Source organism: Cellulomonas sp. JZ18 (assembly GCF_009720485.1).
Taxonomy (GTDB): domain Bacteria; phylum Actinomycetota; class Actinomycetes; order Actinomycetales; family Cellulomonadaceae; genus Cellulomonas.
Genome location: NZ_CP045245.1, coordinates 1,777,253 through 1,892,595, shown reverse-complemented (window position 1 = coordinate 1,892,595; position 115,343 = coordinate 1,777,253). Strand labels below are relative to the sequence as shown.

Below are 115,343 nucleotides of genomic sequence, written 5' to 3'. Positions count from 1 at the left end.
CCCCGACCCACATCGCGGCGCCGATCCCCCACGCCCCGTACCCGATCTCGGACACGGTCAGGCCCGTCCGTCCCAGCCGGCGGTGCTCCATGCTCGCTCCCTCGTCGCGTGCCGCACCCGCCCCGGCGCGCTCCGGGACGGCGTCGACGCCCAGCGTCCCCCGCACCGCACGGCCTCGCGAGCGCAGCGATCGCCGGGGGGTGCCGGGCGGCGGGTCCCCTGTGCGATGCTCGCTGTCGGTACGCCCTGTTCGTCGCACTTCCCTCAGCCAGGGCGGCACGCGCCGCGGCCGCCCAGTCTGCGAGGTCGGGCCGTGAGCACGACGCACGAGACCGCTGCCGCCCGCACGGCGACGGTGAGCCGCCTGACGCTGACCATGATGGTCGTCGGGTCGATGGTCGGCGCCGGCGTGTTCTCGCTGCCACGGCGCTTCGCGCAGGAGACGGGTGTCGCAGGAGCGCTCGTCGCCTGGGTGGTCGCCGGCAGCGGGATGCTGATGCTGGCGTTCGTCTTCCAGACGCTCGCGGTGCGCAGGCCCGCGCTGGACGCCGGCGTCTACGCGTACGCGAAGGCGGGGTTCGGCGAGCTCCCGGGCTTCTACTCGGCCATCGGGTACTGGGCCAGCGCGTGCGTGGGCAACGTGACCTACTGGGTGCTCATCACGTCGACGCTCGGTGCCGTCGCACCGGCGCTCGGCGCCGGTGACACCGTCCTCGCCGTCGTGCTGTCGTCGGTCGGGCTGTGGCTGTTCTTCCTCCTGATCCGCCGCGGCATCCGCGAGGCGACGGCGATCAACCGCATCGTGACCATCGCCAAGGTCGTGCCGATCGTCGTCTTCGTGCTGCTCGCGCTGTTCGTGCTCGACCCGTCGGTGCTGGCGGACAACCTGCACGGCGCGGACTACACCGGGCCGGTGTTCGAGCAGGTGCGCGACACGATGCTCGTGACGGTCTTCGTGTTCCTCGGCGTGGAGGGTGCGAGCGTCTACTCGCGGCACGCACGGCGCCGCGAGGACGTCGGACGGGCGACCGTGCTCGGGTTCCTCGCCGTCTTCGCCGTGTTCGCGTCCGTGACGGTCGTCTCGTACGGCGTCCTGCCGATGGCCAAGATCGCGCAGCTGCGGCAGCCCTCGATGGCCGGGGTGCTCGAGGCGGCGGTCGGGGGCTGGGGTGGCACGTTCGTCAGCGTCGGGCTGATCGTCTCGGTGCTGGGCGCGTACCTGGCCTGGAGCCTCATGGCCGCCGAGGTGCTGCTCGTCGCGGCGCGCGACCGCGACCTGCCCCGCTTCCTGGCGCGGACGACCAGCAGGGACGTGCCCGTCAACGCGCTGCTGCTGACCACGGGTCTGTCCCAGCTGGTGCTCGTCGTCACGCTCTTCTCGCGCGACGCCTTCGACTTCGCGCTCGACCTGACCGCGTCGCTGAGCCTCGTCCCGTTCCTGCTGGCGGCGGCGTACGCCCTCAAGCTCGTGCTGACGCGCGAGTCGTACCCCGCCGCGGCAGGCCCGCCGGTGCGCGACGGCGTCGTGGCCGCGCTGGCGACCGTCTACACGGCGTTCCTCGTCTACGCGGCCGGTCCCACCCTGCTGCTCGTCTCGTTCCTGTTCTACGCGCCGTCGACCGTGCTGTTCGTCCTCACCCGCCGCGAGCAGGGCCGCCGGGTGTTCCACCCCGGCGAGCTGGTCCTGTGCGGGGTGGTCGGCGTCATGGCCGTCGTCGCGGTCGTGGCGCTCGCCCAGGGGTGGATCCACCTCTGACGTCCCGTCCCTGTCACGAAGGAGACCGCATGAGCACCACGCAGGACCCGCCGGCGGCCACGTCAGCGCTGGGCGTCCACTCCGAGGTCGGGCGCCTGCGCACGGTGCTCGTCTGCGCACCGGGGCTCGCCCACGAGCGGCTCACGCCCAGGAACTCCGACGACCTGCTGTTCGACGACGTCCTGTGGGTCGAGGCCGCGCAGCGCGACCACCTCGACTTCGTCGAGAAGCTGCGCGACCGGGGGGTCGAGGTGGTCGAGCTGCACGACCTCCTGGCGGAGACGGTCGCGATCCCGCAGGCGCGTGCGTGGCTGCTCGACCGCAAGATCGTCGCGAACACGGTGGGCCTCGGCCTCGTCGACGGCACCCGCGCCTTCCTCGACGAGCTCGCGCCGCGCGACCTGGCCCGCTTCCTGATCGGCGGCCTGTCCACGCGCGACCTGCCCGCCGACGTGCGCAACGACTACCTGGCGCTGGCCCGCGAGTCCCCCGACGCCGCGGAGTACCTCATGCCCCCGCTGCCGAACACCCTGTACACGCGCGACACCACCTGCTGGATCTACGGCGGGCTCACCCTCAACCCGCTCTACTGGCCGGCGCGGCACGACGAGACGCTGCTCATGCAGACCGTCTACCGGTTCCACCCGGGCTACCGGGACGCCACGGTCTGGTGGGGCGACGCGGAGCAGGACTGGGGGCGCGCCACGCTCGAGGGCGGCGACGTCATGCCGATCGGCAACCGCTCGGTGCTCGTCGGCATGAGCGAGCGCACGTCCCGCCAGGCGATCACCCAGGTCGCGCGCGCGCTCTTCGAGCAGGGGGTCGTCGACCGCGTCGTCGTCGCCGGCATGCCGAGCCTGCGGGCCGCCATGCACCTCGACACCGTGTTCACGTTCGCCGACCACGACCTCGTGACGGTGCACCCGGCGATCGTCGACGGCATCCACGCCTTCACGCTCCTGCCGTCCGACCGCTCCCCCGGACTCGAGCTCGTCGACGAGGGCGACACGCCCCTCGTCGACGTCGTGGCCCGCGCGCTGGGGCTGCCGCGCCTGCGGGTCGTCGAGACCGCGGGCGACGTCTACGCGTCCGAGCGCCAGCAGTGGGACAGCGCGAACAACGCCGTCGCCGTCAGCCCCGGGGTGGTCTTCACCTACGACCGCAACACCCAGACGAACGCCGCGCTGCGCCGCGCCGGCGTCGAGGTCGTCACCATCGTCGGCAGCGAGCTGGGCCGCGGCCGTGGTGGCGGGCACTGCATGACGTGCCCGCTGGTGCGCGACCCCGTCGCCTGACCGCGGGCGCTGCGCGCCTCGTCCCGGTGCCGCGGCGCGGGCGCCAGGGCGTCCCGCGGGGGCTCGTGCGACCGGCGCGCGGCTACCCTGCGGGCGTGACCGCGACGGGGACCGCGCTGCTGCTCGACCGGCTGCACCGTGCCGGCCTGACCGACGTCGAGGTCGTCGACCACGCCGGCGGCGGGCTCGCCGCCGTCGCGGGACTGGCCCGCCGCACGCAGGGGCCACCGGTGTTCGCGAAGACGTTCGCCCAGCCGCCGGGCGACGTGTTCGAGGCGGAGGCCGAGGGGCTGGGCGCGCTGTCCCGGCTCGGCGGCGTCCGGACCCGCGGGTGCACCTCGTGCGCCCCGACCTGCTCGTGCTCGAGGCGCTGGAGCCGCGCACCGACACCCCGGCGTTCTGGGAGCGGCTCGCGCACGACCTCGCCGCGCTGCACACCGGCACCCGGGCCCACCGGTTCGGCTGGCACCGGGACACGTGGCTGGGACGGATGCGCCAGGACAACACGTGGGAGGAGGACGGGCACCGGTTCTTCGCCGAGCGTCGCCTGCTGCGCTGGCTGCACGAGCCGCGCGTGCGCGCCGCCCTCGACGAGCGGGACCGGGCCGCGCTCGAGCGGCTGTGCGCGGCGCTGCCCGAGCTGCTGCCCGCGGCGCCGGCGTGCCTCACCCACGGCGACCTGTGGTCGCAGAACGTGCTGTCCGCGCACGGCGCACCGGCGCTCATCGACCCGGCCGTCTCGTACGCGTGGGCCGAGGTCGACCTGTCCCACCTGTGGTCGAGCCCCCACCCGCCCGAGGCGGCCCGCTTCTTCGACGTCTACGCGGAGCTGACCGGCCTGGACGGCGGCTGGCGCGCGCGCATGCCGCTGCTGCACCTGCGGCAGAACCTGGCGGTCGTCGCGCAGTTCGAGCCGGACTGGGGCCACGCCGACCAGGCGCGCGCGGTGCTCGCGCCGTTCCGCCGGTCCCGGGGGCGCTGACGACCCCGGCCGGCGCACGGCTCAGGTGCCGGGGTCTCCCGTCGCGGCACGCCGGACGTGGTGCGGGCTGTCCGGGTTCAGCAACGAGTGCCGGCGCCCGTACCCGAAGTAGACGACGAGGCCGATCAGGAGCCACACGCCGAAGCGCAGCCACGTCTCCCAGTGCAGCTGGAGGATGAGGAACACCGACGCCACGACGCCGAACGCCGGGACGAACGGCATGAGCGGGAGCCGGAACGCGCGCGGCGCGTCGGGGCGCGTGTACCGGAACAGGATGACCGCGACGCACACGACGACGAACGCGGACAGGATGCCGATGTTCGTCAGGTCGGCGACGGCCCGGATCGGGAACACGCCGGCGAGCAGCGCGGCCCCGCCGCCGGCGATCCACGTGACCCGCTGCGGCGTGCCGTGCCGGTCGACGCCCGCGAACCACGGCGGCAGCAGCCCGTCGCGGCTCATCGAGAACCACACGCGCGTGACGCCGAGCAGGAACGTGAGCATGACCGTGAGGATCGACAGCACCGCGAACACCGAGATGACGCTGGCGACCACCGGCAGGCCGACGTTCGTGAACGCCGACGCGAAGCCCGCGGTCGGGTCGATGTCCTCGTAGCTCTGCAGGCCCGTGAGCACCAGGGTCGCGGCCACGTACAGCACCATCGCGACGACGAGGGACAGGACGATGGCCCGGGGCATGTGCCGGCGCCCGTCGGTCGCCTCCTCCGCGGCGGTCGACATGGCGTCGTAGCCGAACACCGCGAAGAACACGGTCGCGGCACCCGTGAGCACGGGGCCGAAGCCGTTGGGCATGAAGGGGTCGTAGTTGCCGGTGTCGACGTAGAAGGCCCCGAGCCCGACGATGAACAGGACCAGCAGGATCTTCACGGCGACGGCGACGAGCTCGAACCGGCCGAAGGTCCGTGTCCCGCGGCTGAGGATGAACGTGACGAGCAGGCAGATCAGCACGGCGGGGACGTTGACGACCCCGCCCTCCTCCGCGCTCGCGGTGACGGCCGCGGGCAGCTCGACGCCGAGCCCGCCGAGGAACGCCTCGAGGTAGCCCGAGATGCCGATGGCCACGACCGCGACGATCGCGATGTACTCGAGCAGCAGGTCCCAGCCGATGAACCAGCCGACGACCTCCCCGAGGGCGACGTACCCGTAGGTGTACGCCGAGCCGGCGCGCGGGACCATGCCGGCGAACTCCGCGTACGACAGCGCTGCCGCGGCGGACGCCAGCCCCGCGATGAGGAACGCGACGAGCACCGCCGGCCCCGCCGCGGGGTTGTCGGCGTCCCCGTGGGCGACGAGCCCGGCGAGCGAGAAGATCCCGACGCCGATGATCCCGCCGACGCCGATCGCGGTCAGCTGCCAGAGCCCGAGGCTCCTGGTGAGCCGGCCTGCGCCGCTCGCGGCCTCGACCTCGTCCATCCGCTCGACCGGCATGCGCCGCCAGACGGACCCCTGCTGCCTCGACACGGCCATGTCGTGCTCCCCCCGGACGCGCCGACGACGCGGGAGCGCCGTCGGACGCCTGCCGTCCGAGCATCACCGCCGCCGGGCGTCGCGTCCACCGCTCGTGCCGACCCGGACGACCTCAGCCGAGGTCCCGGTCCGCCCCGGTGACGAGCGCGACGGCCCGCACGACCTCGTCCCGGCCGTGCGGCTCGGTGTCGAGCGCGCGGTGGATGGTCAGACCCTCGACGAGCGCGTCGAGCAGGCGCGCCGTGGCGGGCGGGAAGTGCCGCTCGAGGGCGTGCCGGCTGCGCGCCATCCACGCGTGCGTGAGGCGCCGGTAGCGGGGGTCCCGCGCCGCGAGCGTGTACAGCTCGTGGGTCAGCACGAGCTCCTGCGGGTCGGTCAGCACGTCGACCGTGATGAGGTCGACGACGGCGCTGCGGGCCTGCTCGACGTCGGCGGCGCCCGACAGGGACGCCTCGAACCGGTCGCTCACCCGGCGCGCGAAGCGCTCGAAGGCCTCGTGCAGCAGGGCGTCCGTGCCGTCGAAGTGGTAGGTGATCGAGCCGAGGGGGACGTCCGCGGCGGCGGCGATGCGGCGGGTCGTCGCGCCCGCGACCCCGACCTCGCCGACGACGTCGAGGCACGCGTCGAGGATCCGCTCACGCCGTCCCGGGTCGTGGCGGCGCACGCGCCGCTCGCTCACCGTCCCCCGCCCTGCGCGCCGGTGTACCGGGCGGTGCCCGCGGGATCGGCCACGGCGACGTCGTCCTGGGCCATGCGGCGAGCCTAGCCCGGCTGTGTACAGTTGAACACATCGCCCGGCGCGGCCCCTCCACCACGGCACGCGCCCGGTCGCGCCCGACGATCCCGCCCCCGGACCCGCCCCCGCCTCGGAGCGCCATGCCCGCCTCGCCCGTCCCCGCCGTCGCCCGGCGTGCCCGCGTCGCCGTCTCCGCGGTCTTCCTCGTCAACGCGGTGCTCTACGCGAACCTCGTGCCGCGGCTGCCGGAGGTGAAGGACCGCCTCGACCTGAGCAACGCCGAGCTGGGCACCGCGATCGCGGCGATGCCCCTCGGCGCGCTGCTCGCGGGCCTGCTCGCACCGCTGCTGATCCAGCGGCTCGGCTCGGCCGCGGTGGCCTCCGTCGGCCTGGTCGCGCTCGCCGCGGCCGTCGCCGCCGTCCCGCTCGCGAGCGGCTGGGTCGTCCTGGCGGGCCTGTTCCTGCTCGCCGGCGCGGTGGACGCCGTCGTCGACGTGGCGCAGAACGCCCACGGCTTCCGCGTGCAGCGCCTCTACGGGCGCTCGATCGTCAACGCGTTCCACGGGCTGTGGAGCGTCGGCGCGGTGCTCGGCGGGCTGCTCGGGTCGGCGGCGGCGGGCCTGGAGGTGCCGCTGCCCGCGCACGTCGCCACCACGTCCGCCGTGTTCGCCGTCGTGGCGGTGCTCGCGCACCGGTTCCTGCTGCGCGGCCCCGAGGACGCGGAGCGGAGCGACGACGCGGACCCCTCGCCCCGTGCCCGGGCGCTGCGGCACGTCGCCGGTCGCACCGTGCTGCTGCTGGCCGCGCTGGGCGTGCTGGCCGCGTGCGGTGCGTTCGTCGAGGACGCCGGCTCGTCCTGGGGCGCCCTGTACCTGCGCGGCGAGGTGGGCACCGGCGCGGCCGCCGCCGGCCTGGCGTTCGTCTCGCTGCAGGTCGCCATGACGGTCGGCCGGCTCACGGGCGACCGCGTCGTCGACCGGTTCGGCCAGCGGCGCGTCGCACGTCTCGGCGGGGTCGCGATCGCGCTGGGCACGGGAATCGCGCTCGGCGTGCCGTCCCTCGCGAGCACGCTCGTCGGGTTCGCGCTCGCCGGTCTGGGCGTCGCCACGCTCGTGCCCGCGGTCATGCACACCGCCGACGAGCTGCCCGGGCTGCCCGCGGGCGTGGGCCTCACGGTCGTCAGCTGGCTGCTGCGCGTCGGCTTCCTCGTCTCCCCCACGGTCGTCGGGCTCGTCGCGGACGCCACGAGCCTGCGGGTCGGCCTGCTGGGCGTCGTCGCGGCCGGCGTCGTCGTCGCGCTCGTCGGACGGGTCCTCGTCGCAGGTCGCGGCCGGCAGGAGCCGGCGGCGGGCGCACCGGCCGGCGCAGGGCCCGCCGCGGCACCCGTCGCCGGCACCTGACGGCACGTCGCCGCGCGCGAACGCGCCGGACAGGGCAACGTCAGGGCGGGAAGCAGCAGCACGAGAGCGGAGCGGTCACGTGGACGAGCAGGCGCAGGACGGGACGGTCGTGCCCACCGAGCACGAGGCGCCGGAGGTCACCTACGACGAGCAGCGGTTCCCGGCCCGGCCCGCCCCGCTGCGCCAGCAGCCGCGCCCGCGTGCGCAGCTGCGCGGCGGGCTGGGCCGCCGCGTGTCGGACCCCCGGACCGCCGACGGCTCGAACCCCGCGTACGTGCAGTGGCTCGTCGGGCAGTCGATGCTCGCGGACGCGAACGTCCTGAGCCGTCAGCTGTCCGGTCAGCCCACCATGTGGCGCAACCCGTACGCCCGTCCCGACGCCCGCCGCGCGCTGCGCACGGCGTCGGTGTGGTTCACCGCGTACCCGATCTCGCTCATCACGCGGCCCGGGCAGTCGTTCCTCGGTGCCCTCGGCGAGGACGACCTGTGGCAGACGTTCCAGACGATCGGGATCGACGCGATCCACACCGGACCCGTCAAGCGCGCCGGCGGGATCCGGGGCCTGCAGGAGACGCCCAGCGTCGACGGGCACTTCGACCGGATCAGCACCGCGATCGACCCCGTCTTCGGCACCGAGGACGAGTTCCGCCGGCTGTGCGAGGTCGCCGACCACCACGGCGGCAGCGTGATCGACGACATCGTCCCCGGGCACACCGGCAAGGGCGCGGACTTCCGGCTCGCGGAGATGGCCTACGAGGACTACCCGGGCATCTACCACATGGTGGAGATCCCGCCGGAGGACTGGGACCTGCTGCCCGAGGTGCCCGAGGGCGAGGACGCGGTCAACCTCGACGCCGTCGCCGAGGCGAAGCTCGCCGAGCACGGCTACATCATCGGCGCCATGCAGCGCGTCATCTTCTACGCCCCGGGCGTCAAGGAGACGAACTGGAGCGCGACCGCGCCCGTGGTCGGCGTCGACGGGCGCACCCGCCGCTGGGTCTACCTGCACTACTTCAAGCAGGGGCAGCCGTCGATCAACTGGCTCGACCCCACGTTCGCGGGCATGCGCCTGGTCATCGGGGACGCGCTGCACTCGCTGGGCGACCTCGGCTCGCACGCCCTGCGCCTGGACGCCAACGGGTTCCTCGGGGTGGAGAAGAGCACCGAGGGGCTGCCCGCCTGGTCGGAGGGGCACCCGCTGTCGCACGCGGCCAACCACGTCATCGCCGGCATGGTGCGCAAGGTCGGCGGCTTCACGTTCCAGGAGCTCAACCTCACGATCGAGGACATCCGCGACACCGGCAGCGTCGGGGCCGACCTGTCCTACGACTTCGTCAACCGGCCCGCGTACCACCACGCGCTCGCGACCGGCAGCACCGAGTTCCTGCGCCTGACCCTGCGCGCGAGCCTGGAGGTCGGCGTCGAGCCCGTCAGCCTCGTGCACGGGCTGCAGAACCACGACGAGCTCACCTACGAGCTCGTGCACTGGGCGACCCTGCACCGCGACGACCTCTACCCGTTCCGGTACCGGCAGGTCACCGGGCAGGAGCTCGCGGAGACCGTCCGTGCCGAGCTCACGGCCGCCCTCACCGAGCCCGCCGCGGAGTACAACCGCGTCTTCACCACCAACGGCATCGCGTGCACCACCGCGTCGGTGATCGCGGCCGTGCAGGGTCACCGCGCGCTCGACGACATCCGCGACGAGCACGTCGAGGACATCCGCCGCGCGCACCTGCTGCTGGCGATGTTCAACGCGTGGCAGCCCGGCGTCTTCGCCCTGTCCGGCTGGGACCTGCTCGGCATGCTGCCCGTGCCGGCGCAGGCCGTCGAGGACCTGCTGCGCACCGGGGACACGCGCTGGCTGCACCGGGGCGCCCACGACCTCATGGACCACGCGCCGGAGGCGACCACGTCGTCCGCCGGCATGCCGCGCGGGCGCTCGCTGTACGGGTCGCTGCCCGACCAGCTGCAGGACCCGCGCTCGTTCGCCTCCCGGCTGGCCGAGGTCCTGCGCATCCGCAGCGAGCACGACGTCGCGGTCGCCACGCAGATCGACGTCCCCGACGTCGCCCAGCCCGGCATGCTCGTGCTCGTGCACCGCCTGGACGGCGGCGACGCGAGCCGCGAGGACGCGCCCGTGCAGGTCACGGTGCTGAACTTCACGGGCGAGACGGTGGCCGGCACCGTGCACTCCGCGGCCCTGCAGCCGCAGTCCGGCGTGCGGGACGCGGCGACCGGCGAGGAGGTCGCCTTCGTCGACGACCTGCAGAGCTTCCCGATCACGCTCGAGCCGTACGGCGGGCGCTTCCTGCTGCTGACGGACCTGCGGGAGCACGACGCCGCGGCGCCGACGCACCCGTGACGAGGTCGCGCGGCGCGCCCCGTCGGCCGCGGCGGCCGGCGGGGCGCCGTCAGGTGGTCGCGCGCTGCACCAGGACGACCGACGCCTCGTCGTCGGGCTCGGGCAGCCCGAGCTCCGGCGCCAGCCGGCGCATCACGTGCTGCGCGAGGGCGGTACCCATCTCCCGGGTCCGGATCCGCACCGTCGTGATCGGCGGCAGGGCGAGCCGCACGAGCGGCTCGTCGTCGACGGCGACCAGCGCCAGGTCGCGCGGGATCCGCAGCCCCAGGCCCCTCGCCGCCGCCACCAGTGCGAGCGCCACCTCGCCGTCGTAGGCGCACACCGCGGTGACGGGCTGGTCCCGCTGGCGCAGGCGCTCGAGGGAGCGCCGCGCGGCGTCCGGGAACAGCGGCACGTCGACGACGACGGGCTCGGGCAGGCCGCGTGCCGCGCACTCGCGCCGCACCCCGGCCAGGCGACCGCGCATGAACAGCTCCGACCGCGGGTCGGACGACGCCCCGTACCCGATGCGCGTGTGACCGCGGTCGGCCAGGTGCGCGGCCTGCAGCGCGCCGACGCGGTCCTGCGGGATGTGCATGGTCCGGTCGTGCGCGCCGTCCAGCGCCATGCCCACCAGCGGCGTGCCGGTCGCCGCGACCGCCGCCCGCTCCTCGGGGGTCAGGCACGAGAGGTCGACCACCGCGGCGGGCCGCACGTCCCGGACGAGGGCCACCACGTCGTGGGCCGTCCGGCGGTGCACGACCACGGGGTGGCCGTACCGGGTGAGAGCCTCGCCGAACGTCTGCAGGACACCGATGAGCACCGCCTCGATCGGGCCGTCGGCCAGCAGCACGAGCACGTCGCCGCTGCTGCCGCTCCGCAGCGCCTTCGCCGCCGCCGAGGGCGTGTAGCCCAGCTCCGCGGCGGCGCTCAGGACGCGCTCGCGGGTCGCGTCGCTGATGGACTGCCCCGGGGTGCGGTTGAGCACGTAGCTCACGGTGCTCTGCGAGACACCCGCGGCGCGGGCGACGTCACGAGAGGTGACACGGTCGTCCGACATCGCGCACCCCCCTCGGTGACCTTCGACCACTGTGGCACCGCAACCACCCGCACCGCTCGCCAGCCCGCGAACAGCACCCGGTGGGTCCCGTCACAACCACCGGGAACGGCGGGCGGGCGGGCCTGCTCGTGCGCACCTCGGCGGGCCATTCGTCCCATGATCCCGCCCCGCCGGATCAATACGTTTGCATCGATCCTCACGCGGCCCCGGCACCACACCCAGGAAGGCACCGCCACCACGATGGCCCAGCACCCCCGAGGACGCACCGCCCTCGTCGCGCCTCTCGTCGCCCTGTCCCTGACCGGCTTCGCACCCGCTCCCGCCGCCGAGCCGACGGCCGACCCGGCCACCGCTCAGGAGGTGGCGCCCGCCGAGCAGCCCCCGCCGGAGCAGCCGCTGCCGGAGCCCGAGCCCGCCTCCGGGCACCCGGTCGAGCAGACCGCCCCCGTGCCGGAGCCGCAGCAGGGGCAGGAGCAGGGGCAGGAGCAGCGTGCTGGGGAGCCGAACGCCGCACCGGTCCCGGTGCCGTCCGCGGCACCGCAGCCCGCGCCGCTCGCCGAGGTCGCTCCGAAGCGCGACGACCTGAGCGTGGTCGACGTCCGGATCACCGGCGCGCTGGCCCCCTACGGGGGTCCGCAGGTCGTGAGCGGCAGGCTGATGCGCGTGGGCGACGCCGACCTGAGCGGCGCCCACGTCGAGGTCGAGGTGCTCGAGGACGGCGTCCCACTGCGGACGGCGACCACGGCCGCCTTCACCATCATCAACCAGTGGGGAGACGCGGGCTGGTCGGTCGACCTCGGAGGTGAGCGGCTGCCGCACGGCCGGTACGAGGTACGAGCACGCCTTGTCGTGGACGGTCGGGCGGTCGGCCGCGAGGCGAACGGCACGATGATCGTCCAGATGCGGCCCCCGACGCTCACGGTCGACGAGGGCGTCGAGGTCGTGCGTGGCCGGGACGTCGTCATCACCGGAACCGTCGCGGACCTCGGTGACGTCGGCCCCGACGTCGCGGGAGCGACCATCTCGGTCGTCCTCCGGCACGGTGGCGGCGGTGTCGTGCCGACCATCACCTTCGACGGCACGAGGTCCACCTGGCGGGTCGTCATCAGCGGGCAGTCGACGGCTGACCTCGCTCTCGGTCCCGGTGCGATCATCGCTCTGGCGTACGCGGCGGACCACTCGTGGGAGAGTGCGCCCGTCGAGGTGCCCACGACCATCCGCGACGTCGCCCTGCCCACCCTCACCGTCGACGCCGCCACGGCGAGCCTGGTCAGCGGCGGCACGATCACCGGGACCGTCGCCGACCTCGGGGACATCCCGGCCGACGCGCGCAACGTCCAGCTCTGGGTGGAGGTGTGGCGTGACGGGCGTCGGTACGTGAGCCTGGGGTCCACCGCGGACCTCACGAAGGACACCTGGTCGATGGACCTCGACGCGGACGTCATGAGCCGGTTCGGCGTGGGTGAGGGCGACTACGAGCTCCGGGTGAAGGTGTACGAGGGGGCGCACACGTGGCAGGGCGAGTACGCGCGGGGCACCCTGACCGTCGTCCCGCTGCTCACGCCGGCCACCACCGTGGACGACTCCACGATGTACCTCACCGCGGGCGGGGACGTCACGGGACGCATCACCGACCTCGGGGACGTGCCCGCCGACGCGGACGACGTGCGGCTGGACATCGAGGTCTGGCGTGACGCGGTGCTCCACACGACCTGGACCACGCAGCCCGACCTGGCCGAGGAGACCTGGACGACGCACGTCCGGCCGGAGGACCTGGACGAGGACGGCATGGGCGTGGGCACCTACGAGCTGCGGGCCTACCTCTACGACACGTCGAGCTCCTGGCAGGGCCAGGTCGCGACCGGCACCCTGCAGGTCCTGGCCGAGCACACCCCCGGCGTCGTCACCGTGCAGCAGCCTGCCGCCACGTTCTCCGAGACGGACCCCGTCACCGTCACCGCCACCATCGAGCCCGGCACCTACGCCCTGGACCCGGACACCGTCGCCGTCGTGCTCGGTGAGCTGGACGCGCAGCCGCAGACCGTCACCTACGACCCGGTGACCGGCGTGCTCGTCGCGACGTACGCGCCCGGCGCGGTCCCGGCCGGCACCTACCCGGTGACCGTCACCGCACGGGACGAGGTGGGATACGACCTGGAGCCCGGCACCGCGACCGTCGTCGTGGCGGCCGCCGCGGTGCCGGCTCCCGGGGCCAGCGCACGGCCGACGGACCCGGCGCCGTCCCCCCGGCCCGTCGCACCGGCGGCCGTGACCCCGCCCGCGGGGACGCCGGGCCGCGGCGCGACGACCGCCGCGCCCCTGCCGGTCGAGATCGCGCGGACCGGCGCGCGCGTCGGGGCGACGGCCGGCCTCGCGCTCGTGGTCGCCGCGGCCGGTGGCATGCTGGTCGTCCTCGCACGGCGGCAGCGCCGAGCCGCCTGAGGCCGCAGGCAGGAGGGCCGCGGCAGGTGCGCGCGCGCCGCCACCCCGTTGCGGGCACACTCGGCGCATGGGCGCCGGGACGCCGTGGGTGCTGCACGTCGACCTCGACCAGTTCGTCGCGGCCGTCGAGGTGCTGCGCCGGCCCGAGCTCGCAGGACGGCCCGTCGTCGTCGGCGGCCGGGCGACCCCACCGAGCGCGGCGTCGTCTCCACCGCGTCCTACGAGGCCCGTGCCTTCGGGGTGCGGTCCGGGATGCCGCTGCGGGTCGCCGCCCGCAAGCTGCCCGACGCGGTCTTCCTGCCCGTCGACGCCGCCGAGTACGAGGCCGTGTCCGACCGCGTCATGACGACGCTGCGCTCGCTCGACGCGGTCGTCGAGGTGCTGGGCTGGGACGAGGCGTTCCTCGGCGCCGTGACGGACGACCCCGAGGCCCTCGCCCGGCAGGCGCAGGGCGCGGTGCTCGCGGCGACCGGTCTGCACAGCTCGGTGGGCATCGGCGACACCAAGGTCCGCGCGAAGATCGCCACCGAGCACGGCAAGCCGGCCGGGGTGTTCCGGCTCACCGCGGAGAACTGGTCCGCCGTCATGGGTGGCCGCCCGACCATCGAGCTGTGGGGCGTCGGGACCAAGGTGTCGCGGCGCCTCGCGGCACTCGGCGTGACGACGGTCGACGAGCTCGCCGCCGCACCCGTCGACGCCCTGGTGGCCGAGTTCGGGCCGCGCATGGGCGTCTGGTACCACGAGCTCGGGCAGGGCCTCGGGCCCACCACCGTCGACGACCGGCCCTGGGTGCCGCGCGGTCACGGGCGAGAGACGACGTTCCAGGAGAACCTGACGACGCGCGCGCAGGTGCGCGCCGCCGTGCACGCGCTCACCGACCAGGTGCTCGAGGACGTCGCCGCGGACGGCCGCCCCGTCGTGCGGGTCGCGGTCAAGGTGCGGTACGCGCCGTTCGTCACCACCGGCGCGAGCCACAAGCTGCCCGAGCCGACGCGCGACCCGGCCGCCGTCGCCGCGGCGGTGCGGGCGCTCGCGGACCGGATCGAGGACCGCGAGGTCCGGCTGCTGGGCGTGCGCGCCGAGATGGCGATGCCCGCGGGGGCGGACCGCGGCGACCGGACACCGGTGCGCGGGCGCATCTGACGGACCCGGCCGGCACGCGCGGCCGCACGCTCCGACAGCACGGCCGGACCGGGGAAGGAGGCTCTCATGGTCGACCAGGACACGGAGGCGGCGATCGCCGACCTGTGGCGCTTCTACGAGGAGCACGCCGAGCAGGCACGCCAGCACGAGACCCTGCGCGCGAGCGCGACCAGCGTCCTGGCGGGCATCGCGTCCGCCGTCCTCGCGTTCGTCGGGGTCGACGGGATCAACCGGTCGGACGTGCCGGCGGGGCTCGCCGTCGTCCTCGTCAGCACGCTCGGCGTGGTGCTGAGCCTCAAGCACTACGAACGCAACCGCATGCACACCGCGGTGATGAAGGCGACGCGGGACGAGATCGAGACCCTGCGTCGCAGCGGCGGTCGAGGCAGGTCGGCGTCGGCGATCAGCGCGAAGGCGGTGGCGCAGCACGACCGGGACTTCGCGGTGCTGCGTCGCCGGCACCAGGCCAGGTCCCGCGTGACGCGGGCCCGGCTCCACCTCCTGTGGGCGGCGCTGCCGGGAGGCATCGGGGTCGTCGGCGTCGTCGTGGTGGTCGCCGCGGCGTGGCGACCGTGACGGGTGGCACCGACCGCGCGGCCGCCTGCCCGGTCGCCCCGGAGCGCGGCGACGGCCCGAGCACCGGGACGACCCTCCTGGTGGCGACGCTCCCGAGCGATCCCGCCGACGCCGCGGCCACCTGTTCCGGGCGGCGAGGCGGACAGGCGCCGGACGGCGCGTGCGGGCCGGCTAGGAGCCGGCCGTGCCCTCACCGGCGCGGCGCTGCGCCTCCTCCCGCCGCCGCTCGTGCGGTGGCCGCGCGACGCGGTCACTCGTGCGGCAGACCTGGCCGGGCTCCGCGCCGCAGCGCGGACAGAGCACCTCGACGGCGTTCGTCATGCTCGTATGCTCGCGGCGGCACGGGGCGGCCGCCAGCACTGGACGCCCGTCCCACTCGTCGCACACCGAACGTTCATCGCCGCGTCGCTCACGGCGCGTCCTCTCCGGCGCCCGGCGGCCCTCGCCGGTCGACGATCCCGAGCCGGCACCCGCGTACCTCGTCTCGGACAGGACGTCCTCGACGCCGGTCACCCGTGCGGAGCGCGTCCGTGGAGGTTCCTCACCGCCGTCGGCGGCGCGCGCCGCGGCCCCGGACCGCCCTCCCGACGCGCTCGCCGTCCTGGCCATCGCGCTGCGGACCCGGCCCCACGCGCCGGGTACGGGACGGGCCCGGGAGCTCCTCGAGGTGCGGGCGACTCTCCCTGGGCCCGCCGTCGACCTGCAGGCTCCCGAGTACGTCCCGCCGGGGCGCCCCGCCCGCCGCGAGCAGGCGCCCGCCGCGGATCGCACCTAGCCTCGAAGACGCCCCCACGTTCGACGCGACCCGCCCCCGGCCGCCGAGACGATGCACGTCGTTCGGCTGCCCAGGGGGCATGGAGCCCCATGGCAGACGACGACCGCACCCTCACCACGCGACAGGGCCACCCGGTCCAGGACAACCAGAACCAGCGCACCGTCGGCAGCCGCGGACCCGCGACGCTGGAGAACTACCACTTCCTCGAGAAGATCAGCCACTTCGACCGTGAGCGGATCCCGGAGCGCGTGGTGCACGCGCGCGGGTTCGTCGCGTACGGCGAGTTCGAGGCGACCGGGAAGATCGGCGACGAGCCCGCCTCGACGTACACGCGGGCCAAGCTCTTCGCCGAGCCGGGCAAGAAGACGCAGCTCGCGATCCGGTTCTCGACCGTGATCGGCGGGCGCGACTCCTCGGAGGTGGCGCGCGACCCGCGCGGCTTCGCCGTGAAGTTCTACACCGAGGACGGCAACTGGGACGTCGTCGGCAACAACCTGGCCGTGTTCTTCATCCGCGACGCGATCAAGTTCCCCGACGTCATCCACGCCCTCAAGCCGGACCCGGTGACGTTCCGGCAGGAGCCGAACCGCATCTTCGACTTCATGAGCCAGACGCCCGAGTCGATGCACATGCTGACGCACCTGTTCAGCCCGCGCGGCATCCCGGCGACGTACCGCCACATGGAGGGCTTCGGGGTCAACACCTACAAGATGGTGAACGCCGCCGGCGAGACGGTGCTCGTGAAGTTCCACTGGCACCCGCGCCAGGGCGTGGCCTCGCTGACGGACGAGGAGGCCGCGAAGGTGCAGGGCCAGGACCTGGGCTCGGCGTCCAAGGACCTGTACGAGGCGATCGAGCGCGGCGACTTCCCGCAGTGGGACATGTACGTGCAGATCATGGAGGACCACGACCACCCCGAGCTCGACTGGGACCCGCTGGACGACACGAAGATCTGGCCCGAGGACCAGTTCCCGCTGCGGCACGTCGGCACGATGACGCTGAACCGCAACGTGGACGACTTCCACGACGAGAACGAGCAGATCGCCATGGGCACGGGCGTGATCGTGGACGGCCTGGACTTCTCGGACGACAAGATGCTGGTCGGCCGCACGTTCAGCTACTCCGACACCCAGCGCTACCGGGTGGGCCCGAACTACCTGCAGCTGCCGGTCAACCAGGCCCGCGGCCGCGAGGGCCGGGTGCACACCAACCAGCGCGGCGGGCAGATGTCGTACGGCGTCGACCTGGCGCCCGGCCAGAACCCGCACGTGAACTACGAGCCGTCGATCCACGGCGGGCTGCACGAGGCCGAGCGGCAGCCGAACCTGCCGCCGGAGATCCGCGGGCAGCTCACGCAGGCGCCGCTCGAGCGCACGAACGACTACGTCCAGGCCCGGGGCCGGTACAACACCATGAACGACTGGGAGCGCGACGAGCTCGTGAAGACCCTCGGCGGGCTGCTGGCCGACTGCGAGCGCGACGTGCAGGAGCGGATGCTCTGGCACCTGTTCCTGGTGCACGACGACTACGGCACCCGGGTCGGCGAGCGCCTCGGCATGACCGCCGACGACGTGCGCCACCTCGAGCCCCTGCCGACGCAGCGGCTCACCGACGACGAGCGCAAGCGCCTGGAGAACCTGGGACACAACGGCGACGTGGTCGACCCCACCCAGTGGGGCCGGTGGACGAGCTCGGTCGTCAACCACCGGGCGTCCGCCGAGGACGTCCTGGCCGGCACGCTCGGCCGCCTGCCCTACACCGACGACGCGGCGCCGGCCGCGGCGGGCTGACGACACGGGCTGACGACGACACGGGCGGCGCGGCCGCTCGGACCGGGCACCGCGGGCACGCCCGCGGTGCCCCGGGCGCGTCCGTCAAGCCCGGGCCACGGGTACGCCGAACCGCAGCGCGCGGGGCACCTCGGCCACCTCGTCCACGCGGGCGAGCAGCCGCTCGGCGTCCGCGGACGTCGGGCCGTCCACCTGCACCCGGTACGTGACGCCCGTCGAGCGCCACGCCTCGTCGAAGCCGCCGTCGGCGACGACCCGCACGCCGCGCACCTCGACCCCGAGCGCGCGCGCCTCGCGGTACACGTCGTTCAGCACGCAGACGGCGACGGCCAGGTGCAGCACCTGGGCGCCGTTCGTGACGGGGTCCGCGGCGACGCCCTGGGGCGTCCAGGCGTGCGCGAGGGTGACGCCCGGCCCCCGCAGGGTCCCGGCCGACGCCGACACGCCGAGCGGCGAGAGGTCCGCCATGCGCCCAGGCTGGCACCGTCGCGCACCCGGCGCGACCGCCGGGCCGCGCCGGCTGCGACCGCGCGGCGGGCCCGGTGCGTCAGGCCGTGCCCGCGAGCAGGAGCACCCGCAGCAGCTCCGGGGTCGCCCGCCCGTCCCGGCCGTGCACCGCGACGTGCACGCGGCCGTCGGCGTCGCGCGCGTCGGCGGCCACCGCGTAGTCCTCGTGCACGACGCCCCCGTCCGCCCGGGACGCGACGGGCCGGACCACCTCACCACCGACGCGGACCTCGTGCGCGCGGCGGTCCCCCGGGTCCGCGGGAAGCCAGCTCAGCCGCAGGACCTCGCCCGCACGGGCGGGGTCGCGCAGGGTGTACGCGAACCAGCCGGTGGCGCTGCGGCTGCGCGTGCTGCCCGCGACGTGCGCGCGCGTGCGCTCGCCCGCGAAGGCGTGGTCGGACTCGGGCTGCTGCTCCCCCGCGACCACCTGGTCGAGGACGACGGCCTCGGACGCCTCCGCGGCGTCGAGGCCGGCGAGCTCGGCGCGCCGCACGTCCGGGTCGGCTCCCACAGGCCAGTACACCGTGTACCGCTCGTCGTGGACGGACGCGAAGGGCTCGAGCCGCACTGCGGCGGGCGCGTCGGCGCCCGGCGCCCAGGCGGTGAGGTCCACGGCCAGCGGGTCACGGGACACCAGCGAGGCCGCGCACGCCGGGTCCCCCTGCGCCACGACGACCGGGGTCTGCGCGAGGGGACGCAGCGGCCCGGACGCGACGTGCCCCATCCGCTCCTCGCCCGCACGCAGACCGTCCTGCCCGTCGACCCCGTCGCGGCCGGCCAGCACCACCGGCCCCCACCGGTACGCGAACCAGGGCGACCCGTCCGGCAGCGGCTCGGCGGCCAGCCCGGCCGCGAGACGCACCGTCACGGTCCGGTCGCCGGACCAGGTCCGGCGCACCACCAGGTAGCCGCCGTCCTCGACGGCCTCCGCGGGGAGCCCGTCGACCGACACGTCGACCGCGTGCGCCCAGCCGGGGCGCCGCAGCCGCAGCCCGAGCTCCACCGGCTCGGCTGCGGACACCCGCACGACGGCCGTGTCCGAGCGCAGCAGGTCCGCCTCGAGGCGCACCCGGACCCCGCGCTCCGCCCAGTCGAGCTCGGCACCGAGGTACAGGTTCACCGCGAGGTCGTCGCCCTCGCGGGAGAAGACGAGGCGGCCGTACGTGGCGTGGTTCTCCATCCCGGAGCCGACGCAGCACCACATCGACGTGCCCGGCTGCGAGTACACGCGGTAGTGCGCGGGTCGCAGGGGCGTGAAGTAGACGAACCCGCCGCGCACCGGGTGCTGCGAGGACAGCACGTGGTTGAACGTCGCGCGCTCGTAGAAGTCGAGCAGCGCGGGGTCGCCCGTGGCGTCGAAGCGCAGCGCCGTCAGCTTGAGCATGTTGTAGGTGTTGCACGTCTCCGGGCCCTGGCGCTCGGTCACCGTGGCCGCGAAGTCGTCCGCGGCGTGGAAGTGCTCGCGGACGCTGTTGCCGCCGATCGCCACCGTGCGCCGCCCTGTCACGGTCCGCCAGAAGGTGTCCGCCGCGTCGCGGTACCGGTCCGCGCCGGTCAGCGCGGCCAGTCGCGCGTACCCGACCACCTTCGCGATCTGCGTGTTCGCGTGGAGGCCGTCGAGCTCGTCGCGCCCCGCCGCGAGCGGCTCGAGCAGCCGGCGGTGCGCGAACCGCTGCGCCTCCGCGAGCAGGTCGGCCCGGCCCGTGACCTCCGCGAGGCCCGCGAACGTGTCCGCCATGCCGCCGAACTCCGTCGTCAGCATCTCCTCGAAGTCGTCGTCGGACATCGCGCCGCTGACCGACAGCCACCAGTCGGCCCATCCCACCGCGAGCGCGAGGGCCCGCGCCGAGCGGGCGTGGGTCGCGGCGTCGAGCAGGCCCGCGACCGTCTTGTGCAGGTTGTACAGCGGCACCCAGCGGCCGTTGAGGCTGAACGTGTCCGCGTCCACGACCCCCGAGGCGAGCTCCTCCCCGAGCCGGGCACCGTCCGGGACGCCGCCGACGTACCCGGTGCCGACCGCGTCCCGGCACCGCTCGAGGACGTCGAGGACCTGCTCGACGCGGTCCCGCAGCCGCGGGTCGCCCGTGGCGGCCCACAGCTGCGCGCACGCGGACAGGTAGTGGCCGGCCATGTGGCCGCCCATGCCGTCGCCCTCCCAGTTGCCGTAGCCCGGTGCGTCCGTCGCCAGCCCTGCCTCGCGCAGGTACGGCACGCACAGGCGGTCGGGGTCGAGCGCCAGCACGTAGCGGACGTCCGCGTCCTGCGCGTCCTTGAAGGGGCCGTCGAGCAGGCGGACGGCGTCCAGGGGGAACGTCCGCCGCCTCCCGGGGGACCTCGGGGCGGGCGCCGCACCGGACGCCGGTGCGGTCGACAGCTGTACGTGCTGCATGAGGATGCCTCCTGGGGCTGGGCGCGTCCGGGGACGGACGGCGACGGGAGCGTGACACGGTGCGGGGGTGCGTGCGCGACGGGGGACGCGACGGCACGCGACCCGGCAGGTCACGCCGGCGGGATGCGGCCCACCAGGTGCGCCAGGGCGCCGTCGCGGGCGAACACCGGCACCGTGGCGAGCGGCGCGTCGACGTCGACCCAGCGGCCGCCCTCGTGGACGTCGCCCGTGACCAGCGAGGTCCACCGCGCGCCGGCCGGCAGCCACACGCGGCGTGCCGTGGCGCCCGCCTCGAGCACCGGTGCCACCAGCAGCGAGGGTCCGTAGAGGTACTGGTCGGCGACCCGCCACGCCTCGGGGTCGTCCGGGAACTCGTGGAACAGCCCGCGCATCACCGGCTGCCCGTCGGCGTGGGCGGCGGCCATGAGCCCACGCGTGTAGTCGCGCAGGTCCTCCCGCAGGTGCACGTACCGGGCGAGGACGTCGTACACGTCGTCGCCGAACGACCACAGCTCGTTCCCCGCGCCGGTGGGGTTGCGCGGCGAGCCGTCGGCCGCGCGGACGGGGCTCGCGGGGACCCGGTCCCCGTGCAGGCGCATCACCGGCAGGAAGGTCCCGACCTGGAACCAGCGGACCAGCAGCTCGTGGAAGGCGGGGTCGTCGGTGCGCCCGCCCCCGAAGCCGCCGATGTCGGTCGTGAACCACGGGATGCCGGCCACGCCCATGTGGACGCCGGCGACGACCTGGCGGCGCAGCGTCGGGAAGTCGGAGTGGATGTCCCCCGACCACACGAGCGCGCCGTACCGCTGGGACCCGGCCCACGCGCACCGCACGAGGTTGACGACCTCGGTCTCCCCGTCCGCCGTCTGCCCCTCCCAGAACGCGCGCGAGAACGCCTGCGGGTAGAGGTTGCCGACCTCGAGGGCCTGACCCTGGTGGTACCGGTAGGCGTCCAGGTCGTAGACGCCGTACTCCGGCTCGGCCTCGTCGAGCCAGAACAGCCGGACGCCGTGCCGCGCGTACCCCTCCCGGCAGCGGTCCCACAGGAACGCCCGGGCCTGCGGGTTCGTGACGTCGACGAACCGGCTCGGGCCACCGAACCACATCTGCACGTCGATGCCGCGGTTCGCGCTCACGAGCAGGTTGCGCTGCGCCATCTCGGCGAAGTTCTCCGAGTCGAGCGACACCTGGGGCCAGACCGAGACCATGAGCTCGACGCCCAGCTCGCGCAGCTCGGCGACCATGGCCGCCGGGTCCGGCCAGAACTCGTCCTCGAACCGGTAGTCCCCCAGGTGGGGCCAGTGGAAGAAGTCCGCGACGATCACGTCGAGCGGCAGGCCGCGCCCGACGTGCTCGCGCGCCACCGCGAGCAGCTCGGCCTGGCTGGAGTAGCGCAGCTTGCACTGCCAGAAGCCCAGCCCGTGCTCGGGCATCATCGGCGCGTGCCCGGTGGCCTGCGCGTACCGCCGGCTGATGTCGGCGGGCGTCGCGCCCGCGGTGACCCAGTAGTCGATCTGCCGGCAGCTCTCGGCCTCCCACTCGGTGCGGTTCGCGCCGAACGTCGCGCGCCCGACCGCGGGGTTGTGCCACAGGAACCCGTAGCCCGCGCTCGAGACGACGAACGGCACGCTCGCCTGCGAGTTGCGCTGCGCCAGCTCGAGCGTGGAGCCCTTGAGGTCGAGCATGTCCTGCTGGTACTGGCCCATCCCCGCCAGGTGCTCGTCCGCAGGGGCGGCGAGGGCGAGGCCCGCGCGGACGCCGCCGCCGGGCAGCGGGCGGTAGGTGCGCGCGCGCACCTTGAGCGCGCCCCCCGTGCCCACCTCGGAGAACAGGGGTCGGCCGTCGGCGTCCTCGAACGCGAGGCGGCAGTCGTGGGCGAGTGCCCCGGTCTGCCAGTCCGTGCCGCTGGACGCGGTCGCGACCACCCGCAGCCGCCCGTTCGTCAGGGTCGCACGGTCGCCGTCCACGACGACCGCGGCGTCGGCGTGCGCGGCCGGGTCCGGCGGCAGGAGCGCCCAGTCGGCGTCGACCACGTCGCCCAGCGCGGAACGCACCCGCACGCTGTCGCTCCCCCACGGCTCGACGACCAGGGTCTCGCCGCCCCCGCGCCAGACGAGGGTGGCGGCGTGCACGTCGAACGGCCGGGTCACGTGGCTCTCCTCGCCAGGTGGGACGGGACGGGTCGCGGCGCGGCGGGGCGTGCGGGCGCCGGCAGCACGCCGCTGCCCCACAGCGTCGTGAACGACAGGTAGGCGGGCAGCGCGACGCCGAGCACCGGCACGAGCCCGGGGACGAGGTAGTACAGGCACAGGACCGCACCCACGACCACGGTGTGCGCCAGCGCGTGGGCCGGGCGCGCCGCCACGAGCACGAGGGCCCGCCGCAGCAGACGAGCCGGCCCCTCGTCGAAGTGCGCGGCGAGCGCCGGCAGCACGGCCGTGACGGCGAAGGCGACCACGGTGAGCACCGTCAGCAGCCCGGCCAGGACCGGCCCGGCAACGCCGAGGTCCGCGACGCCGAGCAGCCGCCGGTCGAGGAGCAGCACGGCCCACCCGCCGGCCACGACGTACCCGAGGACGTTGGCCGGGACGAGCTCGCGGCGCCAGGCCGCGGCGAACTCCTGCCGCAGCGGGCCCCGGTCCGGGTCGTCCGTGCCGTGCAGCACGTCCCGCCGCACGACCGCCTGCACGGCCGCGGTGGCCGGGAGCAGGCCGAGCACGACGCCGCCCCGCAGCGTCCAGGCGATCCACAGCAGGTGCAGCACGAGCAGGCGAAGACCCAGGTCCCCGACGCGGGTGTGCCACCCGAGCACGCGACCCATCAGCCCTTCACCGACCCGACCATGACGCCCTTCTCGAAGTACTTCTGGATGAACGGGTAGACGAGCAGCACCGGCAGCGTCGAGACGATGATGACGCCGTACTTGATCTGGTCGGCGAACTGCTGCGCGTACTCCCCGCCGCTGGATCCCCCGGCGCCGCCGGCACCGCCCGCGAAGGCCTGGTTGGACAGCAGGATGTCCCGCAGCACGATCTGCAGCGGCTGCTTGTCGTAGTCGCGCACGAAGATCAGGCCCGTGAAGAAGTCGTTCCAGTGCTGCACGAGGTAGTACAGCCCGATCACCGCGATGATCGCCTTCGAGAGCGGCAGCGCCATCGACAGGAAGAACCGGAAGTAGCCGACGCCGTCGAGCGTCGCCGCCTCGAACAGCTCCTCGGGCAACGAGTGCTCGAAGAACGCCCGCGCGATGATGAGGTTGTAGACGTTCAGCGCGGACGGGATGACGAACACCAGCCAGTTGTCCAGCAGGTTCAGGTCGCGGTAGAGCAGGTAGGTCGGGATCAGCCCGCCGCTGAAGAACATGGTGAACGCGAAGAAGAACATGAGCGGCTTGCGCGGAGCGAACTCCCGGCGCGAGAGCGCGTACGCCGCCGGCAGGGTCACCACGAGGTTCAGCGCGGTGCCGACCACGGTGTACAGCAGCGTGTTGCGGTACCCGGTCCAGATGCGGTCGTCGGCGAGGATCTGCTCGTACCCGAACAGGCTGAACCCCTGCGGGAACAGCCACACCCGCCCGGTCGCGACCATCGTGGGGTCGCTGACGGAGGCGACGGTCACGAACCAGATCGGGTAGACCGTCGCGAACAGCACGAGCGCGACGGTCGTGCCGAGCGCGATCGAGAACAGCAGGTCGCCGGGCGTGCGGTGCCGCAGGTGCGGCCGCGACGTCGTCGTCATCGTGGTCCCCCGTCCTCGCCCGGTCACCACAGGCTCGTGTTCGCGAACTTCTTGGCGAGCTGGTTCGTCAGCACCAGGAAGGCGAAGTTGATGACCGTGTTGAACAGGCCGATGGCCGTCGAGTAGCTGAACTGGCTCTGCAGGATGCCGATCTTGTAGACGTACGTGGAGATGACCTCCGACGCCTGCAGGTTGAGCGGGTTCTGCATCAGGAAGATCTTCTCGAAGCCCGCGTTGAGCACCCCGCCCATGTTGAGGATGAACAGCACGACCATCGTCGGCACGAGGGCGGGCAGGTCGATGTGCCGGATGATCTGCGGGCGGCTCGCGCCGTCGACGCGCGCCGCCTCGTACAGGTGGGTGTCGATGCTGGAGAGCGCGGCGAGGTAGATGATGCTGTTCCACCCGCAGTGCTGCCACACCTCCGAGATGACGTAGACCGGCACGAACGCGTCGGGGTCGCCCAGGAAGTTCGTGCCGGTGACGCCGAACAGCGACAGGAAGTTCGGGACCACCCCGAGGTCGGCGACAGGAACACCTGCAGCATGCCGACCACGACGACGATCGAGATGAAGTGCGGCAGGTACGTCGCGGTCTGCGTGAACCGCTTGCGCCGCGGACCGACGATCTGGTTCACGGTGAGCGCGAGCAGGATCGGGGCGACGAACCCGACCACGAGGGTCGTGAGGCTGATCGCGACCGTGTTGCGGATCAGGGTCCAGAACAGCGGGCTCTCGAAGAACTGCGTGAAGTACTTCAGGCCCACCCACTCGCCGCCGGTCAGGCCCGCGGCGAAGTCGAACTCCCGGAACGCGAGCTGGATCCCGTACATCGGGACGTACGCGAACACGACGGTCACGACGATCGCCGGCGCGAGCATGACCCACAGCTGCCACTTCGTGCGCAGGTGCCCCGAGAGGACCCGGCCACGCCCGGTCCGCATCGCCGGCCGGACCGGCGTCGTGCCCGGCACCCGCGCCGCGGTCTCGTCCACGCTCACCGCCACGACACCACCCCCTTCCTCGTCTCCCGACCCGCGCCGTCGCGGGTCCCGGCCCGTCCCGGGCGGGCGTGGTGGCGGGCGCTTGCCCGCCACCACGCCGGCACCGGGCTAGCCCTGCGACTCGTCGTAGTACTTCTGGTAGAGGTCGACGTTCTGCTGCAGCCCCGAGGCCTCGAGCTGGGCGACGTAGGCGTCCCAGCCCTCCTCGATGCCGCCGGCGGTGACGAACTCCGCGAACTTGGTCTGGGTGAGGTTGAGGATCGTGGAGTTGTTGAGCGCCAGGGTGCTCAGGTCCTCGGTGCTCATCTTCAGGTAGGGCGGCAGGACGTCCTCGTCGGGGTCGACGTTCGCGACGGCCTCCTCGAGCGGCTCGCTCTGCTCGACCGCCTCGGCCAGGTCGGCGGGCAACGACAGGTCGATCCCCTCGCGGATCCACATGGGGCCGAAGTCCGCCAGCGTCGACGTCCACTTCCAGCTCGACGGGTCGCTCGTGCCGTCCGCGGGCGGCAGCACCCGGTAGGTGTCGTCGTCGACCTTCTCGACGTTGGTGCCGAAGTCGCCGAACAGCACCTGGACCGACATGTCCTGGTCGTAGAACGCGTCGACCACCCGCAGGGCCGCGTCCTTCGCGTCCGACTGCGCGGACACGACGACGTGGTTCGCGGTGAGGTTCTCGAAGTCGTAGCTCCACGTGAGGGGCTCGTCCTGCCCCTCCTCGGCCAGCAGCGGGGCCATCGACGTGTACTGGGGGGCGAGCCGGGCGCCGAACCGGTCGGACGCGGTCCAGCCCCAGCTGAAGCCGACGGCCGCGGTGTCGCCGGAGCCGCGCGCGACCGACTGGTAGGCCGAGTAGTCCTGCGTGATGACGTCCTGGTTGACCAGCCCGGCCTCGTAGGCGCGGTTGAGGAAGGTCAGCACCTCCTTCCACCGCTCGTCTGCGAGGAAGTTGCCGACCTCGCCGTCCTCGACGAAGTAGCCCGCACCCCCGCCGCCGGTGATCGGCAGGCCCAGGCTCCCGAGCAGCGCGGTCGGCTGGAAGTAGCCGTAGCCGGTGGTCCCGACCGGCGACCAGTCGAACGGGATCTCGTCGGCCGGGTCGCCGTTGCCGTTCGCGTCCTGCTCCTCGAAGGCGACCAGGACGTCGTACAGCTCGTCCCACGTGGTCGGCATCGCCAGGCCCAGGTTGTCCAGCCACTGCTGGTTGATGTACTGCCGCGTGATCGCCTGCGGCCAGAACTCCTTCCAGCTCGGCAGCGCGTAGACGGCACCGTCCGCCTGGGTGGCCATCTCCTTCGCGCCGTCGACCTCCTCGAGCATCGCGCGGACGTTCGGCATGGCGTCGAGGTCGTCGCTCAGGTCCTCGAACAGCGTGCGGAAGGTCGCCAGGTCGGCGTCGGTGATCGCGTTGACGCCGATGATGAGGTCGGGGGTGTCCCCGGCGGCGAGCATCGTCGACTTCTTCTGGTCCCAGTCCGCCGTGACCTCCTCCCAGGAGATCGAGACGTCCGCCGCCTCCTCGAGCTCGGCGACCCACGCCATGTCGGTCATCGCGCGGGTGAGCGGGTGCTTGACGACGAGGACGCTCAGCTCCTCGCCGCCGCCCCCCGTGGCCTCCCCGCCGTCGTCGTCGCCGCCCGTGCAGCCCGCGAGGACCAGGGCGGACGCGGCGACGGCGACCGTCGTCGTCGTGAGCGTGCGGCGCCCGTGCGCCTGGCCCGGCGTGCGGGTCCGCCGGGAGCGGGTGGTGCGAGCCATGGTCTCCTCCTCGAGACGGGCGTGCGGTGACGGCTGCGACGCACCGGACGACCGGCGCGGGGACCGCGCCCGGCGACGGTGCCGGGCCGGCGGGTGCGCGACGTGCGGCCCGGGACGGGGCGGCCGTCGTGCTGGTGGTGCGGTGCGAGCCGTGCGTCCTCGTGGGCGCGGGTCGATCGTGGCCGCGCTACTTCAGCGTTGTCAATAGCGAGACAAGGACGGGGTTTCGTCCGGATCGCCCCGGGGGCGCGGCGCGCACCGCCCCGACGCCGGTCGGGGCCTCGGCACCACGGCCGCGGGCGAGTGGCGGCACCGCCGTCGCCCGTGGGACGGCACCGCAGGTCAGGACGTCGCGGACGAGGCCCGCAGCACCACGTGCGCCCCGGTGCGCACCTCACGGGGCGGGCCGTCGTGACCGGCCATGCGCTCGAGGAGCATCGCGACCGCGTGCGCGACCATCTCCTCCTGCTGCGGGCTGACCGAGGACAGCGCGGGGACGGTGAACTCGCCCTCGTCGGTGTCGTCGAACCCGGTCACGGCCACGTCGTCCGGGACGCGCACGCCGTGGCGGTGCAGCGCGCGCAGCACGCCCGCCGCGATCGCGTCGTTGACGCACAGCGCCGCGTCGAAGGACGCGCCCGAGCGCAGCAGCCCGACCATCGCCTCGTACCCGGAGGCGCGCCGGTCCCAGTCGGACCCCGACACGACGAGCGCGGGGTCGTGCGGCACGCCGAACGCCTCGAGCGCCGCGAGGTAGCCCGCGAACCGGTCGTCCGTCGGCGTCGCACCGGGGGCGCCGTTCCAGACGACCGCGATGCGTCGCCTGCCCGTCTCCAGCAGGTGGCGGGTGATGGCCTCCCCGCCCTCGCGCTCCCCCATCACGACGCAGTCCCACCTGCGCGTGGGCGGGCCGCCGAGCTGGACGACGGGACGCGGCGGCGTCGCGACGTCGTCCGGGTCGGGGACGAAGTGCGGGCAGAAGACCACGCCGTCCACGTCGCGGGTGCGCGGGCCCAGCACCGCCTCGCGCTCGGCCGCCTCGTCGTGCCCGATCCGCAGCATCGTCGTCAGGCCGTGCTGCTCGAGCGCGAGGATGAGGCGCTCGGCGAGCTCGGCGAAGTACGGCTGGTAGACGTTCGGCACCACGACGGCGACGCGCCCCGTGCGCCCGGACGCGAGACCACGGCCGGCCAGGTTCACCTCGTAGCCGCTCTCCGCGACCGCGGCGAGCACCACCCGTCGCGTCGCCTCGGACACCTCGTTGCGTCCCAGCAGCACGTTCGAGACGGTCTTCGCCGACACGCCCGCGACCGCGGCGACGTCGGCGAGCGTCGGACGCCTCACGGCGCGACCTCGCCGAGCGTGGACTCGCGCCGCACGAGGTGCACCGGCAGCGTGACGGCCCGCGGCTGCTGCGGCCCGCGTCCCGCCAGCCGGTCGCCGAGCAGCTCCAGCGCCACGCGCGCCAACCGGGCGGGCCCCGGGTCGACCGTGGTGAGCGACGGCGTCGAGAACCGGCCGTCGTCCAGGTCGTCGTGCCCCACGACCGCGACGCGGCCAGGCACGTCGACGCCGAGGGCGCTCAGGGCGGCGAGCGCGCCGAGCGCCACCTCGTCGTTGAGGCACAGGAGCGCGTCGAGCCCGGGATGCTCCGCCACGGCACGACGGGCGGCGTCCGCGCCCGCTCGTCGGTCCGCGACGCCCTCGACCGGCACGACCGGCACGACGTCGGGGTCGAGCCGCGCGCCCGCGAGCGCCGCCCGCATCGCGGCGGACGGTGCGTGCGGGTCCTCGTCCGGGCGCCGCGCCCGGTCGCCGCCCAGCAGCACCGGCCGTCGGCGCCCCATCACGGCCAGGTGCCGCGCCGCGAGCGCCATCGCCTCGTCGACGTCCTCGTCCACGCGGTCCACCCCGTCGACGGCCGCCCCGCCCTGGACGACGACGACCGGCCGGTCGGTGAGCGCCCCGGGGAGCGCGATCGCGGCGGGTGGCGGGCCGATGTGCACGAGGCCGTCGAACACGCGGCCGCGCGCGTCGACCAGCGCACGGGTCCGCTCGGGGTCGCCGTGGGTGGGCTCGACGGCGACGGGGATGCCGCACCGGTCCGCCTCCGCGACGAGCGCCTCGACCAGGGTCGCCAGGTACGGCCGGCGCAGCTCGGCCACGCCGATCCCGACCAGACCGGTGCGGCGGGTGCGCAGGCTGCGGGCGGTCGCACTGGGCGTCCAGCCGAGCTCCGCCATCGCCGCAGTCACCCGCTGCACGACCTCGGGACGGGTGTGCGGCTCGCCGTTGACCACCCGCGACACGGTCTTCACCGAGACGCCCGCCAGGGCGGCCACGTCGCGAGCGGTGGGGGCCACCGGCACAGCATAGGTGCCGGGTCCGGTTAGCCTGCGGGACGAGACGAGGAGGAACCCGCATGGTCGACGAGGACCGCGCCGAGCCCCTGACCACGCGTCCCGACCCCGCCCGCGCCCCGTCCGCGGGCTGGCCGGCACCGCGGACGACGCCGCCGATGGGCTGGAACAGCTGGGACTGCTACGGCACGACCGTGACCGAGGACGAGGTGCTCGCGAACGCCGAGTTCATGGCCGAGCACCTCCTGCCCCACGGGTGGGACACCGTCGTCGTCGACATCTCGTGGTCCGACCCGACGGCACGCTCGCACGGCTACAACGCGGGCGCGCCCCTCGTCGTCGACGACCACGGCCGTCCGCAGCCCGCACCGAACCGCTTCCCGTCGGCCGCCGGCGGCGCCGGCTTCGGTCCGCTGGCCGACCGCGTGCACGCGCTCGGCCTGCGCTTCGGCGTCCACGTCATGCGGGGCATCCCGCGGGTCGCCACCGAACGCGACCTCCCGGTCCTCGGCACCGACGCGACCGCCCGCGACGTCGCCGACCCCGGCGAGCGGTGCGAGTGGAACCCGGACAACGACGGCCTCGACCACAGCCACCCGGCCGCCCAGGCGTACTACGACTCGGCCGTCGCGCAGCTGGCCGGATGGGGCGTGGACTTCGTCAAGGCCGACGACATGCTCTGGCCGTACCGCCGGGCGGACATCGAGGCCTACGCCCTGGCGATCCTGCGCAGCGGGCGGCCGATCGAGCTCAGCCTGTCCCCCGGGCGGGACGTCGCGACCACGCGGCTCGAGCACCTGCGCGCGCACGCGACCATGTGGCGCGTCTGCGACGACCTGTGGGACCGGTGGCAGGACGTCGAGGCGAACTTCGCACGCCTGGCGCGGTGGGCGCCGTTCGCGTCGCCGGCGGGATGGCCGGACGGTGACATGCTGCCGCTGGGCCACATCGGCATCCGCGCCGAGCGGGGCGAGGACCGCCACAGCCTGCTCGCCGCCGCCGAGCAGCGCACGCTCGTGACGCTGTGGGTCATGGCCCGCTCGCCGCTCATGATGGGCGGGGACCTGCCGACGTCGTCGCCCGAGACGATCGCGCTGCTCACGAACGACGCCGTCCTGGACGTGCTGCGCCACTCCACGGACAACCGGGAGGTGCTGCGCGAGGGCGAGCTGGTCCTGTGGGGTGCACGGTCGACCACGTCCCCCGCTCGGTACGCCGCCGTCTTCCACCTCGGCGACGCACCGGCCGTGGTCGACGTGCAGCTCGGCAACGTCGGAGCCGCCCGCGGGTGGCGGGCGACGGACCTGTGGTCCGGGGAGCCGGTCGCGACGGACGGCGACTGGCTGCGGCTGGCCGTGGAGCCGCACGGCACGCGTCTGCTGCGCCTCGACCCCGCCTGACTCCACCGTGTCGGCGCCCGTCACCGTGGGCGCCGGCACGGCGACGTCACGGCCGGCACCCCCGTCGCACACCTAGCATGGCGCGCGTGCGGCGGGCCCTCGGAGCGTCACCGTCGAAGGCGCCTCGACACCTTCGGCACCTCGTGCCCGACCTGGACCGGATGGGCGACGGGACGGGCCGCGGCCTCGTCCACGCGCTGGCCACGACACAGGTGTGGGAGCCGTACTTCCAGGTCGTGCGGTGGCGCGAGCGTCACGGTGAGTACTCGCTCGAGCACGACGACGAGTACGTGCTCGCCATGGTCAACGCGCTGGGAGGCGGTCTCGACGCCTCGCTCGTGTGCGACGCCCTCCGGGAGGACGACGAGCTGCGGGAGACGACGTCCTGGCGCATCTTCGAGGTGCCCGGGTCCGCTCGCGTCAACCTGGCGTACCTCGACCGCTACCGCGGTGAGCCCGGCCAGGGCTGGCGAACGAGCATCGAGCTGCTGGTCGCCGACGGGACCCTCGACCGGGACCGGGTGCTCGACGCCTGCGCCGGCGCGGTCCGTCGCGACCTCCTCGTCGTCCAGCGCCGCTGGTTCGAACGGCTCCGGGTGAGCCTCACGTCGGGTCGCGGGCGGACGCTCCCGGTCGACGGCACCGGTGCGGGCGGCCGCTGATTTGGGTGCAGCAGCCCCCGCCTCCGGCGTCTCGAGCGCGTCGCTCCCGCCACTGTTCACCGACCGTTCGGTCGCGAGTCCGGCGGTCTCGTAATTCGCGGTCACCTGGAGCGGTTGGAGTACCGGTGTTCTCGGAACTCCCGAGGCCCCGCCCTCCCGAAAGGCCACCCCGATGCGCCGCTACTCGCTCCCCGCGATGGGCATGCTCGGCATCACCGCCCTCACCCTGGCCGCGTGCCAGAACGCCACCGCCGACGCGGCGCCCGCCGACGCGGACGCGCCGATCACGATCGCCACGCTGCCGGTCTCGGACGACCCGACCCAGGTCAACCCCGTCGAGGCCCTCGTCGAGCTCCTGGAGCAGGAGACCGGCCGCGAGGTCGAGGTCACCGACGTGCCGGACTACCTCAGCGTCGTCGAGGCGATCCGCGCCGACCACGTCGACATCGGCATCATGAGCGGCTTCCCCTCCGCGCTGGCCGTCAACACCGGGGAGGTCGACGCGCTGCTCGCCTGGGAGGGCAGCGACGACCCCGTGTCCACCTGCGTGGTGCTCGACGACTCCCCCGTCCGGACCGTCGAGGACCTCGCGGGCAGGACCGTCGCCTTCGCCGACCAGGCCTCCAGCTCCGGCTACTTCATGCCGGTCTACATGCTGCACGAGGCCGGCCTGGAGCAGGGCGAGGACTACGAGGCCGTCTTCTCGGGCGGCCACGAGGGCAGCTTCGCGGCCCTGCAGCAGGGCCAGGTCGACGCCGCGTGCACGGCCGTCATGCTGACGGAGATGGGCGCGCCCGTGTTCCCGTTCGCGGACGGCGAGTGGCGGGCGGTGGGCGAGAGCCCGTCCATGGCGATCCAGGGCACGGTCCTCGCCCGGCAGTCCCTGGACGAGGAGACCCGCACGCTGCTGGAGGAGGCGCTCCCCCGGGTTTTCTCGGCGGGGAACGCCGAGGCGCTGGGGGCGTACGGGTCGTTCGCCGGCCTGGACGTCGTCATCGCGCCGGAGCCCAGCGCGTTCGCGTCGTTCGCCGACATCGCCGCGGTCGCCGGCGTCGAGCTCGAGGACCTCGGGTGACGGCCACGGCCACCGTCCTCGAGGCCCCGACGCACGTGCCGGCGCTCCCCCTCGTCACCGTCCGCGACCTGCGGGTCGCCTACGACGCGCACGTCGTGCTCGACGGGGTGGACCTGGACGTGCGCGCCGGCGAGACCGTCGCGCTGCTGGGCTCCTCCGGGTCGGGCAAGTCCACGCTGATGAAGAGCCTCACCGGCTTCGCCCCGATCGCCCACGGCACGGTGCGGGTGGCCGGGCACGACCTGTCGGACCTGCCGCGCGGCGGCCTGCGCGCCCTGCGCTCCGACGTCGGCCAGGTGTTCCAGCAGTTCCACCTGATCCCGCGGCTGAGCGTGCTGACCAACGTGCTCACCGGGGCGCTGCACGAGGCCGGGGCGATCAACGTGGCCGGCGGGTTCTCCCGCACCCACCGTGTCCGCGCGATGCAGCTCCTCGACCGGGTGGGCATCGCGGACAAGGCGAAGGAGCCCGCCCGGTCGCTCTCCGGCGGCCAGCAGCAGCGGGTCGCGATCGCCCGGGCGCTGATGCAGCGGCCCCGCGTGATCCTCGCGGACGAGCCGGTCGCGTCGCTGGACCCCCGGCTCGCCGGGTCGGTGCTGCGCCTGCTCCGGCAGATCGCGACCGAGGACGGCATCCCCGTGCTGGTCAGCCTGCACGTGCTGCCCCTCGCGCTGGAGCACGCGGACCGCGTCGTCGGCCTGCGGCACGGGCGGGTGCTCGTGGACTCACCCGTCGCGCAGGCCGACGCCGGGGCGCTCGCCGCCCTGTACGAGGAGCAGGACGACGCACATGACCACGACCTCTGACACCCCGGCCCGCCGCACGGCACCGCCTCCGCTGCCACCCGAGGAGCGCGCCCGGCTCGAGCGCGCGTTCGCGGTCCCGCGCACGCGGTTCCTCGTCGGGCTCCCGCTGGCCGCCGCCGTGCTGCTCTGGTCCATGGGCGGCGCGGAGTTCAACGTCGTCAAGCTCGGCGAGGGCTCGGTCAACATGGCCGAGTTCCTGTCCCGCCTGTTCCCGCCGGACTTCTCGAAGCTCGGCATCATCGTCGAGCTGCTCGTCGAGACGCTGCAGATGGCGGTCGTCGGCACCGTCCTCGGCGCCGTGCTGTCGCTGCTCGTCGCCGTCGCGGCGGCCTCGAACATCGCGCCGCGCTGGCTCTACTACCCGGCCCGGTGGGCGATGAACGTCATCCGGTCCGTCCCGGACCTGGTGTTCGCGCTCATGTTCGTCTCGGCCGTGGGCCTCGGCCCGTTCGCGGGCATCCTCGCCATGACCCTGGGTTCGCTGGGGTCGATCGGCAAGGTCTTCGCGGAGGCGATGGAGGCCGTCGACCGCGGCCCGGTCGTCGCCATGCAAGCCGTCGGTGCGCCGAGGCGCCAGGTCGTCCAGTACGGGGTGCTGCCCCAGGCGGCGCCGCTGCTGGTCTCGTACACCCTCCTGCTCTTCGAGGGCAACGTGCGCGGCGCGACCATCCTCGGCCTCGTGGGTGCGGGCGGCATCGGTCTGGAGCTCACCACGGCGATGCGGATGTACGACTACGGGCACCTCAGCGCCATCACCATCTGCATCATCGTGCTGGTCACGGTGATCGACCAGGGCAGCGCCCTGATCCGGAGGAGGATCACATGACCACGACCACCGACATCGCCCTCAGTGCGCCGGTCAACCTGCGCGACCTCGGCGGCATCCCGGTCGACGGCGGGAGCGTCCGGGAGGGCTTCGCGGTCCGCGCGGACGACCTCTCGACGATCACCGCCGAGGACGCGTCCGCGCTCGTCGAGGCAGGGCTCACCGCCGTGATCGACCTCCGGTCGCCCGCGGAGGTGCGCGTCACCGGCCGCGGTCCCCTCGCCGCGCACCCGGTGGGCTACCACCACCTGCCGCTGATCGCGAGCGTCGGTGACTCCGTCGCCGGCGGGTTCACGCACGAGGGCATGGGCGAGATGTACGTCCGGATGGTCGAGGACGCCGCTCCGCAGCTCGTCACGGCGCTCGCCGTCATGGCGCACACCACCGGTGCGACGGCGTTCCACTGCGCGGCGGGCCGGGACCGCACCGGCGTGCTCGCCGCCACGCTGCTCCTGGCGCTCGGCGCCGACGACGACGCGGTGGTCGCGGACTACGGCCGCACGGCGGCGAACATGCCGGCGGTCATGGCGCGCACGCGGCCGCTCATGGGCGCGATGCTCGCCGCGCTCGACCTGGACCCCGACGTCCTCGGCACGGCGAACCTGCTCGAGGGGTCGATGGAGGTGTCGATGCGCCTCATGCTCGCCCGGCTGCGCGAGCGGCACGGCGACCCGCTCACCCCGCTGCGCGACGCCGGCCTCGGCGCCGAGACGACCGCCCGGCTCCGGGCACGGGCGCTGGCCGCATGACGACGGGCACGAGCACGGCCGGGGACGTGACCCGTCGCGGCCCCGGCCGGCCGCGCGACGAGGAGCTCGACCGGCAGATCGTCGCCGCCACCCTCGCGCTGATCGACGCGGAGGAGGACGTGACCGTCGCCCGGGTCGTCGCCCGCAGCGGCGTGAGCCGGGCCGCGCTCTACCGGCGCTGGCCCTCCCTGACGACCCTCATCGCCGCCGCGCTCGACGTCGGGCGCACAGTGCCGCCGGAGCTCCCGGACGACGGCGACCTGCGAGCCACGGTGTACGCGGCGATGTTCGGCGGCCCGACGTCCGTGACCGCTGTCGGCTACCCGGAGGCGCGCTTCCGCCAGCGGATCCGGCTCGTGATGAGCGACCGCGCCCTGCAGAAGGCGTACTGGACGTCGCACGTGGCGCTGCGCCGCGCGCCCCTGGAGAGGGCCCTGCGGTCCGGCGTCGAGCGCGGCGTCCTGCGGGCCGACCTGGACGTCGCCGCGTGCTTCGACGCGATGGCAGGCGCTGCGTACTACCAGGTCGTGGTCCGCGGGGACCGGTTCGACGACGCCGCCACGCAGGCCCGGCTGCGCGCGGCGTTCGACGTCGTCTGGCGCGGGATGGAGGCGTAGACCTGCTCGCGGCACCCGCGCTGCGGGCCGGGTCACGGCGGGACGGTGCGACGCGCGGGGGCCGCTGTCCCCCATGAGGACCACGAGAGGTGTCCACACCGGGGGGACTCCGGTCGCGTTCGTCCTCCGTAGGTTCTCCGGCGACGGCGACACCAGGTCGCGGGACGCAGAGAGCTGGAGGACGAGGGCGATGACGAGTGTGCAGCGGCCGGCGGGAGCCGGTCTGCCCCGGAGGGTCCGCGACGTGGCAGTCGCGGTGGCGCTCACCGTCGCCGCGGTGGCGGCGTGCGGTCCCGCGCAGGAGGCGGAGGCGACGCGTGAGGACGCACCACCGGCCGCCGGCGAGGGGGACGCGACACCGCCCATCGCCTGGGGGACGTGCCCGGCGCCGGCCGAGGGGGCGGGTCGCGACCCTCGGCTCCTGTGCGCGACGGTGACGGTTCCGCTCGACTACCGGGACCCCGGTGGCGAGACCGTCGAGGTGGCCGTGTCGACGCTGCCGACGGCGACGTCGCGCGACCGCCGCGGGGTTCTGCTGCTGAACCCGGGCGGCCCCGCGTTGCCGGGCCTGGACACACCGGCGGTCGTGGCGCCGACCCTGCCACCGTCGGTGCTGGCGGCGTACGACCTGATCGGCTTCGACCCGCGCGGGGTCGCGCACAGCACCCCGCAGAGCTGCGGCCTCGACGACCCGTCGCTTGCCGGCCTCTTCCCGTACCCGGCCGCGGACGGCTCGATCACGGCCAACGTCGAGGACGCCCGCAGCGACGCCGAACGGTGCTCGACGAACGCCGGCGAGAAGCTCCGGCACTTCACCACCGCCAACACGGCCCGCGACATGGACCGCATCCGTACGGCGCTCGGCGAGGAGAAGGTCTCCTACTGGGGACAGTCCTACGGCACCTACCTCGGGGCGGTCTACGCGTCGCTGTTCCCAAAGCGCACCGACCGGATGGTCCTCGAGGGCAACGTCGACCCCACGAAGGTCTGGGCCCACGCGACGGACAACTGGGGCAAGGCCATGTCGGAGCGCTTCCCCGACGCGGCACGGGTCGCCGCAGCGCGGCACGCGGAGCTCGGGCTGGGCGGCACCGTCGACGAGGTGACCCGGACCTACCTCGCACTCGCCGACCGCCTCGACCGGACCCCTGCGCCCGTCCCCGGTGCCGGGCTCACCCTGACGGGGGCGGTCCTGCGCACCGTCACCTACAGCCTCCTGCTGGACGACGAGACCCTCCCGGTGCTCGCGCAGTTCTGGAGGGCCGCCGCCGGGCTGGCCGACGGCACGCTCACCGAGGCGGACCGCGAGGTCCTGCAGCAGGTGTTCGCCGCGCCGCCGTCGGCCCCCGGCGTGCCGGCAGACAACCAGGCCACCATGTTTCTCGCGCTGACCTGCGGCGACGCCCCGTGGTCGGACGACGTCGACGAGTACGCGCGCCGCACCGCCGAGGACCGTGCGACCTGGCCGCTGAGCGCGGGGATGCCGGCCAACATCTGGGCGTGCGCGTTCTGGCCGGAGCCCGTCGAGGAGCCCGTCCGCGTGACCGACAGCGGACCACGCAACGTGCTGATCCTGCAGAACCGCAGGGACAACGCCACACCGTGGGAGGACGGCCTCGGCCTGGACGAGGTCCTGGGCGAGCGAGCGGCCTTCGTCGGCGCGGACAACGGCGGGCACTACGTCTTCCACCAGGGCTCCGCCTGCGTCGACGAGGCGACGGTGGCGTTCCTGACGACCGGTCGGCTGCCGGACCACGACGTCTACTGCACCGACCTCACCGCTCGGTGACCGCAGTCGCCGAGCGGTGACCGGCGCGCGTGGTGGAGAGCGCGGGGTCTCTCCTCCACGGGTCGTGGTCGCTCTCGCGGGTCCCTGCCGCCCGTCAGCCGACGGTGCCGGGCTGAGCCACGGCGTGCTCGGCGGCGCGGCTGACCTCCTCCCAGGCGGACCACGTCTCCATCCGCTGCCGGGAGACGTGGTGCGCGAGGTCGTAGGTCGTGCTCCCGAGGGCGAGGCGCAGCGGGGGCTCGTCGCTGTCGACCACGGTGAGCATCGCCTCGGCGGCGAGCCGCGGGTCGCTGTCCACGGACCCCTCGGCCCACTGCCGCTCGAGCTCGGTGCGCAACGGGTCGTAGGCGTCGAGCGGCGTCGCGGACGTCATGCTCGTGTAGAGGTCCGTCCAGTAGCCGCCGGGCTGCACGATCGTGACCTTCACACCGAACGGAGCCGCCTCCATCGCGAGCGCCTCGCTCATGCCCTCGAGCGCGAACTTGCTCGCGCTGTACAGGCCGGTGCTCGGGAAGCCGCCCAGCCCGGCGATGCTCGAGACCTGCAGCACGTGCCCGGACCCCTGCCTGCGCAGGTGCGGCATCGCCGCCTGGCTGACCCACAGCGCGCCGAAGAAGTTGACCTCGAGCTGGGCGCGCGCCTGCGCCTCGGAGAACTCCTCGACCATGCCCGTGGACATGGTGCCGGCGTTGTTCACGACGACGTCCAGGCGTCCGAAGTGGTCGACGGCGGCGGACACGGCGGTGTCGACCGCGCCCTTGTCGGTGACGTCCACGCGCAGTGCGAGGACCCGCTCACGGTGCCGGGCGTCGAACACGTCGGCCGTCGCCGTCCGTGCCGCGGCGACGACGCGGTCGCCGCGCTCGAGCGCTGCCCGGGCAAGGGCGCGCCCGATGCCGCGGCTGGCGCCCGTGATGAACCAGGTCCGAGTGGCGGTTGTCGACGTAGTCATCGGCTCTCCCAGGAGTAAGACGAGACGTCGCGTCTCGTTGCCCTCGACCGTAGGGCATCTGCGCCCGGTATGGCAATACGCAACGTCTCGTCTCGCTCGCGCTACCCTGTCGCCATGCCGAACCCCGACCCGGGCCGCCGCAACGAGAGCTCACGCCGCGCCGTCCTCACCGCCACGCTCGACCTCCTCCAGGAGGTCCCCTACGCCCGGCTGAGCATCGAGGGCATCGCCGCGCGGGCCGGCGTCGGGAAGCAGACGATCTACCGGTGGTGGCCCTCGAAGGCCGCCGTCCTCTTCGACGCGTTCCTGCTCCTCAGCGAGACGAGCAGCGGGGAGAGGCCGCGGCTCCCCGACACGGGCGACCTGCGTGCCGACCTCGCCCTGGTGCTGAAGGCGACCGTCGCGGAGCTGAACGACCCGCGCCTGTCCGAGCCGATGCGCGCGCTGGCGACCGAGGTCGCGCACGACGAGGCGCTCGCCGCCTCGTACCACGAACGGCTCGACGGCCCCCTGCGCGACGCCAAGCGACAGCGCCTGCGCAGCGCGCAGGAGGCCGGTGAGCTGGCGGACGACCTCGATCTCGACGTGGCGATCGACATCATCTGGGGCCCCGTCCTCAACCGGTGGCTGCTGCGCAGCGGCCCTGTGACGGACGAGTACGTCGACGCCCTCCTGGACGCGACGCTGAGCCGCTTGCGGCCCCGACGGCCTGCGCCCTGAGCCGGACCGGCCTCAGTCCTGGCGGCGGTGGTGAACCCCTCCTAGAAGCGGTCGAACGGAGGTCGCCTCCCGACGACGTCGTCGACGGTGCTGCGGGTGTACGCGAGGACGGATGCGAGCATCAGCGCCACGTTCGCCCACTGCTCGACCCGCTGCCCCGACCCGAGCCACAGCACCGGGTGCCCGCCGTCGGTGACCGGCCCGGTACGCCACAGCAGGAACATGTCGCCGCTGCTCGTGCTCGCCCCGAGGACGTCGAGGTCGTCGAGCGGCGGCACGTACCCGGGGGCCAGTCCTCCTCGACGTACGCCAGCAGGTCACGGGCACGGGACCACACCCCGGGCGCGCCGAGCTGGTCGGTCGACAGGAGGTCGGTGTGGACGAAGAACTCCTCCCAGCCGTTCGCGTGCGCCAGCAGCGCACGATGAAGGGGGTCCAGCTCGTGCCCCAGACGCTCCTCCGCCGCAGCGAGCTGCCCGTGGTCCGCCCCCACGCGCGCGATCGTGAGCGGGTAGATCTCCGGCACCTCGACGTCGAGGCGCACCCGCGCGAGGCCGATCTCGCCGATCAGGTCCCCCCAGCTGACCTCGGCACGGCTGTCCGAGGCGTCGTCCATGGTGGTCAGCGTGCCACCGTCGAGCCCAGGTCTGCCTCGCGCGCCGTGCCCGTTGCACCCGTCGGACGGGCGGCTTCCCTCCGCGGGCACCCACGGCTCAGCGTCGCCGGATCTTCCCGACCATCGACCGCCGGCGCACGGACGCGTCCCAGCTCGCCGGCCCAGCCTTCGAGCGGCACCGTCCGGGACCCGTGCGCGCGTGGAGGTCGACGTCGTCGCTACCGCAGCGGGGCTCCCCAGGCGCGCGACATCGCCCGCTGTCACCGGGCGGTCGTCCACGGTGCCCAGCGGTCACGCCCTGCATGGACGTCGGCAGCACCGGGCACACGAAGGACGCGATGGACGGCCCCACCCCCGGGGCGCAGGACCTCAGACCTCGTCGCGCCACGTGTGCTGCGGTTCGTACCCCAGCAGGCGACGTGCCTTGTCGATGGAGAGGAGTGTCTCGCGGCCCTCGATCGGGCGCGTCACGGGGACGTCCGGGAAGTACTCGGCGACGAGGTCCGCCGACGGGCGGTCCAGCACCGTGTCGGGCGAGGCGATGATGAAGGCCTCGAACCCGCGCAGGTCGCTCTCGAGAGCGAGCCGGACCGCGAGTGCCCCGTCGCGCGCGTCGATGTAGCCCCACAGGTTCCAGATCCGGCTGCGCGGATCGGCCGCGAAGCCCGGGAACGCGGCGTAGTCGCCGACCTCCATGACGTTGGAGAAGCGCAGGCCGATGAGCTTGAGCTCCGGGTCCCAGCGCGTGAAGTGCCGGGCCATCTCCTCCTCGACCGCCTTGCCGAGCGAGTAGGTGCTCTCCGGGCGGACGGCGTACTCCTCGTCGACCGGGACGTACGGCGGAGGCGTCTCGAAGGGCAGCCCGAGGACGGTCTCGCTCGACGCCCAGACGACGTTCTTGATGCCGGCGCGGCGTGCGGCGCTGAACACGTGGTGGGTGGCGACGACGTTGTTCGCGAACGTCGCACCGCTCGGGCGCAGACCCGGCGCGGGGATGGCCGCGAGGTGCACCACCGCGTCGACACCGTCGTACCGGTCGTCGATCCCCGTGAGCGCCTCGGTCACCTCGCCGAGATCGGTGAGATCGACCCGGGTGAAGAGCGCCGGCTGGCCCGCCGGCGGGGGCGCCGTGTCGACGTTGACCACCTCGTACCCGTGCGTCGCCAGGTGCTCGACGACCGCGCGACCGAGCTTGCCGCTCCCGCCGGTCACGACGACGCGGCTCATGCGCCGAACCCCCAGTGCGACGTCGGCACCAGCGCCTCGAGGGCCTGCGCGGGCGCTCCCGGGTGCGGCGGCCTCCTGGTTGCGTGGAGAGACAGGTTCATCGCCACATCACATCACGGCTGTCCCTGCCGGCGGCGGGTGAGCGTCGTATGGACGGCAGGGCTCGCCGCGCCGATGAGGCGGCCGGGGACTCGAGCCGTCACAAGGGCCGGGGCCGGTAGGCCTCCAGCAGGCGCTCCGTGAGCGCCTCGAACTGCGGGTCGACCACCCGGCGCGAGGGGTCCGCCTCGTGCCAGGCGACGATCTCGCGAGCGCCCTGCGCGAACGGGATGCGGGGCGAGAACTGCGGGACCAGCCGCCGGATCTTCGTGTTGTCGAAGATCATCGTGTGCGCCTTGTCGCCGAGGATCCCGGCGCCGAGCTCCGGGTCGGCGGCGGCGATCGCCTCGGACGCGACGTGGACGAGCCGCGGCTCGTCGACGCCGGCGGCGCGGGCCATCGCGAGGTAGATCTGGTCCCACGTCGGCGCCTCGTCGCCGGTGATGTGGAACGCCTCGCCGATCGCCTCCTCGCGGCCCAGGAGCCCGACGAGCCCGACCGCGACGTCGGCGCTGTGCGTGATGGTCCAGCGCGAGGTCCCGTCGCCGGGGACGACGACCTCCAGGCCGCGGCGCATCCGGTCGACGACCGTCCAGCCGCCGTCCATCGGCACGAGCGTGGCGTCGTAGGTGTGCGACGGGCGCACGATCGTCATCGGGAGGCCGGTGTCGCGGTACGCGCGGACGAGGAGGTCCTCGCACGCGATCTTGTTCCGGGAGTACTCCCAGAACGGGTTGCGCAGCGGCGTCGACTCGACGACGGGCAAGTGGGTGGGCGGCGTCTGGTAGGCCGAGGCGGAGCTGATGAACACGTACTGCCCGGTGCGCCCGGCGAACACGTCGAGGTCGGCCTGCACGTGCTCGGGCGTGAACGCCGTGAACTCCACGACGGCGTCGAACTCGAGGTCACCCAGCGCGGCGCGGACGGACTCCGGGTCGCGGACGTCGGCGTGGAGCACGCGGGCCCCGTCGGGCACCGGACGCGTCGTCGACCGCCCGCGGTTGAGCAGGGTGAGCTCGACGCCCTCCGCGACCGCCCGCCGGGCCGCCTCCGTGCTGATGATGCCGGTCCCGCCGATGAACAGCGCGCGCAGTGCCATGGTCGCAGGATAGGGACCTGCGCTCCGAGCCCGCCCGGCGCCCGGCAGAACCTCCAGGTGGACGTCCTCGGTCTCCTCCGTGCCACGGACGCCTCCCCGACGTTCCGAGCCGCGAACCAGCTCGGTGCGCTCCTTCACGACGACAGGGACGCCGACGTACTCGGCCGACGGCTCGGTGGTCAGGAGCGGTTCGAGGCCGGCGGAACCAGCGCCGGAGAGCTGCAGCTCGGTGGCTCGGCGCGGATGGGTGCCCATGCCGGCTGGTGTGCGAGCGAGGCGGTGACGAGACGACTCGGCGCACAACCCTGTGGGCCAGCGTCGGCACCGACCGCCGCATGCCCCGGGTCGAGCCGCGAAAACGCGGGGTTCTCGTGGGGTCGAGCATGTCCAGAGACTCCTCAGGCCTGGTGAGACTCGCGTCTCACCAGGCCTGATACGTCGGGCTGACAGGATTTGAACCTGCGACCCCTTGACCCCCAGTCAAGTGCGCTACCAAGCTGCGCCACAGCCCGATGGCCCCCGTGAGGGCCGTCCAGAACTCTACCGCACCTGTCGGGTGCCCTTCGCGTCCGTCGTCGCGGCCGTGTCGGCGACGCCCGTCACGCCGCCGGCGGGAGCCTCCGCCGCGAGCGCGTCGGTCCGGGCACCCGTCTCCGTCGCCGCACCCCGCTCCTCGGCCGCACGGCGCAGGACCGCCAGCTCCGCGCTCACGACGCCGAGCAGCAGCAGGTCGACGAGCAGTCCCCAGCTCGCGTCCCACTCCGACAGGCGGAACAGGAAGAACTGCGTGACGAGCAGGCTGACCAGCACCGACCGCCGGAACCACCGGTACCCCTCGACGGCGTCGCGACCGACCCGCAGCAGGCCGACGACGGCGAACGCGACGCCGACAGCGCCGCTCACCACGACGCCGGCCGCCACCCACCACAGCCCACCGAGCTCCCCCCAGCCCAGCAGCCCGCGCGTGACGGTGACACCGGCCGTCCCGACGAGCAGCACCACGGCCACCCACGGCACGAACCGCGCCCGCACGAGCACGTGCAGCACGCGCACGGTCCCGCGGGCGACGGCGGCGACGGGGTCGGGCAGCTCCTCGTGGTCCTCGCGGACGGCGCGCAGCAGCGCCGCCGTCTCGGCGGCCCCGGGCACCTCGCCGGCCTCCTCGAGCCGCCGCCACGCGCGGCTGCGCGCGTCGGGCGTGAACCCGCCGACCACGCCGGCCACGGCGTCGTCGAGCGCCCCGGCCAGCGCCTCACGCGGGTCGCGCGGACGTCGCCCGTGCAGCGCCTCCACCACGAGACCGAGGGCCACGACGGTCGCGTAGATGATCGCGGCGGTCGGCTCGTAGAAGTAGTCGTTGTCGTCGGTGACGAACTTGCCGACCTCGTCGACGAACAGCCCGAACCCGATGCCCCCGACCACGGCCCCGATCGGCCGGAGCACCGGTCCGAGGAACGAGAGCAGCAGCAGGAACGCGACCGCCATGAGCAGCCCGCCCCACAGCACGTGCGCGATGTGCAGGCCCTCGCCCCCGAGCTGCGGGTACCCGGACGCCGCGAGCAGCGCGCGCGTGACGAGGACGGTCGCCGCCGTGACGGCCAGGAACGTGCCGAGGTGCCGGGTCGCGCGGGGGTCGCGCGGCAGCCCGACGCGCAGCAGCAGGTGGACGGTCGCCTCGCGCGCCGCCGCTGCTCCCTCCCGCGCCCCGGTCACCGCCGCCGCTTCTCCCGCACACGCACCGAGAGGGAGATCGGTGTGCCCTCGAAGCCGAACGTCTCGCGCAGTCGGCGCTCGATGAACCGGCGGTAGGGCGGCTCGAGGAAGCCGGTCGCGAAGATGACGAACCGGGGCGGGCGGGTCGACGCCTGCGTCGCGAACAGGATGCGCGGCTGCTTGCCGCCGCGCAGCGGGTGCGGGTGCGCCGCGACGAGCTCGCCGAGGAACGCGTTGAGCTTGCCGGTGGGGATGCGTGTGTCCCACGACTCGAGCGAGCGCTCCAGCGCCGGCACGAGCCGGTCGGTGTGCCAGCCGGTCCGGGCGGAGACGTTGACGCGCGGCGCCCACTGCACCTGCACGAGCTGCTGCTCGATCTCGCGCTCGAGGTACGGGCGGCGGTCCTCGTCCATGAGGTCCCACTTGTTGTACGCGACGACGAGCGCGCGGCCCGCGTCGATGACCTGCTGGACGATCCGGATGTCCTGCTCGGTCATCGGCTGCGACGCGTCGACGAGCACGACCGCGACCTCGGCCTTCTCGATCGCCGCCTGCGTGCGCAGCGACGCGTAGAAGTCCGCGCCGGACGTCTGGTGCACGCGGCGGCGGATGCCGGCGGTGTCGACGAACACCCACGGCTTGCCGCCGAGCGCGACGAGCTCGTCGACCGGGTCGCGCGTCGTGCCGGCGGTGTCGTCGACGACGACGCGCTCGGAGCCCACCAGCTTGTTCAGCATGGACGACTTGCCCACGTTGGGACGGCCGACCAGGGCGACGCGCCGGGGGCCCTCCGGCAGCACGACGCCGTGCGCGGACTCGGTCGGCAGGGCCTCCATGGCCGCGTCGAGCAGGTCGCCGGTGCCGCGCCCGTGCAGGGCGGAGATGGGGTGCGGCTCCCCCAGCCCGAGGCTCCACAGCATGGCGGCGTCGGCCTCGACGGCGGGCCCGTCGACCTTGTTCGCGACGAGCACGACCGGCTTGCCGGAGCGCCGCAGCAGCCGCACGACCTGCTCGTCGGTGTCCGTGGAGCCGACGGTGGCGTCGACGACGAACAGCACCGCGTCGGCGAGCTCGATCGCGACCTCCGCCTGCTGCGCGACGCGCGCGTCGATCCCCGCGACGTCGACCTCCCAGCCGCCGGTGTCGACCAGCGTGAAGCGCCGGCCCGACCACTCGGCCGGGTAGCTCACGCGGTCGCGCGTGACGCCGGGCGTGTCCTCGACGACCGCCTCCCGCCGCCCGAGGATGCGGTTGACGAGGGTCGACTTGCCGACGTTCGGACGCCCGACGACGGCGAGCACCGGCAGCGGCGCCTCGGCCCCCTCGTCCAGGTCGCCCTCGGCGCCCGAGCCCAGCAGCGCCAGGTCCTCGTCGGCGAGCTCGTACTCCTCGAGGCCGGCGCGCAGCGCGCGCTCGCGCGCGCGGTCCTCCTCGGTCTCGTCGAGGTCGGCGACGGGCCCGGTGGTCTCGTCCACCGCAGCGGCGTCGTCGAGGTCGGCGGCGGGCGCGGGCAGGGTCGGGTCGGGCTGGCTCATGCGGCCATTCTCCCCCGTCCGCCGCCCGCGGCTCGCCACGGGACGCGTCGGCGTCAGGCGGGACGGCGTCGCGGGTCGTCGTCGGGCAGCCCGATGCCGGTGCGGGCGGCCGCGCCGGCGACGAGCGCCGCGAGCTCGGTGCGCACGGTCTGCGCCCCGAGCGCGATCGCCTCGCGGCGGCTGACGCCCTCGCGCGCGAGGTCCAGGGGCTCGCCGAACTCGACCACGAACCGGCGCCGCGGCCCGGGCAGGTGCCCCAGCGACTCCCCCGTCCGCCGCGTCCCGAGGATCGCGGCGGGCACGACCCGCGCGCCGGAGTGCACCGCGAGCCACGCGATCCCGGCCCGTGCGTCCTCGACGGCGCCGCGCCCGCGGTTGCCCTCGGGGAAGATGCCGACGGCGTCCCCGCGCCGGAGCACCGCCAGCGCGCTCTGCAGCGCGGGGCGGCCCATCTCGCGGTCGACGGGGATCTGCCCGGCGCTGCGCAGCACCACGCCCACCGGCCCCCGGAACATCTCCTGCTTCACCAGGACGTGCAGCGCCCGCGGCGCGGCGCCCACGAGCAGCGGCCCGTCGACGATCGACACGTGGTTGGCCGCGACGAGCACGGGCCCGTCCTGCGGCACGCGGTCGGCGCCCAGCACCTGCGTGGCCCAGAGCCCGTGGGCGAGGAACCGCCCGATGCCCAGCGCCCACCCGGGCACGGGGGCCGGCGCGGGGTGGGCGTCGCGCCCGACGCTCACGGTCGACCGGCGAGGGTCCGCTCGACGACGTCGAGCACGGCCTGCACGGTGCCGGGCAGGTCCAGGTGCGAGGAGTCGACCGTCACCACGCCGTCCGCGGCGACCCGGAACTGCACCACGGTCGAGTCGTCGGCGTCGCGGCGCACGACCTGGTCGCGCGTCGCGGCGACGGCGTCGGCGTCGTCGGTGCCGTGCAGCTCGCGCGCGCGCCGCGCCAGGCGCGCCTCCTCGCTCGCGGTGAGCAGCACGCGCACGTCGGCGTCCGGTGCGATCACGGTGGTGATGTCGCGGCCCTCCGCGACGACGCCCCGCCCCTGCGACCAGCCGCCCGCGCGCTCGTCGTCGATGACCGCGCGCTGCCGCCGGCCGAGCTCGGCGCGCGCGTCGAGGTTCGTCGCGACCGCACTCACGGCGGCGGAGATGCGCGTCTCGCGGATCGCCGCGGTGACGTCGGCGCCCCCGACGCGCACGGTCGGGTCGTCGGGGTCCACGCCCATGTCGAGCGGCAGGCCGCGCACGGCGTCGGCGACGGCCGCGACGTCCGTCAGCGGCACGTCGCGGTCCAGGCACCACCACGTGGCCGCCCGGTACATCGCGCCCGTGTCGAGGTACGCCAGCCCGAGCCGGCGCGCCACCTCCTTGGACACGCTCGACTTGCCCGACCCCGACGGGCCGTCCACCGCCACGACGGTGCTCACCTCACCAGCCTCCATCCCCGAGCCGTCAGCTCGGCCTCCAGGTGCTCGGCGCGCGCGGGCAGCACCGAGATCGCCGTCATCCCCACCGGGCGCCCGGCGGCGTGCTCGAGGCGCAGGTCCTCGATGTTCACGCCCGCCGCGCCGACGTCGCCCATGAGCCGCGCCAGCTCGCCCGGCTGGTCCGGCACGAGCACCGTGACCTCGGCGTACTGCTTGGTGGCCCCGCCGTGCTTGCCGGGCACGCGCGCCACGCCGGCGTTGCCGTCGGCGATGGTCCGGGCGATCGCCGCGAGCGCGCCCAGCTCGACGGACTCCGGCCCGTCGGCGCGGGCGGCCAGGTCGAGCGCGTCCAGCAGCACGTCGAGGTCGTCGCGCAGCCCGGCCAGCACGGCGCGCACCGCGTCCGCGTTGGCCGCGAGGATCGACGTCCACAGGGCGGGGTCGGACGCCGCCAGCCGCGTGACGTCCCGCAGCCCCTGCCCCGCGAGGCCGAGCGCGGCGTCGTCCAGCCCGCGCAGCCGGGCCGCGACGAGGCTCGAGGCGATCTGCGGCACGTGCGAGACGGCGGCGACGGCCGCGTCGTGCTCGTGCGCGTCCATCGCGACGGGCACGGCACCGAGGTCGACGGCGAGGTGCCGCACGGTCAGCAGCGCCTCGGGCGACGACGACCCCGAGTCCGCGATCACCCACGGCCGGCCCAGGAACAGGTCGGGCACGGCCGCCGACGGGCCCGAGCGCTCCCGCCCGGCCATCGGGTGCGAGCCGACGTAGCGCGTCAGGTCGACGTCCGACGCCCGCAGCTCGGACAGCACGTACCCCTTGACGCTCGCGACGTCCGTGACGACGGCCCGCGGGTGCGCGGCGAGCGCGTCCCGCACGGCGTCGGCCGTCACGTCCGGCGGTGCGGCGACCACGACGAGGACGGGCTCGGCGTCGTCCGCGGACGCGGGCTGCCCGGCGCCGACGTCGCGCGCGAGCGCGAGCGCCGTGCGCGAGGGGTCCTGCAGCTGCACGGGCACGCCGTGCCGGGCCAGGCCCAGGCCGACGGACGTGCCGAGCAGCCCCGTGCCGACGACCCGGACCGGACCCGTCGTCGCGACGCTCACATCCCCACCGACGTCATGAGGGAGCCGACCTCCGTCCGCGAGAGGACGCGCGTGCGGCCCGGGCGCAGGTCGCCGAGCCGGATCGGGCCGATGCGCGTGCGCACGAGGCGCGTGACGGGGTGCCCGACCTCGTCGAACAGGCGCCGCACGACCCGGTTGCGCCCCTCGTGCAGGACGACCTCCACGAGGCTCGCCTGGGGCGTGGTCTGCACGATCTTGAAGCCGTCGACCGACACGGTGCCGTCCTCGAGCTCGACGCCGGCCCGCAGCCGCTTCTCGAGCGAGGCCGGTACGCGACCCTCGACCTCGACGAGGTACGTCTTCGCCACCCCGTGCGACGGGTGCGACAGCCGGTTCGCCAGCTCGCCGTCGTTCGTCAGCAGCAGCAGGCCCTCGCTGTCCGCGTCGAGACGACCGACGTGGAACAACCTCTCCTCGCGGTTCTGGATGAACTGCGCGACCGTCGGCCGTCCCTCCGGGTCGTGCATCGTCGACACGACGCCCTTCGGCTTGTTCAGCGCGAGGGTCACCATCGACGTGTCGAGCTGCACGCGCATGCCGTCGACGTGGATGACCGCGGTGCGCGGGTCGACGCGGACACCGAGCTCGGTCACGACCTGGTCGTCCACGGTCACGCGGCCCTGGGCGATGAGCTCCTCGCACGCGCGGCGCGAGCCGAGCCCGGCCTGCGCGAGCACCTTCTGCAGGCGCACGCCCTCGGGGTCGTGCACGTCGACGGGCTCCGCCGGCTGCGGGCGGCGCGCGGGTCGACGGGGACCGCCGGCACCCGCGCCCCCGCGCCGTGCACCGGGCCGACCGGCCCCCTGGCCCCGTCCGCCCCGTGCTCCGCCGCCGCCTGCCGGCGCTCCCCCGCGTCCGCGGTGCCCGCGCCCTCCGCCGCTCATGGTCCGACCTCTCGTCCGTCCGTCGTGTCCACGCCCTCGACCGCCTCCAGATCGGGCAGGTAGGGCGCCAGCGGGGGCAGCTCGTCGAGGCTCGACAGGCCCATCCGCTCCAGGAAGTATCCCGTGGTCCCGTAGAGCACCGCACCGCTGGTCGGCTCGGTGCCGACCTCGGCGACCAGTCCGCGGGCCGTCAGGGTGCGCATGACGCCGTCGACGTTGACGCCCCGCACCGCCGAGACCTGCCCGCGCGTCACGGGCTGGCGGTACGCGACGACCGCGAGCGTCTCCAGCGCCGCCTGCGTCAGCCGCGACGTCTGCCCGTCGACCACGAAGCGGCCCACGACGTCGCCGTACGCCGGTGCCGAGTACATGCGCCACCCCGCACCGGCGCGGCGCAGCTCGAAGCCGCGCGGCCGGCCGCCGTGCTCGCCCCGGTACTCGGCCGCGAGCTCCTCCAGCAGCGCCTCGACCCGCTCGGTCGGCAGTGCGAGGGCGGTCGCCAGCCGCACGGCCGGGATCGGCTCGTCGGCCACCATGAGCACCGCCTCCAGCGCCCCGAGCGCACCGCCCGGCAGCGCGTCGACGTCGAACGCGAGCTCGTCGGGCGCGCCGACGTCGCCGGCTTCGTCGGCCGCCACGGCTCCGGTCTGCGGCACGCCGGCCGCGTCCTGCTCGCTCATCGCCCACCCTCCCCGGCGGCCTGCGGCTCCCCGCCGATCGCCACCACGTCCGCGTCCGTCACGGGCTGCGCGCCCGGCACGTCCTCCGTCACCTCACCGGCCGCGCGGTCGAAGTCGTCGGAGACCGTGACGTCCCCGTCGGCGCTGCCCGTCCACCGCACGGTCAGCTCACCGAGCGGCGTCACCTGGTCGAACGCGACCGCGCCCTCGCGGAACAGCTCGAGCAGCGCCAGGAAGCGGACCACGACGACCACGGGCTCGTCCGCGTCGCCCGTGAGCGCGCGGAAGGTCGCCGCACCCTGGTGGCGCAGCCGCTCCACGAGCACCGCGGCCTGCTCGCGCACGCTCACCGGCGGCGCGTGCAGGTGGCTGATGTCGACGCCGGGTGGAGGCGGCTTCGGCGCGAGCGCCCGCGCGGCCAGCGCCGCGAGCCGCTCGGGCCCCATCTGCCAGACCAGCTCGGGCAGCAGGGCGGCGAGGTGCGGCTCGAGCTGCACGGACCGGCCGAACCGGCGCGACTCCGCCTCGAGCCGCGCCCCCAGGTCGCCGGCCACGACCTTGTACGCGCGGTACTGCAGCAGGCGCGCGAACAGCAGGTCGCGGGCCTCCAGCAGCTCCAGGTCCTCCGCGTCCTCGACCTGGGCGGACGGCAGCAGGCGCGCCGCCTTCAGGTCGAGCAGCGTGGCGGCGACGAGGAGGAACTCGCTCGCCTGCGACAGGTCCCAGTCGCGCCCGCCCTCGGCGGCGGCGCGCTCGGCGGCGCGGATGTGCGCGATGAACTCGTCCGTCACCTTCGCCAGCGCGATCTCGGTGATGTCGAGCTTGTGCTTGGCGATGAGGCCGAGCAGCAGGTCGAACGGGCCGCTGAAGACGTCGAGGTGCACCTCGAAGCCGTGCGTGCCCGCGGGCGTCGACGCCGCGGCGTCCGCGCCGGCCCCGCTCGGCGGCGCGGCCGGTGCGCCCTCGACCGTGACGGCCGCGCCGTCAGGCGGCGTCGCCACGCGCCACGAGCTCGCGCGCCAGCTGGCGGTACGCCGCCGCGCCGGCGTGCGTCGGCGCGTAGACGGTGATCGGCTCGGCCGCGACGGTCGCGTCGGGGAACTTCACGGTCCGCCCGATCACGGTGTGCAGGAGCGTGTCCCCGAACGCCTCGTGCACGCGCGCGACGACCTCGCGGGCGTGCAGCGTCCGCGAGTCGTACATGGTCGCCAGGATGCCGTCGACCTCGAGGCGGGGGTTGAGGCGGTCGCGCACCTTCTCGATCGTCTCGATGAGCAGCGCGACGCCGCGCAGCGCGAAGAACTCGCACTCGAGCGGGATGAGGACGCCGTGGGCGGCGGTCAGGGCGTTGACGGTGAGCAGGCCCAGCGACGGCTGGCAGTCGACCAGCACGACGTCGTAGTCGTCGAGGACCGGCCGCAGCGCGCGGGAGAGCACCGACTCGCGGGCGACCTCGCCGACGAGCTGCACCTCCGCGGCCGACAGGTCGATGTTCGCGGGCAGCAGGTCCAGCCCGGCGACGGCCGTGGGCCGCAGCACCTCCTCGATGCGCGCGTCGCGCTCCATGAGCAGGTTGTAGACCGTGCGGTCGAGCTCGTGCGGGCTCACGCCCAGGCCGACGGAGGCGGCACCCTGCGGGTCGAAGTCGACGATGAGCACCCGGCGGCCGTACTCCGCCAGGGCGGCGGCGAGGTTGATCGTGGTCGTCGTCTTGCCGACCCCGCCCTTCTGGTTGCACATCGCGATGACGCGCGCCGGGCCGTGCGACGCGAGCGGCGCCGGGACGGGGAAGTCGGGCAGCGGACGCCCCACCGCGTCGAGCTGCTGCTCGGTCGTCTCCTGGCTCATCGGCTCACCTTGCTCCCCAGGGCCCGCTCCGGGCTCACCTCGCGGGACAACCTACCCGAGCGGGGGACGCCCGCAGCGACGACCCTCCGCGCCGCGCCGGACCGTGGCGGACGTCACCGCGCACGCGGGTGGCTCGCGGCGTAGACCTCCCGCAGCGTGTCCGGCGTGACCATCGTGTACACCTGCGTCGTCGTCACCGAGGCGTGCCCGAGCAGCTCCTGCACGACGCGCACGTCGGCCCCGCCGGCGAGCAGGTGCGTCGCGAACGAGTGCCGCAGCGTGTGCGGGGAGACGTGCTCGGCCCCGTCCAGCCCGGCGCGCTCCGCCGCCGTGCGCAGCACCGCCCACGCGGACTGCCGGCTCAGCCGCGCGCCCCGCGTGTTGAGGAAGACGGCGGACGTCCCGCGTCCGCCCGCGGCCAGCGCCGGCCGGGCGCGCACGAGGTAGGCGTCGACCGCCTCGGCCGCGTATGAGCCGACCGGGACGACGCGCTCCTTGCTGCCCTTGCCGAGCAGGCGGACGGCGGCGCGCCCGGGGGTCAGGTCGAGGTCGTCGACGTCGAGCCCGACCGCCTCGGAGATGCGCGCCCCGGTGGAGTAGACGAGCTCGAGCAGGGCGCGGTCCCGCAGCGGGACGGGGCCGTCCCCGAGACCGGCGGCGTCGATGAGGCGCTCGACGGCCTCGACGGAGATCGCCTTGGGCAGGCGCTTGGGCTGCGCCGGCGGACGCACCTGCGCCGCGGCGTCGGTCGCGGCGAGGCCGTCGAGCGCGAGGAAGCGGTGCCAGCCGCGCAGCGCGACGACGCTGCGGGCGGCCGAGGCGGGCGACAGCGCGGCCCGGCCGTCCGAGCCGGTGCGCAGGACGAGGACGTAGTCCTCCACGTCGCGCTCGGTGATCTCCCCGGGGGCGGTGCGGCCCGTCGCGCGCAGGTGCTCGACGTACCGGGTCAGGTCGCGGCGGTACGCCGCGAGCGTGTGGGGCGCGAGCCCGCGCTCCACCGTCAGGTGCGCGAGGTAGCCCTCGAGGGCCGTGGTGAGGGCGTCGGCGCCGGGCACGGCGACGCCGGTCAGAGCGGGAGGAACACGTCCACCGCGATCGCGACCGACAGCAGCGTCAGGTACGTGATCGAGCCGTGGAACACCGACATGGCCTTGAGCGGACCGCGCTGGGGGTCCTGGGCGCGGCGCAGCAGCGTCACGCACGACCAGAGGAACCACACGCCCAGGGCGGCGGCCACGACCGCGTAGACCCACGTCATGCCGGCGACGGGCACGAGCAGCAGCGAGCAGGCGATCATCGCGAGCGTGTACGCGATCATCTCCCACGCCACCCGCGTGTCCTTCGCGACGACCGGCAGCATCGGCACGCCCGCGGCGGCGTAGTCGCGGCGGAACTTCATCGACAGCGGCCAGTAGTGCGGCGGGGTCCAGAAGAAGACGACGCCGAACAGCAGCAGCGCCGACCAGGACACGCCGCCCGTCACCGCGGACCAGCCGATCACCACCGGCATGCAGCCGGCGGCCCCGCCCCACACGATGTTCTGCGGCGTGCGGCGCTTGAGGATGATCGTGTAGCCGACCACGTAGATGGCGATCGCCGCGCCCGTGAAGAGCGCCGACGCGGGGTTCACCGCGATCCAGAGCCAGGCGAGCGACACGACGCCCAGCACCGACCCGAAAACGAGCGCGGCGCGCGGCGTGACCCGGCCGGTGACGATCGGCCGCCGTCGCGTGCGGTTCATCACCGCGTCGATGTCGCGGTCGAGGTACTGGTTGAGCGTGTTGGCCGCGCCCGCGGCCCCGGCACCGCCGACGAGCGTCGCCACGACGAGGCCGAGCGGGGGGAACCCGCCGGCCGCGAGGAACATCGTCGGGATGGTCGTGACGAGCAGGAGCTCGATGACCCGGGGCTTCGTCAGCGCGACGTAGGGGCCGACCGTCCAGCGCAGCCGCGCGAGCACCCCGCGCGGGGGCGGGCCGCCGACGGTCCGCACCTCGTCCACCGCCGTCGACGCAGCGACCTCCTCGTGCGCCGCGGGGGCGACGGCGGGGCTCGCGTCGAGGGACGGGCTGGTGAGGCGCACGCGCAGGGGTATCCGTTCGTGAGCGGCGGGGACGGGCGGGGACGAGCACCGTCATGGTACGTCTCCCCCGCGCCGGGCGGGGTGAGGGGCCGGGGAGCGGCGCGCGACGGGGGCGTGAGATGTGTCGCAGCAGGACGCGCCGCTCACGCGGAAAGCGCTTGCCCACGGAATGGACCCTCGCCGCGCGTCCTCGGCCGTGCGCTATAGGCTCGACGCGCAGGACCGCCCGTCTCACGAGACGACGGGCCGCGCCCCGGACGCCGCCCCCGCGCGTGCCGGGTCACGCTCGACAGCGACGTCCCGCTCGCGCGGGGCGGGAATGAGGTGTGGTGAACGCGAAGGCTCCTCTGGCCTCGGCCGTGGGCTGGTCGGATCTGGACCTGCGTGCGGTGGACACCGTGCGCGTCCTCGCCGCGGACGCGGTGGAGAAGGTGGGCAACGGCCACCCGGGCACGGCGATCAGCCTCGCCCCGGTCGCCTACCTGCTCTACCAGAACGTCCTGCAGCACGACCCGACCGACCCCGACTGGCTCGGCCGCGACCGGTTCGTCCTGTCCGCGGGCCACTCCAGCCTGACGCAGTACATCCAGCTCTACCTCGGCGGGTTCGGCCTCGAGGTCGAGGACCTGGCAGCGCTGCGCACGTGGGGCTCCAAGACCCCGGGCCACCCGGAGTTCCGGCACACCAAGGGCGTCGAGATCACGACCGGCCCGCTCGGCCAGGGCCTCGCGTCCGCGGTCGGCTTCGCGATGGCGGCGCGTCGTGAGCGCGGCCTGCTGGACCCCGAGGCGGCGCCCGGCACGAGCCCGTTCGACCACTTCGTCTACGTCATCGCCTCGGACGGCGACCTCCAGGAGGGCGTGACGAGCGAGGCGAGCTCGATCGCGGGCACCCAGGAGCTCGGCAACCTCGTCGTCCTGTGGGACGACAACCACATCTCGATCGAGGGCGACACCCAGATCGCCTTCACCGAGGACGTCGTCGCGCGCTACGAGGCGTACGGCTGGCACGTGCAGTCGGTCGACTGGACCGCGGGCGGCGAGTACCGCGAGGACGTCGACGCGCTCCACGCGGCGATCGAGGCCGCCAAGGCCGTCACCGACAAGCCGTCGTTCATCCGGGTGCGCACGCTCATCGCGTGGCCGACGCCGGGCAAGACGGACGACCACTCCTCGCACGGCTCGAAGCTCGGCGGCGACGCCGTGCGCGGCCTCAAGGAGCTGCTGGGCTTCGACCCGGAGAAGTCGTTCGACGTCGACCCCGAGGTCCTCGCCCACACCCGCTCCCTCGCCGACCGTGCCGCCAAGGCGCGCGCCGCCTGGCAGGAGAAGTTCGACGCCTGGGCCGAGGCGAACCCCGAGCGCAAGGCCCTGCTCGACCGCCTCCGCGCCGACGAGCTCCCCGAGGGCTGGGCGGACGCCCTGCCGACGTTCGAGGCCGGCAAGGCCGTGGCCACGCGCCAGGCGTCGGGCCAGGTGCTGTCCGCGCTCGCGCCCGTGCTGCCCGAGCTGTGGGGCGGCTCCGCCGACCTCGCCGGGTCGAACAACACGACGATGAAGGGCGAGCCGTCCTTCATCCCCGCCAAGCGCTCGACGCACGAGTTCGCCGGCGACCAGTACGGCCGCACGCTGCACTTCGGCATCCGCGAGCACGCGATGGGCTCGATCCTGTCGGGCATCCGCCTGCACGGGCTCACGCGCCCCTACGGCGGCACGTTCTTCACGTTCTCCGACTACATGCGCGGCGCCGTGCGCCTCGCGGCCCTCATGGGCGTCAACGTCACCTACGTGTGGACGCACGACTCCATCGGCCTCGGCGAGGACGGCCCGACGCACCAGCCGGTCGAGCACCTCACCGCCGTGCGCGCCATCCCCGGCCTCGCCGTCGTCCGCCCGGCGGACGCGAACGAGACCGCGCAGGCGTGGAAGGCGGTCCTCGAGCGCACGGACGGCCCCGCCGCCCTCGTGCTCACGCGCCAGAACGTCCCGACGTTCCCGCGCGGCGAGGAGGGCTTCGCGTCGGCCGAGGGCGTCGCCCGCGGTGCGTACGTGCTGCTCGACGCGTCAAACGGCGAGCCGGAGGTCGTCCTGATCGCCACCGGCTCCGAGGTCCAGCTCGCCGTCGAGGCGCGCACGGCGCTCGAGGAGTCGGGCGTCCCGACGCGGGTCGTCTCGGCGCCCTGCCTCGAGTGGTTCGCCGAGCAGGACGAGGCGTACCGCGAGTCGGTGCTCCCGTCGGCCGTCCGCGCCCGCGTGTCCGTCGAGGCGGGCATCGCGCTGTCGTGGCACAAGATCGTCGGTGACGCCGGCCGCAGCGTGTCGCTCGAGCACTACGGGGCGTCGGCCGACTTCCAGACGCTCTACCGCGAGTTCGGGCTCACGGCCGAGGCGGTCGTCGAGGCAGCCCGCGAGTCGCTCGCCGCCGCCCGGGGCGACGCGGCGCCCGCCGCGTCCGGCGCCGCTCCGAACCAGTCCGGCACGGGCGACCTGCCCGCCTGACACCCGGCGCGGCGGGCCGTCCCAGCACGGCCCGCCGCGCCGCACGCGCACGCATCCGTCGTGGGACGAAGGGGAACGACCATGGCCAGCACCACCCTCCACCAGCTGCGCGAGGCCGGCGTCGCCGTCTGGCTCGACGACCTGTCGCGCGAGCTCATCCGCTCGGGCGACCTGGCCCGGCTGCTCGAGCGCGGCGTCGTCGGTGTGACCACCAACCCGACGATCTTCGCCTCGGCCCTCGCCAAGGGCGACGCCTACGACGAGCAGCTGCGCGAGCTCGCCGCCGCCGGCGCGTCCGTCGAGGAGGCGGTCGCGCGCATCACCACCGACGACGTGCGCGAGGCGTGCGACGTCCTGCGACCGGTGTACGACGCCACGCACGGTGTCGACGGACGCGTCTCGCTCGAGGTCGACCCGCGCCTCGCGCGGGACACCGAGGGCACGATCGCCTCCGCGCGCACCCTCTGGTCGACCGTCGACCGGCCGAACCTGTTCATCAAGATCCCCGCGACGGTCGAGGGGCTGCCCGCGATCGCCGCCGCGATCGCCGAGGGCATCAGCGTCAACGTGACCCTGATCTTCTCGCTCGAGCGGTACCGCGCGGTCCTCGACGCGTTCGCCGAGGGCCTCGAGCGCGCGCGCGCCGCGGGCATCGACCTCGACCCCATCGGGTCCGTGGCCTCGTTCTTCGTCTCGCGCGTCGACGCCGCGATCGACCCCCGCCTCGACGCGATCGGCACGGCCGAGGCCGACGAGCTGCGCGGCAAGGCGGCCCTGGCGAACGCGCGCGTCGCGTACGGCGCGTACCAGGAGTTCGTGGCGAGCGAGCGCTGGCAGGCCCTCGCCGCGGCGGGCGCCCGGCCGCAGCGGCCCCTGTGGGCGTCGACGGGCGTCAAGGACCCGCGCTACCCCGACACGCTCTACGTCGAGGACCTCGTCGTCGCCGGGACCGTCAACACGATGCCCGGGAAGACCCTCGAGGCCGTGGCCGACCACGGCGTGCTGCGCGGCGACACGGTCACCGGGCTGCAGGACGCCTCGACCGCGCTCCTCGACCGGCTCGGTGAGCTCGGCATCCGCATCGACGAGGTGACCGAGCAGCTCGAGGTCGAGGGCCTGGAGAAGTTCGAGGCGTCGTGGGGCGAGCTGCTCGAGACGGTCGAGAACGGGCTGCGCGACGCCGCGCCCGCCGCGGGAAGCGAGCAGTGAGCCCGGCCCGGGTCGAGGCGGGGCACAACCCCCTGCGGGACCCCCGTGACCGCCGGCTGCCCCGCATCGCCGGCCCGAGCGGCCTCGTCATCTTCGGCGTGACGGGCGACCTCGCCCGCAAGAAGCTCATGCCGGCCGTGTACGACCTGACGAACCGCGGCCTGCTGCCCCCGGGCTTCGCGCTCACCGGCTTCGCCCGCCGCGACTGGGAGACGCAGGACTTCGAGCAGGTCGTCCACGACGCGGTCAAGCAGTACGCCCGGACGCCGTTCCGCGAGGCGACTTGGCGTCAGCTCGCCGAGGGCATCCGCTTCGTGCAGGGGACGTTCGACGACGACGACGCGTTCGACCGCCTGCGCGACACGGTCGAGGAGCTCGACGTGTCGCGCGGGACCGGCGGCAACCACGCGTTCTACCTCTCGGTCCCCCCGAGCTCGTTCCCCGTCGTCTGCAAGCAGCTGGCCCGCTCGGGGCTCTCGCAGCCGCAGGACGGCACGTGGCGGCGCGTCGTCATCGAGAAGCCGTTCGGGCACGACCTGCGGTCCGCGCGCGAGCTCAACGACATCGTGTCCTCGGTGTTCCGACCGGACGACATCTTCCGGATCGACCACTACCTCGGCAAGGAGACGGTCCAGAACCTGCTCGCGCTGCGGTTCGCGAACCAGCTGTTCGAGCCGATCTGGAACGGCAACTACGTCGACCACGTGCAGATCACGATGGCCGAGGACATCGGCATCGGCGGCCGCGCCGGCTACTACGACGGCATCGGCGCGGCGCGCGACGTGATCCAGAACCACCTGCTGCAGCTGCTCGCGCTCACCGCGATGGAGGAGCCCGTCTCCTTCGACGCGGCCGCGCTGCGCGCCGAGAAGACGAAGGTCCTCTCCGCGGTCCGCCTCCCCCGCGACCTCGCGCGGCACACCGCGCGCGGCCAGTACACGGCCGGCTGGCAGGGCGGCGAGAAGGTCATCGGCTACGCCGAGGAGGAGGGCTTCAACCCCGACTCCACGACCGAGACCTACGCGGCGATCCGGGTGGACATCGACACCCGCCGGTGGGCCGGCGTGCCGTTCTACCTGCGCACGGGCAAGCGGCTCGGCCGCCGGGTCACGGAGATCGCGGTGGTGTTCAAGCGTGCGCCGCACCTGCCGTTCGAGTCCACGGCGACCGAGGAGCTCGGCAAGAACGCGCTCGTGATCCGCGTGCAGCCCGACGAGGGCGTGACCTTGCGGTTCGGTGCCAAGGTGCCGGGCACGGCCATGGAGGTCCGGGACGTCACGATGGACTTCGGCTACGGCCACGCCTTCACCGAGTCCTCGCCCGAGGCGTACGAGCGGCTCATCCTCGACGTGCTGCTCGGCGACCCGCCGCTGTTCCCGCAGCACGAGGAGGTCGAGCTCTCCTGGAAGATCCTCGACCCGATCACGGAGTTCTGGGCGTCGCAGGGCAAGCCCGACGAGTACCGCGCCGGGACCTGGGGCCCGGCGTCGGCCGACGAGATGATGGCCCGTGACGGGCGCGCCTGGAGGCTCCCGTGATCATCGACATGCCCGACACGACGACGCGGGACATCAACAAGCGGCTCATCGACGAGCGCGAGCAGGGCGGCGCGGTCGCCCTCGGCCGCGTGCTCACGCTCATCATCGACGTCGGCGCGCACGACCCGGAGGAGGCCATCGCGGCCGCCAACGAGGCCAGCCACGAGCACCCGTGCCGCATCATCGTGCTCACCGAGCGGCCGCACGAGCGCTCGACGGTGCTCGACGCGCAGATCCGCCTCGGTGGTGACGCGGGGGCCAGCGAGGTCGTGGTGCTGCGCGCCTCGGGAGGCGTGCTGTCCCACTTGGACACGCTCGTCATGCCGCTGCTGCTGCCCGACGCGCCGATCGTGGCGTGGTGGCCGTACGACGTGCCCGAGAACCCGTCCGAGCACCCGTTCGGGCGCATGGCCCAGCGCCGCATCACGGACACGAGCCAGACCGCGAACGCGGGTGCGGCGCTGCGGCGCCTCGCGTCGGTCTACCGCGACGGGGACACCGACCTCGCGTGGACGCGCGCCACGCTGTGGCGCGGGCTCATCGCGGCGACGCTCGAGCAGCCGCCGTTCGAGCCGGTCCAGCGCGCGGTCGTCATCGGCGAGAGCACCCACCCGTCGGTGGACCTCATGGCCGCGTGGCTCGCCGAGGCGCTGGAGTGCCCGGTCGAGGTCGAGCGCGTCCCGGGTGCGCCGGCGATCACGCAGGTGCGGCTCGTGCGCGAGTCGGGCGACATCGTGCTCGACCGTCCGGACGGCAAGACGGCCGCCCTGCGCCAGCCGGACCAGCCCGAGCACCGCATCGCGCTGCCGATCCGGCAGCTGCGCGAGTGCCTCGTCGAGGAGCTGCGCCGGCTCGACGCCGACGAGGTGTACGGCGAGGTGCTGCAGAAGGGCCTCGCCCGCATCGACGCCTGACCGACGCGGCGCGGGGCCGGACGCCGCACGGCGTCCGGCCCCGCGCCGCACGTCCGCCCGCTGCCGCCCCACCGAAGGGTCCACCGTGAGCACCCACGCCACCCCCGACGTCGTCGTCCACCCGGATGCGGAGGTGCTGGCGGCGGCGACCGCGGCCCGCCTCCTCACGCGTCTCGTCGACCTGCAGTCCCACCGTGCCCCGCTGCACGTGGTCCTCACGGGCGGCACGGTCGGCATCGCCACGCTGCGCGCGGTCGCCGCCAGCCCGGCGCGGCACGCGGTGGACTGGTCCCAGGTGCACCTGTGGTGGGGCGACGAGCGGTTCCTGCCCGACGGCGACCCCGAGCGCAACGAGACCCAGGCCCGGGACGCGCTGCTCGACGCCCTCGGCGACGCGCTGCCGGCACGCAACGTCCACCCCGTGCCCGCCCGGTCCGCCGAGGTCCCGGACGCCGCGGCCGCCGCGCGCGCCTACCGTGCGGAGCTGGCCGCGCACGCGCCCGAGGGCCTGCGGGCACCGGTGCCGGACGTGCTCCTGCTCGGCGTGGGCCCGGACGGTCACGTCGCGTCGCTGTTCCCCGGCAAGCAGACCGTGCACGAGCAGCGCGACCTCGTGGTCGCGGAGCTCGACTCCCCCAAGCCGCCGCCGGAGCGCGTCTCGCTCACGTTCCCCGTGATCCGCTCGGCCCGTGAGGTCTGGCTCGTCGCCGCCGGTGCGGAGAAGGCGCCCGCGGTCGCCCGCGCGCTCGGCGGCGACGACGCGAGCGGCACGCCCGCCGCGGGGGCGGTCGGCACCGAGCGCACGCTGTGGCTGCTCGACGTGACCGCCGCCCAGGACCTCCCGTCCGGCGCCGAGCAGGCAGCCGCGTCTGACAACCGCCCTGGCGAGCTCACCGCCGGCGACGGGGCGACCTCGCTGTGGGCGCGCGTCGACGAGTACGTCGCCGACGTCGTCGCCGAGCCCGAGGCGGCGGCGGGGGTCGCCGCCGCCGCGACGGAAGCCGGGCTCCCGGACATCGCCGTCGCGCCGAACCAGGGCCGCCTGCTCGAGATCCTCGCGCGCACCGTCGGGGCGCGGCGCGTCCTCGAGCTCGGCACGCTGGGCGGCTACAGCACGTGGTGGCTCGCGCAGGCGCTCCCCCAGGACGGCCGGCTCGTCAGCCTCGAGCTGTCCGAGGCCCACGCCGCCGTCGCACGCGCGTCGCTCGAGGGCGCCGGCGTCGGCGACCGCGTCGAGGTGCGGACGGGCCCGGCGCTCGACACGCTCGACGCGCTCGTCCACGAGGGTACGGAGCCCTTCGACCTCGTCTTCGTCGACGCGGACAAGCAGCAGCTCGCGGCCTACGTCGACCGGGCGCTGTCCCTGAGCCGGCCCGGCACGCTGATCGTCGTCGACAACGTCGTCCGCAGCGGTGCGGTCGTCGACGCGGACCACCCCGACGAGCGCGTGCAGGGCGTGCGGGCCTTCATGACCCAGGTCGCGCGCGACCCCCGCGTGGACGCCACGGTGCTGCAGACGGTGGGGGTCAAGGGGTACGACGGGTTCGCGCTGCTGCGGGTGCGCTGACCGGCACGACCCAGCCGGAGCGACCACGCGTCGTGCGGACGACGAGGCCCCGGGCTGTGCTCAGAGGAGCGGGCCCGGGGCCTCGTCGGTGCTGATGGGTGCCGTGCGTCGAGGGGACGGCGGCCGGCGTCAGCGCCCGCGGCGCGCCCGCAGCGCGGCGAGCGCCTCGTCGAGGATGGCGGCACCGTCCTCGTCGCTGCGCCGCTCCTTCACGTACGCCAGGTGCGTCTTGTAGGGCTCGTTCTTGCTGGGGGCCGGCGGGTTCTCCGGGTCCTGGCCGGCGGGGAAGCCGCAGCGCGGGCAGTCCCACGTCTCGGGGGCCTCGGCAGCCGCCTCCTCCGCGAAGCTCGGCCGGGTCTCGTGGCCGTTCGCGCACCAGTACGAGATCCAGATGCGCGGCGCCGCGTCACCGCGTTCCGCCTCGCCCATGGGTCCGGCACCGACCCGCGACCCCCTGATCGCGCTCCCGCTCGCCATGTCCGATCCCTCTCAGTCCGAGAACTTCTCGATGAGCCCGAGCAGGACGATCATGACCGTCCACACGAGGGCGACCGACACCGTGATGCGGTTGAGGTTGCGCTCGGCCACGCCGGACGAGCCGGCACTGGCGGTGATGCCGCCGCCGAACATGTCGGACAGGCCGCCGCCCTTGCCCTTGTGCAGCAGCACCAGGGGGACCAGCAGGAGGCTGGTCAGCACCAGCAGCACCTGGAGAGTGATTCGCAGGGCAGTCACGTCGGTGGGCTTCCTCAGCTCGGTGGTCGTTGTCGGGTGCGCGCCGCCGGCTGGCGACGGCGAGCAGACCGCGGTACAGGGTAGGCGACGCGGGGCGGTGCGAGCCAGCACCGCCCCGCGTCGTGGACGCGTCGTGTCGCGGCGCGCCGGACGTCCTGCGGTCAGCCCACCTGGTGGGACTGGAACCGGACGATCTTCGCGAACTCCTCGGGGTCGAGGCTCGCGCCACCGACGAGCGCGCCGTCCACGTCCGGCTTCGCCATGATCGACGCGACGTTCGAGGACTTCACGGAGCCGCCGTACAGCAGCCGCACGGCGTCGGCGGTCGCCTGGTCGTACAGCTCGGCCACGCGCGCGCGGATCGCGCCGCAGAGCTCCTGCGCATCCTCCGGCGTCGCCGTCTCGCCCGTGCCGATCGCCCAGACCGGCTCGTACGCGATGACCAGGCCGGCGACCTGCTCGGCCGTCAGGCCCGCGAGACCGCCCTCGACCTGGGCCAGCGTGTGCGGCACGTGCTCGGCGGCCTTGCGGACCTCGAGCGGCTCGCCGACGCACAGGATCGGCACGAGGCCGGCCCGCAGCGCGCTCTGCACCTTCGCGTTGACGACCGCGTCGTCCTCGTGGTGGTACTGGCGGCGCTCCGAGTGCCCCACCGCCACGTACGTGCAGCCGAGCTTGCTGAGGAACAGCGGGGAGATCTCCCCCGTGTACGCCCCCGACTCGTGCGCCGACACGTCCTGCGCGCCGTAGACGATCTCGAGCTTGTCGGCGTCCACCAGCGTCTGCACGCTGCGCAGGTCGGTGAACGGCGGCAGGATCGCGACCTCCACGGACCCGAAGTCGTGCTTCGCGTCCTTGAGCGTCCACGCCAGCTTCTGCAGGGTGTGCGTCGCCTGGTGGTGGTCCAGGTTCATCTTCCAGTTGCCCGCCATCAGCGGGGTACGGCTCTGCGCCACGTTTCAGTCCTCCAGCACTGCGATGCCCGGGAGGGTCTTGCCCTCGAGGAACTCCAGCGACGCACCGCCGCCGGTGGAGATGTGGCCGAAGTCGGCCTCGTCGAACCCGAGCGTGCGCACCGCGGCCGCCGAGTCGCCGCCGCCGACGATCGTGAAGCCGCCGTTGCGGCCCGCGTCCACGAGCGCCTGCGCGACCGCGCGCGTGCCGGCCGCGAACGCCTCGAACTCGAACACGCCCGCCGGGCCGTTCCAGACGACCGTCTTCGCGTCCACGACCTTCGACGCGAACAGCTCCGCGGAACGCGGGCCGATGTCGAGGCCCATCTGGTCCGCGGGGATCGCGTCGACGTCCACGACCGTCGCGGGGGCGTCCGCCTTGAACTCGGGCGCGACGACGACGTCGACGGGCAGGACGATCTCGACGCCGCGCTCGGCGGCCGTGGCGAGGTAGCCCTTCACCGTCTCGACCTGGTCCTCCTCGAGCAGGCTCGTGCCGACCCGGTGACCCTGCGCGGCGAGGAAGGTGAACAGCATGCCGCCGCCGATGAGCAGGCGGTCCGCCTTGCCGATGAGGTTCTCGATGACCCCGAGCTTGTCGGAGACCTTCGAGCCGCCGAGCACGACGACGTACGGCCGCGCCGGGTCCTCCGTGGCCTTGCGCAGCGACTCGACCTCCTTGAGCACGAGCTGCCCGACCGCGTGCGGCAGCCGCTGCGCGACGTCGTAGACCGACGCCTGCTTGCGGTGCACGACACCGAAGCCGTCGGACACGTAGGCGTCCACGAGGGACGCGAGCTCGTCGGCCAGCGCGCCGCGCTCGGCCTCGTCCTTGCTCGTCTCGCGCGCGTCGAAGCGCACGTTCTCGAGCAGCGCGAGCTGCCCGTCCTCGAGCGCGGCGACGGTCGCCTTCGCGGACTCCCCCACGAGGTCGTCGGCGAGGGCGACCGGCTGCCCGAGCAGCTCGCCGAGGCGCTCCGCGACCGGCGCGAGCGAGTACTTCGCCTCCGGTGCGCCCTTCGGGCGGCCGAGGTGCGCGACGACGACGACGCGCGCGCCCTTGCCGAGCAGCGCCTGCAGCGTCGGCAGGGCGGCACGGATCCGGCCGTCGTCGGTGATGGTCGTGCCGTCGAGCGGCACGTTGAAGTCGGAGCGGACGAGCACGCGCTTGCCGCGCAGGTCGCCCAGGTCGTCGATGGTCTTCATGGTCTCCTACCTCGCTGCCGCCGGACGTCGCCGGCGGCCAGGTGCACGGCCCCGGCGGGCGGCCGGGGGCACCGGGGCGGACGGCCCCGGACACGGCAGCGTCCGCGTGCGCCGGGCCGGTGGCCTCGGCGCACGCGGACGCATGGACTGCCTACGGACGCGGGGTCGTCAGAGACGGTCGCCCACGTACTCCGTCAGCTTGACGAGGGAGTTCGAGTAGCCCCACTCGTTGTCGTACCAGGAGACGACCTTCACCTGGTCGCCGATCACCTTCGTGAGCTTGGAGTCGAAGATGCTCTGGTGCGGGTCCGTCACGATGTCGGAGGAGACGATCTCGTCCTCGACGTAGGACAGGACGCCCTTGAGCGGGCCCTCCGCGGCGGCCTTCACCGCAGCGTTGACCTCGTCGACCGTCACCTCGCGCGACGCGGTGAACGTGAGGTCCGTCGCCGAGCCGGTGATCGTCGGCACGCGCAGCGCGTAGCCGTCGAGCTTGCCCTTGAGCTCGGGCAGGACGAGCGACACGGCCTTGGCGGCACCCGTCGACGTCGGGACGATGTTCTGCGCGGCGGCGCGGGCGCGACGCAGGTCGCGGTGCGGGCCGTCCTGCAGGTTCTGGTCGCCCGTGTAGGCGTGGATCGTCGTCATGAGGCCACGCTCGATGCCGATCGAGTCGTTGAGGGCCTTGGCGAGCGGCGCGAGGCAGTTCGTGGTGCAGGACGCGTTGGAGATGATGTGCTGCGTCGCCGCGTCGTACTGCTCGTGGTTCACGCCGACGACGAACGTGCCGTCCTCGTTCTTGGCGGGCGCGGAGATGATGACCTTCTTCGCGCCGGCCTCGATGTGCGCCTTGGCCTTCTCGGCGTCCGTGAAGAAGCCGGTCGACTCGATGACGATGTCCGCGCCGAGCTCGCCCCAGGGCAGGTCGGCCGGGTTGCGCTCGGCGAGCGCACGGATCGCCTTGCCGTCGACGATGATGTTCTCGTCGTCGAAGTCCACGCTCAGCGGGAAGCGGCCCAGGACCGTGTCGTACTTGAGCAGGTGGGCCAGGGTCTTGTTGTCCGTCAGGTCGTTGACCCCGACGATCTCGATGTCGGCCCCCGACGCCACGATGGCGCGGTAGAAGTTGCGCCCGATGCGGCCGAAGCCGTTGATGCCGACCTTGATGGTCACTTGCCCTCCTCGGCACGCGCCGAGCAGAGCCCGGCGCACACAGTTGGTGTCGGTCACGCACGCCGCTGTGCGTCCCGGTCGCTGCCCGCGGTCACGCCCGGACGTTGCCCAGCGTGTTGCGCGCGCGTTGCGATCGGATGACCCCGAGCCTATACCCCGTGGCTCAGGTCACGCCCATGACGTTGGTCCGGCACCCCACCCGTTCGCATGCTGGACGATCGCCCGCCTGCGGTCCGGGGACGGGCCGCGACCCGGTCACAGGTCGAGCAGCTCGGGGCTCAGCCCCGCCTCGGTGTCCGGCACGCCCAGCTCGGCGGCGCGGCGGTCGGCCGTCGCCAGCAGACGCCGGATCCGACCCGCCACGGCGTCCTTCGTCAGCGGCGGGTCCGCGAGGCGGCCGAGCTCCTCGAGGGACGCCTCCTTGTGCGCGAGGCGCAGCTCGCCGGCCTGGCGCAGGTGGTCGGGCAGGTCGTCGCCCAGGATCTCGAACGCCCGCTCGACGCGCGCACCGGCCGCGACCGCGGCGCGTGCCGAGCGGCGCAGGTTCGCGTCGTCGAAGTTCGCGAGGCGGTTGGCGGTGCCCCGCACCTCCCGGCGGACCCGCCGCTCCTCCCACACGAGCAGCGTGTCGTGCGCGCCCAGGCGCGCGAGCATCGCCCCGATCGCGTCGCCGTCCCGGATCACGACGCGGTCGACGCCGCGCACGTCGCGCGCCTTCGCCGCGACGCCGATCCGCCGGGCCGCGCCGACGAGCGCGAGCGCCGCCTCCGGACCGGGGCACGTCACCTCGAGGGCGGACGAGCGGCCCGGCTCCGTGAGCGAGCCGTGCGCGAGGAACGCGCCGCGCCAGGCGGCCTCCGCCTCGCCGAGGCCCGCGGAGACGACCTGGGGCGGCAGGCCGCGCACCGGGCGCCCGCGGTTGTCCAGCAGGCCGGTCTGCCGTGCGAGGGACTCGCCGTCCTTGACCACGCGCACGACGTAGCGGGAGCCGCGGCGCAGGCCACCGCCCGACACGACGATGATGTCGCTCTCGTGCCCGTACACCTCGGCGATCGCCTGCCGCAGGCGACGCGCGGCGATCCCGGTGTCGAGCTCCGCCTCGATGACGATCCGACCGGAGATGATGTGCAGGCCGCCCGCGAACCGGAGGGTCGCCGAGATCTCCGCCTTGCGGCACGAGACCTTGTCCACCTTGAGGCGGGCCAGCTCGTCCTTCACCTGTGCCGTCAACGCCATGCGGTCATCCTGCCATTGCCGGACACGTGTCCGTGGCGCCCTTGGCAGGTCGGCGGTGCCGCCGTGCGTCACCCGGATGCGCGCGTCCCCACGTCACCCAGGTAGCCCTCCACGACGTCCCGCAGGGCCGCGGCGAGGCGCAGCGGGTCGTGCGCGTCCCGCTGGTCGCCCCGGCTGACCTGCCGCACCAGCAGACGGCTCCCCAGCTCCGCGCAGCGGTCCGCCAGGGCGGAGACGTCGTCGACCGAGGCCGGGTCGGCGACCACGGCGTGCAGGGGCAGCTCGGGGGCGTGCGCGCGCAGCACGTCGAGGTGGTCCGCGGGCCGCATGCCCGCCGTCTCCCCCTCCTCGGGACTGAGGTTGAGGATGACGACGATGCGCGCGTGCGTCTCGAGGAGCGCGGCGCGCAGCTCCGGCACCAGCAGGTGCGGGAGCACCGACGTGTACCAGGAGCCCGGGCCGAGCACGACCCAGTCCGCGGCTCGCACGGCCGCGACCGCCTCCTCGCACGCCGGGGGCGTGGCCGGGTGCAGCCGCACCTGCTCGATCGGGTCGACCGTGCGCGCCACCTGGCTCTGCCCGACGACGACCTCGAGCGCACCGCCGGGGCGGCGCACGTCCGCCTCGATGCGCAGCGGCACCGAGGCCATGGGCAGGACCCGGCCGCGCGCGCCGAGCAGCTGGCCCACCAGGTCGAGCCCGCCGACGGTGTCCCCCAGCAGCTCCCAGAGCGCCACGATGAGCAGGTTCCCCACGGCGTGGCGGTCCAGCGGCCCGTCGGACGTGAAGCGGTGCTGCAGCAGGTCGCGCCACGTCCTGCCCCAGTCCGAGTCGTCGGTGAGTGCCGACAGGGCCATCCGCAGGTCGCCGGGCGGCAGGACGTCGAGCTCGTCGCGGAGCCGTCCGGACGACCCGCCGTCGTCGGCGACCGTCACGACCGCGGTGATCCGGTCGGTCATGAGGCGCAGGGCCGACAGCGACGCGGACAGCCCGTGTCCGCCGCCGAGTGCGACGACGGCCGGTCGTGCCGGGTCACGACGCCGCGGGGGCACCGCGCCGGTCACTCCTTGCCCAGGTCCCGCGCCGTGACGTGGACCCGGTGTCCCCGCTCGCGCAGCCGCGCCGCGAGGGCCTCGCTCATCGCGACCGAGCGGTGCTTGCCACCCGTGCAGCCCACGGCGATCGTCACGTAGCGCTTCTCCTCCTGCAGGTAGCCGGCGAGGACCGGCTCGAGCGCGTCCACGTACCGCTCGACGAACGCGACCGCGCCCGGCAGGCCCAGCACGTAGTCGCGCACGGGCGCGTCGCGGCCCGAGAGGTGCCGCAGCTCGGTGATCCAGTACGGGTTGGACAGGAAGCGCACGTCCACCACGTGGTCGGCGTCGAGCGGCAGGCCGTACTTGAACCCGAACGAGAGCACCGACACGTGCAGGACGTCCTCACCCGGCCCGCTGACCGCGGCGCGCACCTCGCGCGCCAGGTCGTGCACGTTGAGCTCGGACGTGTCGATGACCACGTCCGCCTGCTCGCGCAGCTCGGTGAGCAGCGACCGCTCGAGCGCGATGCCGTCGAGGATGCGACCCTCCCCCTGCAGCGGGTGCGGGCGGCGCACCTGCTCGAACCGGCGCACGAGCACCTCGTCCGAGGACTCGAGGAACAGCACCCGCACGTCCACGCCCCCGCCGCGCAGCTGGTCGAGGACCCCGCTCAGCGCGGCGAAGTACTCCCGCCCCCGCACGTCGATGACGGCCGCGAGGCGCCGCGCACCCGAACCGACGGGCCCGCTCGTGAGCATCCCCACGAGGTGCGTGAGCATCTGGGCGGGCAGGTTGTCGACGACGTACCAGCCGAGGTCCTCGAGGACCGCCGCGGCGCGTGTGCGCCCCGCCCCGGACATGCCGGTGATCACGAGCACCTGCGGCTGGTCGAGGACGGGCGCCTCGGCCGCGGCCTCGAGCGCCGGGATGCCGGACGGGACGGTGATGGGCGACGGCTCGCTCATGCGCCCAGGATGCCAGCCCGGCCGACCGTCGGCTCCGGGGACCCGCCGGTCACGGTCGCGGCGCCGTCCTCGACGTCGTCCGCCACGCTGCCGGGCTGCGCCGGCTCCGGGGCGACGGCCGGCGCGTCGCGCCCCGCGCCCGTGCCCGTGCCCGTGCCCGTGCCCGTGCCGTCGACCGTGTCGCCGGTCCCGCCACCGAGCGCCGCGACGACCGCCTCCGCCGTCCGCGCGCCCATGCCCGGCACCGTGGCGATCTCCTCCGCCGACGCCGCCCGCAGCCGCTTCACCGACCCGAAGTGGCGCAGCAGCGCCGCCTTGCGGGCCGGGCCGAGCCCGGGGACGTCGTCGAGCACGGACGCCGTCATGCCCTTGCTGCGCCGCTTGCGGTGCGCCGAGATGGCGAACCGGTGGGCCTCGTCGCGCACGCGCTGGAGGAGGTACAGGCCCTCCGAGCTGCGCTGCAGGATCACGGGGTACTCCTCGCCGGGCAGCCAGACCTCCTCGAGCCGCTTCGCCAGGCCGCACAGCGCGACGTCGTCCACGCCGAGCTCGGCGAGCGCCGCGGCCGCGGCAGCCACCTGCGGGGGCCCGCCGTCCACGACGACGAGGTTCGGCGGGTACGCGAACCGCGCGGGCCTGCCCGTCGTCGCGTCGACCTCGCCGCTGCGCGGACCCTCGTCGTCCTCGCCGTCGCCGAGATCGGGGTCGCCGAGCTGCGACCGCTCGGTGAGGTAGCGCCGGAAGCGCCGGGTGATGACCTCGTGCATCGCCGCCGTGTCGTCGCGCGCGCCCTGCCCGTCGGCCCCCCGCACGCTGAAGAGGCGGTACTCGCTCTTGCGCGCGAGCCCGTCCTCGAACACCACCATCGACGCGGACTGGTACGTCCCCTGGTTGTGCGACACGTCGTAGCACTCGATGCGCAACGGCGCGGTGGGCAGGTCGAGGGCCTCCTGGATCTCGCGCAGGGCCTGGCTGCGCGTCGTCAGGTCGCCGGCGCGCCGGGTGCGGTGCAGCGCGAGCGCGTGCTCCGCGTTGCGCAGGACGGTGCGGGCCAGCTCGGCCTTGTCCCCGCGCTGCGGCACGCGCACCTGCACGCGGCTCCCCCGCAGACCGGTCAACCAGGCCTGCACCTGGTCGAGGTTGGCCGGCAGCACGGGCACCAGCACCTCGCGCGGGACGGCGCCCGTGGCGCCGCCCGCGCCCTCCTCGCCGCCGTACACCTGCTGGAGCAGGTGCTCGACGAGCTCCTCGTCGCCGAGGTCCTCGACCTTCTCGACGACCCAGCCGCGCTGACCGCGGATGCGGCCGTCGCGGACGTGGAACACCTGCACGGCCGCCTCGAGCTCGTCCCCCGCCATGGCGAAGATGTCGGCGTCCGTGCCGTCCGACAGCACGACCGCGTTGCGCTCGGTCGCCTTCTCCAGCGTCGCGATGTCGTCGCGCAGGCGAGCCGCCCGCTCGAAGTCCAGCTCGGCGGCCGCCTCCTTCATCCGCTGCGTCAGACGACGGGTGAACCGGGCGGTGTCGCCCGCCATGAAGTCGCAGAAGTCCTGCGCGAGCTGGTGGTGGTCCTCGGTGGAGATCCGCCCGACGCAGGGCGCCGAGCACTTGTCGATGTAGCCCAGCAGGCAGGGGCGCCCCTGCTGGCGCGCGCGCTTGAACACCCCGGCCGAGCACGTGCGCACGGGGAAGACCCGCAGCAGCAGGTCGACCGTCTCGCGGATCGCCCAGGCGTGCGCGTACGGACCGAAGTACCGCGTGCCGGCCCGCTTCGCGCCGCGCATGACCTGCACCCGGGGCACCTCCTCGGCCATCGTGACCGCGAGGTACGGGTAGGACTTGTCGTCGCGGTACTTGACGTTGAACCGGGGGTCGAACTCCTTGATCCAGGAGTACTCGAGCGCGAGCGCCTCGACCTCCGTGCCGACGACCGTCCACTGCACGGACGCCGCGGTGGTCACCATCTGCTGCGTGCGCGGGTGCAGGTGGGCGATGTCCTGGAAGTAGCTGTTCAGCCGGTTGCGCAGGCTCTTCGCCTTGCCGACGTAGACGACGCGGCCGTGCTCGTCACGGAACCGGTACACCCCGGGCGCGTCGGGGATCTCCCCCGGCGCGGGGCGGTAGGTGGCGGGATCGGCCATGCGTTCGAGCCTAGTTCGCCCGTCCGACAGGACCCGTCGCGCGACGGGCGCTCGTAGTGTGACGTCATGCCGCCCGTCCACACGTACACCGTCGACCTGCTGTGGACCGGCGCAGGCGACGCCGGCACCGCCTCCTACACGTCGTACGGCCGCGACCACGAGCTCTCGGCGCCGGGCAAGACCGTGCTCGCGGGTTCCTCGGACCCGGCCTTCCGGGGCGACCCGACGCGGTGGTCGCCGGAGGACCTGCTGGTGGGCGCGCTCGCGCAGTGCCACATGCTGTGGTTCCTGCACCTGGCCGCGCAGCGCGGCGTCGTGGTGGTGGGGTACGCGGACCAGCCGACGGGGTCCATGCGCGTCGAGGCCGCCGGGCACGGCCAGTTCACCGAGGTCGTCCTGCGGCCGCGCGTCCGGGTCCTGGCCGGGGCGACCCTCCCGGACGGTGCGCCGGTCGTCGACGCGGTGCTGGCCGAGCTGCACGTCGCCGCCCACCAGCACTGCTTCATCGCCCGGTCGGTCAACTTCCCCGTGCGGCACGACCCGGCTCCGCTGACCTACGGGACGCCCGCCGGCTGAGCGGCACGACGGGCGCTGCCGTCACGCGCCGACGGCCACCCGCTCCCGCTCCGTCTCGAGCACCTCCGCGAGGAACCGGCCGGTGTGGCTCTCGGGGACCGTCGCGACGTGCTCCGGGGTCCCCTCGGCCACGACCGTGCCGCCGCCGTTGCCGCCCTCGGGTCCCATGTCGATGACCCAGTCGGCGTTCTTGATGACGTCGAGGTTGTGCTCGATCACGATCACCGAGTTCCCCTTGTCGACGAGCGACTGCAGCACGCCGAGCAGCTTGCGGATGTCCTCGAAGTGCAGTCCCGTCGTGGGCTCGTCGAGCACGTACACCGTGCGCCCCGTCGAGCGGCGCTGCAGCTCGGCGGCGAGCTTGACGCGCTGCGCCTCACCGCCGGACAGCGTCGGCGCGGGCTGCCCGAGGCGCACGTAGCCGAGGCCCACGTCGACGAGGGTGCGCAGGTGCCGGGCGATCGCCGGCACGGCCGCGAAGAACTCGGCGGCCTCCGCGATCGGCATGTCGAGCACGTCGGCGACGGTCTTGCCCTTGAAGTGCACCTCGAGCGTCTCGCGGTTGTACCGCGCGCCGTGGCAGACCTCGCACGGCACGTAGACGTCGGGCAGGAAGTTCATCTCGATCTTCAGGGTGCCGTCGCCCGAGCACGCCTCGCAGCGACCGCCCTTGACGTTGAACGAGAACCGTCCGGGCGTGTAGCCGCGGACCTTCGCCTCGGACGTCTCCGCGAACAGCCGTCGGATGTGGTCCCACACCCCGGTGTAGGTCGCGGGGTTGGAGCGCGGCGTGCGGCCGATCGGGCCCTGGTCGACGTGCACGACCTTGTCGAGCTGGTCGAGGCCGGTCACGCGCTTGTGCCGCCCCGCGACCTGGCGCGCGCCGTTCAGCTCGTTCGCCATGACGGTGTAGAGGATCGAGTTGACGAGCGTCGACTTGCCCGAGCCGGAGACGCCCGTGACCGCCGTGAGCGTCCCCAGCGGGAACGACACGTCGATCCCCTTGAGGTTGTGCTCGCGCGCACCGACGACCGTGACCTGGCGCTTCGGGTCGACCGGGCGGCGCGTCGCGGGCGTGCCGATCGCACGTCGGCCGGACAGGTATGCGCCCGTCACCGACTCGCGCGACTCGAGCAGCCCCTGCAGGTCGCCGGAGTGCACGACGCGCCCGCCGTGCTCGCCGGCACCGGGACCGATGTCGACGACCCAGTCCGCGGTGCGGATGGTGTCCTCGTCGTGCTCGACCACGATGAGCGTGTTGCCGAGGTCGCGCAGGCGGGTGAGCGTGTCGATGAGCCGGCGGTTGTCGCGCTGGTGCAGGCCGATCGACGGCTCGTCGAGCACGTAGAGCACCCCGACGAGCCCCGACCCGATCTGCGTCGCGAGCCGGATGCGCTGCGCCTCGCCGCCCGAGAGCGTCCCCGCCGGACGGGACAGCGACAGGTAGTCGAGGCCGACGTCGAGCAGGAAGCCCAGACGCGCCTGGATCTCCTTGAGCACCTGCGCGGCGATCGCGCGCTCGCGCTCCCCGAGCTCGAGGCCGTTGAGGAAGACCGCCGCCTCGTCGATCGGCAGGTCGCACACGTCTGCGATCGACATGCCGCCCACACGCACCGCGAGCACCTCGGGCTTGAGCCGCGCGCCCTGGCAGACCGGGCACGGCACCTCGCGCATGTAGGCCTCGTACTTCTCCTTGCTCCAGTCCGACTCCGTCTCGGCGTGGCGCCGGTGCAGGAACGTGATGACGCCCTCGAAGCCGGTGGAGTAGGTGCGCTCGCGCCCCCACCGGTTCTTGTAGCGGACCTTCACCTCGTGGTTCTGCCCGTGCAGGACGGCGTCCTTGGCGCGCTTCGGCAGCGCACGCCAGGGGGTGTCCATGGAGAAGCCCATGTCCTGCGCCAGCGCGGTCAGCACGCGCGTGAAGTACTCCGACGACACCTGGGCCCACGGCGCCACGGCACCCTGCGCGAGCGAGAGCTCGTCGTCGGGGATCACGAGGTCGGGGTCGACCTCGAGGCGCGAGCCGATGCCCGTGCACTCGGGGCACGCGCCGTAGGGCGCGTTGAACGAGAAGGTGCGCGGCTCGATCTCCTCGAGCGTCAGGACGTGGTCGTTCGGGCAGGCGCGGTTCTCCGAGAACCGGCGCTCGCGCTCGGGGTCGTCCGGGTCGGCGTCGACGAGCTCGACGACGACGAGGCCGCCCGCCAGCTGCAGGGCGGTCTCGACCGAGTCCGTCAGCCGTCGCTGCACGCCCTCGCGCGACACCAGGCGGTCGACGACGACGTCGATGTCGTGCTTGAGCTTCTTCTCCAGCGTCGGGGGCGCGCTGAGCTGGACGACCTCGCCGTCCACCCGCGCACGCGCGAAGCCCTTGCCCTGCAGCTCGCGGAACAGGTCCGCGTACTCGCCCTTGCGCCCGCGCACCACGGGGGCGAGGACCTGGTAGCGCGTGCCCTCGGGGAGCTCGAGCAGCCGGTCGACGATCTGCTGCGGCGTCTGCGCGGTCACGCGCTCGCCGCACACGGGGCAGTACTGCGTACCCGCACGCGCGAACAGCAGGCGCAGGTAGTCGTAGACCTCGGTGATCGTCCCGACCGTCGAGCGGGGGTTGCGGTTCGTCGACTTCTGGTCGATCGACACCGCGGGCGACAGGCCCTCGATGAAGTCGACGTCGGGCTTGTCCATCTGCCCGAGGAACTGCCGCGCGTACGCCGACAGCGACTCGACGTAGCGGCGCTGGCCCTCGGCGAAGATCGTGTCGAACGCGAGCGAGGACTTGCCGGACCCCGACAGGCCCGTGAACGCGATGAGCGCGTCACGGGGCAGGTCGAGGTCGACGTTGCGCAGGTTGTGCTCCCGGGCACCGCGGACCACGAGGCGATCGTTCACAGCGGACGAGTCTACGTCCGGGCACCGACAATCGCACACGTGTTCGAGGTCACGTCCGGCCGGCTCGCACCTGCGGCACGTGCGCCGACGCGCGCCCCCCGCGCGCGACGCGCATGCTGGACGCGATGACGACTCCGCAGCGGCCCGCCGCGGCCCGCCTCCTGCCCGGTCAGGCGCCCATCGAGGAGTACGCGGTGCTCGGCGACGGCCACACGGCCGCGCTGGTGTCGCTGCGTGGCTCGGTCGACTGGCTGTGCCTGCCGCGCTTCGACTCGGACGCCTGCTTCGCCGCGCTCCTCGGCGGTCCCGAGCACGGCCGCTGGCTGCTGACCGTCCCCGACGCCACGCACGTCGCGCGGCGGTGGCGCGGGGACTCGTTCGTGCTGGAGACGACGTACCGCTCCCCCACCGGGACGGCGGTCGTCACCGACGCGATGCCGCTGGGCGACGGCCGCGCCGACCTCGTCCGCCGCGTCACGTGCACGGAGGGCGAGGTGCACGTGGAGCACGAGTGGACCGTGCGCTTCGGCTACGGCGACGTCGAGCCCTGGGTACGCCACGAGCCGGACCGGGACGGCGACGACGCGATCCGGGCCGTCGCAGGGCCGGACTCGCTCGTGCTGCGCGGCGACCGGCTGCCCCGGGCGGACGACCGCCACCACCGCGACGACGTCACGCTGCGTGCGGGCGAGCACCTCGAGCTCGCGCTCACGTGGGTCCCGTCCTGGTGCGAGGTCCCGCCGCGCCTGACCGTCGAGTCCCGCGTCGACTCCACCGCGATCGCGTGGGGCCTGTGGGCGCGCGACTGCACCTACGACGGGCCGTACCGGGAGGCCGTCGTGCGCTCCCTGCTGGTGCTGCGCATGCTCACCGACGCCACGACCGGTGGGATCGTCGCCGCGGCGACGACCTCGCTGCCCGAGTCGCCGGGCGGCGAGCGCAACTGGGACTACCGCTTCTGCTGGCTGCGCGACGCGGCCCTCACGCTCGAGGCGCTCATCGAGCAGGGCTTCCGGGCCGAGGCGACCGAGTGGCGCGACTGGCTCATGCGCGCCGTCGCGGGCGACCCGCGGGACCTGCAGATCATGTACCGGCTCGACGGCGGCCGCCGGCTCCGCGAGGCGACCCTCGACCACCTGCCGGGGTACGCCGGCTCGCGGCCCGTCCGCGTGGGCAACGCGGCCGCCGGCCAGGTGCAGCACGACGTCCTGGGCGAGGTGATGAGCGCGCTGGCCATGGCCCGTGCGGCGGGTCTGGCCGAGACGACCGACTCGTGGTCCCTGCAGCGTCACCTCCTCGACGCCCTGCTCGCCGACTGGCGCCGGCCGGACCGCGGCATCTGGGAGGTGCGCGGCGAGCCGCGTCACTTCACGCACTCCAAGGTCATGGCCTGGGCGGCCGTCGACCGCGCCGTGCGCGCGGCGGAGCTGCACGGCCTGGACGCCCCCCTCGCACGCTGGCGTGCCGTGCGCGACGAGATCCACGCCGACGTGCTCGCGCACGGCTGGTCCGCCGAGCGCGGCACCTTCGTCCAGCACTACGGCGCCCGGCACACGGACGCGTCCCTGCTGCAGATCCCCCAGGTCGGCTTCCTGCCGGCCGACGACCCGCGCGTGCTCGCCACCGTGGCCGCGGTGCGCGAGGAGCTCGAGGTCGCCCCGGGCCTCCTGCTGCGGTACCGCACGGAGCGGACCGACGACGGCCTGCAGGGCCACGAGGCGCCGTTCCTCGCGTGCTCGTTCTGGCTCGCGGACGCCCTCGCCCGGGCCGACGACGTCGAGGGGGCGACCCGCGTGCTCGACGCGCTCGTGCCCCTGGGCGGCGACCTGGGGCTGCTCGCCGAGCAGTACGACCCGGCCACGGGCAGGATGCTCGGCAACGTCCCGCAGGCGCTCTCGCACCTCGCGCTCGTGCGGGCGGCACACAGCCACCAGCTCGCCCTGCGTCGCACCGCCGGGCGCCGCGCGCAGCCGGTGACGGCCGGCAGGGAGGACGCCGCGTGACGTACACCGGTGACGTGCACGTGGGTGGGCCGACGGCGCTGCGCGTGCTCGACGACGCGGAGATCCGCAAGGTGGCGGTCGGCCCGATGGACAACAACGCGTACCTGGTGACGTGCCGCCGGTCCGGGGCGCAGCTGCTCGTCGACGCGGCCGCCGACCCGGACCGGCTGCTCGCGCTCGTGCGGGAGGGGTCGGGGTCGGCGCGCCTCGACGTCGTCGTGACCACGCACCGCCACGCCGACCACCTCGGCGCGCTCGCGTCCGTGGAGGCCGTCACGGGCGCGGTCCTCGCCGCGGGCGCGGACGACGCCGACGCGGTCGCCGCCCAGGTCGACCGCCCGGTCCCCCGTCGGCTGCTGCACGGCGACACCCTGACGGTCGGCCACCTCGTGCTCGAGGTCGTCGGCCTGCGGGGTCACACCCCCGGGTCGGTGGCCCTCGCGCTGCGCGAGCCGGAGCACGTGCAGGCGCCCGACGCCGTGTCGCACCGGGTGCACCTGTTCACCGGCGACAGCCTCTTCCCCGGCGGCGTCGGAGCGACGGGCGGCGAGCCCGCCCGGTTCGCCCAGCTGCTCGACGACGTCGTCACGCGGGTGTTCGACCGCTTCGACGACGCGACGTGGGTCTACCCCGGGCACGGCCGTGACACGACGCTCGGCGCCGAGCGCCCGCAGCTGGCGCAGTGGCGCGAGCGCGGCTGGTGAGCGGACCCGCCGGGCGCCGGCGGGTCCGCGGGGTCACTCCTCGAGCGGTCCCAGCACGGACGCGGCGACCGTCGCGTGCGCGGACTCGTCGTCCGACGGGTGGTAGATGCCCGCGAGGACGTCGCGGTAGAGGCGCGCGAGCTCGCTGCCCGTGAAGTAGGCCCCGCCGCCCGAGACGCGCAGCGCCAGGTCGACGACGACGCGGGCGGTCTCCGTCGCCCGCACCTTCAGCCCCACGAGCTGCGCGAACCACCGGCTGCCGTGGTCGGCCTGCTCGTCCACGTCCCGCGCCAGCGCGAACACCTGCAGCTCCGCGCCGTCCTGCGCGAGCGCGGCGTCCGCCACCCGCCAGCGGATGTCCGGGTCCTGCGCGTAGGACCGTCCGCCGTGCTTGAACGACGTGCGCCGGCGGGCGTGCTGCACGGCGAGCTCGAGCGCACGGCGGCCGATCCCCGTGTAGACGGCACCGAGCAGGATCTCGAACACCGCGAACAGCGCGAACACGAAGGGGTCGGCGCTCGGACCGACGGGCAGCCGGCGGTAGACGCGGTCCGCGGGCGCGTGCGCGCCCTCCAGGACCGTCGTCGCGGACTGCGTCGCCCGCATCCCGAGCGTGTCCCAGTCGTCCTTCGTCGTCACACCGCCGTCCTCGCGGGCGACGACACCGTGCACGAGCCGCGGGTCCTCGGGGTCGGAGTCGTCGAGCCCGAACGTCGCCAGGCGCGTCCAGACCGGCGAGAGCGACGTGAAGATCTTGGTGCCGGTGTACCGGTAGCCGCCGTCCTCGGTGCGCTCCGCGCGCGTGCGGGAGCCGAACATCACGAGGTCGTTGCCGGCCTCGGAGTTGCCGAACGCGAACACCTCGCCGGCGGCGGCGTCACGCAGGACGAACTCGACCGAGTCGTCGCCGCGCGCGACCAGCAGCGCCGCGAGGCCCGTGACGACGAGGTGCATGTTCACGGCCAGCGCGGTGGCCGGCGCGGCGGCCGCGAGCCGTACCTGCTCGCGCGCGACCTCCTCGAGGGTGAGGCCCGCCCCGCCGAGGCGCTCGGGCACGAACGCCCTGAGGTACCCGGCCGCGACGAGGTCGGCGAGGTCGTCGTGGGGGAACGTGTTCGCGCGGTCGTGGCCGTCCGCGCGCGCGTGCACGCGCTCGAGCAGGTCGTCGGTGAGCAGGGTGCGCAGGGACCGGGTCATCGGTCGCCGCCCGTCGTCGGGGTCATGCGTCCACTCTGCCACCGCCGCGCAGGTGCTCCGGGCTCCGCGCCGGCGGACGCCCCGGGTCCCGGCCGACCGCCCTGCGGCAGGATGACGGCATGACCCTCTTCGCCGTCCGCTACACCTACGACGACCGGTCCGACGTGCGCGACGCGGTCCGCCCGGAGCACCGGGGCTGGCTCGCCGAGCTCGCCGACCGCGGCGTGCTGCTCGGCTCGGGCCCCTTCGCGGACGAGGCGGAGCCCGGCGCGCTCCTCGTGTTCCGCGCCGACGACGAGGCGTCGCTGCGCGGGCTCCTCGCCGACGACCCGTTCGCGCGCGAGGGGCTGGTCGCGGTGACCGAGGTGCGCACGTGGAACCTCGTCCTCGGGCCCTGGGCAGCGGGGGCCTGACGGGCGGCGGGCGCCTCCCGGCCCCTCCCGCGCGGGTCGCGGCGCGTGGCGCCCGGACGGCGGGGCGGCCGCGCGCTCAGGCCTCGGTGGCCGGCTCCGTCGCCGTACGCGGGGCGGCGGGCGACGCCTCGCCGGCCGCGGCCGGACGCGGCACGAGCAGGCTCGCGGCGGTGGCGGTCAGCAGCGCGACCGCGATGACGACGAGCGACAGCCACGTCGGCACCTCGGGCGCCCACGCGAACGGCTCGCCCCCGTGGACGAACGGCAGCGAGTTCGTGGCGAGCGCCTCGAGCACGAGCTTGCCGCCGATGAACGCGAGGATCGCCGCCAGCCCGTACGGCAGGTACACGAGCCGGTCGAGCAGCCCGCCGAGCAGGAAGTACAGCTGCCGCAGCCCCATGAGGGCGAAGACGTTCGCGGTGAAGACGACGAACGGGTCGTGCGTGAGCCCGAAGATCGCGGGGATGGAGTCGAACGCGAACAGCAGGTCCGTGGTGCCGATCGCGAGGAAGACGACCAGCAGGGGCGTGAAGACGCGGCGCCCGTCGTGCACGGTGCGCACCTTGCCGCCGTCGTACCCGGGCGCCATCGGCAGGACGCGCCGCGCCAGGCGCACGACCGCGTTCTCCTCGTACTCCTCGTCACCGCCGCTGCCCTCGCGCACGAGCTTGACCGCCGTGTACACGAGGAAGGCGCCGAAGAGGTAGAAGACCCAGGTGTTGCGCTCGATGATCGCCGCGCCCGCGAGGATGAACAGCCCCCGCAGCACCAGGGCGACGACGATGCCGACCATGAGCACCCGCTGCTGCTGCTCCCGCGGCACCGCGAAGCTCGACATGATGAGCAGGAAGACGAACAGGTTGTCGACGGAGAGGCTGTACTCCGTCAGCCACCCCGCGACGAACTCCTCGGCCGGTGCCGCGCCGCCCACGAGGGCGAGCAGGCCGGCGAAGACCAGCGCGAGCCCGACGTAGACCGCCACCCACGTGACGCTCTCGCGGGTCGACGGCACGTGCGGCCGACGACGCACGATCGCGAGGTCCACGAGCAGGACCCCCACGACCGCGACGAGGGAGACGACCTGGAAGGCCGCGGGGAGCTCGTGCGTCACGGACGGCGGCCCTCGGCGTCCTCGACCGGCCCGTCGAGGTGCACGCCGAGCTGCGCCTCCTGCTTGGACGCGTGGTTCAGCGCGCTGGCGCGCGCGTCCCGCCGGGTGCGGCGCAGCGAGAGGACCGTGGTGACCGCGAGCGTCACCACGATGAACCCGAGCGAGACCGGGGTCGAGATCTCGGGGATCACCTCGACGTGCTCGCCCCCGTTGACGAACGGCACCTCGTTGGTGTGCAGGGCGTGGATGACGAGCTTGACGCCGATGAACGCGAGGATGGCCCCCAGCCCGTAGGACAGGTACACGAGCTTGTCGAGCAGGCCGTCGATGAGGAAGAACAGCTGCCGCAGGCCGAGCAGCGAGAACGCGTTCGCGGCGAAGACGAGGTACGTCTCCTGGGTCAGCCCGAAGATCGCGGGGATCGAGTCGACCGCGAAGATGATGTCCGCCGTCCCGATGGCGACCATGACGATGAGCATCGGGGTGATGAGGCGCACGCCGTCGCGGCGCACGACCATCTTGTCCTCGACGTAGTCGTCCGTGGTGCGGAACAGGCGCCGCGTCAGCCGCAGCGCGGCGTTCTCGGTGTACTCGTCGTCGTCCTCGCTGCCCGAGCGGATCTGCGACCAGGCCGTGTACAGCAGGAACGCGCCGAAGACGTAGAAGATCCAGCTGAGGTTCTCGATCAGCGCCGCGCCGACGAAGATGAACACCGTCCGCAGCACGAGCGCGATCGTGATGCCGATGAGCAGCACCTTCTGCTGGTACAGCCGCGGCACGCGGAAGCTCGCCATGATGAGGACGAACACGAAGAGGTTGTCGACCGACAGGCTCTTCTCGGTGATGTAGCCCGCGAAGTACTCACCGCCGTACTGCCCGCCGGCGAACGCCCACACGAGGACGCCGAACAGCAGGGCGACGCCGACGTAGCCGGCCGACCACCACGCGGACTCGCGCAGCGTCGGCTCGTGCGGCGAGCGCACGTGCCCCACGTAGTCGACGGCGAGCATCACGAGGATGCCGCCGACCGTGATGGCCCACACCCAGCCGGGAACGTCCACAGGTCAGACCTCTCGATCGGTACGACGGATGACCGGAGGTCTCTTCCGCCAGCGCACGCGCGGAGCCCGTGCGGGGCCCAGGTCGTGCGACGCAGCCGACGGCACCGGGCCGGCGACACTGGCGACCGTGATGACGATGACGTCGCGGGGAGTACTCCCCTCCGGCGACCATCATAGGTGCCCGCACGAGAGGCGCGCCCCGAGGGCCCGCCTCAGACGAGGCAGAACTCGTTGCCCTCCGGGTCCTGCATGACGACCCAGAAGCCGGACCCCGGCTCGTCGAACTCCCCCACGACGCGACCGCCCAGCTCCGCCAGCTCGGCCGCCCGGGCCCGCACGCCCGCGCGGTCCGGATCGGCGCCGCGCGGACCGCCCCCGGGCAGCCCGACGTCGAGGTGCATGCGGTTCTTCGCGGTCTTCCCCTCGGGCACGCGCTGCAGGAAGATCCGCGGTCCCTCGCCGGCGGGGTCGACGATCGCGTACCCGTCGTTCCACCGCTCCTCCGGCATGCCCCAGGCACGCAGCGCCGACTCCCAGTCGTCGAAGCCCTCCGGCGGGGGCTCCTCCACGTAACCCAGCACGTGGGTCCAGAAGGTCCCGAGGGCCTGCGGGTCGAGCGCGTCGAACGTGAGCTGGAACCTGCGGTCCATCGAGTCCTCCGGGTCGCTGTCAGGCGGTGGCGGCGTGCATCTGCCGGAGCTCCTTCTTGAGCCCCGAGATCTCGTCGCGCAGCCGGGCCGCGAGCTCGAACTGGAGCTCCGCCGCGGCGGCGTGCATCTGCTCGGTGAGCTGCTGGATGAGGTCGGCGAGCTCGCCGGCCGCCGCCCCGACGAGGCGCGTGCGGTCGTCGCCACCGCCCTTCGACCCCAGCCCGGGCACGGGCGCCTTGCCGCGGCTCGCCTGGCGTCCCGCGCCGCCGAGCAGCTCCGCGGTGTCGGCGTCCTCCCGCGCGAGCAGGTCCGTGATGTCGTTGATGCGCTTGCGCAGGGGCTGCGGGTCGATGCCGTGCTCGCGGTTGTAGGCGATCTGCCGCTCGCGCCGCCGGTTCGTCTCGTCGATCGCGCTGGCCATCGCCGGCGTGATCCGGTCGGCGTACATGTGCACCTGACCGGAGACGTTGCGCGCCGCACGTCCGATCGTCTGGATGAGCGAGGTGCCCGAGCGCAGGAAGCCCTCCTTGTCGGCGTCGAGGATCGCGACCAGCGAGACCTCCGGCAGGTCGAGGCCCTCACGGAGCAGGTTGATGCCGACGAGCACGTCGAACTGCCCCATCCGCAGCTCGCGCAGCAGCTCGACGCGCCGCAGCGTGTCCACCTCGGAGTGCAGGTACCGGACCCGGACGTCCTTCTCCAGCAGGTAGTCGGTCAGGTCCTCCGCCATCTTCTTGGTCAGCGTCGTGACCAGGACGCGCTCGTCGCGGTCGACGCGGTCGCGGATCTCCCCGAGCAGGTCGTCGATCTGCCCCTGGGTCGGCTTCACGACGACCTCGGGGTCCACCAGACCCGTCGGACGGATGATCTGCTCCACCACGCCGTCCGCCATCGACAGCTCGTAGCTCCCCGGCGTCGCGGAGAGGTACACCGTCTGCCCGATGCGCTCGACGAACTCCTCCCACCGCAGGGGGCGGTTGTCCGTCGCGCTCGGCAGGCGGAAGCCGTGGTCCACGAGGCTGCGCTTGCGGGACATGTCGCCTTCGAACATCGCCCCGATCTGCGGGACCGTCACGTGCGACTCGTCGATCACCAGGAGGAAGTCCTCCGGGAAGTAGTCGAGCAGGGTGTTCGGCGCCGAGCCGGGGGCACGGCCGTCGATGTGCCGCGAGTAGTTCTCGATGCCGGAGCACGACCCGACCTGGCGCATCATCTCGATGTCGTAGGTCGTCCGCATCTGCAGGCGCTGCGCCTCGAGCAGCTTGTTCTGCCGCTCCAGCTCGGCGAGCCGCTCCTCGAGCTCGGCCTCGATGCTCGCGATCGCGCGCTCCATGCGCTCGGGACCCGCGACGTAGTGGGTCGCCGGGAACACGTGCACCTGCTGCTCCGAGCGCACGACGTCACCCGTGAGCGGGTGCAGCGTCGCGATCGCCTCGATCTCGTCGCCGAAGAACTCGATGCGGATCGCGAGCTCCTCGTACACCGGGATGATCTCCACGGTGTCGCCGCGGACGCGGAACGTGCCGCGGGTGAACGCCATGTCGTTGCGGGAGTACTGCATCGTCACGAACTGGCGCAGGAGCTGGTCGCGGTCCACCTGGTCGCCCACGTTCAGCGTGACCATGCGGTCGACGTACTCCTGCGGCGTGCCCAGGCCGTAGATGCAGGACACGCTCGCCACCACCACGACGTCCCGCCGCGTCAGCAGGGAGCTCGTGGCGGAGTGCCGCAGCCGCTCGACCTCCTCGTTGATCGAGGAGTCCTTCTCGATGTAGGTGTCCGACTGCGCGATGTACGCCTCGGGCTGGTAGTAGTCGTAGTACGACACGAAGTACTCGACCGCGTTGTTCGGCAGCAGCTCGCGGAACTCCGTCGCGAGCTGGGCGGCCAGCGTCTTGTTGGGCGCGAGGACGAGCGTCGGACGCTGGAGCTTCTCGATGAGCCAGGCGGTGGTCGCGGACTTGCCGGTGCCGGTGGCACCGAGGAGCACGACGTCCTTCTCGCCGGCCTGGATGCGCTCGGCGAGCTGGGCGATGGCGGTGGGCTGGTCGCCGCTCGGGGTGTACTCCGACACCACCTCGAACGGCGCGACGGTCCGCTGCAGGTCGGTCACGGGACGCATGACGTCCACGGTACGACCGACCACCGACACGACGGTGCGTGCGGGGGCCGCGTCCGCGCAGGGCGTACGCCGCAGCCGTGCCCGCCCGCCGCCGGCGGCGTCCCGGCCCCGCCGGCAGCGGCCCGGGGGGTCAGTCCCCGCTGTAGGAGACGTGCGCGTCCGGGTCGGCGGCCGACAGCAGCGCGGCGTACCCCTGCATGAACGCCCGGTACGCCGTGAAGCCGGCGATCTTGCGCCGCGCGACCGGCACGAGCCCCGAGACCGCCGACTGCTTGACGACGAAGGTCTGGATCACCGTGCGCGCGGTCACCCGACCCACCGCGCGGTCGACCTCGACGTCGAAGTGCAGCACGGGCTCGTCGTCGGCGCGCGTGAGGTCGCGCACCACGAGCCGCAGCCGGTTCGAGCCGCGCTCGAGCGGCCGCACCCAGCCCTGACCGTCCTCGACCTCGCCCGCGGCCCGGGCCGCGAGGTCGAGCACCTGGTTCGCCGTGAGGCTGCGGCTCGCCACCGAGACCGAGGCCTTCGACTGGGCGGGGCGCGCCTCCCACCCGTTGGTGCCGACCGACTGGAGCGCCATGGTCCCTCCCGGGATCCGTCCGCGTCGTGGTGGCCGTCCTCGCCCACCACGTCGGCGCAGCTCTGCGCCTGGTCTCCCTGATCGGACGTCGGAGGCGCGGGCATGCGCTTCCCGGTCCGAGTTCACCCGGACGGCCGAGCACGTCCCGTCGGGCGAGGCGACCGTACCCGGACCCCGGTGGTCCGCGGAACGGGTCGCCGCACCGGGCACCCGATCAGGTGAGGCCCGCCTCCGCCTCGGCCGCCCGCTCGACCGCGAGCCGCTCCCACAGGTCGTCCACCTGGCGCTCCAGGTCGGCGTCCCCGCCCGTCCCGTCGAGCACCACGTCGGCGACGGCGAGCCGGGCCTCGTCGCGCGCCTGCGCACCGACCCGTGCCTCCGCATCGCCACGGTCCATCCCGCGCAGCCGCACCAGGCGCTCGACGCGCAGGACCGCCGGGGCGTGCACGACGACGACGAGGTGGAACCGGTCGGCCTGCCCGGTCTCCACGAGCAGCGGGATGTCGTGCACGACCACCGCCGACGGGTCCGCCGTCGCCGCGGCCGCCTCCCGCTCGGCGGCCAGCCGGCGCACCACCGGGTGGACGATCGCGTCGAGCCGGGCGCGGGCCGCGGGGTCGGAGAACACCACCCGGGCCAGCGCCGGCCGGTCGAGGGCGCCGTCGTCGGTCAGGACGTCGGGCCCGAACGCCTCCACGACGGCGTCGAGCCCGGCCGACCCCGGTGCCACCGCCTCACGGGCGAGCACGTCGTGGTCGACGACCACCGCGCCGCGCGACGCGAGCCGCCGCGCCGCCACCGACTTGCCCGCGGCGATGCCGCCCGTCAGACCGATGCGCTGCACGTGCCCATCGTGGCGGGCCCGACGCCTCGACGCGACCTCGTCGGCCGGGGACGCCGACGGCCGGCCACCCCCGAGGGGTGACCGGCCGTCGTGACGGACGCGGGACGGGACCCGCGTGACGTCAGTTGCCCGTGAGCTTCTCGCGGAGCGCGGCGAGCGCCTCGTCCGACGCGAGGGTGCCGGTGACCTCCTCGGTCGACGACGAGTACGTCGACGGGGCGGCACCGCCGGTGCCGGCCGACTCGTTGCCCGCCTCGGCGTCCGCACGGTTCGCCTCGGCGACCTGCTTGCGGTGCGCCTCCCAGCGCTCGTGCGCGGCCGCGTACTGGGCCTCCCACGCCTCGCGCTGCGCCTCGAAGCCCTCGAGCCACTCGTTCGTGGTCGGGTCGAAGCCCTCGGGGTACTTGTAGTTGCCCTGCTCGTCGTACTCGGCCGCCATGCCGTACAGCGCGGGGTCGAAGTCGTCCGACTCGGGGTCGAAGCCCTCGTTCGCCTGCTTGAGCGACAGCGAGATGCGGCGACGCTCGAGGTCGATGTCGATGACCTTGACGAAGACGTCGTCGCCGACCTGCACGACCTGCTCGGGGATCTCGACGTGGCGCACGGCCAGCTCCGAGATGTGCACGAGGCCCTCGATGCCGTCCTCGACGCGCACGAACGCACCGAACGGCACGAGCTTCGTGACCTTGCCGGGCACGACCTGGCCGATGGCGTGCGTCCGGGCGAACGCCTGCCACGGGTCCTCCTGCGTCGCCTTCAGCGACAGGGAGACGCGCTCACGGTCGAAGTCGACCTCGAGCACCTCGACCGTGACCTCCTGGCCGACCTCGACGACCTCGGACGGGTGGTCGATGTGCTTCCAGGACAGCTCGGAGACGTGCACGAGCCCGTCCACGCCGCCCAGGTCGACGAACGCACCGAAGTTGACGATCGAGGAGACGACACCGGGGCGCACCTGGCCCTTCTGCAGCGTCTGCAGGAAGGTGGAGCGGACCTCGGACTGCGTCTGCTCGAGCCACGCGCGGCGCGACAGGACCACGTTGTTGCGGTTCTTGTCGAGCTCGATGATCTTCGCCTCGATCTCCTTGCCGACGTACGGCTGGAGGTCGCGGACACGACGCATCTCGACGAGCGAGGCGGGCAGGAAGCCACGCAGACCGATGTCGAGGATGAGGCCGCCCTTGACGACCTCGATGACGGTGCCGGTGACGACGCCGTCCTCCTCCTTGATCCTCTCGATCGTGCCCCACGCGCGCTCGTACTGCGCCCGCTTCTTGGACAGGATCAGCCGGCCCTCCTTGTCCTCCTTCTGGAGGACCAGGGCCTCGACCTGGTCGCCGACCTGGACGACCTCGCCCGGGTCGACGTCGTGCTTGATCGACAGCTCACGGGACGGGATGACGCCCTCGGTCTTGTAGCCGATGTCGAGGAGGACCTCGTCGCGGTCGACCTTGACGATCGTGCCCTCGACGATGTCACCGTCGTTGAAGTACTTGATGGTGGCGTCGATCGCGGCCAGGAAGTCCTCGGCCGAACCGATGTCGTTCACCGCGACCTGCGGCGTGGCGGGCTTCGCGGGGTGGAGATGCTCATGTAGTGGTGGGCTCCGATGCGGACAGGGAGTAGTACGGACGTGGGAGGGGTGGCGCCACGGACGTGCGTTGCGGTGCCGATGAGGTCAACCGCGGCACCGACCCCGGTGTTCCCCTCCGTCACGGAGCGGAGATCGGGACGAAGGCGCGCGACAACCGCCGTCCACCCTATCGGTGGACGGGCCCGCAGGCAAAGACGCGGGTGCGCTCAGGCGAGGGCGCGCGCGACCCGCAGGAGGTCCTCCGGGACGTACTTCACCTTGCCAGCGATCTCCGGGATGGGCACGAGCTCGACGCGCTCGCCGCGCAAGGCCGTCATCACGCCGGAGGTGCCGGCGTCGACCGCGTCGATCGCCGCCACGCCGAACCGCGACGCGAGGATCCGGTCGGCCGCCGTCGGCGTCCCGCCGCGCTGCGTGTGCCCGAGCACGGTGACCCGGGTGTCGAAGCCGGTCCGCCGCTCGATCTCGACCTTGAGCCGTTCGCCGATGGCGCCGGCGACGATCTCGCCGAACTTGCCGACCTGCGTCTCGTAGTGCATCGACGTGCCCTCGGCGGGGACCGCGCCCTCCGCGACGACGAGGATCGAGAAGCTGGCGTGCGCGCGGTGCCGGTGCTTGAGGAAGCGCTCGACCCGGTCGATGTCGAACGGCTCCTCGGGGGCGAGGACGAGCTCGGCGCCGCCCGCGATCCCGGACGTCACCGCGATCCACCCGGCGTGGCGGCCCATCACCTCCACGACCATCACGCGGTTGTGCGACTCCGCCGTCGTGTGGACGCGGTCGATGGCCTCGGTCGCGATGCTCACCGCCGTGTCGAACCCGATGGACGCGTCGGTCCCCCACACGTCGTTGTCGATGGTCTTCGGGATGCCGACGATCTTGACGCCCGCCTCGGCGATCCGGCTCGCCGCGTGCAGCGTGCCGTCACCGCCGATGCAGATGAGCGCCTCGATCCGCTCGGCCTCCAGCGTCGCGAGCGCGGCGTCCAGTCCGCCGTCGTCCGCGTGCGGGTGGTACCGCGCGGTGCCGAGCAGGGTGCCGCCGACGGGCAGCACGTTGCGGATGTGCTGGCGGGTCAGCGGCATGACGTCGCCGTCGACCACGCCCTTCCACCCGTTGCGGAACCCGATGATCGAGTGCCCGTGCTCCCCCTCCCCGCGCTTGACCACGGCACGGATGGCGGCGTTCAGGCCGGGGACGTCGCCCCCGCCGGTGAGCAGTCCGACACGCACGCTGATGAGCTCCTCGTCGCAAGGGGGTGGCGGCGCCACATCGTCGCGCCGCGGCCAGCCTAGCGAGCGCGCACGCCTGCGACCTGCGCCTTCGGTCCCGGGCGTGGACCGGCCGGACGTGCTGCGCCGGCCGGTCCACGCGTCACGCCGTGCGGCCGAGGTCGAGGTCCCGCCCCGGGATCGCGTCCAGCAGCGCGCGTGTGTAGTCGGTGCGCGGCCGCTCGAAGACCTCCTCGACCGTGCCCTCCTCCACGAGCCGGCCCGACTGCATGACGCAGACCCGGTCCGCCACCTGGCGCACGACCGCGAGGTCGTGGCTGATGAAGAGGTACGACAGGCCGAGCCGCTCCTGGAGCTCGACGAGCAGCCGCAGGATCTGCGACTGCACGATGACGTCGAGCGCCGAGACCGCCTCGTCGCAGACGACGAGCTCCGGCTCGAGCGCGAGCGCCCGCGCGATGGCGACGCGCTGGCGCTGCCCGCCGGACAGCTCCGCCGGGTAGCGCCGCAGCAGGTCGGCGGGGAGGGCGACCTGCTCCATGAGCTCACGCACCCGCGCCCGACGCGACGCGCCGTCGCCGATGCCGTGCGCACGCAACGGCTCCTCGATCGTGCGGTAGATCGTGAAGAGCGGGTCGAGCGAGGCGTACGGGTCCTGGAAGATCGGCTGCACCCGGCGCCGGAACGCCACCTCGGCGGCGCGGTCCTTGCCCGTCACGTCGACACCGTCGAACCGGATCGACCCCGACGTCGGGGCCAGCAGGCCGAGCATCATCTTCGCGACCGTCGACTTGCCCGACCCCGACTCGCCGACGACGGCGACGGTGCTGCCCCGTGGGATGACGAAGCTGACGTCGTCGACCGCCGTGAAGTCCGTCGACCGTCCGAGCAGGCCCTTGCCACGCAGCCGGAAGACCCGGGAGACGTGGTCGACCTCGACGATGGGGCGCTCGTCCGCCACCGCGTCGTGCGCCGCGGGCGCGACCAGCAGGTCCTGCGCGCCTGCGACCGTGACGTCCGCACCGGCGCGCGCGAGCTCGGCGCGCCGGGACGCGAGCGAGGGCGCCGCCGCGATGAGGCGGCGCGTGTACTCGTGCTGCGGGTCGGTGAGCAGCTGCCGGGCGGGGCCCTGCTCGACGACCTCGCCCCGGTACATGACCACGATGCGGTCGGCGCGCTCCGCGGCGAGCCCGAGGTCGTGCGTGATGAGCAGCACCGCGACGCCGAGCCGGTCCGTGAGGTCCGTCAGGCCGTCGAGGATGACGCGCTGCACCGTGACGTCCAGCGCCGACGTGGGCTCGTCCGCGATGAGCAGCTGCGGGCGCGCCGCGAGCCCCATCGCGATGAGCGCGCGCTGGCGCATGCCGCCCGAGAACTCGTGCGGGTACTGCTGCGCCCGTCGGGCCGCGTCGGGCAGGCCCGCCTCCTCCAGCAGCGCCACCGTGCGCGCGCGCACCTCGCGGCCCGTCACGACGCCGTTGTCGACCAGCGTCTCGTCGATCTGCTGCCCCACCCGGCGGACCGGGTTGAGGTTCGACATCGGGTCCTGCGGGACCATGCCGATCCGCGCGCCACGCAGGCGGTGCATCGCCTGGTCGTCGAGCGTCGTCAGGTCCTCGCCGTCGAACAGGATGCTGCCGCCGGTCACCGCGCCGTTGCCCGCGAGCAGGCCGATGACCGCTGCGGCGGTCGTCGACTTGCCCGAGCCCGACTCGCCGACGACGGCGACCGTCTCGCCCGCGTGCACGTCGAACGACGCGCCGCGCACGGCGACGGCGGACCCGGCCTCGGTGCGGAACGTGACCTCGAGGTCGCGGATGCTCAGCAGCGGGGTGCCGGGGCCCGTGCCCCGGCCGGTGCTCGTGGTCGTCACGTCAGCGCCTCCTCGAGCGCGGGTCGAGGGCCTCGCGCAGCGCCTCGCCGAACAGGGTGAAGCCGAGGGCGGTCACCGAGATGCAGATGCCGGGCAGCAGCGCGAGCCGCGGGGCGATCTCGAGCTCGTTCTGCGCGGCGACGAGCATGCGGCCCCACTCCGCGGTCGTCGGGGAGCCGCCGCCCAGACCGAGGAACGACAGCGCGGCGGCCTCGATCACGGCGGTGGCCAGGAGCAGCGTGGCCTGGACGATGACGGGCGAGACGCTGTTGGGCAGGACGTGGCTCATCGTGACCGTCCGGCGGGACAGGCCGAGCGAGCGGGCGGCCAGCACGTAGTCCGACCCCCGCTGGGCGAGCATCGAGCCACGCAGCAGCCGCGCGAACACCGGTACCTGCACGACGCCGATCGCGATGACGACCGAGGACGGCGTCTGCCCCGCCACGGCGGCGATCGACACCGCCAGCAGCAGGCTCGGCACGGCGAGCATGAGGTCCACGAACCGCATCGCGACCGAGTCGACCCAGCCGCCGAACGCGCCCGCCAGGAGGCCGACGACCATGCCACCCGCGAGGCCCAGCAGCGTCGACAGCACGCCGATGAGCAGCGACGCCCGCGCGCCCCAGATGAGCTGGGACAGCACGTCCGCGCCGTAGCGGTCCAGCCCGAGCGGGTGGTCGCCGGACGGGCCGGGGATGAACGTCGGCCGCACCTCGGCGCGGCCGGGCAGCTCGCCCGCCGCGTAGGGCGCCAGCACCGGGGCCAGCAGCGCGACGAGCACGAACGCCACGACGATGACGGCGCCGACCACGGCGCCGGGGTTGCGGACCAGCCGGCGCAGCGCGACGCGCCACAGCGACTCCCCCGCGCGGCGGTCCTCCGCGAGCCCGTCGCCGGCGTCCACCGGCGGCTGCGGGACCTCGTACACCTCGGGTGCGCTCATCGTGCCCTCATCCTCGGGTCGATCAGTCCGTAGGAGACGTCCACCGCGAGGTTCACCAGCGCGTAGACCACCGCGATGAGCAGGATGAAGCCCTGCAGCACCGCGTAGTCGAGCGCGAAGATCGCGTCGGACAGGAACTTGCCGATGCCCGGGTAGGCGAACACCGTCTCGGTGAGCACCGCGCCGGACAGCAGCAGACCGACCTGCAGGCCGATCGTGGTCGACACCGGGAGCATCGCGTTGTGCAGGATCACGCGGCTGCGCAGGTGCCCGCCGGCGAGGCCCTTGGCCCGGGCGGTGCGCACGTAGTCCGCGTGCTGCACGTCGATCACCGACGCGCGCGTGATGCGCGCGATGATCGCGAGCGGGATCGACCCGAGGGCCACCGCCGGCAGCAGCAGGTGCAGGAACGCGTCCCAGCTGGCGTCCCACTCCCGGGTGAGCAGGCCGTCGAGCACGTAGAAGCCCGTGGGGTGCGTCGCGATCATCGCGGGGTCCTGCCGCCCGGAGGACGGGAACCAGCCGAGCTGGACCGCGAACAGCCACTTCAGCAGGAACGCCAGGAAGAACACGGGGACCGTCACGCCGAGCAGGGACACGACGACCGCGGCGTGGTCGACGGTGCGGCCCTGATAGCGCGCGGCGAGGTACCCGAGCGGGATGCCCACGCCGACCGCGACGAGCAGCGCCACGAGGGCCAGCTCGATCGTCGCGGGGAACCGGGCCAGGAACTCCTCGAGCACCGGCCGGTTGGTGCGGGTGGAGACCCCGAAGTTGCCCTGCAGCAGCTGGCCGAGCCAGGTGACGTACTGCTCGGGCAGGGGTCGGTCGAAGCCGTAGAGCTCGTTGATCCGCTCCACCGCCTCCGGGGTGGCGCGCTCCCCCAGGAGAGCCGTCGCCGGCCCTCCCGGGAGAGCGCGCACCCACAGGAACAGCAGGATCGACAACCCGAACAGGGTCGGGACGAGCAGGGCGAGCCGTCGTAGGACGAGTCGGGTCATCGGTACGTGGTGCTCCTCAGTCGCCGAGCGTGACGACGTTGTAGACCTCGTCCTGGACGGGCGAGGCCGGGTAGTCGTGGACGTCCGGCTTGAAGGCCAGCGAGGGCACCGGGTGCGCGAGCGGGACGCCCGGCAGGAACTCCATGATCGCGGCGTTGGCCTCCTCGTAGGCGGCCTTCTGCTCGTCGACGTCCGCGACGTAGCGGGCGTCGCCGATCGCCTGGAACAGCTCGGGGTTGTCGAAGCCCCACTCGTTGGACTTCCCGCCGAAGAAGACGCCGATGAAGTTGTAGGTGTCGTTGTAGTCGCCGGTCCACCCGAGCAGGTGCAGACCGTGGTCCGCGCCGCCCTGGATGGTGTCGAGGTACTCCGGGCTCCACGGCGCGGGCACCGGGTTCACGGTGATGCCCACGGCCTCGAGGTCCGCCTCGATCGCGGTGAAGACCTGCTCCGGCGTCGGCATGTACGGACGCGAGACGTTCGTCGGGTAGTTGAAGTCGATCGTCAGGTTCGACCTGCCCGCCTCGGCCAGGAGCTCCGTGGCGCGGTCCGGGTCGTAGTCGTACGTCGTGACGTCCTCGTTCCAGCCCGACACGGCCGGCGGGACGAAGTTCGTCGCGACCTCGGTGCCCTCGGGCAGCGTCTGCGCGACGAGCGCCTCCTTGTTGATCGCGTGGGCGATCGCCTGGCGCACGCGGATGTCGGCCAGGTCGGGGTTGGCCTGGTTCATGCCGAGGTACAGGACGTTGAACGGGTCGCGGTTGACGATCTGGAAGCCGGCCTCCTCGAGCGCGGCGACGTCCGCCGGGCCGACGAGGTCGTAGCCGTCGATGTCGCCGGCCTGCAGCGCCTGGCGGCGGGCCGTCGCGTCCGAGATCACCGGGAAGACGATGCGGGTGATCTGGCCCTGCTCGCCCCAGTAGTCCTCGTTGGCGGTGAGCACGACCTCCTCGCCCGGGCTCCACGACTCGAACGTGTACGGGCCCGTGCCGGTCGGGTGGGCCGTCGCGTACTCGGGCAGCGTCGGGGTGTCGCCCTCGCCGGTGACGTTGTCGGCGTCGTACTCCTGCAGCGCCGTCGGCGACTGCATCGAGAACGACGGCAGCGACAGCGCGGCGACGAGCTCGGGCAGCGGGCTCTTGAGGTGGACGACCGCGGTCGTCTCGTCCGGGGCCTCGCAGGACTCGTACTTGCCCGTGCCGTTCAGCTCGGGGACGTCGCTCGTGGCGAAGCCGCCGTTCACCTTCTGCCAGTAGTACGACAGCGACTCGGACTGCGCCACGCCGGTGAAGTTGTTCCACCGGTCGAAGTTGAAGCACACGGCCTCACCGTCGAACGGGGTGCCGTCGTGGAAGGTCACGCCCTCCTTGAGGTCGAACGTGTACGTCAGACCGTCCTCGCTCGTCTCCCACGACTCGGCGAGCAGGGGTGCCGGGTCCGCCGTGCCGGGCTTCGTGCCGACGAGGCCCTCGAAGATCTGCCGCGCGACGCGGAAGGACTCCCCGTCGTTCGCGAAGGCGGGGTCGAGCGAGGCGGGGTCGGACGACGCCGCGAAGATGAACGTGCTGCGGCCCTCGCCGGTCGCGCCGTCCGAGGCGTCGCCGCCGGAGTCGCGGTCGCTCGCGGCGCACGCGGACAGGGCGAGCCCCACCACGACGCCACCGGCGACCATTTGCCACCTGGTCTTCACTGGGATCAGCCACCTCTCTGGGGCGGGCGCGACGGACGTCGCGCCTCGCGGGAACCCGGGGAACGGTAGGTGCGCCGTGTCACGTCGTTGTTACGCACCGGTACGGGTTCCGCATCGCACAGACTGAGGGCGTGCACGACGAATCGGGCGACGACACGCTGGCGGAGGCCGGTTTCCGGGACGTTCCGGACGAGGACGGCGGACGTGCGGCGCGCCGGTGGTGGGACGCGAACGCCGACGAGTACCTCGCCGAGCACGGCGACTTCCTCGGCGACGTCGACCTCCTGTGGTGCCCCGAGGGGCTGCGCGAGTCGCACGCGCGGCTGCTCGGTGACGTGACCGGGGCGCGCGTGCTCGAGGTGGGTGCCGGGGCGGCGCAGGGGTCGCGGTGGCTCGCGTCGCTCGCGGGTGCGCAGGTCGTCGCCACCGACGTCTCGCACGGGATGCTCGCCGCCGGGGCCGCCGACGAGCGTGCGCACGGGGTGCGGGTCCCGCTCGTGCAGGCGGACGCACGGGCCCTGCCGTTCGCGGACGCGTCCTTCGACGCCGCGTTCACCGCGTTCGGCGCGCTGCCGTTCGTCCCCGACGCCCACCGCGTCCACGCGGAGGTCGCGCGCGTCCTGCGCCCCGGTGGACGCTGGGTGTTCTCGGTGACGCACCCCGTGCGCTGGGCCTTCCCGGACGACCCGGGCCCCGGCGGCCTGACCGCCACGCGCTCGTACTTCGACCGCCGCCCGTACGTGGAGCAGGCGGCCGACGGGCGGGTCCTGTACGCCGAGTACCACCGCACGCTGGGCGACCACGTCGCCGACCTCGTGGGCGCGGGCTTCGTGCTGGACCGGCTGGTCGAGCCGGAGTGGCCCGAGGGCCACGACCGCGTGTGGGGCGGCTGGGGTCCCCTGCGGGGCGCACTCCTGCCGGGGACGGCGATCCTCGTCGCCCACCTGCCCGCGCACCGCTGAGCCCCACCGCCGCCGGCTCCGGCCTGCGCGGCGGGGTCCGGACGTGCGTCCGCCCGCACCGCGACGGGCGCGGGGCGGGCGGACGCCGTGCAGCGGGACGGTCAGTGCGACGTGGCCTTCTCGGCGCCGGCACCGGTCAGCGAGCGGACCTCCATCTCCGCGAACTTCTCCGGGTGCGGCTGCTCCTTGCTCAGGAGCGTCCCGACGATGCCGAGCAGGAACGCGAGCGGGATCGACACGATGCCGGGGTTCTCGAGCGGGAACACCGCGAAGTCGACGCCCGTGTCCCGGATCATCGACAGGCTCTCGCCGGTGGCGGGGTCGACCTTGCCGGAGACGACCGGCGAGAGCGCGATGAGCACGATGCAGGAGACGAGCCCGCCGTACATGCTCCACAGCGCACCGGACGTGTTGAACCGCTTCCAGAACAGCGAGTAGATGATCGTCGGCAGGTTCGCCGACGCCGCGACCGCGAACGCCAGCGCCACGAGGAACGCGACGTTCTGCCCGTTCGCGAAGATGCCGCCGACGATGGCGAGCGCACCGATCGCGACGACGGTGATCCGCGCGACCCGCACCTCCCGGTCCGGCTCCACCTGACCGCGCTTGATCACCGACGCGTAGATGTCGTGCGCGAACGACGCCGCGGCGGTGATCGTCAGCCCGGCGACCACCGCCAGGATCGTCGCGAAGGCGACGGCCGAGATGATGCCCAGCAGGAGCACCCCGCCGAGCTCGTACGCCAGCAGCGGGGCCGCCGAGTTCGCGCGCCCCGGTGCCGACGCGATCCGCTCCGGACCCACCAGGGCGCCCGCGCCGTACCCGAGCACGAGCGTGAACAGGTAGAAGATGCCGATGAGCCAGATCGCCCACACCACCGACCGACGCGCCTCCTTGGCCGACGGCACCGTGTAGAAGCGCATGAGCACGTGCGGCAGACCGGCGGTGCCGAGGACGAGGGCGAGCGCGAGCGACACGAAGTTGAGCTGCGTGAGCGCGGACGCGCCGTACTGCCGGCCGGGCTCGACGAGCGTCTCGCCGCCCTCGCCGGCGACGTCGATCGCCCCCTGGAGCAGGTCGGACAGGTTGAGCCCGAACCGTGCGAGGACCCAGATCGTCATGACACCGGCGCCGGCGATGAGCAGCACCGCCTTGATGATCTGCACCCAGGTGGTGCCCTTCATGCCGCCGACGAGCACGTACAGGATCATCAGCGCGCCGACGACGGCGATGACCACGCTCTGCGCGGCGACCGTGTCGAGGCCGAGCAGCAGCGCGACGAGGCCGCCCGCCCCCGCCATCTGCGCGAGCAGGTAGAAGAACACGACGGCGAGCGTGGAGATCGCCGCCGCCATGCGGACCGGCCGCTGCCGCAGCCGGAACGAGAGCACGTCGGCCATCGTGAAGCGGCCGGTGTTGCGCAGGAGCTCCGCGACCAGCAGCAGCGCCACGAGCCACGCGACGAGGAACCCGATCGAGTAGAGGAACCCGTCGTAGCCGTAGATGGCGATGGCCCCGCAGATGCCGAGGAACGACGCTGCGGAGAGGTAGTCCCCCGCGATCGCGGTGCCGTTCTGCGGGCCGGTGAAGGACCGGCCCGCCGCGTAGTAGTCCGCCGCGCTGCGGTTGTTGCGCGAGGCGCGGAACACGATCACGAGCGTCACGAGGACGAACGCGCCGAAGATCGCGATGTTGACGACCGGCTCACCGATCTGCTCGGCGGGCGCGGTGGCGGCGGGCAGCACGCCCGCGAGCGTCGCGGTCATGCCCGGCTCCCCTCGGCACCGCGGACGGCCGAGGTGCCGCCGACGGTGCCCTGCTCGATCTCGTCACGCAGCCGCTCGGCGACCGGGTCCTGCCGGTTGTTCGCCCACCGGGCGTAGACCATCGTGATCGCGAACGTCGAGACGAACTGCCCGAGCCCGAAGAGCAGGCCGACCGTGATGGTCCCCGTCACCCGCTGGCTCATGAAGTCGTGCGCGTAGTTGGCCAGCAGGACGTAGACGAAGTACCAGACGAGGAACAGCGCGGTCATCGGGAAGACGAACCGCCGAAACCTTCGGCGTAGGTCCTGGAACTCCTCGGAGCGCTGCACGCGCTGGTAGTCGGTCTCCTGACGGGTCTCGGACACACCCACCTCCGCAGGTCGTGGTGGCCTCGTCGCCACCGCAGCCCGCCTACTGTGGCTCAGATCACCTCGACATTCCAGACACCACGCACCCGGGAAGCCCGAAAGTCGTTCGAAACCACGACCGGTGTCACCCGGGACGGTGACCGGACGACGACCGGCCCTGCGTCAGTGGCCTGCCTCGTGCCAGCTGGCGCCGACGCCGACCGAGACGTCGAGGGGCACGTCCAGCGGCCCGTCCGGCGCGGCGTCGCCGGCGCGGGCCATCTGCTCGCGCACGAGCGCCTCCACCTCCTCGCGCTCCCCCGCCGCGACCTCGAGCACGAGCTCGTCGTGCACCTGCAGGAGCATCCGGGACGCGAGCCCCCGACGGCGCAGCTCGCCGTCGACGCCGAGCATGGCGACCTTGATGAGGTCGGCGGCGCTGCCCTGGATCGGCGCGTTGAGCGCCATGCGCTCGGCCATCTCGCGGCGCTGCCGGTTGTCGCTCGTCAGGTCGGGCAGGTACCGGCGCCGACCCAGGATGGTCGCCGTGTAGCCGGTCGCGCGCGCCTGGTCCACCACGCCCGACAGGTAGTCGCGCACCCCGCCGAAGCGCGAGAAGTAGTCGGCCATGAGCGCCGACGCCTCCGACACCTCGATCGACAGCTGCTGCGACAGCCCGTAGGACGACAGCCCGTACGCCAGGCCGTAGCTCATCGCCTTGATCTTCGAGCGCATCGCCGGCGTGACCTCGTCCGTCGGGACGTCGAACACGCGCGAGCCGACGTAGCTGTGCAGGTCCTCCCCCGAGCGGAACGCCTCGATGAGCCCCTCGTCGCCCGACAGGTGGGCCATGATCCGCATCTCGATCTGCGAGTAGTCCGCGGTCAGGAGGGTCTCGTAGCCCGGGCCCACGACGAACGCGCGGCGGATCTGCCGTCCGGCCTCGGTGCGGATCGGGATGTTCTGCAGGTTCGGGTCCGCGGACGACAGCCGGCCCGTCGCCGCGATCGTCTGCTGGAACGTCGTGTGGATGCGGTCGTCGGGCAGGACGGACCGGAGCAGCCCCTCGACGGTCTGACGCAGCCGGATCGCGTCGCGGTGCGCGAGCAGGTGCTCGAGGAACGGGTGCTGCGTGCGTGCGAAGAGGTCCGTGAGCGCGGCGGCGTCCGTCGTGTAGCCCGTCTTGATCTTCTTCGTCTTCGGCATGCCGAGCTGGTCGAAGAGGACCTCCTGCAGCTGCTTCGGCGACCCCAGGTTCACCTCGCGGCCGATGACGTCGTAGGCCTCCGAGGCCGCCGACTGCACGTGGGAGTCGAACTCGCGCTCGAGCGACGTCAGGTACTCCCGGTCCACCGCGATGCCCGTGCGCTCGAGGCGGGCCAGCACGTCCTGCAGCGGCAGCTCGAGGTCCGCGAGCAGGCCGCTCGCACCGCGGTCGGCCACCTCGGCCGACAGCACGTCGACGAGGTCGCGCACGGCGGCCGCGCGCACGGCGGCCCGGCGGCCCTCCCCGGCCCCGTCGACCTCGAGGTCGAGCGCACCCTGGCCGGCCGAGGCGGCGTCGTCCGCGGTGAGCTCACGGTGCAGGTAGCCGATGGCCAGGTCGGGCAGGTCGTACGCGCGACGGTCGGGCTGGCACAGGTACGCCGCGAGCTCGGTGTCGAACGCGACGCCTGCCAGGGGCAGGCCGCGGCCCTCCAGCGCGTGCCACGCCTCCTTCGCGGCGTGCACCGCCTTCGGCCGAGCCGGGTCGGCCAGCCACGCGGCGAGGGCCTGCTCGTCGGCCGGGTCGATCTCGGCGAGGTCGTAGGCGACGCCCTGGCCCTGCGCGTCCGCGACGGCCACGCCCCAGGCGTCGCCGCGGGCCGGGCTGCCGGTGCCGCGCACGTCGAGTCCCAGCAGCGCGTCGCCGCGCTCCTCGAGCCAGGCCGCGAGACCGCCGACGCCGACCTCGACCAGGTCGAGAGCCGCCGCCGTCGCGACCCGCTCCTCGCGCCCCTCGTCCGGGAGCATCGCGAACAGGCGGTCGCGCAGCGTGCGGAACTCCAGCTCGTCGAGGATCGTGTGCAGGTCCTGCCGGTCCCACGGCCGCACCGCGAGGTCCTCGGGCCCCACCGGCAGCTCGAGGTCGTCGAGCAGCCGGTTCAGCTCACGGTTGAGCTGCACCTGCGCCAGGTGCTCGCGCAGCGAGTCCCCGGCCTTGCCGCCGATCGCGCCCGCGTGCGCGACGACCCCCTCCAGGCCGTCGTACTGCGTCACCCACTTCGCCGCGGTCTTCGGCCCCACGCCCGGCACGCCGGGCAGGTTGTCGCTCGACTCCCCGACGAGCGCCGCGATGTCCGGGTACCGGTGCGGCGGGACGCCGTACTTCGCCTCGACCGCCTCGGGCGTCATGCGCGCCAGCTCGGACACGCCCTTGACCGGGTAGAGCACGGTCACCTCGGGCCGGACGAGCTGGAAGGCGTCCCGGTCGCCGGTGCAGATGGCGACGTGCATGCCGGCCGCGGTCGCCTGCGCCGCGAGCGTCGCGAGGATGTCGTCCGCCTCGAAGCCCGGCTTGTCCAGCACCTGCACGTGCATCGTCGCCAGCAGGCGCCTGATGATGTCGACCTGGCCGCGGAACGGCTCGGGGGTCGCGTCGCGGTTGCCCTTGTACGCCTCGTACCGCTCGGTGCGGAACGTCGTGCGCCCGGCGTCGAACGCCACGGCGACGTGGGTCGGCTCCTCGTCCCGGAGCAGGTTCGCGAGCATCGAGGTGAACCCGAAGACGGCGTTCGTGGGCTGCCCGGTCGACGTCGCGAACTTGTCGACGGGGAGCGCGAAGAACGCCCGGTACGCCATCGAGTGGCCGTCGATGAGGAGGAGGCGGGGGCGGTCGCTGGCTGTGCGGCGGTCACGGTGCCAACCTATCCGCCATGTCCGACACCGCCGCCCCCGCCTTCGCCCTGCCGTCCGTGGACGGCACCCTCCTCGCCCGCATGGGCATCGAGGTGACGCACGTCGACGCGGACGGTGCGCACGGCACCATGCCCGTGGCGGGCAACACGCAGCCGTACGGCCTGCTGCACGGAGGCGCGTCCGCGGCCCTCGCCGAGACGCTCGGGTCGCTGGCCGCGCAGGCCCACGCGGGACCGGGCCGCGCGGCGGTGGGCGTCGAGCTCAACGCCACGCACCACCGGGCGGTGCGGGCAGGGACCGTCACCGCGCGGGCGACCGCCCTGCACCGCGGGCGCTCGCTGGCGACCTACGAGGTCGTCGTCGAGGACGAGGAGGGCCGCCGGGTCTGCACCGCGCGGCTCACGTGCATGCTCATCGACCGCGCCTGACGCACGTCCCCGAGCGGCTCGGCCGCGTGCCGCTCCCGGGCGCGCCGGCGGCGCTCGATCAGGTCCCGAGCCCCCGCTGCCCGGTCCGCCCCACCGCCGGACCACCGGCGTCCTGCGTGAGGCGCCGCCGCAGGGCGGCGGTCGTGACGTGCCGGTGCGCGGCCGCGGGCGCGAACCCGAGCCGGGCGAGGAAGCGCTGCACGCCGCGCGCGCCGGGCAACGGCGCGGCGTAGACGTCGCTCGCCCCGGACTCCTCCGCCCACGTCGCCGCGGCCTGCAGCAGCGCGTGGCCGATCCCGCGCCGACGCAGCCCGCGCCGCACGAAGACGGCCTCGAGGCCGAGCACGACGGCGTCCGTGAACGGGCCGGGACCGACGAGGCGGCACAGCAGCAGGCCGGCCGGGGCGCCGTCGCACACCGCGACGAGGACGCGCCCGCCCTCGACGCCGCCGAGCACGGAGAGCTGCGTGCGCAGCCGGCCGGGGTCGTCGGTGCACAGCTGCGCGCCGACGCCCGCCTCCGCGCGGGCCTCGAGGCAGAGGTCGACGAGGGCGTCGAGGTCGGACGGCTGCGCGGGTCGGACGGTGATGCCTGGCCGCACGGTGGGCCTCCCGGGGACGTGGTGCCTGACGGACGGGTTCCGGTCTCCCCCGGGCCCGGACCCGCACCGATCATGGCCCACGCCGGGCCCGTGTGCCAGCCCCCTGCGGGCGACGGGACCCGCCGGACCGGACGTACGTCCAGCAGCGTCCTCCAGCCGGGGGACACGCCGACGGATCTGGGCCGGACCCTCGCGCCGACGTAATGAACCGGACACAATCCCTCCCTATCGTCCTGCCACCCGGCGGGCGCCGGCCCCCGACCACGTGCTCCAGCGCTGCCCGCGCTCGTGCCCCCACCCGAAGGACGGAGGTCCCCGTGCGAGCAGCGAGCCCGGACCGGACCCTCGCCGTGCGACGCGCAGGTGCGGCACTGCTGCTGCTCCTCCTGCTGTCCCTGACGACGGTCGTCGTCGCGGGGCCGGCGCGTGCGGCGGCGACGTGCACCCCTGACAGCGCCACGGCCTGCCTCAACGTCACCGTGACCGCCCCGGCACCGGACCGGTGGCGGGGGCCCGGGTCACCGTCGAGGGGCCGGGGGGTGAGGTCGAGGCCACGACGGACGCCTCCGGGCGGGCGTCCGTACCGCTGACGGCGGCGGGCGACCACACCGTCACGGTCGACGAGTCGACGCTCCCCGACGGGCTGGTGCTGCGCGACCCCGCCGTGAACGGGGCGACGGTGACCGTCGCGCTCGGTCGCGCCGCCGGCCGGATCTTCCCGGTCGTGCCGCCCGGCGCCGAGGGCGGCGACAGCGGTCCCGCCCCCTCCCCGTCCGAGAGCGGCTCGAGCGGCCCCTCCGGCGAGGACGGTGGCAGCACGGCCCCCGCGGACGAGACCGGCGAGGGGACCGAGACGTCGGCCGGACCGGGCACCAACCGCTACGCGCAGCTCGTGCTCGCCGGCCTCGTGTTCGGCGTCCTGCTCGCGCTCGCCTCGCTGGGCGCCAACCTCATCTACGGCACGACCGGCCTGTCGAACTTCGCGCACGGCGAGCTGGTGACCCTCGGCGGCATGACGGCGTTCATGGCGGTGCAGTGGTGGGACCTGCCGCTGTGGCTGGCGATCGTGGTCGCCACGGTGGCCGGTGGGGTCGTCGGCTGGCTGCTCAACCGGCTCGTCTTCGCCCCGCTGCGGCGCCGCGGCGTCGGCATCACGCAGCAGATGATCGTCACGATCGGTCTCGCCCTGGCCGGTCTCTCGCTCTTCCTGTTCGTGTACGGCGCCCAGCCGGCACCCGTGGTCTCGGGCATCTCGCAGCGGCTCCAGCTGGGACCGGTGCAGATCTCCGGCCAGTCCCTGCTGTCGGTCGCGATCGCGCTCGTCGTCCTCGCCGCCGTCGCCGTCACGCTGTCCCGGACCCGGCTCGGGCGGGCCACGCGCGCCGTCTCCGACAACCCCGCGCTGGCCGCCGCCACCGGGATCAAGGTCGAGTCGATCATCGGCGGGGTGTGGGTGGTGTCCGCGGCGCTCGCGTCGCTCGGCGGCGTGCTGCTCGCGCTGTACCTCAACTCCACCCGGTTCAACTTCGGGTCGACGCTCCTGCTCCTCATGTTCGCCGCGATCACGCTCGGCGGGCTCGGGTCGCCGCTCGGTGCGGTCGTCGGCGCCGTCGTCATCGGCCTCGTCGTCGAGCTCTCGACGCTCGTCCTGCCGAGCGACATGCGCTATGCGAGCGCGCTCGTGATCCTCATCCTCGTCCTGCTCATCCGGCCGCAGGGCATCCTCGGCCGCGCCGAGCGCATCGGTTAAGCGGGAGGCGTCGCCATGGACCTCGGGCAGCTGTTCACCAACGTCCTCAACGAGATGACGGGACCGACCGCGATCGCCTACGCGCTCGCCGCGATCGGGCTCAACATCCACTTCGGCCTGACCGGGCTCATCAACATGGGGCAGGCGGGCTTCATGCTGCTGGGCGCGTACGGCTTCGCCGTCTCGACGATCGCGGGAGCGCCGCTGTGGCTCGCGTTCGTCGTGGCGGTCGCCGCCGCCGTCCTGTTCGCGCTCCTGCTCGGCATCCCGACGCTGAAGCTGCGCGGCGACTACCTCGCGATCGTCACGATCGCCGCTGCGGAGATCGTCCGCATGGTCGGCCGCTCGACGGCCCTGACCGACGTCACCGGTGGTTCCGAGGGGCTGACGGGCAACGCCTTCAAGAGCACGTTCCAGGACGCCTCGCCGTTCCCGGACGACCGCTGGGCGCTGGGCCCGATCACGCTCGCGACGAACACCTCGAACAGCTGGTGGCTGCGCCTGGTCGGCTGGGCGGTCGTCGCGCTCGCCTGCGTGCTCGTGTGGCGGCTCGTGCGCAGCCCCTGGGGCCGGGTCCTCAAGGGCATCCGCGAGGACGAGGACGCCGTGCGGGCGCTCGGCAAGAACGTCTACTCCTACAAGCTCCAGGCGCTCGTGCTCGGTGGTGTCTTCGGCGCGCTCGGTGGCGTGGTGTTCGTGCTCGCCAGCTCCGTGCAGGCCGACTCCCTCGGGCGGCCCGTCACGTTCAACACCTGGACGATCCTCCTGCTCGGCGGCGCGGCGACCGTGCTGGGCCCCGTGCTCGGGTCGCTGCTGTTCTGGGGTGCGCTCGTGTTCGTCCGCGGGTTCCTGCACGGCGCCGCGAGCGACGTGCTCTCGGTCCAGCAGGTCGAGCAGATCGGCTGGATCCTGGTCGGCGTCACGCTCATCCTGCTCATCGTCTTCCGGCCCCAGGGCATCCTGGGCGACAAGAAGGAGCTGGCGATCAATGCCCGCTGAGGACGCCGTCGCCCGGGCGCGCCGGGACCTGCACCAGGTGCCCCGCACGCCGGGCGCCCCCAAGCCGGACGCCCTGCTCGTCGCGGACGGCGTACGACGCAGCTTCGGCGGCGTCAACGCCGTCGACGTCGAGCACCTCGAGGTGCAGCGCCACGTCATCACCGCGCTGATCGGCCCGAACGGCGCCGGCAAGACCACGTTCTTCAACCTGATGACGGGGTTCGACAAGCCCGACACGGGCACGTGGGTCTTCGACGGCACCGCGTTGGCCGGAGTGCCGGCGTCGCGGGTGGCGAAGGCGGGCATGGTCCGCACCTTCCAGCTGACGAAGGCGCTCGCACGGATGACCGTGCTCGAGAACATGCGGCTCGGCGCCCGCGACCAGCCGGGCGAGAACCTGTTCACCGCGCTGGTGAAGCCCCTGTGGGCCGCGCGCGAGCGGGAGATCACCGACAAGGCCATGGCCCTGCTCGAGCGGTTCAAGCTCGACGCGAAGAAGGACGACTTCGCCGGGTCCCTGTCGGGCGGGCAGCGCAAGCTGCTCGAGATGGCCCGGGCGCTGATGTCGGACCCCGCGCTCGTCATGCTGGACGAGCCGATGGCCGGGGTGAACCCCGCCCTGACGCAGTCGCTGCTCGGCCACATCACCGACCTGCGCGACTCGGGCACCACCGTGCTGTTCGTCGAGCACGACATGCACATGGTCCGGCACATCTCGGACTGGGTCGTGGTCATGGCGCAGGGCCAGGTCGTCGCCGAGGGACCGCCCGGCGAGGTGATGGCCGACCAGGCGGTCATCGACGCGTACCTGGGCGCCCACCACGACACCGACCTGGGCGACGACGCCCTCCTGGCCGAGGGTGGCACGATCGACGCGGAGGCCGAGGCCGAGTCCGAGGCGGAGGAGACGAAGGCGTGACCGAGACCACCGCACCCGTCGTCCACCGCGGCGCCCCCGCCGGCGAGCCCCTGCTGCACGCCGACGACCTCGTCGCCGGCTACCTGCCCGGCGTGAACATCCTCAACGGCTGCTCGCTCGTGCTGCACCCCGGCGAGCTGGTGGGCATCATCGGGCCGAACGGCGCCGGCAAGTCGACGCTGCTCAAGGCGCTGTTCGGGCTCGTCGGCATCCGCTCGGGCCGGCTCACGCTGCAGGGCGACGACATCACGAACCTGCGGGCGGACGCGCTCGTGCGCCGCGGGGTCGGCTTCGTCCCCCAGACGAACAACGTGTTCCCGAGCCTGACCATCGAGGAGAACCTCCAGATGGGGGTCTTCCAGACCCCGGCGAAGTACGCCGAGCGGCTCGAGGTCGTGCTGCACCTGTTTCCCGAGCTGGTGAAGCGCCGCAAGCAGCGTGCCGGCGCGCTCTCGGGCGGTGAGCGCCAGATGGTCGCGATGGCCCGCGCGCTCATGCCCGAGCCGTCGGTGCTGCTGCTGGACGAGCCCTCGGCGGGGCTGTCCCCCGTGCGACAGGACGAGGCGTTCCTGCGCACGCGGCGGATCAACAAGGCGGGCGTGTCGGTCGTCATCGTCGAGCAGAACGCGCGCCGCGCCCTGCAGATCTGCGACCGCGCGTACGTGCTGGACCAGGGGCGCAACGCCTACTCCGGCCCGGGGCGCGAGCTCATGCACGACCCCAAGGTCATCGAGCTGTACCTCGGGACGCTCGCGGCGGACGTCGACGCCGCCCGCGCCGCCGAGCCGCACTCCGGGGACGACGCCGCCCGCTGACCCCTCCCGGTGGCCGCACGGCCCCGGCCCCGACGGGGCCGGGGCCGTCGCACTGCTCGCGCCGGTCGGTGCAGACGCCGGCACGACCCACCGCGCCCGCCGGCGGGGACGGGCGTCGACGAGCACGGGGCAGGCGCCGCCGGGACCGGCACGCACGAGGACGCACGAGGGCCCCCGGAGCACTGCTCCGGGGGCCCTCGTGGTCCGGCGGCGGGATCAGTCCTGCGGGACCTCGCCCTCCTCCGAGCGGCTGAACGTGTAGGTGTTGTCGGGACCGAACTGGTAGATCCCGATGAACGCGGACGACGGGTCGTTGGCCTCGTTGAACGGGCCAACGCCGGAGACCGACTGGTACGCGATGTCCTCGCCGTCCGCGAGGAGGTCGGCGCACTCCTGCCAGCCCGTGCACTCCTCGCCGCCGTCGGCGCCCGAGACCGCGGCGAGGTTCGCCTGGATGGTCTCGCCGCTCGAGTCACCGCCCTTGAGCGCCGCCAGCGCCGCCAGGATCGTCGCGTCGTACGCCTCCGGACCGTAGGAGAACTCCGTCAGCTCGGGGTCGACGCCGCGCATCCGCTCCTGGAACTCCTCCGACGGGAAGGCGCCGGGCAGGGTGCCCTGGGCGTTCTCGAGCGTGCCGGCGGGGAAGCCCGTCTCACCCTCGGTGCCGAAGTTCTGCAGGTTGCCGTCCACGAAGTACGTCTTGCTCATGTCCCAGCCCTGCGCCACGAGCTCGCGCACGATGAGCGGGGTCTGGTCCGTGAACGCGAGGATCGCGATGGCGTCGGGCGACGCCGCGATGGCGTCGGCGACGATCGTCGAGAAGTTCTGCTCGGCGGGGTCGAACTCCTGACCCTGCGTGCCGTAGACGATCGTGCCTCCGGCGTCCGTGACGACGCCTTCGACCACGTCGCGCAACGACGTGCCGTAGGAGTCGTTGAAGACGAGGATGCCGACGTTGCTCGCGCCGTCCGACACGATGAGGTTGCCCAGGACGTCGCCCTGCACCGTGTCCGGCGGGGCCGTCCGGAAGTAGAAGTCGTGGTAGCCGGACAGGTCCGTCGCCGTGTTGGCGGGCGAGATCTGCACGATCCCGGCACCCGTGATGTCGTCGACGACGTTCTTCGTCACGGACGACGACGCGGCGCCGATGATCACGCTCACGCCCGCGGAGATGAGCTCCTGGGCGGACGCCGTGGCGACCGAGGCGTTCTGCGCGTCGGACGAGTCGGTGTGCGTGACCTCGACGTCGGCGCCGAACAGGCCCCCGGCCTCGTTGATCTCGGCCACCGCGAGGTCCACGCCCGCGATCTCGGGGGGCCGAGCTGCGCCAGCGACCCGGTGACGGGGAGCAGGGTGCCCACGTGCAGCGGCTCGCCGCCGCCACCACCGCCGCCACCGGTCGTCTCCTCACCGCCCGCGTCGCCGCCGCCGCCGGCACAGGCGGCCAACGCGAGCACGAGTGCACCGGTCACAGCCACGGAACGTCCTGCATGTGTCCTACGAGTCATGCGTGGTACCCCTCTGTCTGAGTACTGCACTGCTCCCCGGGCCCGGACGCGGACCACGGCGATGTGGCGCGAAGGTACTCATGGTTTGTGTCCGCGATGTGAATGGCAACGTCTCGGCACCATGTCGTTGTGGACCTGTGACCTGGAGCACGTGAGCCCGGCCGGCACGAGGTGCCGACCGGGCTCACGAGGGGTGTCGTGACGGGTGCCGCGTCAGGAGGAGGCGCCGCCGACCTGCTCGATGACGGCGTCCGCGACCTCGCGCATCGTCAGGCGACGGTCCATCGACGTCTTCTGGATCCACCGGAACGACTCGGGCTCCGTCAGGCCCATCTTCGTCATGAGCAGGCCCTTGGCACGGTCGACCCGCTTGCGGGTCTCGAAGCGCTCCGCGAGGTCGGCGACCTCGGACTCCAGCGCCGTGATCTGCGCGTAGCGGGAGATCGCGATCTCGACCGCGGGCAGCAGGTCGGCCGGGCTGAAGGGCTTGACGACGTAGGCCATCGCCCCGGCGTCGCGCGCACGCTCCACGAGCTCGGTCTGCGAGAAGGCGGTCAGGAGCACCACGGGCGCGAGGTGCGCCTTCGCGATCCGCTCCGCCGCGGAGATGCCGTCGAGCACCGGCATCTTCACGTCCATCACGACGACGTCCGGCTTCAGCTCGGTGGCCAGCGCCACCGCCTGCTCGCCGTCACCCGCCTCGCCGACGACCTCGAAGCCCGCCTCGCGGAGCGTCTCCACGACGTCCATGCGGATGAGCGCCTCGTCCTCGGCGACGACGGCGCGGCGCGGGGGACGACCGGTGGCGGGGGCGGGTGCCGCGGGAGCCGGCTCGGCGGTCGGCAGGTCCAGGCCGGCAGCGGCCGCCTCGGTGGGCTCGGGGGTGGCGTCCGTGGTCACGTGCACAGCGTAGTGCTCCCTCCCCCGCCGGGTCGCGGGCGCGTCGTCGTGGCCGTCGTCACGTCCGGACGCGCCGCGGCCGGGGGCGGCGCCGGCCACCCCCGGCCGTCGGACGGCGGTGCCCCCGGAGGGACTCGAACCCTCACGCCTCGCGGCGCTCGATTTTGAGTCGAGTGCGTCTGCCGGTTCCGCCACGGGGGCCGTGCGGGACGAGCCTAGTGCGCCGTGCCGGTCGCCCCGCCCCCAGGGACGCGGGCACCGGCCCCGTGGGCCCCGGGCGGGCTCACGGCGCACAACCCCACAGACGACCCCCGCCGGACGACCGCGGGGGTGGCGGGACCGTCCCCGCCACCCCCGTGCCCGCACCCGCTGCGCTCTCCCCCGCGCGGCCGCGCCGGATCGTCGGGTGCGGTGGACGGGCACCACCACGGCGCCGCGTCCGTCCTCGCGCGGGCCCTGGCCGCCCGCGACGTCGTCAGCCGCCGAGCACCGTCTCCGCCTCCGCGAACCACTCCTCGACGCCGTCCTCGACGGACAGGTTCCCGTAGGCGAGCTCCTGGGCGATCGTGGTGAAGGCCGCCTCGAGGGTGCCGAAGCCGGCCACCGGAGGCGGCGGCGAGCTGGTCAGGCGCGGCTCCAGCGCGCGCTCGTACTCGAGGATCTGCGCGTCCAGCCCGGTCGGCTCGAAGCCCTCCAGCGCGGTCGTGGACGCCGGCACGCCGCGGGACATGCCGAAGATCTCCCCGACCCGCGGGTCGTTCGTGAGGAAGTCGATCAGCGCGGCGGCCTCCTGCGGGTGCCGGCTGTTGGCCCCGACCGAGAGCATGAGCGACGGCTTGAGGAACAGACCCGACTCGTCGGGGTCGTCCGCGGGCGGTGGCAGCAGGACCAGCTGCGGTGACGCGCTCCCCTCGCTGTAGCGCACGAGGAAGTTGTCCCAGCTGATGTCCGACGCCGTCTCACCCATGCCGAGCGCGTCGACGCCTTCGAGCTGTGCGAGCCGCTCGGGCGGCAGGAACGCGCCGGATGCGTGCAGCGCGGGGGCGCGCCCCCACCACTGCGCGAGGTCCTCACGGGTGAAGCCCAGGCCGTCGTCCTCGAACAGCGTCCTGCCCTGCTGGCCGAGCCACACCTGGAACAGCCAGAAGACCTGCGTGTAGTCGACGGACCCGTGCACGGCCGGCTCGCGCGACGCTCCGGCCGCGGCGATCTCGCCGAGGAGCGCGTCGTACTCGTCCCACGTGAGATCGCCCTCCGGGACCGGCACGCCGAGCTCGCCGAGCAGCGCGGTGTTGACCTGGGTCGCCAGCGTGTTCGTGCTGGTCGGCACCGCGTACGTCCCGCCGTCCACCTGCGCGGCGGGCAGCAGCGACTCCGGCAGCGCGTCGACGTCGATCGTGGACCCGAGGTGCTCGTCGAGGGCCGCGATCCGGCCCGTCGACGCGTACTCCGTCAGGTACGCGAGGTCCATCTGCATCACGTCGGGCAGCCCGCCGGCGGCCGCCTCGGTGCTCCGCGACGTCCAGTAGTCGCCCCACGAGGCGTAGCCGGTCCGGACGTCGACGTCGGGGTTCTCCTCCTCGAACAGGGCGACCGCCTGCTCGTAGCGCTCCGCGCGGCTGGTGTCGCCCCACCACGTGAACCGGAGCACCGTGCCCTCGTCGGCCGTCCCCGCCGCGCCGCCCGAGCAGGCGGCCGTCAGTGCCAGCACCGCCGCGACCGCGACGGTCCCCAGCCCGCGCACCCCGCCCGCCCCCGGGCCCGCCGGTGCGGTGGCCTCGCGTCCCGTGCCTGCGCCGCCATGTGAGCCTCCTCGCTCGCCGTCGATGCCCGGCTCCCTCGCCGGGCGTCGCCAGCCTGACAACGCGCCGCGGCGTGCGTGCTCGCTCGGACAAAAACGATCAGGGCCGCGCCCCGCACGAACGCCGTACGGTCAGCCGCGGGAGCAGCTGGACGTGCCGCGGCGGTCGTGGCACGGACGCGTCCTCCGCGATGCGCTCGACCACCATGCGCAGCGCCTCCTGCCCGAGCTCACGACGGGGCGACCCGACGGCGGTCAGCGGCACGGCGGCGAGCTCGGCGTTCTCGTCGTCGTAGGCGACCACGGCGAGGTCCTCGGGGACGCGCAGACCCCGGTCCAGGGCGGCCTCGACGAGCCGGGACGCGTGGTCGTCGGTGTGCACGAGGACGGCGCGCGTGCCGGTGCCGCGGCACAGGTCGAGGAACCCCTCGAGGGCGGCGTCGAGCGCCTCGGGGTCGTCCTCGCCCTTCGGCAGCGACACGGTGGGGGCCGTGCGCAGACCGAGGTCCGCCACCGCGGCGCGATACCCGTCCCGCACCGACGGCGCGGTGGGCGTGCGGTCGTACGACGCGAGCGCGACCGCGTCGTGCCCCAGGCGGGCGAGGTGCTCGACCGCGAGGACGGCACCGTGCACGTGGTCCGTGCGGGCGCTGTCCACCGAGGCCAGCGCGGCCGTCCGCTCCGTGCGCCGCTCGAGCAGCACGGTCGGCACGGGCAGGCCGGCGAGCCACGCGGCGACGTCGGCGTCGGAGCGGTCACGCGTGGTCGGCGCCACGACCAGCCCCTGCGCGCCGAGCGACAGCAGGCGCTCCACCTGCCGCTCCTCCGCGTCCGCCCGGTAGTGCGAGACGCCGAGCACGAGCCGGGCGCGCAGCGGCGCGGCGACGGCCTCCATGCCGCGCACGACGAGCGGGAAGTGCGCGCTCGCGCTCGGCACCACGACGCCGACGAGGGCGCGGGCCGCGCGCGGCTCCCGCGCCTCGGCGAGGGCGATGGCGCCGCCGTGCACGCGGACCAGGCGACCCGCGCGGTCCAGCTCGACGATGTCGCGCCGCACCGTCACCTCCGACACGCCGAGCTCCTCGGCGACGCGCGCGGCACGCACGCTGCCCCGCAGCTCGACCTCGCGCAGCAGGTGCTCGTGCCGGGCACGGGGCAGCGGGGACCTCGTGGACCGCGTCATCGCGTCCTCCTCGCCCGCTTCGCACGGCCGGTCGTGATCGAAACTGTCCGTTCGGTGACCGTGCCGCCCGACCCTAGCCCAGGCTCGGTCCATGGCCGTGCCGCGCGACGACGCCCCCGACCCCGCCGCCCCTCACGGGAGCCGCGCCCGCTGGCTGGCCGTCGCGGACGACCTCCTGCGCGCCGTGCGCCCGTACGCCTCGCCCGGGCACGCCCTCCTGACGCTGCCCGGTCCGGTCAGCGCGTCCGGGCGGTGGAGCGACGGCCTCGAGGGGTACGCCCGCACGTTCCTGCTCGCGGCCTTCCGGGTCGCGGGCGAGGGAGGCGCCGACCCCGACGGCCTCCTGGACCGGTATGCGGCGGGCCTCGCCGCGGGGACCGACCCGGCGAGCCCCGAGCGGTGGCCCCGGATGACGGAGCGGCGCCAGGCCGTGGTCGAGGCCGCGTCGGTCGCCGTCGGGCTCGCCGAGACGCGCCCGTGGCTGTGGGACCGGCTCGACGAGGGGGTGCGGGCCCGCGTCGTCGACTGGTTCGCGGACATCGTCGGGACCGACGGGTACCGCAACAACTGGCTGTGGTTCCAGGACGTGGTCGAGGCGTTCCTCGCCGAGGTCGGCGGCCCCTGGAGCCAGGACGACCTCGACCGCAACGACGCCCTGCGCGAGGACCTGTACGTCGGGGACGGCTGGTACTCGGACGGGCGCGGCCGCGACGGCGAGCGGCAGAGCTTCGACCACTACGCCGGCTGGGCCTGGCACCTCTACCCGCTGCTGCACGCACGCATCCGCCGGCGCCCGCTCGAGCAGGTGCACGCCGAGCGCCTGCACGCCTACCTCGCACAGGCACGGCACCTCGTCGGCTCGTCCGGCGCGCCGCTGCTGCAGGGACGTTCGACCACGTACCGGTTCGCCGTCCTGGCGCCCTTCTGGGCGGGCACCCTGGCCGGCGCGACCCCGCTGCGCCCCGCCGAGACGCGCACCCTCGCCGCGGGCGTGCTCGAGCACTTCCTCGAGGCCGGCGCGGTCGACGAGCACGGGCTCCTGCCGATCGGGTGGCACCGCGCGTACCCGCGGCTGCGCCAGCTGTACTCCGGGGGCGCGTCCCCCTACTGGGCGAGCAAGGCGTTCCTCGGGCTGCTGCTCCCCGCGGACGACGCCGTGTGGACGGCACCGCCGGAGCCCGAGCCCGCGACCGGTCCGCAGGTCCGCGCCCTGCCGGTCCCGGGCTGGCTCGTCGTGCGCACCCCCGCGGACGGCCTGGTGCGCGTCCTCAACCACGGGTCGGACCGGATGCTGGAGCCCCGCGTCGTCGCACGCGCCGACGACCCCGCGTACCGACGGCTCGGGTACTCCACGGCCACCTCGCCCCAGCTCTCCCGCGACGCCGTCGCCGCCCCGCTCGAGTCGCACACGGCGCTGCTCGACGGGGCGGGTGCACCGTCCCACCGCGACGGCGTCCAGCGCGTGCACCTCGGCGACACCTGCGCCGTCTCCCGCTCGCAGGTGCACTGGCTCGACACGCCCGGCGCTCCTGGCGCGGGCGACGACGCCGGCTGGGCGGGGCTGCGGCGAGGGCCGCAGGTGACGACCGCCTCGGTCGTGCACGGGGTCCACGAGCTGCGGCTCGCGTGGTGGCACCCGGCGGACGACGACCCCGTGGCGCACCCCGACGCCGACGCGGCGTGGCCGGCGGACCCGGGACCGTGGCGCATGCACGTCGGCGGCTGGGCCCTGGCGGGCGCGCAGCGCGACGAGGTTCGGGTCGAGGACGACCCCGACCGCGTCGTCCTGCACCGTGCGGACGGCACGGTGAGCGCCGTCCGCGCCGTCCGCGGGCTCGACGAGGCGGGTGCGACCTGGCGGGACGGCGCCGACCCGTTCGCCCGCTGGTCCGCGACGCCGTGGCTCCGCAGCAGCGCACCCGTGGCCGCGGGGGCGGTCGTCGCGGCGCTCGTCGTGCTCGCCGGCGGTGCCGGGGACGACGTCGACCTCGACGCCGTCGCGTCGGTCGACGTCCGCGACGGCGAGGTCGTCGTGCGGTGGCGGGACGGACGTCGGGACGTGGTCCCCGCGGCACACGTGGTCCCGACCGTCGACGGGACGCACCCGTGACCCGCGGCCGCGCGGCCGTGCTCCTGGGCGATGCCGCGCTGCTCCCCCGGCTCCTGGACGACGCCGCCCTCGCGCGCCTGCGCTCGGCGGTGGACCTGCGCCCGGGGGTGCTCACGCCCGCGACGGTGCGGGGTGCGCTCGACGACGTCGACGTGCTGCTCACCGGCTGGGGCGCGCCTCCCCTGGACGCGGCGCTGCTCGACACCGCCCCCGGCTGCGGCTCGTCGTGCACACCGCCGGCACCGTCAAGCGGCTCGTCACCCCCGCGGTGTGGGAGCGCGGGGTGCGCGTGACGAGCGGCGCGGCCACGAACGCGCTGCCGGTGGCGGAGTACGCGCTGGCCACGGTCCTGCTGGCGGCCAAGCGGGTCGGCGAGGCGCAGGAGCACTACCGCGCGCACCGCCGGCTCGACGCGTGGCAGCCGGGCGGACCCGTCGGCACCAACGGCGCGACGGTGGGGTCGTGGGCGCGTCCCGCACAGGCCGGCGCCTGCTCGAGCTGCTGCGGCCGTTCGACCTGCGTCCCGTCCTGCACGACCCGTCGCTCACCCCCGCGCAGGCGGCGGACCTGGGGGCCGACCTGCTCCCGCTCGACGCGCTGCTCGCGGCGTCGGACGTCGTGACCCTGCACGCGCCCGCACTGCCGGCCACGTACCGCATGATCGGGGCCGCGCAGCTCGCGCTCATGCGCGACGGCGCCACGCTCGTCAACACCGCGCGCGGCAGCCTCGTCGACACCGACGCCCTCACGGCGGAGGTCCTGCGCGGACGCCTGCGTGCCGTCCTCGACGTGACCGACCCCGAGCCGCTCCCGCCGGACCACCCCCTCTTCGACGCGCCCGGTGTCGTCCTGACGCCGCACGTGGCGGGCTCGCTGGGCAACGAGCTGCGCCGCCTCGGCGACGAGGCGGTCGCGGAGGTGCTGCGCTGGGTCCGCACCGGGGAGCTGCGGTCCGAGGTGCGCGCCGACGACCTCGCGCGGATCGCCTGACCCTCGCCGCCCGGCCGTCCCCGAGGCGCCCGGGCGGGCGAGGTCCGGCGGACCCACCTACGGTGGCCCGCAGGAGGTGCACCATGCTGACGACCGACGTCGCGCCCGGGGTCCACCGGCTCGCGCACGCGTACGTGAACTGCTACCTCGTCGAGGGCGACGACGGCCGCCTCACGATCGTCGACACCGGCCTGCCCGACACGTGGCCGCTGCTCGGCCACGCCGTCCGCGCGCTCGGCCGGCGCCCCGACGACGTCGCCGCGGTCGTCCTGACGCACGCGCACTTCGACCACACCGGCTCGGCCGCCGCCGCGCAGCGCCGGCTCGGGGTGCCCGTGTGGGTGCACCCCGACGACGCGACCCTCGCCGCGCACCCGTACCAGTACCTGCACGAGCGTCCCCGCGCCGCCTACCCCGTGCGCCACCCGCTCGGCCTGGTCCCCCTCACGGCGATGCTGCTCGCGGGCGCGTGGCGCGTCCCGGGCGTCACGGGCACGACCCCGATCCCCGGTGACGGCGTGCTCCCCGTGCCCGGCGCACCGCGGGTCGTCCTGTCCCCGGGCACACGCTCGGCCACTGCGCCCTGCACCTGCCGGACCGGGACGCGCTGCTGTCCGGCGACGCGCTCGTGACGCTCGACCCCTACACGTACGGGCGCGGCCCCCAGATCGTCGCGGGTGCGGCGACCGCGGACAGCGCGCAGGCGCTGGCCTCGCTCGACGCCCTCGCGGCGACCGGCGCCGGGGTCGTCCTGCCCGGGCACGGGGACCCGTGGACCGACGGCATCGCGTCCGCCGTCGAGCACGCCCGGCGCGTCGGGCCCCACTGACGCCCGCCGCGAGGCGGACGTCGGCGGTGCGTGCCACGGTGCAGTCGTGAGCGACGGCGACCACGACGACCCGGTGCGGGAGCGCCGGGCCGTCCGCGACACGTACCGCAGCCTGCGGATCGCCGTCGTCGCCCTCGTGGCGCTGCTCGCCTCCGCGGTCGTCGCGCAGACGGTCCGCTCGGGCTGCTGGGAGACGTCGGTCAGCGCGTACTACTGGACCGGCGCGCACGACGCGGTCGTGGGTGCCGTCTGCGCGATCGGCGTCTGCCTGCTCGTCTACCGGGGCACGTCGGACCTGGAGAACACCGCGCTGGACGTGGCGGGCGCGCTCGCGCTCGTCGTGGCGTTCACGCCGACCGCGCAGGAGCCGAGCTGCGGTGCCGCCGCCCCGCCCGTGCCGGTGGACGTGCTGCCGGGGGTGCAGGTCGCGGTCACCGCCCTGCTCGTCGCGGGCGCGCTGACGATCCTCGTCCGCCTCGTCGTCCGCCGGCGCGGACCGCTGACCGCGGCCGAGCGTGCCGCCCGGGTCCTCGCCGGCGCCGTCCTCGCCACCCTTGCCGCCCTCTTCCTCGTCGACGCCGAGCGCTTCGCCACGACCGCGCACGACCTCGCCGCCGTGGGGCTGTTCGTCGCCACGGCCGGCGTCGTGCTGCTGCGCGCGTTCGAGGCGCGCGCGGTCTCGGCCCGGTGGGCGGCCGCGTACACGGTCGTCGGTGTCGCGCTGGTCCTCACGCTCGCCGCCGTCGTCGCGCTGCGCGAGCAGGTGCCGACGTGGCGGCACGCCGTGCTCGTCACCGAGGCGGCGCTCGTCGGGCTGTTCGCGGCGTCCTGGCTCCTCCAGACGGTCGAGCTGTGGGGCACAGAGTGCCGCGTCCCGCACGCGCGACGGCCGCCGCCCGGAGCGGGCGGCGGCCGTCGTGATGCGTGAGCCGGCTCAGGCGATGCGGGTGCGGACCTGCTCCTCGTCGCCGATCTTGTGGACGACGACCGTGTTGGTCGAGCCCACGACGCCGACGGGCGTGCCCGCGACGACGACGACGTAGTCGCCCACCTCGGCGAGACCGTTCGCGCGCAGGGTCTGGTCCACCTGGCTGACCATGACGTCCGTGCTCTCGACCTCGGGCACCTGGTAGGTCTGCACGCCCCACGACAGGGAGAGCAGGTTGCGCACCGACTCCTCGGGCGTGAACGCGAGCAGCGGGATCGACGAGCGCAGGCGCGACATGCGGCGCGCCGAGTCGCCGGACTGCGTGAACGTCACGAGGTACTTCACCCCGAGCACCTCGCCGATCTCCGCCGCGGCGCGCGTGATCGCGCCACCGCGCGTCGAGGGGACCGAGCCGAGCGGCGCGATGCGCTCGCGCCCGAGCTCCTCGGTGCTCTCGATGATGCGGGCCA

General features: G+C 74.0%; 99 protein-coding genes, 2 tRNA genes and 2 pseudogenes (2 of these 103 running past the window's edge). 40 read left to right on the top strand and 63 right to left on the bottom strand.

Going from position 1 to position 115,343, the window contains the following annotated elements; genetic code table 11:
* Nucleotides 1-91, bottom strand: partial view of an aldo/keto reductase gene (locus GC089_RS08585; RefSeq protein WP_155377345.1) — the 5' portion only. It extends 893 nt beyond the left edge of the window; the window shows 91 of its 984 coding nt (coding positions 1-91); the start codon lies at nt 89-91; the stop codon falls past the left edge of the window.
* A 135-nt stretch (nt 92-226) separates the two neighbouring features.
* Between GC089_RS08585 and GC089_RS08580 the strand changes: the two genes are divergently transcribed.
* From GC089_RS08580 to GC089_RS08570, 3 genes are all read left to right on the top strand, one after another.
* The gene (locus GC089_RS08580) at nt 227-1,756 is read left to right on the top strand and encodes a basic amino acid/polyamine antiporter (protein ID WP_155377344.1); all 1,530 of its coding nucleotides are present in this window, start codon (nt 227-229) and stop codon (nt 1,754-1,756) included.
* Between the two features lie 29 nt (nt 1,757-1,785).
* Nucleotides 1,786-3,051, top strand: coding sequence for an arginine deiminase (locus tag GC089_RS08575; RefSeq protein WP_155377343.1), 1,266 nt, complete (start codon nt 1,786-1,788; stop codon nt 3,049-3,051).
* Between the two features lie 331 nt (nt 3,052-3,382).
* Complete coding sequence (locus GC089_RS08570; protein ID WP_230685156.1) at nt 3,383-4,033, top strand: fructosamine kinase family protein; 651 nt, start codon at nt 3,383-3,385, stop codon at nt 4,031-4,033.
* A 21-nt stretch (nt 4,034-4,054) separates the two neighbouring features.
* Here GC089_RS08570 and GC089_RS08565 read toward each other — a convergent pair whose 3' ends face one another.
* Nucleotides 4,055-5,521: an amino acid permease gene (locus GC089_RS08565; protein WP_155377342.1), complete on the bottom strand. Its 1,467-nt coding sequence runs from the start codon at nt 5,519-5,521 to the stop codon at nt 4,055-4,057.
* Between the two features lie 112 nt (nt 5,522-5,633).
* Nucleotides 5,634-6,200: a TetR/AcrR family transcriptional regulator gene (locus tag GC089_RS08560; protein ID WP_155377341.1), complete on the bottom strand. Its 567-nt coding sequence runs from the start codon at nt 6,198-6,200 to the stop codon at nt 5,634-5,636.
* A gap of 197 nt (nt 6,201-6,397) precedes the next feature.
* Between GC089_RS08560 and GC089_RS08555 the strand changes: the two genes are divergently transcribed.
* Nucleotides 6,398-7,657 (top strand): MFS transporter, encoded by a 1,260-nt coding sequence (locus GC089_RS08555; protein WP_155377340.1) that lies wholly within the window; start codon nt 6,398-6,400, stop codon nt 7,655-7,657.
* Nucleotides 7,658-7,736: 79 nt separating this feature from the next.
* On the top strand, nt 7,737-10,019 hold the full coding sequence (gene treS, locus GC089_RS08550) for a maltose alpha-D-glucosyltransferase (protein ID WP_155377339.1): 2,283 nt from the start codon (nt 7,737-7,739) through the stop codon (nt 10,017-10,019).
* 49 nt (nt 10,020-10,068) lie between these two features.
* Here the strand turns inward: treS and GC089_RS19735 are convergent, their stop codons facing one another.
* Nucleotides 10,069-11,058 carry a LacI family DNA-binding transcriptional regulator gene (locus GC089_RS19735; protein WP_155377338.1) on the bottom strand — a complete coding sequence of 330 codons (990 nt, stop codon included), beginning with the start codon at nt 11,056-11,058 and terminating at the stop codon, nt 10,069-10,071.
* A 240-nt stretch (nt 11,059-11,298) separates the two neighbouring features.
* Here GC089_RS19735 and GC089_RS08540 point away from each other — a divergent pair, with 240 nt between their 5' ends.
* From GC089_RS08540 to GC089_RS08530, 3 genes and pseudogenes are all read left to right on the top strand, one after another.
* On the top strand, nt 11,299-13,500 hold the full coding sequence (locus tag GC089_RS08540; protein WP_155377337.1) for a hypothetical protein: 2,202 nt from the start codon (nt 11,299-11,301) through the stop codon (nt 13,498-13,500).
* A gap of 67 nt (nt 13,501-13,567) precedes the next feature.
* Nucleotides 13,568-14,643: pseudogene (locus tag GC089_RS08535) on the top strand (DNA polymerase IV).
* 66 nt (nt 14,644-14,709) lie between these two features.
* Nucleotides 14,710-15,219, top strand: a complete 510-nt coding sequence (locus GC089_RS08530; protein ID WP_155377336.1) for a hypothetical protein — start codon at nt 14,710-14,712, stop codon at nt 15,217-15,219.
* A gap of 171 nt (nt 15,220-15,390) precedes the next feature.
* On the opposite strand, the gene GC089_RS08525 is transcribed toward GC089_RS08530, so the two are convergent.
* Nucleotides 15,391-15,540: a hypothetical protein gene (locus GC089_RS08525; RefSeq protein ID WP_155377335.1), complete on the bottom strand. Its 150-nt coding sequence runs from the start codon at nt 15,538-15,540 to the stop codon at nt 15,391-15,393.
* A gap of 543 nt (nt 15,541-16,083) precedes the next feature.
* Here GC089_RS08525 and GC089_RS08520 point away from each other — a divergent pair.
* Nucleotides 16,084-17,784 (top strand): catalase, encoded by a 1,701-nt coding sequence (locus GC089_RS08520; protein WP_155377334.1) that lies wholly within the window; start codon nt 16,084-16,086, stop codon nt 17,782-17,784.
* A gap of 84 nt (nt 17,785-17,868) precedes the next feature.
* On the opposite strand, the gene GC089_RS08515 is transcribed toward GC089_RS08520, so the two are convergent.
* From GC089_RS08515 to GC089_RS19020, 6 genes are all read right to left on the bottom strand, one after another.
* Entirely contained in the window at nt 17,869-18,252 is a 384-nt protein-coding gene (locus tag GC089_RS08515) for an OsmC family protein (protein WP_155377333.1), read from the bottom strand.
* Nucleotides 18,253-18,331: 79 nt separating this feature from the next.
* Nucleotides 18,332-20,680: a beta-L-arabinofuranosidase domain-containing protein gene (locus GC089_RS08510; RefSeq protein WP_155377332.1), complete on the bottom strand. Its 2,349-nt coding sequence runs from the start codon at nt 20,678-20,680 to the stop codon at nt 18,332-18,334.
* A gap of 110 nt (nt 20,681-20,790) precedes the next feature.
* The gene (locus GC089_RS08505) at nt 20,791-22,830 is read right to left on the bottom strand and encodes a TIM-barrel domain-containing protein (RefSeq protein ID WP_196250870.1); all 2,040 of its coding nucleotides are present in this window, start codon (nt 22,828-22,830) and stop codon (nt 20,791-20,793) included.
* Nucleotides 22,827-23,501 carry a YesL family protein gene (locus tag GC089_RS08500; protein WP_155377331.1) on the bottom strand — a complete coding sequence of 225 codons (675 nt, stop codon included), beginning with the start codon at nt 23,499-23,501 and terminating at the stop codon, nt 22,827-22,829. The genes GC089_RS08505 and GC089_RS08500 overlap by 4 nt, the downstream gene beginning before the upstream one ends.
* Nucleotides 23,501-24,418, bottom strand: a complete 918-nt coding sequence (locus GC089_RS08495; RefSeq protein ID WP_155377330.1) for a carbohydrate ABC transporter permease — start codon at nt 24,416-24,418, stop codon at nt 23,501-23,503. Before GC089_RS08495 ends, GC089_RS08500 begins: the two co-directional genes overlap by 1 nt.
* 23 nt (nt 24,419-24,441) lie before the next feature.
* A complete protein-coding gene (locus tag GC089_RS19020; protein WP_230685155.1) occupies nt 24,442-24,933 on the bottom strand; it encodes an ABC transporter permease subunit in 492 nt (163 codons plus the stop codon).
* A gap of 30 nt (nt 24,934-24,963) precedes the next feature.
* Here GC089_RS19020 and GC089_RS19015 point away from each other — a divergent pair, with 30 nt between their 5' ends.
* Nucleotides 24,964-25,533 carry a hypothetical protein gene (locus GC089_RS19015; RefSeq protein WP_230685154.1) on the top strand — a complete coding sequence of 190 codons (570 nt, stop codon included), beginning with the start codon at nt 24,964-24,966 and terminating at the stop codon, nt 25,531-25,533.
* On the opposite strand, the gene GC089_RS08485 is transcribed toward GC089_RS19015, so the two are convergent.
* From GC089_RS08485 to GC089_RS08475, 3 genes are all read right to left on the bottom strand, one after another.
* On the bottom strand, nt 25,530-27,176 hold the full coding sequence (locus GC089_RS08485) for an extracellular solute-binding protein (RefSeq protein WP_155377329.1): 1,647 nt from the start codon (nt 27,174-27,176) through the stop codon (nt 25,530-25,532). The genes GC089_RS19015 and GC089_RS08485 overlap by 4 nt on opposite strands.
* Nucleotides 27,177-27,518: 342 nt before the next feature.
* Nucleotides 27,519-28,520 (bottom strand): LacI family DNA-binding transcriptional regulator, encoded by a 1,002-nt coding sequence (locus GC089_RS08480; protein ID WP_155377328.1) that lies wholly within the window; start codon nt 28,518-28,520, stop codon nt 27,519-27,521.
* Nucleotides 28,517-29,539 carry a LacI family DNA-binding transcriptional regulator gene (locus GC089_RS08475; RefSeq protein ID WP_155377327.1) on the bottom strand — a complete coding sequence of 341 codons (1,023 nt, stop codon included), beginning with the start codon at nt 29,537-29,539 and terminating at the stop codon, nt 28,517-28,519. Before GC089_RS08475 ends, GC089_RS08480 begins: the two co-directional genes overlap by 4 nt.
* Nucleotides 29,540-29,694: 155 nt before the next feature.
* On the opposite strand from GC089_RS08475, the gene GC089_RS08470 reads away from it, so the two are divergent.
* The 8 genes from GC089_RS08470 (at nt 29,695) to GC089_RS08435 (ending at nt 37,460) form a co-directional block, all read left to right on the top strand.
* Nucleotides 29,695-30,936, top strand: a complete 1,242-nt coding sequence (locus GC089_RS08470; protein WP_155379048.1) for a glycoside hydrolase family 27 protein — start codon at nt 29,695-29,697, stop codon at nt 30,934-30,936.
* A gap of 143 nt (nt 30,937-31,079) precedes the next feature.
* The gene (locus GC089_RS08465) at nt 31,080-31,598 is read left to right on the top strand and encodes a hypothetical protein (RefSeq protein WP_155377326.1); all 519 of its coding nucleotides are present in this window, start codon (nt 31,080-31,082) and stop codon (nt 31,596-31,598) included.
* Between the two features lie 172 nt (nt 31,599-31,770).
* The gene (gene phnD / locus GC089_RS08460) at nt 31,771-32,673 is read left to right on the top strand and encodes a phosphate/phosphite/phosphonate ABC transporter substrate-binding protein (RefSeq protein WP_155377325.1); all 903 of its coding nucleotides are present in this window, start codon (nt 31,771-31,773) and stop codon (nt 32,671-32,673) included.
* Entirely contained in the window at nt 32,670-33,479 is an 810-nt protein-coding gene (locus GC089_RS08455; RefSeq protein WP_155377324.1) for a phosphonate ABC transporter ATP-binding protein, read from the top strand. Before phnD ends, GC089_RS08455 begins: the two co-directional genes overlap by 4 nt.
* On the top strand, nt 33,463-34,305 hold the full coding sequence (gene phnE / locus GC089_RS08450; RefSeq protein ID WP_155377323.1) for a phosphonate ABC transporter, permease protein PhnE: 843 nt from the start codon (nt 33,463-33,465) through the stop codon (nt 34,303-34,305). The genes GC089_RS08455 and phnE overlap by 17 nt, the downstream gene beginning before the upstream one ends.
* The gene (locus tag GC089_RS08445) at nt 34,302-35,054 is read left to right on the top strand and encodes a tyrosine-protein phosphatase (protein ID WP_155377322.1); all 753 of its coding nucleotides are present in this window, start codon (nt 34,302-34,304) and stop codon (nt 35,052-35,054) included. The genes phnE and GC089_RS08445 overlap by 4 nt, the downstream gene beginning before the upstream one ends.
* The gene (locus GC089_RS08440) at nt 35,051-35,671 is read left to right on the top strand and encodes a TetR/AcrR family transcriptional regulator (RefSeq protein ID WP_155377321.1); all 621 of its coding nucleotides are present in this window, start codon (nt 35,051-35,053) and stop codon (nt 35,669-35,671) included. The genes GC089_RS08445 and GC089_RS08440 overlap by 4 nt, the downstream gene beginning before the upstream one ends.
* A 244-nt stretch (nt 35,672-35,915) precedes the next feature.
* Nucleotides 35,916-37,460, top strand: coding sequence for an alpha/beta fold hydrolase (locus GC089_RS08435; RefSeq protein WP_230685153.1), 1,545 nt, complete (start codon nt 35,916-35,918; stop codon nt 37,458-37,460).
* 94 nt (nt 37,461-37,554) lie between these two features.
* Here GC089_RS08435 and GC089_RS08430 read toward each other — a convergent pair whose 3' ends face one another.
* Entirely contained in the window at nt 37,555-38,412 is an 858-nt protein-coding gene (locus GC089_RS08430) for an SDR family NAD(P)-dependent oxidoreductase (protein ID WP_155377319.1), read from the bottom strand.
* 114 nt (nt 38,413-38,526) lie between these two features.
* Between GC089_RS08430 and GC089_RS08425 the strand changes: the two genes are divergently transcribed.
* Nucleotides 38,527-39,132, top strand: coding sequence for a TetR/AcrR family transcriptional regulator (locus GC089_RS08425; RefSeq protein ID WP_155377318.1), 606 nt, complete (start codon nt 38,527-38,529; stop codon nt 39,130-39,132).
* 41 nt (nt 39,133-39,173) lie between these two features.
* Here GC089_RS08425 and GC089_RS08420 read toward each other — a convergent pair whose 3' ends face one another.
* The 15 genes from GC089_RS08420 to GC089_RS08350 form a co-directional block, all read right to left on the bottom strand.
* Entirely contained in the window at nt 39,174-39,410 is a 237-nt protein-coding gene (locus GC089_RS08420; RefSeq protein ID WP_155377317.1) for a hypothetical protein, read from the bottom strand.
* A gap of 707 nt (nt 39,411-40,117) precedes the next feature.
* Entirely contained in the window at nt 40,118-40,975 is an 858-nt protein-coding gene (locus GC089_RS08415) for an NAD(P)-dependent oxidoreductase (protein ID WP_155377316.1), read from the bottom strand.
* Between the two features lie 199 nt (nt 40,976-41,174).
* Nucleotides 41,175-42,173: an NAD-dependent epimerase/dehydratase family protein gene (locus GC089_RS08410; protein WP_155377315.1), complete on the bottom strand. Its 999-nt coding sequence runs from the start codon at nt 42,171-42,173 to the stop codon at nt 41,175-41,177.
* A 438-nt stretch (nt 42,174-42,611) separates the two neighbouring features.
* Nucleotides 42,612-42,685 (bottom strand) — tRNA-Pro (locus GC089_RS08405).
* 28 nt (nt 42,686-42,713) lie between these two features.
* On the bottom strand, nt 42,714-43,886 hold the full coding sequence (locus GC089_RS08400; RefSeq protein WP_230685152.1) for a hypothetical protein: 1,173 nt from the start codon (nt 43,884-43,886) through the stop codon (nt 42,714-42,716).
* Nucleotides 43,883-45,421: a ribosome biogenesis GTPase Der gene (gene der / locus GC089_RS08395; protein WP_155377314.1), complete on the bottom strand. Its 1,539-nt coding sequence runs from the start codon at nt 45,419-45,421 to the stop codon at nt 43,883-43,885. Before der ends, GC089_RS08400 begins: the two co-directional genes overlap by 4 nt.
* Before the next feature lie 53 nt (nt 45,422-45,474).
* Nucleotides 45,475-46,164: a 1-acyl-sn-glycerol-3-phosphate acyltransferase gene (locus tag GC089_RS08390; protein ID WP_155377313.1), complete on the bottom strand. Its 690-nt coding sequence runs from the start codon at nt 46,162-46,164 to the stop codon at nt 45,475-45,477.
* Nucleotides 46,161-46,877 (bottom strand): (d)CMP kinase, encoded by a 717-nt coding sequence (cmk, locus tag GC089_RS08385; protein ID WP_155377312.1) that lies wholly within the window; start codon nt 46,875-46,877, stop codon nt 46,161-46,163. Before cmk ends, GC089_RS08390 begins: the two co-directional genes overlap by 4 nt.
* Nucleotides 46,859-47,968 (bottom strand): prephenate dehydrogenase, encoded by a 1,110-nt coding sequence (locus GC089_RS08380; RefSeq protein WP_155377311.1) that lies wholly within the window; start codon nt 47,966-47,968, stop codon nt 46,859-46,861. Before GC089_RS08380 ends, cmk begins: the two co-directional genes overlap by 19 nt.
* Nucleotides 47,965-48,699, bottom strand: a complete 735-nt coding sequence (locus GC089_RS08375) for a pseudouridine synthase (RefSeq protein WP_370514097.1) — start codon at nt 48,697-48,699, stop codon at nt 47,965-47,967. Before GC089_RS08375 ends, GC089_RS08380 begins: the two co-directional genes overlap by 4 nt.
* A gap of 170 nt (nt 48,700-48,869) precedes the next feature.
* Nucleotides 48,870-49,553 carry an SMC-Scp complex subunit ScpB gene (scpB, locus tag GC089_RS08370; protein ID WP_155377309.1) on the bottom strand — a complete coding sequence of 228 codons (684 nt, stop codon included), beginning with the start codon at nt 49,551-49,553 and terminating at the stop codon, nt 48,870-48,872.
* Nucleotides 49,550-50,554 (bottom strand): ScpA family protein, encoded by a 1,005-nt coding sequence (locus GC089_RS08365; RefSeq protein WP_155377308.1) that lies wholly within the window; start codon nt 50,552-50,554, stop codon nt 49,550-49,552. Before GC089_RS08365 ends, scpB begins: the two co-directional genes overlap by 4 nt.
* Nucleotides 50,538-51,401 (bottom strand): ParA family protein, encoded by an 864-nt coding sequence (locus GC089_RS08360; protein ID WP_155377307.1) that lies wholly within the window; start codon nt 51,399-51,401, stop codon nt 50,538-50,540. The genes GC089_RS08365 and GC089_RS08360 overlap by 17 nt, the downstream gene beginning before the upstream one ends.
* A 113-nt stretch (nt 51,402-51,514) precedes the next feature.
* A complete protein-coding gene (locus tag GC089_RS08355) occupies nt 51,515-52,456 on the bottom strand; it encodes a site-specific tyrosine recombinase XerD (RefSeq protein ID WP_196250869.1) in 942 nt (313 codons plus the stop codon).
* 11 nt (nt 52,457-52,467) lie between these two features.
* Nucleotides 52,468-53,484 (bottom strand): heme o synthase, encoded by a 1,017-nt coding sequence (locus GC089_RS08350; protein WP_155377306.1) that lies wholly within the window; start codon nt 53,482-53,484, stop codon nt 52,468-52,470.
* Nucleotides 53,485-53,813: 329 nt separating this feature from the next.
* On the opposite strand from GC089_RS08350, the gene tkt reads away from it, so the two are divergent.
* The 5 genes from tkt to pgl all read left to right on the top strand — a co-directional run bounded on the left by tkt (nt 53,814) and on the right by pgl (nt 61,210).
* Nucleotides 53,814-55,982 carry a transketolase gene (tkt, locus tag GC089_RS08345; protein WP_155377305.1) on the top strand — a complete coding sequence of 723 codons (2,169 nt, stop codon included), beginning with the start codon at nt 53,814-53,816 and terminating at the stop codon, nt 55,980-55,982.
* A gap of 81 nt (nt 55,983-56,063) precedes the next feature.
* Nucleotides 56,064-57,191 carry a transaldolase gene (gene tal, locus GC089_RS08340; protein ID WP_155377304.1) on the top strand — a complete coding sequence of 376 codons (1,128 nt, stop codon included), beginning with the start codon at nt 56,064-56,066 and terminating at the stop codon, nt 57,189-57,191.
* Entirely contained in the window at nt 57,188-58,729 is a 1,542-nt protein-coding gene (gene zwf / locus GC089_RS08335) for a glucose-6-phosphate dehydrogenase (RefSeq protein WP_155377303.1), read from the top strand. Before tal ends, zwf begins: the two co-directional genes overlap by 4 nt.
* A complete protein-coding gene (gene opcA / locus GC089_RS08330) occupies nt 58,726-59,643 on the top strand; it encodes a glucose-6-phosphate dehydrogenase assembly protein OpcA (RefSeq protein ID WP_155377302.1) in 918 nt (305 codons plus the stop codon). The genes zwf and opcA overlap by 4 nt, the downstream gene beginning before the upstream one ends.
* An 85-nt stretch (nt 59,644-59,728) precedes the next feature.
* Nucleotides 59,729-61,210, top strand: coding sequence for a 6-phosphogluconolactonase (gene pgl, locus GC089_RS20025; RefSeq protein ID WP_155377301.1), 1,482 nt, complete (start codon nt 59,729-59,731; stop codon nt 61,208-61,210).
* A 129-nt stretch (nt 61,211-61,339) separates the two neighbouring features.
* Here the strand turns inward: pgl and GC089_RS08320 are convergent, their stop codons facing one another.
* The 9 genes from GC089_RS08320 to uvrC form a co-directional block, all read right to left on the bottom strand.
* Nucleotides 61,340-61,687, bottom strand: coding sequence for an RNA polymerase-binding protein RbpA (locus tag GC089_RS08320; RefSeq protein WP_155377300.1), 348 nt, complete (start codon nt 61,685-61,687; stop codon nt 61,340-61,342).
* A gap of 12 nt (nt 61,688-61,699) precedes the next feature.
* A complete protein-coding gene (gene secG / locus GC089_RS08315; RefSeq protein ID WP_155377299.1) occupies nt 61,700-61,945 on the bottom strand; it encodes a preprotein translocase subunit SecG in 246 nt (81 codons plus the stop codon).
* Between the two features lie 161 nt (nt 61,946-62,106).
* Entirely contained in the window at nt 62,107-62,877 is a 771-nt protein-coding gene (tpiA, locus tag GC089_RS08310; protein ID WP_370514107.1) for a triose-phosphate isomerase, read from the bottom strand.
* A gap of 27 nt (nt 62,878-62,904) precedes the next feature.
* Complete coding sequence (gene pgk / locus GC089_RS08305) at nt 62,905-64,104, bottom strand: phosphoglycerate kinase (RefSeq protein WP_155377297.1); 1,200 nt, start codon at nt 64,102-64,104, stop codon at nt 62,905-62,907.
* Nucleotides 64,105-64,272: 168 nt separating this feature from the next.
* Nucleotides 64,273-65,277 (bottom strand): type I glyceraldehyde-3-phosphate dehydrogenase, encoded by a 1,005-nt coding sequence (gene gap / locus GC089_RS08300; protein ID WP_155377296.1) that lies wholly within the window; start codon nt 65,275-65,277, stop codon nt 64,273-64,275.
* Between the two features lie 255 nt (nt 65,278-65,532).
* Nucleotides 65,533-66,513 (bottom strand): DNA-binding protein WhiA, encoded by a 981-nt coding sequence (whiA, locus tag GC089_RS08295; RefSeq protein ID WP_155377295.1) that lies wholly within the window; start codon nt 66,511-66,513, stop codon nt 65,533-65,535.
* Nucleotides 66,514-66,581: 68 nt separating this feature from the next.
* On the bottom strand, nt 66,582-67,577 hold the full coding sequence (gene yvcK, locus GC089_RS08290; RefSeq protein WP_196250868.1) for a uridine diphosphate-N-acetylglucosamine-binding protein YvcK: 996 nt from the start codon (nt 67,575-67,577) through the stop codon (nt 66,582-66,584).
* Entirely contained in the window at nt 67,574-68,515 is a 942-nt protein-coding gene (gene rapZ / locus GC089_RS08285; protein ID WP_155377293.1) for an RNase adapter RapZ, read from the bottom strand. The genes yvcK and rapZ overlap by 4 nt, the downstream gene beginning before the upstream one ends.
* Nucleotides 68,512-70,656, bottom strand: a complete 2,145-nt coding sequence (uvrC, locus tag GC089_RS08280; RefSeq protein WP_155377292.1) for an excinuclease ABC subunit UvrC — start codon at nt 70,654-70,656, stop codon at nt 68,512-68,514. The genes rapZ and uvrC overlap by 4 nt, the downstream gene beginning before the upstream one ends.
* 66 nt (nt 70,657-70,722) lie before the next feature.
* Between uvrC and GC089_RS08275 the strand changes: the two genes are divergently transcribed.
* Entirely contained in the window at nt 70,723-71,232 is a 510-nt protein-coding gene (locus GC089_RS08275) for an OsmC family protein (RefSeq protein WP_155377291.1), read from the top strand.
* 21 nt (nt 71,233-71,253) lie between these two features.
* Here GC089_RS08275 and uvrA read toward each other — a convergent pair whose 3' ends face one another.
* Complete coding sequence (uvrA, locus tag GC089_RS08270; protein ID WP_155377290.1) at nt 71,254-74,121, bottom strand: excinuclease ABC subunit UvrA; 2,868 nt, start codon at nt 74,119-74,121, stop codon at nt 71,254-71,256.
* Between the two features lie 125 nt (nt 74,122-74,246).
* Here uvrA and GC089_RS08265 point away from each other — a divergent pair, with 125 nt between their 5' ends.
* The gene (locus GC089_RS08265) at nt 74,247-76,124 is read left to right on the top strand and encodes a glycoside hydrolase family 15 protein (protein ID WP_155377289.1); all 1,878 of its coding nucleotides are present in this window, start codon (nt 74,247-74,249) and stop codon (nt 76,122-76,124) included.
* Entirely contained in the window at nt 76,121-76,828 is a 708-nt protein-coding gene (locus GC089_RS08260; RefSeq protein WP_230685151.1) for an MBL fold metallo-hydrolase, read from the top strand. Before GC089_RS08265 ends, GC089_RS08260 begins: the two co-directional genes overlap by 4 nt.
* A gap of 33 nt (nt 76,829-76,861) precedes the next feature.
* Here the strand turns inward: GC089_RS08260 and GC089_RS08255 are convergent, their stop codons facing one another.
* Complete coding sequence (locus GC089_RS08255) at nt 76,862-78,025, bottom strand: acyl-CoA dehydrogenase family protein (RefSeq protein WP_155377288.1); 1,164 nt, start codon at nt 78,023-78,025, stop codon at nt 76,862-76,864.
* A gap of 119 nt (nt 78,026-78,144) precedes the next feature.
* On the opposite strand from GC089_RS08255, the gene GC089_RS08250 reads away from it, so the two are divergent.
* A complete protein-coding gene (locus GC089_RS08250) occupies nt 78,145-78,438 on the top strand; it encodes a YciI family protein (RefSeq protein ID WP_155377287.1) in 294 nt (97 codons plus the stop codon).
* 76 nt (nt 78,439-78,514) lie between these two features.
* Here the strand turns inward: GC089_RS08250 and GC089_RS08245 are convergent, their stop codons facing one another.
* The 12 genes from GC089_RS08245 to GC089_RS08190 all read right to left on the bottom strand — a co-directional run bounded on the left by GC089_RS08245 (nt 78,515) and on the right by GC089_RS08190 (nt 93,121).
* Nucleotides 78,515-79,549: a TerC family protein gene (locus tag GC089_RS08245; protein ID WP_155377286.1), complete on the bottom strand. Its 1,035-nt coding sequence runs from the start codon at nt 79,547-79,549 to the stop codon at nt 78,515-78,517.
* The gene (locus tag GC089_RS08240) at nt 79,546-80,610 is read right to left on the bottom strand and encodes a TerC family protein (RefSeq protein ID WP_155377285.1); all 1,065 of its coding nucleotides are present in this window, start codon (nt 80,608-80,610) and stop codon (nt 79,546-79,548) included. The genes GC089_RS08245 and GC089_RS08240 overlap by 4 nt, the downstream gene beginning before the upstream one ends.
* Before the next feature lie 212 nt (nt 80,611-80,822).
* Nucleotides 80,823-81,260 carry a VOC family protein gene (locus GC089_RS08235; protein ID WP_155377284.1) on the bottom strand — a complete coding sequence of 146 codons (438 nt, stop codon included), beginning with the start codon at nt 81,258-81,260 and terminating at the stop codon, nt 80,823-80,825.
* Between the two features lie 19 nt (nt 81,261-81,279).
* Nucleotides 81,280-83,382, bottom strand: coding sequence for an excinuclease ABC subunit UvrB (gene uvrB / locus GC089_RS08230; RefSeq protein ID WP_155377283.1), 2,103 nt, complete (start codon nt 83,380-83,382; stop codon nt 81,280-81,282).
* Between the two features lie 130 nt (nt 83,383-83,512).
* Entirely contained in the window at nt 83,513-83,962 is a 450-nt protein-coding gene (locus GC089_RS08225) for a hypothetical protein (protein WP_155377282.1), read from the bottom strand.
* 214 nt (nt 83,963-84,176) lie between these two features.
* Nucleotides 84,177-84,806 carry a dephospho-CoA kinase gene (gene coaE / locus GC089_RS08220; protein WP_155377281.1) on the bottom strand — a complete coding sequence of 210 codons (630 nt, stop codon included), beginning with the start codon at nt 84,804-84,806 and terminating at the stop codon, nt 84,177-84,179.
* 121 nt (nt 84,807-84,927) lie between these two features.
* A complete protein-coding gene (rpsA, locus tag GC089_RS08215; protein ID WP_155377280.1) occupies nt 84,928-86,355 on the bottom strand; it encodes a 30S ribosomal protein S1 in 1,428 nt (475 codons plus the stop codon).
* Between the two features lie 251 nt (nt 86,356-86,606).
* Entirely contained in the window at nt 86,607-87,632 is a 1,026-nt protein-coding gene (locus GC089_RS08210; protein WP_155377279.1) for a 6-phosphofructokinase, read from the bottom strand.
* 142 nt (nt 87,633-87,774) lie between these two features.
* Nucleotides 87,775-89,505: an ABC transporter ATP-binding protein gene (locus GC089_RS08205; RefSeq protein ID WP_155377278.1), complete on the bottom strand. Its 1,731-nt coding sequence runs from the start codon at nt 89,503-89,505 to the stop codon at nt 87,775-87,777.
* 1 nt (nt 89,506) lies between these two features.
* Nucleotides 89,507-90,448, bottom strand: coding sequence for an ABC transporter permease (locus GC089_RS08200; RefSeq protein ID WP_155377277.1), 942 nt, complete (start codon nt 90,446-90,448; stop codon nt 89,507-89,509).
* Nucleotides 90,445-91,449 carry an ABC transporter permease gene (locus GC089_RS08195; RefSeq protein ID WP_155377276.1) on the bottom strand — a complete coding sequence of 335 codons (1,005 nt, stop codon included), beginning with the start codon at nt 91,447-91,449 and terminating at the stop codon, nt 90,445-90,447. Before GC089_RS08195 ends, GC089_RS08200 begins: the two co-directional genes overlap by 4 nt.
* Nucleotides 91,450-91,465: 16 nt before the next feature.
* Entirely contained in the window at nt 91,466-93,121 is a 1,656-nt protein-coding gene (locus GC089_RS08190; protein WP_155377275.1) for an ABC transporter substrate-binding protein, read from the bottom strand.
* Between the two features lie 149 nt (nt 93,122-93,270).
* On the opposite strand from GC089_RS08190, the gene GC089_RS08185 reads away from it, so the two are divergent.
* Nucleotides 93,271-94,101 carry a class I SAM-dependent methyltransferase gene (locus GC089_RS08185; RefSeq protein ID WP_155377274.1) on the top strand — a complete coding sequence of 277 codons (831 nt, stop codon included), beginning with the start codon at nt 93,271-93,273 and terminating at the stop codon, nt 94,099-94,101.
* Nucleotides 94,102-94,202: 101 nt separating this feature from the next.
* Here the strand turns inward: GC089_RS08185 and GC089_RS08180 are convergent, their stop codons facing one another.
* The 3 genes from GC089_RS08180 to polA all read right to left on the bottom strand — a co-directional run bounded on the left by GC089_RS08180 (nt 94,203) and on the right by polA (nt 99,124).
* Complete coding sequence (locus GC089_RS08180) at nt 94,203-95,867, bottom strand: cation acetate symporter (RefSeq protein ID WP_155377273.1); 1,665 nt, start codon at nt 95,865-95,867, stop codon at nt 94,203-94,205.
* Nucleotides 95,864-96,232 (bottom strand): DUF485 domain-containing protein, encoded by a 369-nt coding sequence (locus GC089_RS08175; RefSeq protein ID WP_155377272.1) that lies wholly within the window; start codon nt 96,230-96,232, stop codon nt 95,864-95,866. Before GC089_RS08175 ends, GC089_RS08180 begins: the two co-directional genes overlap by 4 nt.
* A gap of 165 nt (nt 96,233-96,397) precedes the next feature.
* A complete protein-coding gene (polA, locus tag GC089_RS08170; RefSeq protein ID WP_370514106.1) occupies nt 96,398-99,124 on the bottom strand; it encodes a DNA polymerase I in 2,727 nt (908 codons plus the stop codon).
* Nucleotides 99,125-99,129: 5 nt separating this feature from the next.
* On the opposite strand from polA, the gene GC089_RS08165 reads away from it, so the two are divergent.
* Complete coding sequence (locus tag GC089_RS08165; RefSeq protein ID WP_155377270.1) at nt 99,130-99,540, top strand: hotdog fold thioesterase; 411 nt, start codon at nt 99,130-99,132, stop codon at nt 99,538-99,540.
* Nucleotides 99,541-99,598: 58 nt separating this feature from the next.
* Here the strand turns inward: GC089_RS08165 and GC089_RS08160 are convergent, their stop codons facing one another.
* On the bottom strand, nt 99,599-100,141 hold the full coding sequence (locus GC089_RS08160) for a GNAT family N-acetyltransferase (protein WP_230685150.1): 543 nt from the start codon (nt 100,139-100,141) through the stop codon (nt 99,599-99,601).
* 502 nt (nt 100,142-100,643) lie between these two features.
* On the opposite strand from GC089_RS08160, the gene GC089_RS08155 reads away from it, so the two are divergent.
* The 4 genes from GC089_RS08155 to GC089_RS08140 are packed head-to-tail and all read left to right on the top strand — an operon-like array spanning nt 100,644 to nt 104,624.
* On the top strand, nt 100,644-101,891 hold the full coding sequence (locus GC089_RS08155; protein ID WP_230685149.1) for a branched-chain amino acid ABC transporter permease: 1,248 nt from the start codon (nt 100,644-100,646) through the stop codon (nt 101,889-101,891).
* A 15-nt stretch (nt 101,892-101,906) separates the two neighbouring features.
* Nucleotides 101,907-102,890 (top strand): branched-chain amino acid ABC transporter permease, encoded by a 984-nt coding sequence (locus GC089_RS08150; protein WP_155377269.1) that lies wholly within the window; start codon nt 101,907-101,909, stop codon nt 102,888-102,890.
* Nucleotides 102,880-103,809 carry an ABC transporter ATP-binding protein gene (locus GC089_RS08145; protein ID WP_155377268.1) on the top strand — a complete coding sequence of 310 codons (930 nt, stop codon included), beginning with the start codon at nt 102,880-102,882 and terminating at the stop codon, nt 103,807-103,809. The genes GC089_RS08150 and GC089_RS08145 overlap by 11 nt, the downstream gene beginning before the upstream one ends.
* Nucleotides 103,806-104,624: an ABC transporter ATP-binding protein gene (locus tag GC089_RS08140; RefSeq protein ID WP_155377267.1), complete on the top strand. Its 819-nt coding sequence runs from the start codon at nt 103,806-103,808 to the stop codon at nt 104,622-104,624. The genes GC089_RS08145 and GC089_RS08140 overlap by 4 nt, the downstream gene beginning before the upstream one ends.
* A gap of 216 nt (nt 104,625-104,840) precedes the next feature.
* On the opposite strand, the gene GC089_RS08135 is transcribed toward GC089_RS08140, so the two are convergent.
* The 5 genes from GC089_RS08135 to GC089_RS08115 form a co-directional block, all read right to left on the bottom strand.
* Nucleotides 104,841-105,923, bottom strand: coding sequence for an ABC transporter substrate-binding protein (locus GC089_RS08135; protein WP_370514096.1), 1,083 nt, complete (start codon nt 105,921-105,923; stop codon nt 104,841-104,843).
* Between the two features lie 422 nt (nt 105,924-106,345).
* Nucleotides 106,346-107,032, bottom strand: a complete 687-nt coding sequence (locus GC089_RS08130) for an ANTAR domain-containing response regulator (protein WP_155377266.1) — start codon at nt 107,030-107,032, stop codon at nt 106,346-106,348.
* Nucleotides 107,033-107,151: 119 nt separating this feature from the next.
* Nucleotides 107,152-107,233, bottom strand: a tRNA-Leu gene (locus GC089_RS08125).
* A gap of 274 nt (nt 107,234-107,507) precedes the next feature.
* Entirely contained in the window at nt 107,508-108,743 is a 1,236-nt protein-coding gene (locus GC089_RS08120) for an ABC transporter substrate-binding protein (protein WP_230685148.1), read from the bottom strand.
* Nucleotides 108,744-108,933: 190 nt separating this feature from the next.
* Nucleotides 108,934-110,016 carry a LacI family DNA-binding transcriptional regulator gene (locus tag GC089_RS08115; RefSeq protein WP_155377265.1) on the bottom strand — a complete coding sequence of 361 codons (1,083 nt, stop codon included), beginning with the start codon at nt 110,014-110,016 and terminating at the stop codon, nt 108,934-108,936.
* A 91-nt stretch (nt 110,017-110,107) separates the two neighbouring features.
* On the opposite strand from GC089_RS08115, the gene GC089_RS08110 reads away from it, so the two are divergent.
* The 6 genes from GC089_RS08110 (at nt 110,108) to GC089_RS08095 (ending at nt 114,873) form a co-directional block, all read left to right on the top strand.
* Entirely contained in the window at nt 110,108-112,126 is a 2,019-nt protein-coding gene (locus GC089_RS08110; protein ID WP_155377264.1) for a DUF2264 domain-containing protein, read from the top strand.
* Complete coding sequence (locus GC089_RS19000) at nt 112,123-112,419, top strand: hypothetical protein (RefSeq protein ID WP_230685147.1); 297 nt, start codon at nt 112,123-112,125, stop codon at nt 112,417-112,419. Before GC089_RS08110 ends, GC089_RS19000 begins: the two co-directional genes overlap by 4 nt.
* 169 nt (nt 112,420-112,588) lie before the next feature.
* Nucleotides 112,589-113,116: an NAD(P)-dependent oxidoreductase gene (locus GC089_RS18995; protein WP_230685146.1), complete on the top strand. Its 528-nt coding sequence runs from the start codon at nt 112,589-112,591 to the stop codon at nt 113,114-113,116.
* Between the two features lie 83 nt (nt 113,117-113,199).
* Nucleotides 113,200-113,748: an MBL fold metallo-hydrolase gene (locus tag GC089_RS08100; RefSeq protein WP_370514095.1), complete on the top strand. Its 549-nt coding sequence runs from the start codon at nt 113,200-113,202 to the stop codon at nt 113,746-113,748.
* The gene (locus GC089_RS20020) at nt 113,745-113,945 is read left to right on the top strand and encodes a hypothetical protein (RefSeq protein ID WP_370514094.1); all 201 of its coding nucleotides are present in this window, start codon (nt 113,745-113,747) and stop codon (nt 113,943-113,945) included. Before GC089_RS08100 ends, GC089_RS20020 begins: the two co-directional genes overlap by 4 nt.
* A gap of 46 nt (nt 113,946-113,991) precedes the next feature.
* Entirely contained in the window at nt 113,992-114,873 is an 882-nt protein-coding gene (locus tag GC089_RS08095; protein WP_155377263.1) for a hypothetical protein, read from the top strand.
* 6 nt (nt 114,874-114,879) lie between these two features.
* On the opposite strand, the pseudogene pyk reads toward GC089_RS08095, so the two are convergent.
* Nucleotides 114,880-115,343: pseudogene (pyk, locus tag GC089_RS08090) on the bottom strand (pyruvate kinase) (it continues 972 nt past the right edge of the window).

Coding starts and splice junctions, on each gene's coding strand:
- GC089_RS08165 (WP_155377270.1), top strand. CDS start 99,130: ATGTCCGACACCGCCGCCCCCGCCTTCGCCCTGCCGTCCGTGGACGGC.
- GC089_RS08200 (WP_155377277.1), bottom strand. CDS start 90,448: ATGAGCGCACCCGAGGTGTACGAGGTCCCGCAGCCGCCGGTGGACGCC.
- scpB (WP_155377309.1), bottom strand. CDS start 49,553: ATGAGCGAGCAGGACGCGGCCGGCGTGCCGCAGACCGGAGCCGTGGCG.
- cmk (WP_155377312.1), bottom strand. CDS start 46,877: ATGGAGGCTGGTGAGGTGAGCACCGTCGTGGCGGTGGACGGCCCGTCG.
- whiA (WP_155377295.1), bottom strand. CDS start 66,513: ATGGCGTTGACGGCACAGGTGAAGGACGAGCTGGCCCGCCTCAAGGTG.
- GC089_RS08530 (WP_155377336.1), top strand. CDS start 14,710: ATGGTCGACCAGGACACGGAGGCGGCGATCGCCGACCTGTGGCGCTTC.
- GC089_RS08510 (WP_155377332.1), bottom strand. CDS start 20,680: ATGCAGCACGTACAGCTGTCGACCGCACCGGCGTCCGGTGCGGCGCCC.
- tal (WP_155377304.1), top strand. CDS start 56,064: ATGGCCAGCACCACCCTCCACCAGCTGCGCGAGGCCGGCGTCGCCGTC.
- GC089_RS08320 (WP_155377300.1), bottom strand. CDS start 61,687: ATGGCGAGCGGGAGCGCGATCAGGGGGTCGCGGGTCGGTGCCGGACCC.
- GC089_RS08565 (WP_155377342.1), bottom strand. CDS start 5,521: ATGGCCGTGTCGAGGCAGCAGGGGTCCGTCTGGCGGCGCATGCCGGTC.
- GC089_RS08275 (WP_155377291.1), top strand. CDS start 70,723: ATGCCGCCCGTCCACACGTACACCGTCGACCTGCTGTGGACCGGCGCA.
- GC089_RS08515 (WP_155377333.1), bottom strand. CDS start 18,252: ATGGCGGACCTCTCGCCGCTCGGCGTGTCGGCGTCGGCCGGGACCCTG.
- GC089_RS08495 (WP_155377330.1), bottom strand. CDS start 24,418: ATGACGACGACGTCGCGGCCGCACCTGCGGCACCGCACGCCCGGCGAC.
- pgk (WP_155377297.1), bottom strand. CDS start 64,104: ATGAAGACCATCGACGACCTGGGCGACCTGCGCGGCAAGCGCGTGCTC.
- GC089_RS08540 (WP_155377337.1), top strand. CDS start 11,299: ATGGCCCAGCACCCCCGAGGACGCACCGCCCTCGTCGCGCCTCTCGTC.
- GC089_RS08485 (WP_155377329.1), bottom strand. CDS start 27,176: ATGGCTCGCACCACCCGCTCCCGGCGGACCCGCACGCCGGGCCAGGCG.
- GC089_RS08195 (WP_155377276.1), bottom strand. CDS start 91,449: ATGACCCGACTCGTCCTACGACGGCTCGCCCTGCTCGTCCCGACCCTG.
- GC089_RS08255 (WP_155377288.1), bottom strand. CDS start 78,025: ATGACCCGGTCCCTGCGCACCCTGCTCACCGACGACCTGCTCGAGCGC.
- GC089_RS08445 (WP_155377322.1), top strand. CDS start 34,302: ATGACCACGACCACCGACATCGCCCTCAGTGCGCCGGTCAACCTGCGC.
- GC089_RS08110 (WP_155377264.1), top strand. CDS start 110,108: ATGGCCGTGCCGCGCGACGACGCCCCCGACCCCGCCGCCCCTCACGGG.
- GC089_RS08470 (WP_155379048.1), top strand. CDS start 29,695: ATGGGCTGGAACAGCTGGGACTGCTACGGCACGACCGTGACCGAGGAC.
- GC089_RS08500 (WP_155377331.1), bottom strand. CDS start 23,501: ATGGGTCGCGTGCTCGGGTGGCACACCCGCGTCGGGGACCTGGGTCTT.
- GC089_RS19015 (WP_230685154.1), top strand. CDS start 24,964: ATGCCGACCACGACGACGATCGAGATGAAGTGCGGCAGGTACGTCGCG.
- uvrC (WP_155377292.1), bottom strand. CDS start 70,656: ATGGCCGATCCCGCCACCTACCGCCCCGCGCCGGGGGAGATCCCCGAC.
- GC089_RS08525 (WP_155377335.1), bottom strand. CDS start 15,540: ATGACGAACGCCGTCGAGGTGCTCTGTCCGCGCTGCGGCGCGGAGCCC.
- GC089_RS08410 (WP_155377315.1), bottom strand. CDS start 42,173: ATGGCACTGCGCGCGCTGTTCATCGGCGGGACCGGCATCATCAGCACG.
- phnD (WP_155377325.1), top strand. CDS start 31,771: ATGCGCCGCTACTCGCTCCCCGCGATGGGCATGCTCGGCATCACCGCC.
- GC089_RS08580 (WP_155377344.1), top strand. CDS start 227: ATGCTCGCTGTCGGTACGCCCTGTTCGTCGCACTTCCCTCAGCCAGGG.
- GC089_RS08150 (WP_155377269.1), top strand. CDS start 101,907: ATGGACCTCGGGCAGCTGTTCACCAACGTCCTCAACGAGATGACGGGA.
- phnE (WP_155377323.1), top strand. CDS start 33,463: ATGACCACGACCTCTGACACCCCGGCCCGCCGCACGGCACCGCCTCCG.
- GC089_RS08180 (WP_155377273.1), bottom strand. CDS start 95,867: ATGACCGCGACGCTCGCGGGCGTGCTGCCCGCCGCCACCGCGCCCGCC.
- GC089_RS08415 (WP_155377316.1), bottom strand. CDS start 40,975: ATGAGCCGCGTCGTCGTGACCGGCGGGAGCGGCAAGCTCGGTCGCGCG.
- GC089_RS08575 (WP_155377343.1), top strand. CDS start 1,786: ATGAGCACCACGCAGGACCCGCCGGCGGCCACGTCAGCGCTGGGCGTC.
- GC089_RS08190 (WP_155377275.1), bottom strand. CDS start 93,121: ATGGTCGCCGGTGGCGTCGTGGTGGGGCTCGCCCTGTCCGCGTGCGCC.
- GC089_RS08225 (WP_155377282.1), bottom strand. CDS start 83,962: ATGGCGCTCCAGTCGGTCGGCACCAACGGGTGGGAGGCGCGCCCCGCC.
- GC089_RS08145 (WP_155377268.1), top strand. CDS start 102,880: ATGCCCGCTGAGGACGCCGTCGCCCGGGCGCGCCGGGACCTGCACCAG.
- GC089_RS08440 (WP_155377321.1), top strand. CDS start 35,051: ATGACGACGGGCACGAGCACGGCCGGGGACGTGACCCGTCGCGGCCCC.
- GC089_RS08250 (WP_155377287.1), top strand. CDS start 78,145: ATGACCCTCTTCGCCGTCCGCTACACCTACGACGACCGGTCCGACGTG.
- uvrB (WP_155377283.1), bottom strand. CDS start 83,382: ATGCGTCCCGTGACCGACCTGCAGCGGACCGTCGCGCCGTTCGAGGTG.
- GC089_RS08115 (WP_155377265.1), bottom strand. CDS start 110,016: ATGACGCGGTCCACGAGGTCCCCGCTGCCCCGTGCCCGGCACGAGCAC.
- tpiA (WP_370514107.1), bottom strand. CDS start 62,877: ATGGCGGGCAACTGGAAGATGAACCTGGACCACCACCAGGCGACGCAC.
- GC089_RS08555 (WP_155377340.1), top strand. CDS start 6,398: ATGCCCGCCTCGCCCGTCCCCGCCGTCGCCCGGCGTGCCCGCGTCGCC.
- GC089_RS08100 (WP_370514095.1), top strand. CDS start 113,200: ATGCTGACGACCGACGTCGCGCCCGGGGTCCACCGGCTCGCGCACGCG.
- rapZ (WP_155377293.1), bottom strand. CDS start 68,515: ATGAGCGAGCCGTCGCCCATCACCGTCCCGTCCGGCATCCCGGCGCTC.
- der (WP_155377314.1), bottom strand. CDS start 45,421: ATGAGCCAGCCCGACCCGACCCTGCCCGCGCCCGCCGCCGACCTCGAC.
- GC089_RS08360 (WP_155377307.1), bottom strand. CDS start 51,401: ATGAGCCAGGAGACGACCGAGCAGCAGCTCGACGCGGTGGGGCGTCCG.
- GC089_RS19735 (WP_155377338.1), bottom strand. CDS start 11,058: ATGTCGGACGACCGTGTCACCTCTCGTGACGTCGCCCGCGCCGCGGGT.
- GC089_RS08235 (WP_155377284.1), bottom strand. CDS start 81,260: ATGGACCGCAGGTTCCAGCTCACGTTCGACGCGCTCGACCCGCAGGCC.
- GC089_RS08430 (WP_155377319.1), bottom strand. CDS start 38,412: ATGACTACGTCGACAACCGCCACTCGGACCTGGTTCATCACGGGCGCC.
- GC089_RS08425 (WP_155377318.1), top strand. CDS start 38,527: ATGCCGAACCCCGACCCGGGCCGCCGCAACGAGAGCTCACGCCGCGCC.
- GC089_RS08520 (WP_155377334.1), top strand. CDS start 16,084: ATGGCAGACGACGACCGCACCCTCACCACGCGACAGGGCCACCCGGTC.
- GC089_RS08265 (WP_155377289.1), top strand. CDS start 74,247: ATGACGACTCCGCAGCGGCCCGCCGCGGCCCGCCTCCTGCCCGGTCAG.